Here is a 112527-nt window from a genome sequence, read left to right as displayed (position 1 = left end):
TCGGATACAGCTTCGCCTTCGGGCAGGTGCTGACCAACCAGTTCGGCCGGACCCCGCTGGAGGCGGCGTACGTCACCTTCATCGGCCCGCTGCTCGGCTCGCTGATCCGGCCCTTCGGCGGCTGGCTGGCCGACAAGTACGGCGGCGCGAAGATCACGCTGTACAACTACGTCGGCATGGGCGTGGCGACCGCGGTCCTCATCGCCGCCAGCATGGAGAAGTCGCTGGCCCTGTTCACCGTCGCCTTCGTGGTGCTGTTCGTCCTCACCGGCCTCGGCAACGGCTCGACGTACAAGATGATCCCCGGCATCTTCCAGACGAAGGCGCTGGCCAAGGGCCTCGAGGGTGAAGCGGCCGCCGCCTACGGGCGTCGTCTCTCCGGTGCCTCCATGGGCCTGATCGGCGCGGTCGGCGCGCTCGGCGGCGTCGGCATCAACCTCGCCTTCCGCCAGTCCTTCCTCTCCTACGGCTCCGGCACCGGCGCGTTCGTCGCCTTCCTGGCCTTCTACGCCGCCTGCTTCGTGGTCACCTGGGCCGTATACCTTCGCCGCTCGGCGGCGCGCACCCAGGCCACGACGACCACCTCGGAGGCGAAGCCCCAGCTCAGCTACGCGAAGGTGTGACGTAACACCAGCGACATGAAGCCGAACCGAGCCTGTCACGAGCCGTTGACAGGCTCGGTCGGCATGCGGGTGCCATCACCTGGTGGCAGATGCAACGACTCGAGTGCGGGAACGAGAGTTATGTACGAGGTACAGCAGCGACCTGACCATGGACCCCTCGCCGGGTTCACCGTGGGAGTGACGGCCGCGCGCCGGGCCGACGAGTTGGGCGCGCTCCTGCAGCGGCGCGGAGCCGCCGTTCTGCACGCCCCTGCCCTGCGGATCGTGCCGCTCGCGGACGACAGCGAACTGCTGGCGGCGACCAAGGAGATCATCGACCAGAGCCCGGACATCGTGATCGCCACGACCGCGATCGGCTTCCGGGGCTGGATCGAGGCCGCCGACGGCTGGGGCCTGGGCGAGACCCTGCTCGACGGGCTGCGCGAGGTGGAGATCCTCGCGCGCGGGCCGAAGGTCAAGGGCGCGATCCGTGCGGCCGGCCTCACCGAGGAGTGGTCGCCGTCGTCGGAGTCCATGGCCGAGGTGCTGGACCGGCTTCTGGAGGAGGGCGTCGAGGGCCGCCGTATCGCCATTCAGCTGCACGGCGAACCCCTGCCCGGCTTCGTGGAGTCGCTGCGGGCCGGGGGAGCCGAGGTCCTGGGCATCCCCGTCTACCGGTGGATGCCGCCGGAGGACATCGCGCCGGTGGACCGGCTGCTGGACGCGGCGGTCTCGCGCGGCCTGGACGCGCTCACCTTCACCAGCGCACCGGCCGCCGCCTCCCTGCTGTCCCGTGCCGAGGACCGCCGGCTGCTGCCCGAACTGCTCGCCGCCCTCAACCACGACGTCCTGCCCGCCTGCGTCGGCCCGGTCACCGCGCTGCCGCTGCAGGCCCAGGGCATCGACACGGTCCAGCCGGAGCGTTTCCGGCTCGGACCCCTCGTCCAGCTCCTGTGCCAGGAACTGCCCGGCCGGGCGCGCTCTCTGCCGATCGCCGGGCACCGGGTGGAGATCCGCGGCCACGCGGTCCTCGTCGACGGCGACCTCAAGCCCGTACCGCCGGCCGGCATGTCCCTGATGCGGGCCCTGGCCCGACGTCCGGGCTGGGTGGTGGCCCGCTCCGACCTGCTGCGGGCCCTGCCGGGTGCCGGACGGGACGAGCACGCGGTGGAGACCGCGATGGCCCGGCTGCGTACGGCTCTGGGGGCACCGAAGCTGATCCAGACCGTGGTGAAGCGGGGTTACCGGCTGGCACTGGACCCGGCTGCGGACACGAAGTACGCCGGCGTGTGACCCGGCGGCGCTGATCGCCCCGAGGCCGCGTGCCGGGACGGCACACTCCGCTTACCGGCGGTACGAGGGGTTCCGGCCGCACGAGCGGGCAGGCACTGTAAGAGGGAACGGTTCCTCACCGGTGTGACTGCTAGGCGGTGACAGGCACATGGCACTGGGTACGGCCACGGCCGCGTACGAGCTGCGGTTCGATGCCGGGCGGATCTGTCTGGATCTCCTCGCGACCACCCACCCCGACGAACGCCTCGACTCGGTAGAGGTGCTGCGCGCCTGGATCACCGGTTCGGGACTCGTCCCGGCGGGCACCGGGCTCACGCACGCCGACGCCTCCTGGCTCGACGGCTTCCGCGAACTGCGCTACCGCACAGGGCAGTTGGTGCCCGGAGGGCTCGCGCCCGAGGGGCGGCCCTACGATCTCGCGCTGGCCCACGTCAATGACATCGCTCGCGCGGCCCCTCCCGCTCCACGCGCCGTGACCTGTGAAGACGGCACCCTCGTCCGGGAGTTGGACGGGCCGCCCGAGTGCGCGGCACTGCTCGGCGCCGTCGCGCGGGACGTCGTGGAACTGCTCACGGATCCGGTCGCGCGGGCGGGGCTGCGGCAGTGCGAAGGGGACAACTGCCCGATCGTCTATCTCGACACATCACGGGGGCGCAGGAGGCGTTGGTGCTCCAGCGAGGTGTGCGGGAACCGCGAAAGGGTGGCCCGGCACCGTCGTCGGGCGGCGCTCCCCCGCGCCTGAGTGCCCGTTATGTTGCTTCTGTGAAACGGCTGTCGAAGTGATTTCGATTACATGCCGTTTACCTTCTGCGGCCCGAGGGCAGCTGGCGTGATCTTGTCGCTGTGGCGGAAATGTAAAGATCACGCGGGGGGAATGTGCACCCATGTCCCGCCTCGTCACGTCACTCACAAGAAAACTGTCGCCTCCCTTTGAACATCCAACTCACCGCGTCCGTACCCGTGGACGAGCGACCGACTGGGGGAACCCCCGGACATCGGAGGTGGGCGTGCGCAAGGATTCCGTCGTGGCCAATGAACGTGGATCGAGGGCCCGACATCGCATGTCCCAGCCCTCGGAACCTGATGAGGAGCTCATGCGTGCGCTCTACAGAGAACACGCCGGACCCCTGCTCGCGTATGTCCTCCGCCTTGTCGCGGGAGACCGGCAACGTGCCGAGGACGTCGTGCAGGAGACGCTCATCCGTGCCTGGAAGAACGCCGGCCAGCTCAATCGAGCGACCGGATCGGTACGCCCCTGGCTGGTGACGGTCGCCCGGCGCATCGTCATCGACGGCCACCGCAGCCGGCAGGCCCGGCCGCAGGAGGTCGATCCGTCGCCGCTGGAGGTCATCCCCGCGGAGGACGAGATCGACAAGGCGCTGTGGCTGATGACGTTGTCCGACGCTCTCGACGACCTGACCCCGGCTCACCGGGAGGTGCTCGTTGAGACGTACTTCAAGGGGCGTACGGTCAACGAGGCCGCCGAGACGCTCGGCATACCCAGCGGCACCGTGCGCTCAAGAGTCTTCTACGCACTGCGATCGATGAAGCTGGCACTGGAGGAGCGGGGGGTGACGGCGTGATGAGTGTGTACGGGGGGAACCAGGGATTCGGTACGGGTGGTGCGGGTATGTCTGGCCCCATGATGGGATCTCCGGGTCCGAACGAGCACGAGACCGTCGGCGCCTACGCTCTCGGCATCCTCGACGACGCCGAAGCAACCGCTTTCGAAGGCCATCTCGCCACCTGCGAATGGTGCGCCCAGCAGCTCGACGAGCTCGCCGGGATGGAGCCGATGCTGGCCGCGCTCGCGGACCTGCCGGGCTCCGGCACCCCCGCCATCGGCGAGTCGCTGTCCGCCAAGCCCAGCCCGCGCGTGGTGAACAGGCTCGTCGACGAGGTCGCCGAGCGACGCGCCCAGAAGCGCCGCCGCGGTTTCTACATGGTGGCGGCCGCGGCCGCCCTGATCATCGGCGGCCCGATCGTCGCGACGGCAACGGCCGGCGGCGACTCGAACGGTGGCGGTGCCAAGGAGGGCGTGACCCTCTCGGCCACCCCGGCCAAGGACCTGTTCGACGACATCGACGAGAAGGTCACCGCGACGGACCCGTCGACGGGCGTGAGCGCCACCGTGGCCCTCGCGAAGAAGGACTGGGGCACCGAGACGGTCCTGGAGCTCAAGGGCGTCAAGGGCCCGCTCAAGTGCTCCCTGATCTTCGTCGGCGAGAACGGCGAGCGCGTGACGGCGTCCAACTGGTCGGTCCCGGCCTGGGGCTACGGCCTCCCGGACGGCAAGACCGAGAAGTCCAAGAACCCGCTCTACATCGTCGGCGGCGCGTCCTTCACCCCGGACCAGATGAAGGGATTCGAGGTCATGACCCTCGACGGTGACGTCATCGCCAAGGGCAACGTGTGATCGACTGGGCGCGCACATAGCTTCTCGGGGCCCCCTTCGCGTACGGTTGACGGCTGCCCAGCACGTCAGAAGGGGGCCCGGTGGCCGCTCAGGCTCAGCAGGAAATCGCGGTCGACTCGGTTCAGCATTCCGCGCACGATTCCGTGCGTGACCGAGAGATCAGCGTCGAACAGGAACACCTCGACCGGGTGTACCAGCGCCTCGAGGAGAAGATCCACGAGGCCGAGTTCCTCATGAACGACGCGGCCAAGCGTGGCCAGGTCGGAACCCCCGGCGCGCTCGCCGAGCGCGACGCCCAGGTCTTCCGGGCAGGCATCCACCTGAACCGGCTGAACAACGAGTTCGAGGACTTCCTCTTCGGCCGTATCGACCTGCTCCTCGGCAAGGACGGCAAGAAGGGGCCGGACGGCGCCTACACCGCCGTGGAACCGGCGGAGGGCGCGGTCCGCCCGGACAACACCGCCGACATCGCCGAGACCCTGCACATCGGCCGCATCGGCGTCCTCGACCAGGACTACGCCCCGCTCGTCATCGACTGGCGGGCGCCCGCCGCCGCCCCGTTCTACCGCTCCACCCCGGTCGACCCGGGGCGGGTCGTCCGTCGCCGTGTCATCCGCTCCAAGGGGCGCAAGGTGCTCGGCGTCGAGGACGACCTGATGCGCCCCGAGCTGACGGCTCGCCTCGACGGCCGGGACCTGGCCGTGATCGGCGACGGCGCCCTGATGGCCGCACTCGGCCAGGCCCGCACCCACACCATGCGGGACATCGTGGCGTCCATCCAGGCCGAGCAGGACCTGGTGATCCGCGCTCCCGCCGCCTCCGTGACGTACGTCGAGGGCGGCCCGGGCACGGGCAAGACGGCCGTCGCCCTGCACCGGGCGGCCTATCTGCTCTACCAGGACCGGCGGCGGTACGCGGGCGGCATCCTCATCGTCTCCCCGACCCCGCTGCTCGTGGCGTACACCGAAGGCGTCCTGCCGTCCCTCGGCGAGGAGGGCCAGGTCGCCATCCGGGCGATCGGCTCGCTCGTCGACGGGGCCGAGGCCACGCAGTACGACGCGCCGGCGGTGGCGCGGGCGAAGGGCTCGTACCGCATGCTCAAGGTCCTGCGGAAGGCGGCACGGGGCGCCCTGGAGGCAGGGCCGGGCAGCACCGCGCGCCCCGGCGGCCCCGCCGGACAGCTCGCCCTCGACGACCCCGAGCCGCAGCCGCAGACCCCCGCAGGCCCGCCCACCCGGCTCCGCGTGGTCGCCTTCGGGCGCCGTCTGGAGCTGGAGGCCGCCGAGCTGGACCGCATCCGCAACAACGCGCTCAGCGGCACCGCCCCCGTGAACATGCTGCGCCCCCGCGCCCGCAAGCTGCTCCTGGACGCCCTGTGGTCGCGCTCCGGCGCGGCCGGCCGGCACACCGACCCGGAGCTGGCCGCCGAGCTGCGCTCCGGCTTCGACGAGGACGTCAGCTCCGAGGACAGCTTCATCGAGTTCGTCGACGCCTGGTGGCCGGAGCTGACCCCCAAGGCGGTCCTCGACGCCATGGCCGACGAGCGGCGCCTGGGCCGCTGGGCCCGGCGGATCCTCAACCCCGGCGAGGTGCGCAGGGTCGCGCGCTCCCTGAGACGCGACGGCCTCTCCGTCCACGACATCGCGATGCTCGACGAACTCCAGTCCATCCTCGGCACCCCGGCCCGCCCCCGCCGCCGGCGCGAGGCCGACCCGCTCGACCAGCTCACCGGCCTGGAGGAGCTGATGCCGGTCCGCGAGGAGACCCAGCGCGAGCGGGCCGAGCGGCTGGCCCAGGAGCGCGTCGAGTACGCCCACGTCATCGTCGACGAGGCCCAGGACCTCACGCCGATGCAGTGGCGCATGGTCGGCCGCCGGGGTCGGCACGCCACCTGGACGGTGGTCGGCGACCCCGCCCAGTCGTCCTGGTCCGACCCCGACGAGGCGGCCCAGGCCCGTGACGAGGCCCTTGGCAGCCGCCCGCGCCGCCGCTTCCAGCTGACCGTGAACTACCGCAACCCGGCCGAGATCGCCGAGCTGGCCGCGAAGGTGCTGGCCCTGGCGATGCCGGGCGCCGAGTCCCCGTCGGCGGTGCGCTCCACGGGCGTACAGCCGCGGTTCGCCGTCGTACGGGAATCCCTCGGCCAGGCCGTCCGGGCGGAGGCCGCCCGTCTCCTGGACCTCGTCGACGGCACCATCGGCGTCGTGGTCGCCATGAACCGCCGCGAAGAGGCCAGGCGCTGGCTCGCCGGGCTCGGCGACCGGGTCGTGGCGCTCGGCAGCCTGGAGGCGAAGGGCCTGGAGTACGACGCCACGGTCGTCGTCTCCCCGGCGGAGATCGCGGACGAGTCACCGGCCGGGCTGCGGGTGCTGTACGTGGCGCTGACCCGCGCGACGCAGCAGCTCACGGTGGTGTCGGCGGAGCGGGACGCGCCGGACGCCGACGGGGTGCCGGACCTGCTCAGAGATTGATCCGAGGAAGTCCCGGTACGGGAATGGCCTTACGGGATCCGTTTGTTAGCCTGGGTGTGGCACCGGCCCGATCCAAGCCCCCGGGCCCAACCTTCGTCGCTACGAGCGACCACTTGCCGCGAGGCGAGCATGGCGGGTCGGTGCCACTGAACGTCGAAGAGGTCCACGTCGATGGTGACGTGGGCCTCTTTCGTCGCCCCTCCGCTGCGAACACAACGTTCGCAATCCCACCCGGCTACCGCCTACTCGGCGGTAGGTGCGACGATCGGACGGCATCCAGCGCACAGGTGAAAGCAGAGGAAGTCGGCCATGGCAACGGCGCCCAGCGTCTCCTACTCGATGACGGTCCGGCTGGAGGTGCCCGCGAGCGGAACCGCGGTTTCCCAGCTCACCGGAGCCGTCGAGTCCCACGGAGGCTCGGTCACCGGCCTCGACGTCACTGCTTCCGGGCACGAGAAGCTCCGGATCGACGTCACCATCGCGGCCACCTCCACCGCGCACGCCGAAGAGATCGTCGAGCAGCTGCGCGGCATCGAGGGCGTCACGCTCGGCAAGGTCTCGGACCGTACGTTCCTCATGCACCTCGGCGGCAAGATCGAGATGCAGTCCAAGCATCCGATCCGCAACCGTGACGACCTCTCGATGATCTACACGCCGGGTGTCGCCCGCGTCTGCATGGCCATCGCCGAGAACCCCGAGGACGCCCGCCGCCTCACCATCAAGCGCAACACCGTTGCGGTCGTGACCGACGGCTCCGCGGTCCTTGGCCTCGGCAACATCGGCCCGATGGCCGCCATGCCGGTCATGGAGGGCAAGGCGGCCCTCTTCAAGCGCTTCGCGGACATCGACGCCTGGCCGCTGTGCCTGGACACCCAGGACACCGACGAGATCGTCGCGATCGTCAAGGCGATCGCCCCGGGCTTCGCCGGCATCAACCTCGAGGACATCTCCGCGCCGCGCTGCTTCGAGATCGAGGCCCGGCTGCGTGAGGCCCTCGACATCCCCGTCTTCCACGACGACCAGCACGGCACGGCGATCGTGGTGCTGGCGGCGCTGACGAACGCACTGCGCGTGACCAGCAAGGCCATCGAGAACATCCGGGTCGTCATGTCCGGTGCCGGCGCGGCCGGTACCGCCATCCTCAAGCTGCTGATCGCCGCCGGCCTCAAGAACGCCGTCGTCGCCGACATCCACGGCGTCGTGCACGCGGGCCGCGAGGACCTCGTCGACGCCGCCCCGGGCTCGGCGCTGCGCTGGATCGCCGACAACACCAACCCCGAGGGCCTGACGGGCACGCTGAAGGAAGCCGTGCGCGGCGCGGACGTCTTCATCGGCGTGTCGGCGCCCAACGTGCTCAACGGCGACGACGTGGCCGGCATGGCCGAGGGTGCGATCGTGTTCGCGCTGGCGAATCCCGACCCCGAGGTCGACCCGGCGGTCGCCCGCCAGACGGCCGCCGTCGTCGCCACCGGCCGCTCCGACTTCCCGAACCAGATCAACAACGTGCTGGTCTTCCCGGGTGTCTTCCGCGGTCTGCTCGACGCGCAGTCCCGCACGGTGAACACCGACATGATGATCGCGGCGGCGAAGGCCCTCGCGGACGTGGTGACCGAGGACGAGCTGAACCCGAACTACATCGTCCCGAGCGTCTTCAACGACAAGGTCGCGGGCGCGGTCGCCGGGGCGGTGCGGGAGGCCGCGAAGGCGGCGGGCGCGGCTTCCTAGCCGCCCGGGAGCCCGCGAGGGCGGGGGCCGACTGTGAGGATTGCCACGGCAGGCCTGACACCGGCGCGTCGTGGAACCCGGCCCTCCTGGCCGACGTTTATCGTGTCGGCCAGGCTCAACCCTCTTTCCGTGTGACTCCCAAGGGTGTTCTCACGACTCCTAGGGGTGCCGGATTGGCTTTCCCGCCGCAGGTAGGGGCAGGATGCGTCTCTGGGCGCGAGGGTCCGGCGACGGACCCGGGTCCTGGGACTGTCCGAGGGCCCTGGCAGCATCGACTTCGCTGTGCCCAATATGCGGCTCCGCCGCGTGGCACGCCTCAACAGCAAGAAGAACACGGGAGTAACAACATGAACCGCAGTGAGCTGGTGGCCGCGCTGGCCGACCGCGCCGAGGTCACCCGCAAGGACGCGGACGCCGTTCTGGCCGCGTTCGCCGAGACCGTCGGCGAGATCGTCGCCAAGGGCGACGAGAAGGTCACCATCCCCGGCTTCCTGACCTTCGAGCGCACCCACCGTGCCGCTCGCACCGCGCGCAACCCGCAGACCGGCGACCCGATCCAGATCCCGGCCGGCTACAGCGTGAAGGTCTCCGCTGGCAGCAAGCTCAAGGAAGCCGCCAAGGGCAAGTAAGCCTTCGCGTACGCGACGGAACCTGCGTACGAGGCTCAGCAACGCGAATGGGGCGGCCACCCGGCGAGGGTGGCCGCCCCATCGTCGTACAAACGCGGGTACGGGCGGTATGAGCGATGCTGTTTCTGCCAGGGGGCGACCCCCGGACCCCGGCCGGGGCGGCGGTTGCCCCGGGCCGGAGTGGCGGATGAGCGACGGTCAGCCGAGTGCCTTGCCCGGCAGCTCCACCTTCGCGCCGAGCGCCACGAGCTTCTCCATGAAGTTCTCGTAGCCCCGGTTGATGAGGTCGATGCCGTGGACGCGGGACGTTCCCTGGGCGGCCAGGGCGGCGATGAGGTAGGAGAAGCCGCCGCGGAGGTCGGGGATGACCAGGTCGGCGCCCTGGAGCCGGGTGGGGCCGGAGACGACCGCAGAGTGCAGGAAGTTGCGCTGGCCGAAGCGGCAGTTGGAGCCGCCCAGGCACTCGCGGTACAGCTGGATGTGGGCGCCCATCTGGTTCAGCGCGGAGGTGAAGCCGAGGCGGGACTCGTAGACCGTCTCGTGGATGATGGACAGGCCCGTGGCCTGCGTCAGGGCCACCACCAGCGGCTGCTGCCAGTCCGTCTGGAAGCCGGGGTGCACGTCCGTTTCGAGGGCGATGGACTTCAACTGGCCGCCCGGGTGCCAGAAGCGGATGCCCTCGTCGTCGATCTGGAAGGCGCCGCCCACCTTCCGGTAGGTGTTCAGGAACGTCATCATCGAGCGCTGCTGGGCGCCGTGGACGTAGATGTTGCCCTCGGTCGCGAGCGCCGCGGACGCCCAGGAGGCGGCCTCCAGGCGGTCCGGGAGGGCGCGGTGGTTGTAGCCGCCGAGCTGGTCCACACCGGTGACGCGGATGGTGCGGTCGGTGTCCATCGCGATGATGGCGCCCATTTTCTGCAGGACGCAGATGAGGTCCTCGATCTCCGGCTCCACGGCCGCGTTCGAGAGCTCGGTGACGCCCTCGGCGAGGACCGCGGTGAGCAGCACCTGCTCGGTCGCGCCGACGGACGGGTACGGCAGTGTGATCTTCGTGCCCCGAAGCCGCCGCGGCGCCTCCAGGAACTGCCCGTCCGCCCGCTTCTCGATCGTCGCGCCGAACTGCCGCAGCACCTCGAAGTGGAAGTCGATGGGCCGTCCGCCGATGTCGCAGCCGCCGAGGCCGGGGATGAAGGCGTGGCCCAGGCGGTGCAGCAGGGGACCGCACAGGAGGATCGGGATACGGCTCGAACCCGCGTGGGCGTCGATGTCGGCGACGTTCGCGCTCTCCACGTGGGTCGGGTCCATCACCAGCTCGCCCGGTTCCTCACCCGGACGGACCGTCACGCCGTGCAGTTGCAGCAGACCGCGTACGACGCGCACGTCACGGATGTCCGGAACATTGCGCAGTCGACTCGGCTCACTGCCCAGCAGGGCGGCGACCATGGCCTTCGGTACGAGGTTCTTCGCACCACGGACACGGATCTCGCCCTCCAGCGGGGTTCCGCCGTGGACAAGCAGTACGTCGTCATTGCCGTTGACGGTCATGTATCTCGCGTTCCGATGAGTGGGGCAGGGGCCAGATGGGAAAGGGTAATCGCCGCACACGGAATCGACTAAGCTGCTGGTGTGCGGTGCGAGAACCAAGCGCCGCGCACGTTTGAATGACGTTGATGTCAACCGGGCTGGTTCCAACCCGGCTGGTGCTGATCGTGTGAGCCTTGGCCGTTCGCTGAGCGGTCGAGCAGCGTGAGCCAGGAATCCCCGGCGTCAGCTGGGGAGGGTTCAAAACACGAACCGTTCCCTACGGGTGCACGGGGGCGTCGGTGCATCATGTGCTGGCGCCCGTTTTCGTATCGCCTACCCATGCGCAGGTGGGATGCGGGATCATGTCTGGCATGACCGAGGTGTCCTCGCTCACAGGGCGGTTGCTCGTGGCAACGCCCGCCCTGGCGGACCCGAACTTCGACCGTGCGGTGGTGCTTCTCCTCGACCACGACGAGGAGGGCTCCCTCGGTGTCGTCCTCAACCGTCCCACCCCGGTGGACGTGGGCGACATCCTGGAGGGCTGGGCGGACCTCGCCGGGGAACCCGGTGTCGTCTTCCAGGGCGGCCCGGTCTCCCTGGACTCGGCCCTCGGGGTCGCCGTCATCCCGGGCGGCGCGTCCGTGAACGGGGCCCCGCTGGGCTGGCGCCGGGTGCACGGCGCGATCGGCCTGGTCGACCTGGAGGCCCCGCCTGAGCTGCTCGCCTCGGCCCTGGGCAGCCTGCGGATCTTCGCCGGTTACGCCGGATGGGGGCCGGGCCAGCTGGAGGACGAGCTGGGGGAGGGCGCCTGGTACGTCGTCGAGTCGGAACCCGGCGACGTGTCCTCGCCGTGCCCGGAAAGGCTGTGGCGTGAGGTCCTGCGCCGCCAGCGCAGTGAGCTGGCGATGGTGGCCACCTATCCGGACGACCCTTCGCTCAACTGATGGGTGTGAGCTTCAGTACCCTTGGCTGTTATGAGCACTCTTGAGCCTGAGACCCAGCCGCAGCGCGGGACTGGTACGGGGACCCTCGTAGAGCCGACGCCGCAGGTGTCCCGCGGCGACGGTGACCACGAGCGCTTCGCCCACTACGTCCAGAAGGACAAGATCATGGCGAGCGCCCTCGACGGCACTCCCGTCGTGGCGCTGTGCGGCAAGGTCTGGGTGCCGGGCCGCGACCCGAAGAAGTACCCGGTGTGCCCCATGTGCAAGGAGATCTACGAGTCCATGGGCGCCGGTGGCGACGACAAGGGCAAGGGCGGCGGCGACAAGTAGTCCTTCCGGGCCGAGGTCCGGCCGAGGTCCGTCTGAGTCCGTCTGAGTCCGTCTGAGTCCGTCTGAGGTTCACGAGGCCCTCGGGGCGCGTTTTGCGCGCCCCGAGGGCCTTTGTCGTCCTTTGTCGTTGCAAGGGATGCGTCGGCTGGTCACAGAGTGGTTGAGACCTCTTGTCGGCGTGTTCATGTAGTACTTAGCCTCCGTTGTGTTGTGCAGAGCGAAACCGTCATTGCATATGTTGCAACGCTCGGAGGAGTACTCCATGAAGCTCGCCCCCCGACTCCCCGCCCTTCTTCTGGCCGCTCTCGTCATCACGGCCTGCGCCCCGCAGACGTCCGACAACGCCTCCTCCGACAAGGACGAGGAGACGGGCACCCTGCGCGTCTGGCTCTTCCAGGAGGTCGGCAACAAGCCGAAGGAAAAGGTCGTCGACTCCGTCGTCACGGCCTTCGAGAAGGCCCACAAGGGCACCGAGGTCGACGTCGAGTACATCCCCGTCGAGACCCGCGCCCAGCGCGTCAAGGCCGCCTTCAACGACCCGAAGTCCGCTCCTGACGTCATGGAGTACGGCAACACGGACACGGCCGGCTACGTGAAGGACGGCGGACTCCTCGACGTCACCAAGGAGTTCGGCGACTGGAGCGAGGCCAAGGACACCGACCCCACCGCGAAACAGTCGGTCACCGTGGACGGCAAGCTCTACGGCGCGCCCTTCTACGTCGGTGTCCGCGCCCTGTACTACCGCACCGACGTCTTCGAGGACCTGGGACTGAAGCTCCCGAAGACCATGGCCGAACTGGCCTCCACGGCCCGCGAGATCCGCGCGGCCCGCCCCGACCTGTACGGCCTCGTCGTCGGCGGCGCCTACATGTACGGCGCGATGCCCTTCGTCTGGGCCAACGGCGGCGAACTCGCCACCGGCAAGGGCGGGTCGTACGCCTCCGCCATCGACAGCGCCGCCGCGCAGAAGGGCATCAAGGCGTACACGTCCCTCTTCGGCGACGACAACTGTCCCGCCGCCAAGTGCGCGGGCATGGGCGGCAACGACACGATCACCGCGTTCGCCGCGGGCAAGGCGGCCATGGCGATCGGCGGCGACTTCAGCCACACCGCGGTCGAGGCGGGGAAGGTGAAGGGCAAGTACGCGGTGGTGCCGCTGCCCGGTGTCAGCCCGGGTTCGATCGCCCCGGCGTTCGCCGGCGGCAACAACATCGGCGTACTGAAGAGCACCTCGCACCGCACCCTCGCCGTCGACCTGATGGAACAGCTCGCCTCGAAGAAGACGCAGACCGAACTCTTCGACGCGATGGGCTTCCTGCCGACCTTCGGGGACGTCCGGCAGCAGGTCGCGGCGAAGGAGCCGTTCGTGAAGCCGTTCGTGCAGACCCTGTCCGCCGGCACCAAGTTCGTGCCCGCCTCGCCGGCCTGGTCGCAGATCGACTCCTCGCTGGTCCTGCCGACGATGTTCCAGGAGGTCATCAGCGGCAAGAAGGACGCGGCGGCGGCCTCGAAGGACGCGGCGACGAAGATGAACGACGCGTTCGGCTCCGCCGGGTGACGCCGGTGCCAGTCGGCTCGGGGGGCGCGGAGCGTTGGCGGGGGCGGGCCGTTCGTGGCTGGTCGCGCCCCTCGGGGCGCCGAGGCGGGCGGCGTCAAAAGGCTCCCTGGCTCTATCTCGCCCCCGCTCTCGTCGTCCTCGGCGGGCTGCTCGTCTACCCCATCTACCAGCTCGGGCTGATCTCGTTCTTCCAGTACACCCAGGCCCAGGTGAGCGGCGGCGAGCCGACCACTTTCGAGGGATTCGGCAACTACGCCGAACTGTTCGGGGACGAGCAGTTCTGGCAGGTGCTGCTGGCGACCGTCCTCTTCGCGGCGGCCTGCGTGGCGTCGACGCTGGCGGTCGGCTGCGCGCTCGCCGTACTCCTCACCCGCGTACGCGCCCTGCCCCGGCTCGTCCTGATGATGGCCGCGCTGGGAGCCTGGGCGACCCCGGCCGTCACCGGCTCCACGGTGTGGCTGCTCCTGTTCGACCCGGACTTCGGGCCCGTGAACCGGGTCCTGGGGCTCGGCGACCACTCGTGGACGTACGGCCGCTACAGCGCCTTCCTCCTCGTCCTGCTCGAAGTGGTGTGGTGCTCCTTCCCGTTCGTGATGGTCACCGTGTACGCCGGCATCCGCGCCGTCCCGGGCGAGGTGCTGGAGGCCGCCGCCCTGGACGGCGCCTCGCAGTGGCGGATCTGGAGGTCCGTCCTCGCGCCGATGCTCCGGCCGATCCTGACCGTCGTCACCATCCAGTCGGTCATCTGGGACTTCAAGGTCTTCACCCAGATCTACGTCATGACGAACGGCGGCGGCATCGCCGGCCAGAACCTCGTCCTGAACGTGTACGCCTACCAGCAGGCCTTCGCGTCCTCGCAGTACAGCCTCGGCTCCGCGATCGGCGTGGTGATGCTGCTGATCCTGCTCGCCGTCACGCTCGTGTACCTGCGGCTGCTGCGCCGGCAGGGAGAGGAACTGTGAACCTTCTTCGTCTTCGGGTGCGGCGCCCGTGGCGGCTGGCCGCCGAGGCGTCGGCGCTGCTGATCGCGGTCGTCGTCGCCTTCCCCCTCTACTGGATGGTGCTCAGCGCCTTCAAACCGGCCGGGGAGATCGAGTCGACCGAGCCCAGGCCCTGGACGCTCGCGCCCTCCCTCGACTCCTTCCGGCGCGTCTTCGAACAGCAGGAATTCGGCCGTTACTTCCTCAACAGCCTGATCGTGGCGTGCAGCGTCGTGATCATCTCGGCGCTGATCGCCTTTCTCGCGGCGACCGCCGTGACACGATTCCGCTTCCGCTTCCGGACCACCTTGCTGATCATGTTTCTGGTGGCCCAGATGGTGCCCGTGGAGGCCCTGACGATCCCCTTGTTCTTCCTCATGCGGGACTTCGGGCAGCTGAACACGCTGGGTTCGCTGATCCTGCCGCACATCGCCTTCTCGCTGCCCTTCGCGATCTGGATGCTGCGCGGTTTCGTGAAAGCCGTACCGGAGGCGCTGGAGGAGGCCGCGTACATCGACGGGGCGAGCCGGGCGCGTTTTTTGTGGCAGATCCTTTTCCCGCTGGTCTTCCCCGGCCTGGTGGCCACGAGCGTGTTTTCCTTCATCTCGGCCTGGAACGACTTCCTGTTCGCCAAGTCCTTCATCATCAGCGACACCTCGCAGTCGACCCTGCCGATGGCGTTGCTCGTCTTCTACAAGCCGGACGACCCCGACTGGGGTGGTGTGATGGCCGCCTCCACGGTGATGACCATTCCGGTACTGATCTTCTTCGTACTCGTACAGCGACGGCTGGTCTCCGGGCTGGGCGGAGCGGTGAAGGACTGACGACATGGGCTTCGAGGATCTGATTCCTGCTCCCGGCAAGGGCTGGTGGGTGCCGCCGACGCACGGGGCTTTTTCCGTGGACGAGGAGACCGTGCTGCACGCGGAGCCCGGCACGGAGGGGGTCGCGCGCTGGCTGCGCGGCGCGCTGGGTGCCGCCACCGGCCTGCCGTTCGCCGAGGGCCGGGGCGACAACGGCATCGTGCTGCGCGTGGACCCGCAGCTGGCGGGGGAGGCGTACCGCGTCGTCATCGACGGCCACGCGATCCGCGTCGACGGCGGAAGCGCGGCCGGCGTCTTCTGGGGTGCGCAGACCTTCCGCCAGCTGATGGGCCCCGACGCGTACCGGCGGGCACCGATCGACCCGGCCCGCCGGGAGTGGTTCGTGCCGGCGGTCGTGATCGAGGACGCCCCCCGTTTCCGTTGGCGTGGCCTCATGCTCGACGTGGCCCGGCACTTCATGCCCAAGGACGGTGTCCTGCGCTACCTCGATCTGATGGCGGCACACAAACTCAACGTCTTCCACTTCCACTTGACGGACGACCAGGGATGGCGCGTCGAGATCAAGCGGTACCCGAAGCTGACCGAGACCGGATCCTGGCGGGCGCGCACGAAATTCGGTCACCGGGCCTCACCGCTGTGGGAGGAGAAGCCGCACGGCGGCTACTACACCCAGGACGACATCCGGGAGATCGTCGCCTACGCCGCCGAACGGCATATCTCCGTCGTCCCCGAAATCGACGTACCCGGCCACTCGCAGGCCGCCATCGCCGCGTACCCGGAACTCGGCAACACCGACGTCATCGACACGACCTCCCTCACGGTCTGGGACAGCTGGGGCATCTCTTTGAACGTACTCGCACCCACTGACAACACCCTTCGCTTCTACGAGGGGGTGTTCGAGGAACTGCTGGACCTGTTCCCCTCCGAGTTCGTTCACATCGGCGGCGACGAATGCGCCAAGGAGCAGTGGCGGCAGTCGCCCCTCGTCCAGGCCCGTATCGGGGAACTCGGCCTCGCGGACGAGGACGGGTTGCAGTCCTGGTTCATCGGACACTTCGACACGTGGCTGTCCGCGCGCGGGCGCAGGCTCATCGGCTGGGACGAGATCCTTGAGGGCGGGCTGGCCGAAGGGGCGGCCGTCTCGTCCTGGCGGGGCTACGAGGGCGGCATCGCGGCGGCCCGCGCGGGTCACGACGTCGTCATGTGCCCCGAGCAGCAGGTGTACCTGGACCACCGGCAGGACGCGGGTGCGGACGAGCCGGTCCCCATCGGCTACGTCCGCACTCTGGAGGACGTCTATCGGTTCGATCCCGTTCCACCGGAGTTGACGCCCGAGGAGGCCGGACACGTACTCGGCACGCAGGCCAACGTGTGGACCGAGGTGATGGAGGACCACGCACGCGTGGACTACCAGACGTTCCCCCGCCTCGCGGCCTTCGCCGAGGTGGCCTGGAGTTCCCTGCCCGCCCCGGCGGAACGGGACTTCGCCGACTTCGAGCGCCGGATGGCCGTCCACTACCGGCGCCTCGACGCCCTGGGAGTCGCCTACCGGCCGCCGACCGGGCCCCTGCCGTGGCAGCGGCGGCCCGGGGTGCTCGGCCGTCCCATCGAGGGACCGCCCCCGAACAGGTAAGGGGGAAAACCCGCAAGAGTCACCGAAGAGTGTCAATCGGTACGCACCGGTGATGCCGTACGAAAACGGACCATTTCCCTGGTGAGGTGGGCGAATGCCTCCTAGCGGACCCCCGCGTTCGGGTCCTGCGAAGATGTGCCAGAGTTGCCACGTCCGCCCTGTCAGCACGTACCGTACGGCAACACAGGTGGGACCAGGTGGGGCAGCGGGAAGGGGCAGCCGGTTTTGACCACGCACGCACCGCAGGCGGCGCAGGCCGTGACGCTGCCCACGACGCTGGACGAGGCAGTGGCGGCCCTGGCCGCCATGCCCGCCGCCGTGCCCGTGGCCGGCGGCACCGACCTGATGGCCGCCGTCAACTCCGGGCAGCTCAGGCCCGCCGCTCTGGTGGGCCTCGGCCGGATCAGCGAGATCCGCGGCTGGCAGTACCAGGACGGCCACGCCCTGCTCGGCGCCGGCCTCACGCACGCACGCATGGGCCGCCCCGACTTCGCCGCCCTCATCCCGGCGCTCGCGGCCTCCGCGCGCGCCGCCGGCCCGCCGCAGATCCGCAACGCGGGCACCCTGGGCGGCAACATCGCCTCGGCGTCCCCCACCGGGGACGCGCTTCCGGTGCTGGCCGCCCTGGAGGCGACGCTGATCGTCGCGGGCCAGGGCGGAGCCCGCCGGGAGATCCCGGTGTCGCACCTGCTGGCGGGCATGGAGATGCTGCGCGCCGGTGAACTCATCGGCTACGTGCGCGTGCCGCTGCTGCACGCCCCGCAGGTCTTCCTGAAGGCGACCGGCCGCACCGGCCCGGGCCGGGCCCTCGCGTCCGTCGCCCTGGTCCTCGACCCCGCCCGCCGCGGAGTCAGGTGCGCGGTGGGCGCCATAGCGCCGATGCCGCTCAGGCCCCTGGACGCCGAGCAGTGGGTCGCCCGGCTGATCGACTGGGACAACAGCCGCGCGGTCGTCCCCGAGGCGCTCAGCGCCTTCGGCGAGTACGTCGCCGCGGCCTGCATCCCCGAGCCGGGCCCGGCCGAGGACGGCTCCGCACAGCAGCTTCCGCCCGCCGTACAGCACCTGCGGCGCACTGTCGCCGCGCTGGCCCGACGAGCACTGGGGAGGGCACTGTCGTGACCGACGACCAGCAGGATGAGGGCAGGCCCCGCGGCGCGGGCCGCTGGGACCCGCTGCCCCAGGGCGACTACGACGACGGCGCCACCGCCTTCGTGAAACTCCCCGAAGGCGGCGTCGACGCCCTCCTCGCCTCCGCCGACCCGCTCGCCGCACCCGGGCATGGCTATGTGCCGCCGCAGATAACGGTCACGCCGGCCACCACCGCGGGCACCGACCCGGCGTCGACGGGCTCGTGGGCGATGCCCGCAGAGGGCGTTCGGTGGCCGGACCCGAACGCGGTGCCCCAGGACGCCGGGAACGACCGGTTCACCTACGAGCCGGGCGCCACGGGACAGTGGAACTTCGACGAGACGGCGGCTCCGGCGCCCGGCCACGACGTGACCGGGCAGTGGTCGATCCCCGTCGCCGGCGGGGATATCCCGGACGAATCGGGCGAGTTCACCACGTCGTCCCTGGTCGAGCAGTGGGGCGGCGGTACGCCGCCGGCCACCCTGCCGGGCGGCGCGGCCGCCCCCTGGGCGACGGAGGCCGCGGGGCAGCCCTGGGACCAGCAGCCTGCCGAACCATCGGCGGAGGCGGAGGCGGGGCACGCGCACGAGCAGCCCGCCGCGTACCCGTTGCCGCCGGCCGCGTACGCGCCCCGCGAGGGCGACCGCGCGCCGGACGCGTACGCACCGGAGGAGTTCGCACCGGACGCGCCCGCCCCCGTCGAGCCCGGCCCGGCCGGACACGACCATGAGCAGCCCCGCTCGCACGCGCCCGAACCGCCCGCCGAACCCGCCGTAGCCGCCTCACAGCCCGCTCATGGTGGGGGTGAGGGCCACGAAGCCGACGGGGCGCCCGAGGAGGCCCACGGGGCCGCCGAGGCCGTCGACGGGGCCACGGAGGCGGACGCCGGCGAGGACACCGCCGTAGCCGCGGAGACTCCCGACGGCGAGGCCGCACCCCCGCCGTCCGGCGAGGAACACCCCCTCGCCTCCTACGTCCTGCGCGTCAACGGCGTCGACCGCCCCGTCACCGACGCGTGGATCGGCGAATCCCTGCTCTACGTGCTGCGCGAGCGGCTCGGTCTCGCGGGCGCCAAGGACGGCTGCTCGCAGGGCGAGTGCGGCGCCTGCAACGTGCAGGTCGACGGCCGGCTCGTCGCCTCCTGCCTGGTGCCCGCCGTGACCGCGGCCGGCAGCGAGGTCCGTACCGTCGAGGGCCTGGCCGTCGACGGACAGCCCTCGGACGTGCAGCGGGCGCTCGCCAGGTGCGGCGCCGTGCAGTGCGGGTTCTGCGTGCCGGGCATGGCGATGACCCTGCACGACCTCCTGGAGGGCAACCCGGCGCCGAACGAGATGGAGACCCGCCAGGCGCTGTGTGGCAACCTGTGCCGGTGCTCCGGCTACCGGGGGGTCGTGGAAGCCGTCAAGGAGGTCGTCGCGGAACGCGAGTCGCATTCCGCGACGGGCACTGAGACGGACGCGGACGAAGCACGTATTCCGCACCAGGCGGGTCCGGGAGCGGGCGGGGTCCACCCGTCGGCGTTCGAACCGGCCGAACGGCATGACCATTCGTACGGCAACGGACAGGGACAGGACGGAGGCCAGGCGTGAGCAACGAAGCCGCCACCGCGACCACCGCCGCGGAGGCAGCCCCCGCCCCCGAACCGATTCCGCACGGCCTCGGAGCCGCACTGCCGGCCGCCGACGCCCGTGCGAAGACCGAGGGCACCTTCCCCTACGCGGCCGACCTGTGGGCCGAGGGCCTGCTGTGGGCGGCCGTCCTGCGCTCACCGCACCCGCACGCCCGCATCGTGTCCATCGACACCACCCACGCGCGCGAGATGCCCGGCGTGCGAGCCGTCGTCACCCACGAGGACGTGCCCGGCAGCCCGGTCCACGGCCGCGGCAAGGCCGACCGCCCGGTGTTCGCCTCCGAGGTCGTACGCCACCACGGCGAGCCCATCGCCGCCGTCGCCGCCGACCACCCCGACACCGCGCGCATGGCGGCGGCTGCCGTCATCGTCGAGTACGAAGTCCTCGACCCGGTCACCGACCCCGAGCGGGCCTTCGAGGCCGAACCCCTGCACCCGGACGGCAACCTGATCCGGCACATCCCGCTGCGCCACGGCGACCCGGACGCGGCCGGCGACATCGTCGTGGAGGGCCTGTACCGCATCGGCCGCCAGGACCCCGCCCCGATCGGTGCCGAGGCCGGCCTCGCCGTGCCGCGCCCCGACGGCGGCGTCGAGCTCTACGTCGCCTCCACCGACCCGCACACCGACCGCGACACGGCCGCCGCCTGCTACGGCCTGGAGCCCGAGCGCGTGAAGGTCGTCGTCACCGGCGTGCCCGGCGCCACCGCCGACCGCGAGGACCAGGGCTTCCAACTGCCGCTCGGCCTCCTGGCGCTGAAGACCGGCTGCCCCGTGAAGCTGACCGCGACGCGCGAGGAGTCCTTCCTCGGGCACATCCACCGCCACCCCACCCTGCTGAGATACCGCCACCACGCCGACGCCGAGGGCAGACTGGTGAAGGTCGAGGCGCAGATCCTCCTGGACGCGGGCGCCTACGCGGACACCTCGTCGGAGGTGCTGGCCGCCGCCGTCTCGTTCGCCTGCGGCCCGTACGTCGTCCCGAACGCGTTCATCGAGGGCTGGGCCGTACGCACCAACAACCCGCCCTCCGGCCACGTGCGCGGCGAGGGCGCCATGCAGGTGTGCGCGGCCTACGAGGCGCAGATGGACAAGCTGGCCAAGAAGCTGGGCATGGACCCGGCGGAGCTGCGCCTGCAGAACGTGATGGCCACCGGAGACGTCCTTCCGACCGGCCAGACGGTGACCTGCCCGGCCCCGGTCGCCGAACTGGTGCAGGCCGTACGGGACTTCCCGCTGCCCACGCTTCCCAAGGACACCCCCGAGGACGAGTGGCTGCTGCCCGGGGGTTTTGAGGGCGCGGGCGAACCGGGCGCGGTACGCCGCGGCGTCGGCTACGGCCTGGGCATGGTGCACATGCTGGGCGCGGAGGGCGCGGACGAGGTCTCCACGGCCACGGTCCGGGTCCAGGACGGCGTGGCGACGGTGCTGTGCGCGGCGGTCGAGACGGGGCAGGGCTTCACGACCCTGGCCCGGCAGATCGTCCAGGAGACCCTGGGCATCGACGAGGTCCACGTGGCCCCGGTCGACACCGACCAGCCGCCGGCCGGTCCGGGCTGCCGCGGCCGCCACACCTGGGTGTCGGGCGGCGCGGTGGAGCGGGCGGCGAAGATGGTCCGCACCCAGCTTCTGCAGCCCCTGGCGCACAAGTTCGGCATGTCCACCGAGCTGCTCCAGATCACCGACGGCAAGATCACGTCGTACGACGGCGTCCTGTCGACCACCGTCACCGAGGCGATGGACGGCAAGGAGCTGTGGGCGACCGCCCAGTGCCGCCCGCATCCGACCGAGCCGCTGGACGAGGCAGGCCAGGGCGACGCCTTCGTGGGCCTGGCGTTCTGCGCGATCCGCGCGGTGGTGGACGTCGACATCGAACTCGGCTCGGTGCGGGTGGTGGAGCTGGCGCTCGCCCAGGACGTCGGCCGCATCCTGAACCCGACCCAGCTGGTGGCCCGGATCGAGGGGGGCGTCACCCAGGGGGTGGGCATCGCCCTCACGGAGAACCTGCGCAGCGCGCGCGGGCTGATCCGACACCCCGACCTCACCGGGTACGCCCTGCCGACGGCCCTGGACGCGCCGGAGATCAAAATCGTCAAGCTGGTCGAGGAACGTGACGTGGTCGCCCCCTTCGGGGCGAAGGCGGTCAGCGCGGTGCCGGTGGTGACGTCCCCCGCCGCGATCGCCTCCGCCGTCCGCGCCGCGACCGGCCGCCCGGTCAACCGACTCCCGATCCGGCCGCAGGCCGCGGTGGTGACGGCACAGTGAGCACGCCGCGGCCCGCGACCGGAGAACAGCCGCGCCACGAACCGGCGCCGGGCGTGGGCGGGTTGGCGACGGGGGTCCTGCTGTTCCCGCTCGCGGCGATCGTCGTGGTGCTGGGCGGCGTCTACCTCGTGTGATGCCCGGGGCCGCTGATCACCGGGTGATGGCGGCCGGGAAGTCGACGGCCGCCGCCCGGGTACCGGCGGGGAGACGGCCGCGAGCGGCGCATGTCCGTTGCGAACCGTTTCGGCGGATGATCGTGTCCGGGCGCGAGGACTACGAGCCCGGCGACGACGGCGAGGGCGAGGCCCGACCTGGCTGCGGTACCGGCTGTCGGCGGCGAGCGCGGACGCGTACGCGGAAGCCGGGTTCACGGCGGTGGTCCAGGACGTGGTGCTGGGCGCGGACCTCACGGCGTACGTCCGGCTGGTGCGCGCCCGCCCACTGCACGTGATCGTCCTGGCGCCGGACCCGGACCCGGACCCCGACCCGGAGCCGTCGCGGCGCGGGAGGCGGGACGGGACGGGTGAAGACGGGCTGCGGAGCCTGGACGGTCGAGGAGCTGGACCGGGTCCTGCGGACACGGACGCCGCGCACCGGGCTGTGGGTGGACTCCTCGGGCCGATGGTGGGGGAGTCCGTGGAGGAGATCCCGGCCGGATGGGAACGGGCGAGGGCGGTCTGACGTCTCCTGGGCGGGGGGCTTGGTCCGGAGGCGTTGTCAGTGGTGGCGCGTAGTGTTCTGAGCAGTGGGGGACGGCTGGGACGGCCACCGGAATCGGTCGGCTGTGCGTGCCCTGCACGGGGACCGTGAGAGAAGCACATGCGGGGGAACACATGAGCACGACCGACGCCGGCCCGGCGACGATCACGCTGACCGAGGCCGAACTGGATCCGTACGTCACACACGCGTCTACGCGCCGTTGGCTGACGGGGCCCGGACTGCCGGGTGACAGCGGCCTGTTCACCTTCGCGGAGCTGCGCCGGGAGGGGCTGCGGACGGTGGCGGACTCGACCGGAGACATGGACTGTCCGGCGCCGGATCTGTGCGACCAGCTGGTGATAGGCGGGCTGTTGGGGCCGGGCGGCCGAGCGACGGAGTCGGTCCTGCTGGACGGCGCGACCGGCGAGATCTCCACGACTCGCTTGCTCCACGACCGCCCCGGCCTGATGGGCCGTCGCCCGCTCGCGTCCTCGCTGGAGAGGCTGGTGAGGTTCGCGACGGCGACGGACGAACTGGCCGCGCTGCGAGGTCGGTTCGCGTCGTACGACGGTCGCTTCGGGCCCAAGGCGGTGGCCGAGGCGTCGCGTCAGCTGCTGGCCGTGTTCAAGGAGGGGACGGGCGGCGAGGTGCCGCCGTTCTGGAAGATGGCCGCCCTGATCCGGCCCCTTTCCCTGGTCGCGGGACCGGGCGCGCCGGCCGGACTCGCCCTGGACCTCCCGGCCCGCCTCCTCGACCAGGAGTTCGGCCGGGGCAAGGTCGCCCGCTTCGAGGACGTCGACTTCCCCGCGACCCTCACACACCAACCGACCCGCCGCTTCCTGCGCGAGACGGGCCTGCCCGAGGACGCCTTCCTCTTCCACCTCGACACGGACGTGCCGCTGGCGACACTGGCCGAGTACTACGCCGAGGATCCGTCCATGGAACTCCCGGACCGGGCCACCCACTTGATACGCCTGGGCGACCTCGTCGAGGACAACAGCCTCGTGATCGACGGGGAGACGGGCGCGGTCCTGAACTGGAGCGAGCCCGAGGCGGCCCTGTACCCCCTCAACACGGACGCCTCCACGCTGGGCTTCACCCTCTGGCTGCTCCACCGCGAGCGAGCCATCGACGAGGACCCGTCCAACGGCCTGACCGCGGAGACCCGCGACCAACTGGCCGCGATGATGATCCAGGTGCTGTCGACCGTCGACCCGACGAGTACGACGACGCCGCCGGGGCGGCACTACTGGACGGAGCGGTTCCGGGGCGAGGCGGGCGGGGCGCTGTGACCGACGAAGTCGATTCTTCGCCGTTTCACCGTTTCACCGAGGAAAGAGTTGACCGTGACGCGGTGATTGCTCCGGATGCTTCCCCGTCTCGCTTGAGTGACAATCGGTACACATGCACGGCTTCTCTAGTGTGAAATGAGGGAAGACGGTGGACCTCAACACTGACTTGACCGACGTGCAGAAGAAGGCGCTCGAGGAGAACGCGGACGATCTGGAAAAGCTGCAGCCCCAGCTGGACGAGGTGCACGAAAAGGTGCTGAGTCGCCTGGAGAGAGCGGGGCTGGGGGACGGCACGGACATACTGAACTGCCTGGCCTGCATTGTGTGCGACGGATGGACCCGTGGCAGTAACGGCAGGTGTGGCAGCTGCTCCCACGGCTGGTTCTCCCACAACGTGATATAGCCGGCTGAGGCGGAGACCGAGGCGGAAACCGAGACGGAAACCGAGACGGAAGACCAAAAGGGCGGTCCCCTCTCAGGGATGCCGCCCTTTTGCCTTTCCTGGTGAAGCCACAGAGGCCGTAGCGGGATTCGAACCCACGTAACTCGCTTTGCAGGCGAGCCCCTGAACCACTCGGGCATACGGCCGGGTCGGTGGAGCGTGGTGCTCCGTTCCGGACTTGTGAGACGACCGTACGGCGGGGCGGGGAGGGGGCTCAAGGGAATCGCGGGTGCCGCAACGGGACTGCCACACGCCGTTCATGAAAGGGCGGTACGTGGGGGTGGTCGTACGACCAAGGTCCCGGGTCGGGCCCTTCTCCCGACAGGGGTCAAACACCCTCGTGGCCCTTACGCTGGCGACCATGACCGTTCTGGAGCCGCGTGACAACGGCGTCGTGGAAAGCCCTGACCTGCCCCGCGTCGACGAGACGGTGCTGAGCCGGCCGTACCGGGCGCTCAGCGTCGGGATCGTCTCCGTCGTCCTGCTCATCGCCTTCGAGGCGACCGCGGTCGGTACGGCGATGCCGGTTGCCGCGCGGGAGTTGGACGGCGTCTCGTTGTACGCGTTCGCGTTCTCCGGGTACTTCACGACCTCTCTGTTCGGGATGGTGCTCTCCGGGCAGTGGTCCGACCGCGGGGGACCGGTCGGACCGCTGACCGCCGGCATCGGGGCCTTCGCCGCGGGGCTGGTGCTGTCCGGGACGGCGGGGGTGATGTGGCTGTTCATCCTCGGACGGGCCGTGCAGGGGCTCGGGGGCGGACTGGTGATCGTCGCGCTGTACGTCGTGGTGGGGCGGGCCTATCCCGAGCGGCTGCGACCCGCGATCATGGCGGCGTTCGCGGCGAGCTGGGTCGTGCCGTCGATCGTGGGCCCGCTCGCCTCGGGGGCGGTGACCGAACATCTGGGGTGGCGGTGGGTGTTCGTCGGGATACCGGTGCTGGTGGTGTTTCCGCTGGCGCTCGCGCTGCCGCAGATACGGCGGCGGGCCTCCGGGGCGGTGGAGAGGGGCGCGGGGAGCGGTTCGGTCGACCGGCGCCGCATCCGGCTCGCCCTCGGGATCTCGCTCGGCGCCGGACTCCTCCAGTACGCGGCCCAGGAGCTGCGCCCCCTCTCGCTCCTCCCCGCCGCCGTCGGCGTCGCACTGCTCGTGCCGGCCGTTCTCGGGCTGCTCCCGCGCGGGACCTATCGGGCGGCGCGCGGGCTGCCCTCCGTCGTGCTGCTGCGGGGCGTCGCGGCGGGGTCCTTCATCGCCGCCGAGTCGTTCGTGCCGCTGATGCTGGTCACCCAGCGGGGGTTGTCGCCGACGATGGCCGGGTTCTCCCTCGCGGCGGGCGGGGGGACGTGGGCGTTGGGGTCGTGGGTGCAGTCGCGCCGGCGGGTGGAGCCGTACCGGGAGCGTCTGATGACGGCGGGGATGGTGCTGGTCGCCGCCGCGATCGCCGCCGCGCCGAGTGTGCTGATCCCGGCCGTGCCCGCCTGGGCCCTCGCCGTGGCCTGGGCTTTCGGCTGTTTCGGGATGGGCCTGGTGATCTCCTCCACCAGCGTGCTCCTGCTCCACCTCTCCGCCCCCGAGGAGGCCGGCACCAACTCCGCCGCCCTCCAGATGTCCGACGGCCTGTCCAACGTGATCCTCCTGGCGATCGGCGGCGCGGCGTTCGCGGCCCTGGGAGGAGGGACGGTGAGCCACACGGCCACGGAGGCGTCCGGGTCCCATCCGGCGGCCTTCGCCGCGGTGTTCCTGCCGATGGCGGGGGTGGCGTTGCTGGGGGCTTGGGTGACCACGCGGGTGCGGGAGCGGTGACCGTGCGGGTGCGGTGACCATGCGGGTGCCGGAGCGCCGAGCCGTAATGCGCTCGCCGGTTCCCGGGCACACTCCTATCCTGACCGGCATGCACGAGTCCGGCCTCCCCCTGCCCCTCTCCCTCCCGCCCGACGCACGGCGGGACCTCGACGACCTCGCGGACGCCACCGGGCGCCTCCCCGAGGACCTCGCGCGGGAGGCCGTACGGCGCCATCTGGACGACGAGGCCCGGCGCGTGCGCTCCGCCGGACAGCGGCTCGCCTCGGCGCACGCCGGTCTGTTGAAGAGGCTCGGCGAATGACCCGGCACCTCACCGTCGCGGAGGTCACCGCACTCGCCGAGGTCGCCTTCGGCGGGCGGCCCCCCGAGGCCAGGGAGCCCGGGCTGCTCGCCTCCGCCGTGCACCGGCCACGCGCCCGCATGTTCGGTACGGCGGCGTACGACGACCTGTACGAGCAGGCCGCCGCCCTCCTCCACGCCATCGCCACCAACCACCCGCTCGTCGACGGCAACAAGCGCACCGCCTGGCTCGCCACCGCGACCTTCCTCGCGGTCAACGGAGTCGATCTCGAACACTGCGACCAGGACACCGCGTACGACCTGGTCATCGATGTCGCCTCCGGGAACGAGAGCGAGGTCTCGGCGATCGCCGGGCGGCTGCGACTGCTGTGACGTGGGTCCCACCCACGGGCCACCCGGGCTTGTCCGCACGTTGACACCACCGGGCCGCCGGTAGGGTGGCCCGGTTGTCATACGTAGCCCAGCCGTCCCAGTAGTTCCGCCGAGCCGCCCGACCACCCACCGACGGAGACCGTGACTACCACCGCCGCCTCCTCCCACCACCTTTCCCCCGCCTTCCCCGGCCGGGCCCCCTGGGGCACCGCCGGCAAGCTGCGAGCCTGGCAGCAGGGTGCGATGGAGAGATACGTCCAGGAGCAGCCGCGTGACTTCCTCGCCGTCGCGACGCCCGGCGCCGGGAAGACGACGTTCGCGCTGACGCTGGCGTCCTGGCTGCTGCACCACCACGTCGTGCAGCAGGTGACCGTCGTCGCGCCGACCGAGCACCTGAAGAAGCAGTGGGCCGAGGCAGCCGCCCGGATAGGGATCAAGCTGGACCCGGAGTACAGCGCGGGCCCGCTCGGCAAGGACTACCAGGGTGTCGCGGTCACGTACGCCGGTGTCGGCGTGCGGCCCATGCTGCACCGCAACCGGGTCGAGCAGCGCAAGACCCTCGTCATCCTCGACGAGATCCACCACGCCGGTGACTCCAAGTCGTGGGGTGAGGCGTGTCTGGAGGCCTTCGAGCCGGCGACGCGACGGCTCGCGCTGACCGGTACGCCCTTCCGGTCGGACACCAACCCGATTCCCTTCGTGGCGTACGAGGAGGGCAACGACGGGATCCGGCGGTCCGCCGCCGACTACACCTACGGTTACGGGTCGGCTCTGTCCGACGGGGTCGTCCGGCCGGTCATCTTCCTGTCCTACAGCGGCAACATGCGGTGGCGGACCAAGGCGGGCGACGAGATCGCCGCCCGGCTCGGCGAGCCCATGACCAAGGACGCGATCAGCCAGGCCTGGCGTACGGCGCTGGACCCGCGCGGCGAGTGGATGCCCAGCGTGCTGCGCGCCGCCGACCAGCGGCTGACCGAGGTGAGGAAGGGCATCCCGGACGCCGGGGCGCTCGTCATCGCCTCCGACCAGGACTCCGCCCGCGCCTACGCCAAGCTCATCCGGGAGATCACGGGCAACAAGGCGACACTCGTGCTGTCCGACGACGCCGGGGCGTCCAACAGGATCGACGAGTTCAGCAGCAGCAACGACCGGTGGATGGTCGCGGTGCGGATGGTGTCCGAGGGCGTCGACGTCCCGAGGCTCGCGGTCGGCGTGTACGCCACCACCATCTCGACTCCCCTCTTCTTCGCGCAGGCCGTCGGGCGTTTCGTACGGTCCCGGCGGCGCGGCGAGACCGCCTCCGTGTTCCTCCCCACCGTCCCCGACCTGCTCACCTTCGCCAACGAGATGGAGGTGGAGCGGGACCACGCCCTCGACAAGCCGAAGAAGGAGGGCGAGGAGGACCCGTACGCCGAGTCCGAGAAGGAGATGGAGGAGGCGAACAAGGAGCAGGACGAGGACACCGGAGAGCAGGAGCAGTTCTCCTTCGAGGCGCTGGAGTCCGAGGCCGTCTTCGACCGCGTCCTCTACGACGGTGCCGAGTTCGGCATGCAGGCCCACCCGGGAAGTGCGGAGGAGCAGGACTACCTCGGCATCCCCGGGCTGCTGGAGCCCGACCAGGTGCAGCTCCTCCTCCAGAAGCGGCAGGCCCGGCAGATCGCGCACAGCCGCAAGAAGCCGGACGAGGAGGCCGACCTGCTGGAACTGCCCGCCGAGCGGCGTCCGGTCGTCTCGCACAAGGAGATGATGGAGCTGCGCAAGCAGCTCAACACGATGGTCGGCGCGTACGTCCATCAGAGCGGCAAGCCCCATGGTGTGATCCACACCGAGCTGCGGCGGGTGTGCGGCGGGCCGCCCAGCGCCGAGGCCACGGCCGGGCAGCTGCGGCAGCGGATCGCCAAGGTGCAGGAGTGGGCCACGCGGATGCGGTGACGCCGGACGCGGTCGGCCCGGGGATGTCATGCCCGACGTGCTCGCATGCCCGACGTGCTCGCCTCGGTGCGGGCGTGAGCTGCGGCGTGTGCGCTCTGCCCGGGCGTGTGCGCTCTGTGCGGGTGTGGTGCACGCCGGGTGCTATGCGCCGGACGTATGCGGACAAAGTGACGTATTTTCTCCCGTTCAGTGCCCGGATTCTGGACGTAGCCTTCCGCTCAGCGAACCGCCTTCGCTACTGTCCGGCTACGCACACGCCCCGTGGCAGCGCCGCCGCGGAGCGCAGCCGTGAAGCGACGCGGTCCGGCAACTGGCCGGGCCGCCGGCCGATCGGCGGCCTCTGAAGCGCGTCGCCGACGGGACTCGGTGACGCATCTGACCAGCCAGGGGGCTGCCGACCTCACCACTTGGAGGAGTGGGCGTCGTGACCGCGGAGACCTCTCAGACGCTCGACCGGGGACTGCGGGTCCTCAAGCTGCTGGCCGATACGGACCACGGGCTGACCGTCACCGAGCTATCCAACAAGCTGGGCGTGAACCGGACCGTCGTGTACCGGTTGCTCGCCACCCTGGAGCAGCACGCGCTCGTACGGCGTGACCTGGGCGGTCGCGCCCGGGTCGGGCTCGGCGTGCTGCGGCTGGGCCGCCAGGTGCATCCGCTGGTACGGGAGGCGGCGTTGCCGGCCTTGCGATCGCTGGCGGAGGACATAGGAGCGACCGCGCATCTCACGCTGGTGGACGGGGCGGAGGCGCTGGCCGTCGCCGTGGTCGAGCCGACGTGGACGGACTACCACGTGGCGTACCGGGCCGGGTTCCGGCACCCGCTGGACCGGGGGGCCGCGGGGCGGGCGATTCTCGCGGCGCGACAGCAGGCCGGGGACGACGCCGGATACACCCTGACCCATGGGGAGCTGGAGGCGGGAGCCAGTGGGGCGGCCGCGCCGTTGCTCGGGGTCACGGGGGTGGAGGGCAGCGTCGGAGTGGTGATGCTGGCCGATGCGGTGCCGGAACGGGTGGGGCCGCGGGTGGTGGATGCGGCGCGCGAGGTTGCGGAGGCTCTGCGCTGACGTGCGCTGAGCAGTGGCTGGTGCGGGTGGGTGCGCAGCCCGGCGCCGCGGGGTGCCGCTGCGCCCACCCGTGCCGCCCCAGCGGCACGACTGCCCGCAGCTGACCGGGGCGGGCTGACCGGCTCCGGGACGGAAAGGGGCGTCGCGTTAGATTGATCCTGTGCTCTCTCGCCTCACACGCCCCCGGGCCGTCGCCGTCTGCGTCCTGCCCGTCGTGGGCCTGCTCGCCACGGCGGCCTTCGCGCCGCTGCCTTTCTCGCTGACGCAGCCCGGGATGACGGCGAACGTCCTCGGTGAGAACGGGGGCACCCCGGTGATCACGATCTCCGGCGCCCCGACCCGCGCCACGTCCGGTCAGCTGCGCATGACGACCATCGAGGCGACCAATCCGGACACCGACGTCTTTCTCGGTGACGTGCTCGACGCCTGGTTCGCCACGGACCGGGCCGTCATGCCGCGCGACGCGGTCTATCCGAGCGGTCAGAGCGTCAAGGAGATCGAGCAGCACAACACCGCGCAGATGAAGGAGTCCCAGGACGCCGCGACCGAGGCCGCCCTGAACCACCTGGACCTCGCCGACCGGGACATCAAGGTCACCCTGAAGCTCGCCGACGTCGGCGGCCCGAGCGCCGGTCTGCTGTTCAGCCTCGGTGTCATCGACAAGCTGGACGGCGACGGCAGCGGGGGCGACCTCACGGGCGGCCGCACCATCGCGGGTACGGGCACGATCGACGCGAACGGGGAGGTCGGCGCGGTCGGGGGAGTGGCCCTGAAGACGCAGGCCGCGCGACGGGACGGGGCGACGGTGTTCCTGGTGCCGAAGGACGAGTGCTCGGACGCCGAGTCCGAACTGCCCAAGGGCCTGCGGCTGATCCCGGTGACCACGCTGAAGGGCGCGGTGAACGCGCTGACGGCACTGGAGAGCGGGAAAGGCTCCGTACCGAGCTGCTGACCGGCAGACCGGCTGACCGGCAGACCGGCAGACCGGCTGACCGGCCGGCGGCCGGGCGTTCGTCACCGCTCGGTCCCGTACGTCCTCACCCTTCCTTGACGAACCCCTCCTCCGTCAGCCAGTCCAGCGCCACCTGGTGGGGGTCCTCCCCGTCGACGTCCACCTTCGCGTTCAGCTCCTGGGCCACGGCGTTGTCCAGCTTCTTCGTGATCGGGCCGAGGACGTCGGCGATGGCCGGCCACTTCTTCAGGGACTTCGTGTTGATCTCGGGTGCCGCGTTGTAGTTAGGGAAGAATTTCTCGTCGTCCCGCATCACCGCGAGGTTCATGGACCTGATGCGGCCGTCGGTGGTGAAGACCTCGCCGTAGGCGCAACTGCCCTTGGCGGCCTGGGTGTAGATGATCCCGGTGTCCATCTGCGTGATGTTCCCGGCGGGGACGTTCATGCCGTACGCCTGCTGCATGCCCGGCAGCCCGTCCGCGCGGTTGGCGAACTCGCTCTCCACGCACAGGGTCACCGCGCCGGGGTTCTTCCTGGCCAGGGCGGCGACGTCCGAGAGGGTCCTCGTGCCGTACTTCCTGTGGTTGGCCTGGTTCGTCGCGAGGGCGTAGGTGTTGTTGAGGGACGCCGGGGTCAGCCAGGTCAGGCCGTTCTCCAGGTCGGCGTCGCGGACCGCCTGCCACTGCTCCCGCGGGTCGGTGACGGGGTCGCTGTTGCCGAGGTACGTGATCCACGCGGTGCCCGTGTACTCGTACATGCCGTCGGCGTCACCGGACTTGACCGCCTCGCGGGCGCCGATGGAACCCTGGATACCGGTGCGGTCGAGCACGTCCGCGCCGGCCGCCTCGAAGGCGATGCCCATGATCGCGCCGAGGATCAGCTGCTCGGTGAACTCCTTCGAGGTCACGGTGAGGTCGGCGCCCTTGAGCGGCAGCCCCTTGCCGATCGAGCCGGGCCGCACGTCGTCGACCATCGGTGAGCCGCTGGTCAGCCCGCAGGCACTCGCCGACACCAGCATCCCGGCCAGCAGCAGAAACGTCCGCCCTCTCATGTCCCCACCTCCAGCCCCCGCGGCCGTAGCAGCAGCTCGGCGAGCGACGCCAGCCAGTCGACCAGCAGGGCGAGGGCGACGGTGAGGATCGAGCCGAGGACCAGCACCGGCATCCGCTGGTTGGTGATGCCGGTGGTGATCAGGACGCCCAGGCCGCCGCCTCCGCCGAAGGTCGCGAGGGTCGCCGTACCGACGTTGAGGACCAGGGCCGTGCGGACGCCCGCGAGGATCAGCGGGACGGCGAGCGGCAGCTCCACCTTCCTGAGCACCCCCGTGGGGGACATGCCGATCCCGCGGGCCGCCTCCAGCAGCGTCGGGTCGTTCGCCTTCAGTCCGGCGATCGTGTTCGACAGCACCGGGAGCACGGCGTAGGTGATGATGCCGATCAGGGCCGCCTTCATGCCCGTGCCGAGCCAGATGACCAGCAGGGCGAGCAGGCCGATCGCCGGGGTCGCCTGGCCCATGTTGGCGAACGTCATCGCCACCGGGGTCGCCTTACGGAAGGCCTTGCGGGTCAGGAGGATCCCCAGCGGGATCGCGATGATCAGAACGAAGAACGTCGAGATCACCGTGAGTTCGATGTGCTGCCACAGTGCCTTCGACACCTGGCCGTTTGACAGCGCGTTCTCGGTGAGCGGGTCGAGGTCGGCCTGCCGGAACCACAGCCAGGTCGCCAGCAGCACGGCGACGAGGACGGCGGGCAGGAGCGTCAGCTTCTGCCAGGTGATGCGCGGCTTCGGCGCAGCCGGCGGTGGTGGCGGGGCCTCGGCCTCGACCTCGTGCCGGTCCTCTTCGTCCAGCTCGGGGGTGGTCACGCCTTCTCTCCCCCTCCGGCGCCCTCCTGCTCGGCGTGCGTCTGGGCGGCCCGCAACTCCTCCAGACGGTGCCGCTGCTCCCTCGCCTCCAGCCGGTCCGCCTCCAGCAGGTCGTGCACGGAGTTCGTCAGCGCCTCCATGTCGACCACGCCCGTGTACTCGCCGCGCCGCCCGGTGACCGCGACCCGCCCCGAGCTGTCGGTGAGCACCGCCTCCAGCGCGTCCCGCAGGGTGGCGTCACGGGCCACCGTGTCGCTCACCAGCGTCCCGGCACGGGCCAGCGAGCCCTTGGCGCGCATCAGGTCGCCGCGCCTGAGCCACTTGTAGGGCCGGCCCCGCTTGTCGAGCAGCAGGATCTCGTTCGTGTGGCTGGAGCGGAGCTTGCCGAAGATCTCCTGGAGCGGGTCGTCGACGGTCACCGTCGGGTAGTCGGTGATCTCCACGTCCCGTACGCGGCTGAGGCTGAGCCGCTTCAGGGCCGCCCCCGCGCCCACGAACCCGGAGACGAAGTCGTCCGCCGGGTTGGTCAGGATCGCCTCCGGGGTGTCGAACTGGGCGATGTGCGAGCGTTCGCGCAGCACGGCGATCCGGTCACCGATCTTGACCGCCTCGTCGAAGTCGTGCGTGACGAAGACGATCGTCTTGTGCAGTTCGTGCTGGAGCCGGATCAGCTCGTCCTGGAGGTGGTCACGGGTGATCGGGTCGACCGCGCCGAACGGTTCGTCCATCAGCAGCACGGGGGGATCGGCGGCGAGCGCCCGCGCCACGCCCACGCGTTGCTGCTGGCCGCCGGAGAGCTGGCGGGGGTAGCGGCCGTGGAACTCGCCGGGGTCGAGTCCGACCAGGTCGAGCATCTCCTCGACCCGGTTCCTGATCCGCGCCTTCGGCCAGCCGGCCATCCTCGGTACGAGCGCGATGTTCTGGGCGACGGTCATGTGCGGGAAGAGGCCGGAGGCCTGGATCGCGTAGCCGACCTTGCGGCGCAGCCGCACCGGGTCCATGTCGGTGACGTCCTCGCCGTTGATGCGGATCCGGCCGCCGGTCGGCTCGATCAGCCTGTTGATCATCTTGAGTGTCGTGGACTTGCCGCAGCCCGACGGGCCGACGAAGACGACGATCTCGCCCGCCCTGATCTCCATGTTGACGTTGTCGACGGCGGGGCCGGGGTTGCCGGGATACCGCTTGGTGAGGTTCACCAGCTCGATGGTGGCGCCGGTCGTCGCCCCGCTCGTCGATGTCTCAGACACGGATCCCCCTGGGAATGGTCAGCCGTCCGAGCAGGACGTACGCGGCGTCGAACAGCAGGGCCAGGATGATGATCCCGAGCGTGCCCGCGAGCACCTGGTTGAGCGCGTTCTTGCTGCCGAGGGAACCGAGACCGCGGAAGATGACGTTGCCGAGGCCGGGTCCGGAGGCGTAGGCGGCGATCGCCGCGATGCCCATCAGCATCTGTGTCGAGACCCGGATCCCGGTCAGGATCGGCGGCCAGGCCAGCGGCAGCTCGACCCGCACCAGCCGCAGCAGCCGGGACATGCCGATGCCCCTCGCGGCGTCCACCAGCGCGGGGTCGACCCCGCGCAGGCCGACGATCGCGTTCCGCACGATGGGCAGCAGCCCGTACAGGGTCAGGGCGATCACCGTGGGCGGGACGCCCAGGCCGACGATCGGGATGAGCAGACCGATCATCGCGAGCGCCGGGACGGTCAGAATGGTCGAGGTGGTCGTCGTCGCCAAGGCGCCCGCCCACTCGCTGCGATAGGTGGCGACCCCGATCAGGACCCCGAGCAGCGTCGCCACGACCATGCACTGGAACACGGCGCTCGCGTGCTGGTAGGCGTCCGTCAGCAACTGCTGGTGCCGGTTGCCGAGGTACTCCCAGAAGTTCACCAGCGCTCACCTCAGGTCGCCGTCAGGATCGCTCCCGGTCCTCCGCCGCCTGCTCCACCAGCGGGATGATCCGCAGCGGAACGGGGTTCTCCATGACGATCGCGGTGGAGGCCCGGACGATCCCATCAAAACCGACAACCCGGTCGATGACCCGCTGGAGGTCGGCGTTGGAGCGGGCGACCAGCCGGCACAGCATGTCCCCGCTGCCGGTGGTCGTGTGCAACTCCAGCACCTCCGGCACGGTCGCCAAGTGTGCCCGCACGTCGGCACCTTGCCCCTGCCGGATCTGCAGGGTGGCGAAGGCGGTGACCGGGTAGCCGAGCGCCGCCGGGTCCACCTGCGGACCGAATCCGCGGATGACGCCATTCGACTGAAGCCGGTCCAGACGCGCCTGCACGGTCCCTCGCGCCACCCCGAGCCGCCGCGACATCTCCAGCACCCCGATCCGCGGTTCCCGCGCCAGCAGCACGATGATCCGTCCGTCGAGCCCGTCGATCCCGTCGGTCGTCACCACGGCAGCCTCCCGGCGCTGGTCATCCTGTACAGAAGGCCCGCGGGAACGGGCGGCACACTGAGCAGATTGCCCAGCACATTCGCAAACTATTGCGCACCTTGCCTCGGCGGGTGACGCTTCCGGCATGACGCAGACCACACACCACACTCCCGACACCGCCCGGCAGGCCGACCCCTTCCCGGTCAAGGGAATGGACGCGGTCGTCTTCGCCGTGGGCAACGCCAAGCAGGCGGCGCACTACTACTCCACCGCCTTCGGCATGCGGCTGGTCGCGTACTCCGGACCGGAGACCGGCAGCCGTGAGACCGCCTCGTACGTGCTCGAGAACGGCTCCGCCCGCTTCGTCCTCACCTCCGTCATCAAGCCCGCCACCCCCTGGGGCCACTTCCTGACCCAGCACGTGGCCGAGCACGGCGACGGCGTGGTCGACCTCGCCATCGAGGTCCCGGACGCGCGCGCCGCGTTCGCCTACGCGATCGAGCACGGCGCCCGCCCGGTCACCGAGCCCCACGAGCTGAAGGACGAGCACGGCACGGTCGTTCTCGCCGCGATCGCCACCTACGGCGAGACCCGCCACACGCTCGTCGAGCGGACCGGCTACGACGGCCCCTACCTGCCCGGATACGTCACGGCCGCCCCCATCGTCGAGCCGCCCGCCCAGCGCACCTTCCAGGCGATCGACCACTGCGTCGGCAACGTCGAGCTCGGCCGGATGAACGAGTGGGTCGGCTTCTACAACAAGGTCATGGGCTTCACCAACATGAAGGAGTTCGTGGGAGACGACATCGCGACCGAGTACAGCGCGCTGATGTCGAAGGTCGTCGCCGACGGCACCCTCAAGGTCAAGTTCCCGATCAACGAGCCCGCGATCGCCAAGAAGAAGTCCCAGATCGACGAGTACCTGGAGTTCTACGGCGGCGCCGGCGTCCAGCACATCGCGCTCAACACCAACGACATCGTCGCCACGGTACGGACGATGCGCGCGGCCGGGGTGCAGTTCCTCGACACCCCCGACTCGTACTACGACACCCTCGGCGAGTGGGCCGGCGACACCCGCGTCCCCGTCGGGACCCTGCGCGAGCTGAAGATCCTGGTGGACCGCGACGAGGACGGATATCTTCTGCAGATCTTCACCAAGCCGGTCCAGGACCGGCCGACCGTATTCTTCGAACTGATCGAACGACACGGCTCGATGGGCTTCGGCAAGGGCAACTTCAAGGCGCTCTTCGAGGCGATCGAACGTGAGCAGGCGAAGCGGGGCAACCTCTAGGGACGTACCTGGACCCCGCCGGTATCAGGGGGGACCGTGGACGAACGCATCGACCTGGCCGCGCCGGCCGTCCGCTGGCTGTGGAAGAAGGGATCGTTACGCGAGTCCACGGTCCTGCAGTCCTTCGCCTTCGACGAAGTGCACAAGCGGCTGTACGTCCTTCAGGTCAGACGGGGCGGCGGCGCTGCCGGCAACCTGTGCCTGAACAAGCTCGACTTCGACGGCAACCGCCTCGGCCACATGTACCTGCACGGCTTCGGACACGGCGTCAGCATGGGCGTGCAGCACGCGTCCGACGGCACCGTCTGGATCTGGACCGAGGCCGATTCCCGCGGCGGCTACGGCCGCGGCGTCACCCGCTTCCGCTTCGTCGACGGGGCGGTCCGCACCGGCGAGGACGTCGAGATACGCAAGCCGATACCGGGTTCCACCAGCAACCAGCCCTCGGTCTGCCCGGTCTCGAACCGCATCGCCGTCCGCCACCGTATGGGCGGCACGCCCCGCTACCGGGTCTGGGACCTCGACGCCTTCGCCGCCCACGACTACTCCGACCCGATCGCCGACATCTCCCAGCCGGGCGCGCACCCCGACCCCGCGGTCGCGTTCCAGGGATGGGCCCTGCACGGCGACCACGTCTACCAGCTCGCCGGCACGGCCTACGACGACAGCACCAACCCGCCCGCCGAACGCGGCAACGCCTACCTGTCCTGCCTCGACCTGCGCACCGGCGAGCTGGTCCAGCGACAGCGCACGGGAGCCGGCCACACCCTCGACTACCGGGAACCGGAGGGCCTCGCGATCCGCCCGACCCCCGAGCCGCGGCTGTGCCTGGGACTCGCCTCGGGCGCGGCCGGCGCGCGCAAGTTCTCGATCTACTACAAGCCGCTGACCTGACGGCTCACCCGCCCTTGGCGTCCATCACCGGCAACTCCTCCGAGGACGGCTCACCCAACTCCGCCAACGCCGCCCGGGCCGCCCGCGCCCGCACCGCCGAGAAGTACGGATTGATCCGCAGCGCCTCCTCCAGATGCCGCCGCGCGGGCCCCTGCCGCTTCAACTCCCGCTCGATCATGCCCCGGTGGTACGCGTACAGCGCACTGCGTACGCCACCCCCCTTGGCCTCGTCCGTCGCCGTCACGGCGAACCGCAGCGCCTCCTCGTGCTCCCCGGCCCGGTACAGCGCCCAGCCCAGCGCGTCGGCCACCGCGATCCCCGGCTGGCGGGCCCACTCGGCCCGCAACCGCCGTACCGCCGCCCGGGGATCGCCGTGGTCCGCCTCGAACTGCCCCAGCACCAGCTCCTCGTCGGCTCCACCGACGGCCGCGCCGAGCACCCGCGCCCGCAGCAGGTCGTACTGCACCCGCGCGGCCTGCCCCAGCCCCAGCGTCTCGTACAACTCGCCCAGCTCCAGGGCGTACTGCGGGCAGGGCTGCTTGGCGAGGGCCGCCCGGTACGCGTTCAGCGCCTCCGTCGGCCGGCCCAGTGCCGCCAGCGCCCGCCCCTGCCCGGCCTGCGCGGCCCGCTGGTCGGGGTCGATGCGCACCGCCTCCTGGAAGTGCCGCAGCGCGACCTCGCGGTCGCCGCGCTCCCAGGCCAGCTGCCCGGCCCGCTCCAGGTACGCCGCCTGCTCGGCCGGCGCCTCGGCCCCCGCCGCCGCGTCCGCGAGCTGGGCGGCGGCGTCCTCGCGCCAGCCCCGGTCGCGGTAGACGGCCGCGGCCCGCGCCATCACGGCCGGCCCGGACCGCAGCTCCAGCAGCCGCTCGAGGGAGGCGTGGGCGGCCTGGTAGTCGCCGAGGCCGGTGTGGGCATCGATCAGCAGCGGATACGTCGTCCACCGCTTGGGCTCCAGCTTCCGCGCGGCCTCCGCCCACGTCCGCGCCGCCCGGAAGTCCCGGCGCGCGTTCGCGAGGGCCGCGAGACCGCCGAGGGCCTCGGCGTTCCCCTTCGGGGCGACCCTGAGCGAGGTCCGCAGCGCCTTCTCGGCCCGCGGGTAGTACCCGGGCTCGGCGGTGCGCCGCCCCTGCTCCACATACGCCGACCCGAGCACCGCCCACGACTGCGCGTCCCGGGGATGCGCCCGCAGATGGCTCTCGCGGTCGTCGATCAGCTCCGCCAGGTCGGGCAGCGCGGCCGGCACCCCGGCCGTGACCGCCGTCAGCGCCTGCGCGCCCGGGGCCGGCGCGGGAGCCCGCGTCACCGTCCGCTCCCAGGGCAGCAGCATCAGTACCCCGCCGAGCACGGCACACCCGGCGACGGAGGCGATCAGCGCCCGCCGGCCGGGCCGCGAGCGCCGTACCGCCGATTCCTCCGGGGCCTGCTCCGGAGCCTCCTGCTGGTTCTCCATGGCGCTCACTGTGCGTCAACACGACGAGCACGATCCGCCGTACGGCGGCTGCCGTACACGGGGTTCACACCGATGGCCCCCGGTGCGAAGCTGTGATCATGAGCCGTAGCGAAGCGTCCCGCGCCGAAGACACAGCGGCGACCGGCAACCTCGTCGACCGTCTGCTGAGCACTCTGCCCGCCGAGACGGTCCTCACCGACCCGGACGTCACGGCCTCCTACGCCAACGACATGGCCAGCTTCTGCCCGTCCGGCGCCCCGGCGGTGGTCGTCCTGCCGCGCACGGTCGAACAGGTCCAGCACGTCATGCGCACCGCCACCGAGCTGCGCGTCCCGGTCGTCCCGCAGGGCGCCCGCACGGGCCTGTCGGGCGCGGCCAACGCCTCCGACGGCTGCATCGTGCTGTCCCTGACCAAGATGGACCGGATCCTGGAGATCAACCCGGTCGACCGCATCGCCGTCGTCGAACCGGGGGTCGTCAACGCCACGCTCTCCCGCGCGGTGGGCGAACACGGCCTCTGCTATCCGCCGGACCCCTCCAGCTGGGAGATGTGCACGATCGGCGGCAACATCGGCACCGCCTCCGGCGGGCTGTGCTGCGTGAAGTACGGGGTGACGGCGGAGTACGTCCTCGGGCTCGACGTCGTCCTCGCCGACGGCCGCCTGATGTCCACCGGCCGCCGCACCGCGAAGGGCGTCGCCGGGTACGACCTCACCCGCCTCTTCGTCGGCTCCGAGGGCTCGCTCGGCATCGTCGTACGGGCGACCCTGGCGCTGCGGCCGCAGCCGCCCGAGCAGCTCGTGCTGGCGGCCGAATTCGCGTCCGGGGCCGCCGCCTGCGACGCCGTGTGCCGGATCATGGCGGGCGGCCACGTGCCGTCCCTCCTCGAACTGATGGACCGCACGACGGTCAAGGCCGTCAACGACCTCGCGAACATGGGGCTGCCGGAGAGCACGGAAGCCCTGCTGCTGGCCGCCTTCGACACGGCCGACCCGGCCGCCGACCTCGCCGCCCTCGGCGCGCTGTGCGAGGCCGCGGGCGCCACCCAGGTCGTCCCGGCCGACGACGCCGCCGAGTCCGAACTGCTCCTGCACGCACGGCGGCTGTCCCTCTCCGCCCTGGAGGCGGTCAAGGGCACGACGATGATCGACGACGTGTGCGTGCCCCGGTCGCGGCTCGCCGAGATGCTGGAGGGCACCGAGCGGATCGCCGAGAAGTACCAGCTCACCATCGGCGTCGTCGCCCACGCCGGTGACGGCAACACCCACCCGACCGTCTGCTTCGACGCCCAGGACCCCGACGAGTCCCGGCGCGCCCGCGAGTCCTTCGACGAGATCATGGCCCTCGGCCTGGAACTGGGCGGCACGATCACCGGCGAGCACGGCGTGGGAGTCCTGAAGAAGGAGTGGCTGGCCCGCGAGATCGGCCCCGTCGGCATGGAGATGCAGCGGGCGATCAAGGCGGCGTTCGACCCGCTGGGAATCCTGAACCCGGGCAAGCTGTTCTGACCCTCCTTCTCTCGGCCTTCGGCACGGTCACCGGGCGAACAGCTCGTCGAGCGCCTCGTCGATACCGAGTTGCTCCCCCTCCGCCCCCGGGGGCACCGCCCTCAGCGTCCGCTCCAGCCAGGCGGACACCTGCGGAGTCGGCGCCTCCAGGAGCGCGTCACCATCAGGTGAACTCAGCGCCATCAGGACGACGCTGCGGCTCCCCACCTTGGCCGGCCACACCCGCACGTCCCCGTGCCCGCACGCCCGGAACACCCCCTCCACGAGGAGTTCGCGGGCGAACGTCCAGTCCACCGGGTGACCGGAGTCGATGTGGAAGGTGATGTGGACGGCGTACGGGTCGTCGGTGTGATAGCTCAGCAGGGCCGGGACCGGGATGCTGCGCTCCGGCGACAGGACGAGCCTGACTTCGAGTTCGCGCTCCACGACGGTGTGATCCATGGCGGGTGTCCTTCCTCGCGCCTCGTGCGGGGGCCCGCGGTGGGCCCGTACGAGGAGAGAGGGGGTGGCGCCGGAAGCATTACGCGGTTTCGCGGAATTTTTTCCCGGCAGCGTCACGAGGGTGCTCAAAAGGAGTGGGTCCGGTGGGACTGGCGGTGGGGGTTGCGCCGGTCTGATAGATGTGGAGGCCCCCATTTGGCCCCCGAGCAGATACGGGACGACGGACATGAGCGCCCCAACCCCGGCCCCCGGTGACGACAGGCCCCGCGACGGGTATTACCCGGACCCGTCCATTCCTGGATATGTCCGGTACTGGAACGGTGCCGCCTGGGTTCCGGGCACCAGCCGCCCGGCCCCCGCGGACGGCGAGCCGCTCGCCCCACCGGCGGGCGCCCAGCCCGCGTCCGGCCCCGGCCGGGCCCCGGTCGAGGAGACGGGCCCGCACTTCTTCGACGAGGACCCCTCCGGCGAGCCCGGCCCGTCCTCGGCGGCCGACGCCCAGCACGGCAGCCGGCCCGAGCCCGCGTCCGCCTGGGGTGCCGACCGTTCCCGCCAGTCGGGCTTCGGCGGCGACCAGGACCGCCGCGTCTCATGGGGCTCGCCGCAGGGCGCGCAGGGGGCCGGTGCCCCTCAGGGCGCCGACCCGAGGCTGCCGCACGCCGCGCTGCCCGGTGACGGCCCGGCCCGGTCGGACGGCCGCTCCGTCGGCACGGACGGCACGGCGACGATCCCGCCCGCCGAGCCGGACCAGGGCGACGTCGCCTCCGGCAACACGTTCGTCTTCCGCCGGGCCACGGCGGGGCCCGCGGGAGCGGCGGCCGGCAACCTTGCCGACGGCTCCGGCCAGGGCGCGACAGGCCGTACGGCCCCGGCGACTCCCGGCGTCCCGGGCCCCGGGGGCCCTCGCGACGACGACGGCACCATGACCTTCCGCGCGCTCTCCCCGCGCACGGCGCAGCAGCACGGGGCGGCGGGGGCGCAGCGGGGGAGCACGGGCACGACAGCGGCCGACGCCGAGGCGGCAGGCCTCCGCCCCCAGCCCTCCGCCGGACCCTCCGCACAGGGCCACGGCCCCCAGTCCACGCCGGGAAGCGGTGCCCCGTCCGCGGCCGGAGGCGCCGCGCAGGGCTACGGTCCGCCCGCCGGGCCCGCGGCGTCCGGTGACACCCCCGGGGCGCCCGGTTTCGGTGCCGGAAAGGCCGCAGCTGCGCGCACGGCCGGTCCGGGTGCCGCCCAGGCTGCCGCTCCCGCCGCTCCCTCCGGCCCTCAGCAGGCGCCCCCGGCGAGCGGTCCACAGCAGCAGGCCGCCCCGAGTGTGCCCCAGCAGTCCGGCGCGCCCCAGCCCGCCGCCGCTTCCTCCGGCGCCCCGATGACGAGTGGCTCGGGCGGCGGCCAGCCTTCCTGGGCGCAGCAGGTGCACCGGCTCGCGTCCGACGAGGAGCAGCCGGTCACGCCCTGGAAGCCGCCGGTGGAGGACATCTTCCAGGCGGCCGCCCGGCGCCAGGCGTCGGCCCGCCCCGCGAACCTCGGCAAGCGGCTGGCCGCCCGCCTGGTGGACACCCTGGTCCTCGGAGCGGTCACCGCCGTTGCCGCCGTACCGCTCGGCAGCAGGGCGATGGACCACGTCAACGAGAAGATCGACGCGGCCAAGCTGTCCGGCGAGACCGTCACGGTCTGGCTGCTGGACGGCACGACGTCGGTCTACCTCGGGATCATCCTCGCCGTCCTGCTGCTCTTCGGCGTCCTCTACGAGGCGCTGCCCACCGCCAAGTGGGGCCGCACCCTCGGCAAGAAGCTGTTCGGCCTGGAGGTGCGGGACATCGAGGGCGGCGAGCCGCCGACCTTCGGCGGGGCCCTGCGTCGCTGGCTCGTCTACAGCGTGCCCGGTCTGCTCGGCATCGGGGTCGTGGGAGTCGCGTGGGGCCTGTTCGACAGGCCGTGGCACCAGTGCTGGCACGACAAGGCGGCCCATACGTTCGTGGCGGGCTGACGGCGTACGGCGAACGCCGTACGGGATTCCGTAGCCCGGACGGCCGCCTGCCGGATGCGGGACGGGAGGGTTCGCGGTCGACTCGGGCCATGAGCAGCGAACCGCCTCCCGGCTCCGGTCAGCAGCCACCGGAGGACGACCCGTTCAGGAAGCAGCCCCCGCCGGCCGAGGGCCCGGGATCGCCGTACGGCGACCAGCCACCGCCCCACCAGGGCGGCGGTGACCCCTACGGCGGTGGCGGCGGCGGCCCGTACGGCGGTGGCGGCGGCGGCCCGTACGGCGGTGGCGGTGGCGGCGGCGCGTACGGCGGTGGCGGCGGGTACCCCGGCGATCCGCTGGCCGGTATGCCCCCGCTCGCCGACAGCGGCCGGCGCACGCTTGCCCGGATCATCGACATGATCCTCGTGGGCATCGTCGTCTGGCTGCTCACCTGGGGTTTCGGCGTCAACGAGTACGACGTGGCCGACGACGACGTCGAGTACGGCGAGTCGCTCGGGCAGTCGCTGGTCGCCGCCCTGCTCTACATCGGCTACGACACCTTCATGATCGCCAAGTCGGGGCAGACGCTCGGCAAGAAGTGGCTGGGCATGCGGGTGGCCAACCTCGACAACAGGGCCACGCCGTCGGTGCAGAGCACACTGCTGCGCTCGGCGGTGCTGTGGATTCCGTTCGCCTTCTGCTGCGCCTGTGTCTGGACCGCGATCTCGGGCGGCTGGAGCTTCTTCGACAAGCCCTACAAGCAGGGCCTGCACGACAAGGCGGCGAAGACGGTGGTGGTCAAGACCGACTGACCACCGACGTCGGCACCGATTCCGGGAACGGACGGACAGAGGTCAGGACGCGGCGCGCTCGTGCACGGGCTGTTCGGAGGCCATGGAGGCGACCGAGGCCGGCACGGGTGCCTGTGCCGTTTCCGCGGCGGGCCGGTGCATCGCGATGACGCGCGACTTCGGCTTCGGAACGGTCATGGCCACCAGCAGCCCGAGGGCGAGTGCCGAGACGGCGATGATCGCGATCCCCACGCCCGAACTCGTCTGTGACAGCAGCAGCATGGCGAGCGTCGAGAAGATCACGGTGCACGAGCCGTAGGCGAGCTGTGCGGCCGTCGGGCGAGGCGTGACAGTCGGACGAGGCATGTCAATCGTGTCCTCGGAAGTGGGGTCCACGGGGGGTGTCGGCCTGGCTTTCCGCCGTATTCCGGGCGTTCCGCCAATCGACTCTAATCGCCTGCATGCCCGAGTGGAACGAACGGTAAGCGTGACCTGACCAACAGTGCCGGAGCACGGGGGGCGCACGGAGTCATGACGTCCACCAGGCGGACGGATCCGCGCGCCTGTTCGGTCGGCCGTCATGTGTCCGCAAAGTGAACTCCACTTCCGCATAACGTACTTGGCGTGCCCAAGTCAAGATCTGTCTTTTCTCCTCAACGTCTAGTCAAATGACGTCACTTGACTACACGCGTTGATCAGGTGCACGCGGACCCCCCAGACAGTCCCCCCTTCCTTCCGTGTGCCCGGACGCGGGGGAGGATCTCAAGTGACCAGCAGACCCTGGCAGTTCCGAGTGGCGGCCACAGCCGTCGCACTCGCCGCGGCGACCGCCACCTTCTCCACCTACGCGGTCGCGCAGGCCGATCCGGCCGACGCACCCGCAGCCGTCGACGGGCACGACCCGCAACCGGCGAAGAGCAGGGAGCACGACCTCGACGGACCCCTGTCCAAGACACAGGAGGCGCAGCGCGAAGAGGCGCTCGACCAGGTCATCTCCGGCGCCGCCACGGTCAAGGACCGGGACGGCTCGAAGGTCGTCCAGCTCAAGGGCTCCAAGGGCAAGGGCAAGTACGTCGAGCTCGGCCGCGAGAAGACCGACAAGATCTTCACGATCCTCGTCGAGTTCGGCGACCAGATCGACAGCCGCTACGGCGGCACGGCCGGCCCGCTCCACAACGAGATAGCCCAGCCGGACCGCGCCGTGAACAACAGCACGGCCTGGCAGGCGGACTACAACCAGGCGCACTTCCAGGACCTGTACTTCGGCACCGGCAAGAACACCGAGTCGCTGAAGAAGTACTACGAGAAGCAGTCCTCGGGCCGCTACTCGGTCGAGGGCGAAGTGACCGACTGGGTCAAGGTCCCCTACAACGAGGCCCGTTACGGCTCCAACGACGCCGCCACCGGCGCCTGGTACGCGGTGCAGGACGGCGTCAACGCCTGGGTCGCCGAGCGCGAGGCGGCCGGTGACACCGCCGCCGAGATCAAGGCGGAACTCGCCGAGTTCGACCAGTGGGACCGCTACGACTTCGACGGCGACGGCGACTTCAACGAGGCCGACGGCTACATCGACCACTTCCAGATCGTGCACGCCGGCGAGGACGAGTCCGCCGGCGGCGGCGCGCAGGGCGAGGACGCGATCTGGGCCCACCGCTGGTACGCCTTCGGCACCGACGCCGGCTCCACCGGCCCCGACACCAACAAGCTCGGCGGCGCCCAGATCGGCGACACCGGCATCTGGGTCGGCGACTACACCATCCAGCCGGAGAACGGCGGACTCGGCGTCTTCGCCCACGAGTACGGCCACGACCTCGGCCTGCCCGACGAGTACGACACCTCGGGCGGCGGCGAGAACTCCACCGGCTTCTGGACGCTGATGTCGTCCGGCTCCTGGCTCGGCACCGGCAAGGACTCCATCGGCGACCTGCCCGGCGACATGAACGCCTGGGACAAGCTGCAACTGGGCTGGCTCGACTACGACGTGGCCAAGGCCGGCACCAAGTCCGTCCACACGCTGGGCGTCTCGGCGTACAACACGAAGAACCCGCAGGCCCTCATCGTCGAACTGCCCGACAAGGCGGTCACCACCGACGTGGTCACCCCGGCGCAGGGCGCCACCCAGTGGTGGAGCGGCAGCGCCGACAACCTCCGCAACACCCTGGCCCGCACGGTCGACCTGACCGGCACGTCGTCGGCGTCGCTGACCCTCGACGGCTGGTGGGACATCGAGGCCGACTACGACTACCTCTACACCGAGGTCTCCACCGACGGCGGCACCAACTGGACGCCGATCGACGGCAGTCTCGCCGACGGCACCGCGATCACGCGCGACGGCAGCGGCAAGCCCGCCCTCACCGGCACGGTGGACGCCTACCAGAAGCTGACCTACCCGCTCGACGCCTACGCGGGCCGGAAGGTCGACGTGCGCTTCCGCTACGCCACCGACGGCGGCGTGTCCCAGATGGGCTTCGCGGCCGACGAGATCACGGTGACCGCGGACGGCGCGGCCCTCTTCTCCGACGACGCCGAGTCGGCGGACGCGGCCTGGACGGCGAACGGCTTCTCCCGCATCGGCGCGTCCATCTCGGACGACTACGCGCAGTACTACATCGCCGAGAACCGCCAGTACGTGTCCTACGACAAGACCCTCAAGGTCGGCCCGTACAACTACGGCTTCTCGACGACCCGTCCGGACTGGGTGGAGCACTACGCGTACCAGAACGGCCTGCTGATCTGGAAGTGGGACACCTCCCAGGCCGACGACAACACCAGCCAGCACCCCGGTGAGGGCCTGATCCTGCCGGTCGACTCGCACCCGACGCCGCTGAAGTGGTCCGACGGTTCGCTGATGCGCAACCGCATACAGTCCTTCGACTCGACCTTCAGCCGGTACCCGACGGACGCGCTCACGCTCCACAACGCGGACGTCGCGACGAAGATCAAGTCGCGTCCCGGTGTTCCGGTCTTCGACGACGGCAGGTCGGCGTACTACGACGCGTCGACTCCGCTCGCTGGGGTCAAGGTCACTGACACCAACACCCGGATCAAGATCGTCAAGGAGCCGCTGAGCGGCTCGACGATCACGCTCCAGGTCGGACCCTCCGCGAAGTAGTCAACGTTTTCGCAGGTCAGAAGGCGATCGACGGTGACCCCCTGGCGGGTTGCCGCCGATCGTGTTTAGGTGCGTCCTGTGGCTGTCTTATTGACACGGATGTTGACGTCGACTCGCACGGGGGTGTGACCGTATGGCCGTAGGAGGTTTCTGCAAGCTGCCGACCGGCAGCGTGGTGGTGGCATTGAACCTGCCCAGCCCCACCACTCACGGCACGGGCTGCGTGCGTGTCCTCGTGCACGCCCAGAACCGGGCGCGCGCCCTGACCAGGCTGCGCAACCTGGGCATGCGCGCGGTCTACCTGCGCGGAAACTCCGCCCCACCGACACCGGACGAGATCACGGCGGTTCTGCACCATCCGGACGGCCTCATATGGCGCACGGCACCTGACAACGGTGTCGGTGCGGAACTGGTCCAGGAGCTCTGGCACCCGATCAGGGCCCTGCTGCGGCGACCCGCGGCACCGGCTGACTCCGCCGGGCTCCCGGGTCTCTAGACGGTCTCTAGACGATCGGCTTCCCGGTCAGCTCCACGCCCGCCGCACGCAGCTCCTCCAGCGCCCGGTCGGTGGTCTGCTCGGCCACCCCGGCCGTGAGGTCGAGCAGCACCTGGGTGCGGAAGCCCTCGCGGGCCGCGTCCAGGGCGGTGGCGCGGACGCAGTGGTCGGTGGCGATGCCCACGACGTCGACCTCGGCGACCTGCCGGGCACGCAGCCAGTCGGCGAGCGTCACGCCGTTCTCGTCGGCGCCCTCGAAGCCGCTGTAGGCCGCCGCGTACGCCCCCTTGTCGAAGACGGCGTCGATGGCGCCGGAGGCGACGGCCGGGGCGAAGTTCGGGTGGAAGCCGACGCCCTCGGTGCCGGCGACGCAGTGCGCGGGCCAGGAGTGGGTGTAGTCGGGGTTGTCGGCGAAGTGGCCGCCGGGGGCGATGTGGTGGTCGCGGGTGGCCACCACGTGCTGGTAGCCGGAGCCGGCCGCCTGTCCGATCAGCTCGGTGACGGCGGCGGCCACATCGGCGCCCCCGGCCACCGCGAGGCTGCCCCCCTCACAGAAGTCGTTCTGCACGTCAACGACGATCAAGGCGCGGCGCATGGTCGGTGTCCTTCGACTATGGGGTCGGGGAGGGGGAGGGGTGCGAGCCCGGCCGGTGAGCTACCGAGCCTACGGACTCGCGAGCCGGGGCGGGAGGGGGCGCACGGCGGGGCGGACGGGCGGGAACGGTACGGCGCAAGGACGGCGGTGGTACGGCGGGTGCGGGAAGCGGGGCACCTGCTCTAGCTACCCGAGCGCCCTTGGACGTACTCCGTCGGGATGACCGGTTCTCCGCGCGACAACTGCGTCGCCGACAACGGCAGCCCGGCCCGGGCGGCCGCGTGCCGGTCGCGTACGACGTCCAGCGGTTCCCGCGCGACGACCTCGCCGCCCTTGACCAGCTCGACGAGCAGCTGCCTCTCGACGAGTTCGCCCGGCACCGGTCCGGTGCCGACGACCTCGGCCTCCGCGACCCCGTGCTCGTCCAGGCGCCGGGCGGCCCACTTGCGGCCGCCGACGGACGTCTTGCCGCCGGTCGACTTCTTCGCCACCGGCACCAGCGGGGCCTTCGGGTCGGCGGACTCGGCGCGGGCGACCAGCTTGTAGACCATCGCGGCCGTCGGGTGCCCGGAGCCGGTCACCAGCTGGGTGCCGACGCCGTACGCGTCCACCGGCGCCACCGCCAGCGAGGCGATCGCGTACTCGTCGAGGTCCGAGGTCACGATGATCCGCGTGTTGGTGGCGCCCAGCTCGTCCAGCTGGTCCCGTACCCGGTGCGCGACGAGCAGCAGGTCGCCGGAGTCGATGCGCACCGCGCCCAGCTCGGGTCCGGCGACCTCGACGGCCGTCCGGACGGCCTCGGTGACGTCGTAGGTGTCCACGAGCAGCGTGGTGCCCCGGCCGAGGGAGTTCACCTGGGCTTGGAAGGCGTCCCGCTCCTGGTCGTGCAGGAGGGTGAAGGCGTGGGCGGACGTGCCGACCGTGGGGATGCCGTACCGGAAGCCGGCCGCCAGGTCGGAGGTGGTGGTGAAGCCGCCGACGTAGGCGGCGCGCGCGGCGGCGACCGCCGCGAGCTCGTGGGTGCGGCGGGCGCCCATCTCGATCAGGGGGCGCTCGCCCGCGGCGGAGGACATGCGGGAGGCGGCCGCGGCGATCGCCGAGTCGTGGTTGAGGATCGACAGGATCACGGTCTCCAGGAGCACGCACTCGGCGAAGGAGCCCTCGACCCGCATGATCGGCGAGCCCGGGAAGTACACCTCGCCCTCCGGATAGCCCCAGATGTCACCCGAGAAGCGGTAGGAGGCGAGCCAGTCCAGAGTCTCGTCGTCGACGATGCCGCCGTCGCGCAGGAAGCCGAGGACGTCCGCGTCGAAACGGAAGTTCTCGACCGCGTCCAGCACCCGGCCGGTGCCCGCGACGACGCCGTAGCGGCGCCCCTCCGGCAGCCGCCGGGTGAAGACCTCGAACACGCTGCGCCGTTCGGCGGTACCCGCCTTCAAGGCGGCCTGCAGCATCGTGAGCTCGTACTGGTCCGTGAAGAGCGCTGTCGAGGGAACGTCCACCGGCAGCCCAAGGTCCGCTGTGTTCATGGCAACAGATGCTACCCCCATTTGTGTCAGTGTGACGATTTGTGGCGTGCGTGGCAGCATGGCCATGTGACGTCACCCGCTCCCGTAGAGATCGAACGCACCGAGTCGGCGGAAGAGGTCTTCGCCGTCCCCGAGCCGGACGTCCCTTGGGTCACCATCGTCCACAACGACCCCGTCAACCTCATGAGCTATGTGACGTACGTCTTCCAGTCGTACTTCGGCTACTCCAAGGACAAGGCCACCAAGCTCATGCTCGACGTCCACCACAAGGGCCGGGCCGTCGTCTCCAGCGGCAGCCGCGAGGAGATGGAGCGCGACGTGCAGGCGATGCACGGCTACGGCCTGTGGGCCACCCTCCAACAGGACCGGAAGTAGCGATACCCCCTGATGCCAGGACACTTCGAACCGCTCCCCGGCGGCGGCGCGGCCGTCGCCCTCGACGACGTCGAGATCTCCATCATCCGGTCGCTGGCCGTCCAGCTCCTGGAGCTCATCGGCCCCGGCCCCGCCGGGGGCGCCCCCGACGACCCGCTCGCCGAGCTCTTCGCCGACGGCCCGAGCGAGCCGCCCGCCGACCCCGTCCTGATGCGCCTCTTCCCGGACGCCTACAGCGACCCCGAGGGCACCCCGGGGCCCAAGGAGACCGAGCAGCAGCGGGCGTACTCCTCCGAGTTCCGCCGCTACACCGAGAACGACCTGCGGGCCGGCAAGCGCGACAACGCCCTCGTGGTGATCCATACGCTGAACGAGCTCAGGGGCGCGGGCGAGGGCGGGGCCGTCCTCAAGCTGTCACCCGAGCAGTCCCAGCAGTGGCTCGGCGCCCTCAACGACCTGCGTCTGGCGATCGGCTCCCGGCTGGACATCGCGGCCGAGGAGGACACCGACCTCCTCTACCGGCTGCCCGACGAGGACCCGCGCAAGCCGATGGTCATGGCGTACCTGTGGCTCGGAGGGCTCCAGGAGACCCTCGTTTCGACACTCATGCCCTGACTTGTGACGGTTCTGTGTTCGCTCAGAGGACACTCAAATCCGGATAACGATCGCGTCACCGCGACGGCCACCTATGCCCCTCCAGGGTGGCTTTTGTCCAACTCTCCCTGTGTGCTGCGCCACACGTCGCTCAGGCGATCATCATTGCGGCCGTGATAAATCTTCACGACCGCCCGGCGAACACCACCCGAATGTTCGGCCGGGTGCGCCACCGAGCCGGCGGATCGCCGGCCAGGCACGAGCGGGCCGCGAGGCCCACTCAGCTCCATCAGTCCGGGGGGATCGGAACCCGATCCGAGGCCGACGAGAGGCCCGGTTCGGCATGGAGGAAGGCGCACCACACATGACCTCAGCGCAGGTCGACACGGAGAAGACCCCCGAGGGAGAGGGGTACGAACGCGGGCTCGGCAGCCGCCAGGTCCAGATGATCGCCATCGGCGGCGCCATCGGCGTCGGCCTCTTCCTGGGAGCCGGGGCGAACATCGCCAAGGCCGGACCCAGCCTCATCTTCATGTACGCCCTCGCAGGCGTGATCATCTTCTTCATCATGCGGGCGCTCGGCGAGCTCCTGCTCTACCGCCCGGTCTCGGGCTCCTTCGCGGAGTACTCCCGCGAGTTCCTCGGCCCGTTCTTCGGCTACTTCACCGGCTGGACGTACTGGCTGATGTGGGTGGTCACCGGCATGGCCGAACTGACGGCCGCCGCCATCTACGTCAACTACTGGTTCCCCGACATCCCGCGATGGGTGACCGCCCTGGTCTTCCTGGTGATCCTCTTCGGGGTCAACCTGATCTCCGTGAAGGTCTTCGGCGAGCTCGAGTTCTGGTTCTCGATGGTCAAGGTCACCGCCCTCATCGGCATGATCGTCATCGGCCTGGGCGTCCTCACCTTCGGCTTCAGCAGCGCCGGTGACACCGCGGCCGTCTCCAACCTCTGGGCCTTCGACGGATTCTTCCCCAAGGGCGTCGGCTCGTCCCTGATGACCCTGCAGGGCGTCATGTTCGCCTACCTCGCCGTCGAACTGGTCGGCGTCACGGCCGGCGAGTCCGAGGACCCGGAGAAGACCCTCCCCAAGGCGATCAACACCCTGCCCTGGCGCATCGCGCTCTTCTACGTCGGTGCCCTCACCGTCATCCTGTGCGTGGTCAAGTGGACCGAGTTCGCACCGGGCGTGAGCCCCTTCGTCGAGGCCTTCGCGAAGATCGGCATCCCGGCGGGCGCCGCCATCGTGAACTTCGTCGTGCTCACCGCCGCCCTGTCGTCCTGCAACTCCGGCATGTACTCCACGGGCCGCATGCTGCGGAACCTGGCCGAGAGCGGAGAGGCCCCCGCGGCCTTCAAGAAGCTGTCCTCGACGAAGACCCCCGCCGTCGGCATCGCGGTCTCCGTCGCCTTCATGGGCATCGGCGTGATCCTGAACTACATCGTCCCCGAGAAGGCCTTCGGCTACGTCGTCTCCGTCGCCACCGCGGCCGGCATCTGGACCTGGCTCATGATCCTCATCAGCCACGTCCTGTACCGCCGCGCGGTCGTGGCCGGCCGCCTGCCCGCCTCGCCCTTCCCGGCGCCGGGCGGCTCCAAGTGCAGCTACGTCGCGATCGCCTTCCTGCTCTTCGTCACCGGCCTGATCGCGTACGACGCCGACGCCCGCGTCTGCCTCTACGTGATGGCCGGCTGGTTCACCGCCCTCGCCATCGGCTGGCGGATCCTGAAGAGCCGCGACCCGCACATCGCCGAGCGCGGCGGCGAAGCGGAGTTCGAGAAGGTCGGCTGACCCCTCCGCTCACGATGTGGGCCGCCCCGTACCACCCTCCGGTACGGGGCGGCCCTTCTGTTTATGCTGACCAGCATGCTGACCATCACCCAGGCCCTGTTCGACCAGATCGTCGCCCACGCGCGCGAGGACCACCCCGACGAGGCGTGCGGCGTGGTCGCCGGCCCGGAGGGCACCGGCCGCCCCGAGCGCTTCATCCCGATGCTGAACGCCGCCCGCTCGCCCACGTTCTACGAGTTCGACTCGCAGGACCTGCTCAAGCTCTACCGCGAGATGGACGACCGCGACGAGGAGCCGGTGGTCATCTACCACTCCCACACCGCGACCGAGGCCTACCCCTCCCGCACCGACATCTCCTACGCCAACGAGCCGGGCGCCCACTACGTCCTCGTCTCCACGGCCGACACCGACGAGGCGGGCCCCTTCCAGTTCCGCTCGTTCCGGATCGTGGAGGGCGAGGTGACCGAGGAGGAGATCAAGGTCGTCGAGGCATACTGACCGCCGTACGCCCGCGAACAACTCGCCGTATCGGAGATGGTGTTGACGCAGCGGCCGAACCCACGGCGCCCCACCCTGCAGGACGTCGCCCGCCGCTCGGGCGTTTCCAAGTCCACGGTGTCACGAGTAATCAACGACGAGCCCAAGGTGCGCGCCGAGGTCGCCGACCGCGTCCGGGAAGTGATCACCGAGCTCGGCTACGTCCCGAACCAGGCCGCCCGCCAACTGGTCACCCACCGCACCCACGCGATCGCGGTCGTGGCGACCGAACCCGACAACCGGCTCTTCCTCGACCCCTTCTTCGACTGCCTCCTGCGCGGCATCCGCAGAGAACTCGCCCAGCACGGCGCCCAGGCGGTCCTGCTCTTCCTGGACGAGGCGGACGACTACCCGCGCGTGGCCGACTACCTCGGCGGCGGCCACGTCGACGGCGCCATCGTGTTCTCCCTGCGCCCCGGCGACCGGCTGCACGAGATGATCGACCGGATCGGCCTGCCCGCCGTCTTCGGCGGCCGGCCACTGCTGCGCGACGGCGACACCGCGCACCGCCACGCCCACGTCGACGGCGACAACCGCGGGGGAGCCCGGCAGGCCGTCCAGCACCTGGTCTCGCTCGGCAGGACACGCATCGCGACCGTCACCGGCCCCTACGACCAGGAGACCTCCGCCGCCGACCGGCTCGCCGGCTACCGGGACGTCCTGCCCGACGCCCCGCCCGACCTGACCGAACGGGCCGACTACACCCGCCAGGCCGGCGCCGACGCGATGGCCGCGCTCCTCGCCCGGCGCCCCGACCTGGACGCCGCCTTCGTCGCCTCCGACCTCATGGCCTCCGGCGCCCTGCAGACACTGCGGGCCCACGGACGCCGGGTGCCCGAGGACGTGGCCGTCGTCGGCTTCGACGACCTCACCGGCATCACGGAGTCGACCGACCCGCCCCTGACCACCATCCACCAGGACGTCGACGGCATGGGCCGTCTGATGGCCCGGCTGCTGTTCGACGCCGAGCGGATCAAGGCCCCCGCCACCGTCGTCGTACCGACCCGCTTGGTCCTGCGCGGGTCCGCCTGAACAGGGCGGTCTCACTCCCCGGCCGGAAACCGTCCGGAATGTGGGATCACATTCCGGGACCCCGACCGGGAATCGATACGATGACCCCATGGTTTCCCACGACGTGAGCGAAAAGACGCCGGGCATGCTGCTCGTGGCGCGGCTGCACGTCGACCTGTGCAGGCTCGCCAGCGCCATCTGTTGACGCTGCCCTGCCGCCGTACGGCCGTGAGCCGCGGCGCCTGACCCGCACCACCCCCGCTGTCCAGCGCTGCCGCGCGCCCACCGACCAGACACCTTCCGACAGGAGCCCTCAGCCATGGCCATCGAGGTCCGCATCCCGACCATCCTCCGCCAGTACACCGACGGCCAGAAGGCCGTGGAGGGCACCGGGGACACCCTCGCCGAGCTCTTCACCGACCTCGAGACCCGGCATGCGGGCATCCAGGCCCGCATCGTGGACGGCGGGGAACTGCGCCGCTTCGTCAACGTCTACCTGAACGACGAGGACGTCCGCTTCCTCGACGGCATCACCACCAAGCTCACCGACGGCGACAGCATCACGATCCTGCCGGCCGTGGCCGGCGGCATGGTCTAAGGCCCGCTGCCCCCCATGCGCTACGACTCCCCGCTGGCCGCGGTGGGCAACACCCCCCTGGTGCGCCTGCCGCGGCTCTCGCCGTCCGCCGACGTCCGTATCTGGGCGAAGCTGGAGGACCGCAACCCGACCGGCTCCGTCAAGGACCGCCCCGCCCTGCACATGATCGAGCAGGCCGAGAAGGACGGCCGCCTGACCCCCGGCTGCACGATCCTCGAGCCCACCTCCGGCAACACCGGCATCTCCCTCGCCATGGCCGCCAAGCTCAAGGGCTACCGCATGGTGTGCGTGATGCCCGAGAACACCTCACAGGAACGCCGCGAACTCCTCGGCATGTGGGGCGCCGAGATCATCCCGTCGCCCGCCGCCGGCGGCTCCAACACCGCCGTACGGGTCGCCAAGGAGCTCTCCGCCGAGCACCCCGACTGGGTGATGCTCTACCAGTACGGCAACCCCGACAACGCCGGCGCCCACTACGCGACGACCGGCCCGGAGATCCTGACCGACCTCCCCTCGGTCACCCACTTCGTCGCGGGCCTCGGCACCACCGGCACCCTCATGGGCGTCGGCCGCTACCTCCGCGAGCACAAGCCGGACGTCAAGATCGTCGCCGCCGAGCCGCGCTACGACGACCTGGTCTACGGCCTGCGCAACCTCGACGAGGGCTTCGTACCGGAGCTGTACGACGCCTCCGTCCTGACCACCCGCTTCTCCGTCGGCTCAGCCGACGCGGTCACCCGCACCCGCGAGCTCCTCCAGCAGGAGGGCATCTTCGCGGGCGTCTCCACCGGCGCCGCCCTGCACGCGGCGATCGGCGTCGGCAACAAGGCCGTCAAGGCGGGCGAGAGCGCGGACATCGTGTTCGTCGTCGCCGACGGCGGCTGGAAGTACCTGTCCACGGGTGTCTACACGGCGGCCACCACGGAAGAGGCCATCGAGACCCTCCAGGGCCAGCTCTGGGCCTGAGCCCTCGACGGGCGTAAGCCCTTGAGCAGCCCCTACGCAGCCAGGTGACGGACCTGGTCCCACAGGACCGGGTCCACCACCCCCACCCTCCGCCGGAACTCCCGCACCGGCACCTCGCGCAGCTCGTCCGTCTCCAGGAAGCTCGCCCGCCCGTGGGCGTCGCCCACCGACCCCGGCGGCAACGGAATCACCCCGGCCCGCTCGTCGCGGCCCTTGCTGGTGATCTTCGCGACGGTCGCCCGCTCACCGTGCACCACCAGCACCAGACACGGCCGGTCCTTACTCCCGGGCCCGTCCTCGTACGGCACGTTCGCCCACCAGATCTCCGCAGGCCGCGGCCGCGCCCCACCCCGCCCGCGCGGCCCGGCCGGCCGCCCCGGCGGACGCGTCCGCCGCCCCGCCGGACGCCGGCCGCGCCCCCAGCCGTCGACGAGCGTGGCGACCGCCGCGAGCAGTACCACCGCGGCGAGCGCGAGCCACCAGGACGTATCCATGGGCCTGACGTTACCGGCGTGCGATCACCTATGCGCGCCCTTCCCGTGCGCCGCACGCCCCCGGGTCCAGCCGAACCGGTGACACCACAGGTGAGTTCCCCCACAACAGCCCCTGGTGGAGGAGCGACCATGAGTTTTGCGCCTTACGCTCGACGCACCGCACGACCCCCGTCTCCTTCCCAGAAAAGTTCCCGCCAGCGGAGGTTTCTGCTTTATGAAGCTCACCGTCGTCGGCTGCTCGGGGTCGTTCCCGTCCGCGGAATCGGCCTGCTCGAGCTACCTCGTCGAGGCCGACGGCTTCCGGCTGCTTCTCGACATGGGCAACGGTGCCCTCGGCGAGCTGCAGCGCCACTGCGGTCTCTACGACCTCGACGCGATCTTCCTCAGCCACCTGCACGCCGACCACTGCATCGACATGTGCGCCTACTTCGTCGCGCGCTACTACCGCCACGACGGCGGCCGCTGCGACCCGATCCCGGTCTACGGCCCCGAGGGCACCGAGCACCGCCTCACCACGGCCTACGCCGACACCCCCACCGCCTCCTCCATGAGCGAGGTCTTCGACTTCCACACGGTCAAGCCGTCCACCTTCGAGATCGGCCCGTTCACGGTCCACACCGAACGCGTGGCCCACCCCGTGGAGGCGTACGGCATCCGCGTCGAGCACGCCGGGAAGTCACTGACGTACTCCGGCGACACCGGCATCAGCCCGGCCCTGGACGAACTCGCCCGCGACACCGACCTGTTCCTGTGCGAGGCCGCCTTCACGCACGGCAAGGAGAGCATCCCCGACCTGCACCTCAACGGCCGCGAGGCGGGCGAGACGGCGAGCAGGGCAGGAGCCCGCCGCCTGATCCTCACCCACATCCCCCCGTGGACCGACCCCCAGACCAACCTGGCCGACGCGCGCACGGTGTACGACGGCCCGGTGGAACTGGCGGCGCCGAGGAAGTCGTACGAGATCTGAGTCCCCGAACGACACAAGGCCCCCGAAGCTCGGTGCTCCGGGGGCCTTCCTGCGTGCGGAGGCGGCCTACGGCCTACTTGGCCTCCGCCTTCTGCAACTCCGCCAGTTCCTCGTCGGACTCGCGGCCCGGTGTCGGCAGGTTGAACTTGATGATCGCGAAGCGGAAGACGACGTAGTAGACCACCGCGAAGCACAAGCCCACCACGGCCAGGCCGAGCGGGTTGGTCGCGATGCCCAGGTTCAGGGCGTAGTCGATCGCGCCGGCCGAGAAGCCGAAGCCGTCCTTCATGCCGAGTGCCCAGGTCAGCGCCATCGAGACACCGGTGAGGAGCGCGTGGATCCCGTACAGGACCGGCGCGATGAACATGAACGTGAACTCGATCGGCTCGGTCACGCCGGTGAAGAAGGACGTCAGCGCGAGGGAGAACATCATGCCGCCGACGACCTTGCGGCGCTCCGGACGAGCACAGTGCACGATCGCCAGGCACGCGGCCGGCAGCGCGAACATCATGATCGGGAAGAAACCGGTCATGAACTGGCCCGCCGTCGGGTCACCGGCCAGGAAGCGGCCGATGTCGCCGCTCTTGCCCTCGTACTCGCCCGCCTGGAACCACGGGAACGAGTTCAGCAGATGGTGCATGCCGATCGGGATCAGCGCACGGTTGGCGACACCGAAGATGCCGGCGCCGACCGCGCCCGAACCGACCAGCCACTCGCCGAGGTTGTGCAGGCCCGTGCCGAGGACCGGCCAGATGTATCCGAAGACGATGCCGATGACCAGACCCGCGAAGGCCGACACGATCGGAACCAGACGACGGCCGCCGAAGAAGCCCGCCCAGTCCGGCAGCTTGGTCCGGTACAACTTCTGGTACAGCAGGGCCACCACGATGCCCATCACCACACCGCCGAGGACCTTGGCGTCCACCGGCGCGTCCACCATGACGACCTTGCCGTCGACGGCCGTCGCCACCTTCGGCAGGTTCTTGTCGGTGAACGTGGCGAGCACGTTCTTGAAGACCAGGTAGCCGACCACGGCGGCGAGGGCCGTCGAGCCGTCCGACTTCTTGGCGAAGCCGATCGCGATACCCACGGCGAACAGCAGCGCCATGTTGTCGAGGATCGCGTTGCCGCCGGCCGCCATGAAGCCGGCGATCTTCGTGATGAACGCGGGGAACTCCGGGTCTCCCAGCATGTCGGGGTTGCCGAAACGGACCAGGAGAGCGGCGGCGGGCAGGACGGCCACCGGCAGCATCAGGCTGCGGCCGATACGCTGCATGACAGCCATCACGCCCGCGCCCTTCTTCTTGTCGGCCGCGGGAGCGGCGCTGGCCGTGGTCACAACTTCCTCCAGAGGGCATGGCGCCGCCCGGGGACAGGGGAAGGGGGACGGCGGCGTCTCTTTGCCACGCGGGGGGACCGCATGGTCTACACCACTCAGTGGTGTAGACCTGTTGTAGCACGGTGAAGGGCGGATAAGGAACCCGCGATTTCGGTGACGAAACGGCTACGGCACACAAGGCTTGGCGACCGCCTGCCAGGTGGTGTAGACCAGCTACGGACGATTTCGAAGCTGTGCCGTCATCCTTCGGGACGTACAGCGCGATCGCTCGCAAAGACGGATCAACTGTGGGTTACTGCGACAAAGCGGCTCGGATCAGGGAGAAAGAACATGGCCACCAAGGCTGAGAAGATCGTTGCCGGGCTCGGCGGCATCGACAACATCGAAGAAGTCGAAGGCTGCATCACCCGCCTCCGCACCGAAGTCGTCGACGCCGGCAAGGTCGACGAAGCCGCCCTGAAGGCCGCCGGCGCCCACGGCGTCGTCAAGATGGGCACCGCCATCCAGGTCGTCATCGGCACCGACGCCGACCCCATCGCCGCGGAAATCGAAGATCTGATGTGAGCCCGCGCGCCCGCCAAGGCCGCGCGCTCACCCGGCAGGGGCCCATTCCCACCACGGGACGGGCCCCTTCCCCATGTACGGCTAGGCTCGACGCCATGTCCCGAATCGACGGCCGCACCCCCGAACAACTCCGCCCGGTCACCATCGAACGCGGCTGGAGCAAGCACGCCGAAGGATCCGTCCTCGTCTCCTTCGGCGACACCAAAGTCTTCTGCACCGCCTCCGTCACCGAAGGCGTCCCCCGCTGGCGCAAAGGCAGCGGCGAAGGCTGGGTCACCGCCGAGTACTCGATGCTCCCCCGCGCCACCAACACCCGCGGCGACCGCGAATCCGTCCGCGGCAAGATCGGCGGCCGCACCCACGAGATCAGCCGCCTCATCGGCCGCTCCCTCCGCGCCGTCATCGACTACAAGGCCCTCGGCGAGAACACCATCGTCCTCGACTGCGACGTCCTCCAGGCCGACGGCGGCACCCGCACCGCCGCGATCACCGGCGCCTACGTCGCCCTCGCTGACGCCATCACCTGGGCCCAGGGCAAGAAACTCATCAAAGCCGGCCGCCAGCCCCTCACCGGAACCGTCAGCGCCGTCTCGGTCGGCATCGTGGGCGGAGTCCCACTCCTCGACCTCTGCTACGAGGAGGACGTCCGCGCCGAGACCGACATGAACGTCGTCTGCACCGGCGACGGCCGCTTCGTCGAGGTCCAGGGCACCGCCGAAGCCGAACCCTTCGCCCGCGACGAACTCAACGCCCTCCTCGACCTCGCCGTCGCCGGCTGCACCGACCTGGCAGCCCTCCAGCGCAAGGCACTTGATACCGTCCTCGAAAAGTAAAGGACGCACCAAGAAGGACGGCCACCGGTCGCAACCCAACCGACCGTCCTCGCGTCACTACCGGTACGGGCGTACGGCTCACCGCCGTGCGCCCGGCCAGCACGAGGGCCGGCCAGGACACGACCTGGGGCCCTGCCAACGGAGGGAACAGATCCATGGCCGCGAGCCGACGCCGCCCAAGTCGCCGAATCGCCATCGTCGCCGCGGTGGCCGCCGTCGGACTGACGACCGGCCTCACCACCGGCTGCGACGCCGTCAGCAAGGCACTGGACTGCGTCCAGACCGCCGACGCCATCGCCGACAGCGTCACCGACCTCCAGCAGGCCGTGGAGAGCGCGTCGAACGACCCGACGCAGCTCGAGGAGTCCCTCAACTCCATCGACAAGAACCTCGACGAAATCGGCGACAAGACCGACAACGCCGACGTCAACAAGGCCGTCGACGACCTCGGCGCGGCCGTCACCAACGTCCGCACCTCCGTCGAGAACGGCGACAACACCCCCGACCTCAGCCCGATCACCGACGCGGCGGGCGAACTGACGAAGGTCTGCACGCCGTAGGTCAGCGGGAAAACCGGGAAGCAGCGAGGGCCATGGGGCCGGGATACTGAACCCCATGACCCGCCTGATCCTCGCCACCCGCAACGCCGGAAAGATCACCGAACTCCGCGCGATCCTCGCCGACGCCTCCCTGCCCCACGACCTCGTCGGCACGGAGGCGTACCCCGACATCCCCGACGTCAAGGAAACAGGCGTCACCTTCGCGGAGAACGCCCTGCTCAAGGCCCACGCCCTCGCCCAGGCAACCGGCCTGCCCGCCGTGGCCGACGACTCCGGCCTCTGCGTGGACGTCCTGAACGGCGCCCCCGGCATCTTCTCCGCCCGCTGGGCCGGCCGCCACGGCGACGACCGCGCGAACCTGGCGTTGCTGTTGGCCCAGCTCTCCGACATCGCCGACGAACACCGAGGCGCCCACTTCGCCTGCGCGGCGGCGCTGGCGTTGCCGGACGGCACGGAGAGGGTGGTCGAGGGCCGGCTGCGGGGCGTACTCCGCCACACCCCGACCGGCACGAACGGCTTCGGCTACGACCCGATCCTCCAGCCGGAGGGCGAAACCCGGACGTGCGCCGAGCTGACGGCGGAGGAGAAGAACGCGATCAGTCATCGGGGGCAGGCGTTCAGGGGGTTGGTGCCGGTGGTGCAGGAGCTGTTGGGCTGAGTTTACGGAAAGGCCCCGCACCTTGGAATCGAAGGTGCGGGGCCTTGTTTTCCTGTGGGCCCGGTGGGACTCGAACCCACGACACACCGGATCTAAACCGGCGTCCTCTTGCCAGCTGGGATACGGGCCCGCAGCGCTGCTTACTCTACTGGGCGTAGCTGAGTGCGTCGTCGGCCTCCTCGGCACCAGGTGCTGGTGATCGCGTGACAGTTGGGGCAGAGCAACCGCAGATTCTCGCGCCGGTCGTCTCTCCAGTCCCCGTTGATGTGATCGATCTCCAGGGTCATGGGCTTGCCGAGCCATTCCGGGCCAGTGCCGCACTTAACGCACTCTTCGGCTATACCAACCTCGTTGAGCGCTCGGCGTAGGCGCTTCGTCGTCGTCCGCTGTTTGCCCTTGTGCCGTACCAGAACATCTTCGGGCCGTTTGGCGTTCGGAGCCGGCCTTCCCCTCTGGTGTGCCTGCCCCAGGAAGTGTGCCGTCGTCAGGTGATCGTCGGCGATCCACTTGCGCAGCTTCTTCCGCTGTGCACCGTTGTCCGCGCAGCCCAGGTGGCGCAGCACCTCCGCCAAGGAGGAGGACTCCGTGACGGCCGCCCGTAGCTCTTCCCGTGTGGGCCGGGCGGACCGGCCGCAGGGGGCGAAGTGTGAGATGTCGATGCCGAAGTGGGCGAATCGCATGGTGAGGTACTTGCGTAGGTAGCCGTATGGCCGGGTGCCGAAGAAGGCAATGACCTCGTTCAGGTCGGTACACCGAGCTGCTGCCTCGACCAGGCGCTCGTGGGTGTACCGCACGCCCCTGGTCACGAGGCGCGCGCCTTGCCGCGTCCGCGGTAACTGTCGGTCGTCGAGTGACAGTTGGGGCACAGGAGCCTCAGGTTCTCGATGCGGTTGTTCCGCCAGTTGCCGTCGATGTGGTCGACCTCCAAGGGGAGCGGCTCTCCGAGCCACACTCCTTCGATCCCACACAGGGCGCAGTGCTCTTCCATGCCCAGCTCGGACATCGCCCGCTTCAGACGGTTGCTCGGGACCCGCATGGTGTGGGTGGACGTGTCCTCGGTGAGGATCTCCTCGGCAGTCCGACGGCGCTGGTTGTGCCGCTGCCGCTCCGTGCGGACCACTGGCGTGAAGTGGGAGGTGTTGATGCCATAAGCCTTGATGCGACGCGAGATGTGCGTGTGGTGACCGCCGACCACATCGAGCCCGAGCCGCCGTAGAACCTCGTTGACGCTCGACGATGCTGCGACCACCGGCTCAAGGATCTCCCTCGTCCACTTGGCCCCCTCGCGCTCGAAGTGCGCGACATCCACCCCCAGTTTCTTCATCCGTTGGGAGATGTACCGCCGCTTCCAACTCTTCGGGTCCACACCCAATCTCCCGCATGCTTCCGACAATGTCCGCGCCCCCCGAGCCGCCTCTTCCAGCCGCTCTTTCGGATACGCACTGGTCCCCATCGTTCCCCTCCGATCTCGGCCACACGTTCGTGGCTCGTACGGAGTAACGGAGCGGCTGTTCGACAGTCACGCTCGGAACGTAAAGACGGTTGATATGCTTATCGGCGAGGCCTTCCAGGCGCGGACTCTTGTCCGCTCGGGAGGCTTTTTTCATGGCCTCAGCAGAGTTGGATATTCGCACAGCAACCCCCGCCGACCGCCCCACCGGCGAACGCCTCTGGCTTCTCTTCCGGCATGATCTGTCCGAGTTCGGGGGGCAACTGCCCAACGCCGACGGGTCGTTCCGGAGGGAGCGGTTGGAGGCTGCCTTTTCCGGTGACGTCGACTGGGCGCCGTATCTCTTCCGCCTCGGCGAGCCTCCCGTCGGGTTCGCGTTCGTGCGGGGGCTCGGTAGTCCGACCCGGGTGCTCAGCAGTTTCTTCGTCGTGCGGGCGGTGCGGCGCAGTGGGGTGGGGCTTCGGGGTGTACGGGAGGTGGTTGCCCGGCATCCCGGGGAGTGGGAGATTCCCTTTCAGGACGTGAACACCGGTGCCGTCCGGTTCTGGCGGCGGGTCGCGGCCGAGCTCGTCGGGGATGCGTGGGTCGAGGGGGCCAGGCCGGTGCCCGGGCGGCCCGACCTGGCTCCTGACGTCTGGGTTTCGTTCAGATACCCAGGTCCTTGATGATCTTCGCCACGTGGCCGGTCGCACGGACGTTGTAGAGGGCGCGTTCTACCTTGCCCTCCTCGTCCACGATGATCGTGGAGCGGATGACGCCCATGTAGGTCTTGCCGTAGTTCTTCTTCTCGCCGTAGGCGGCGTAGGCCTCGGTGACGGTCTTGTCGGGGTCGGCGAGGAGGGCGATCTTCAGGGATTCCTTCTCGCGGAACTTCGCCAGCTTCTCCGGCTTGTCGGGGGAGATGCCGATGACGTCGTAGCCCGCGCCGGCCAGCAGCTCGAGGTTGTCTGTGAAGTCGCACGCCTGCTTGGTGCAGCCGGGGGTCAGGGCCGCCGGGTAGAAGTAGACGATGACCTTGCGGCCCTTGTGGTCGGACAGGGACACCGGGTTGCCGTCGGCGTCGGGGAGGGTGAAGGCGGGGGCCACGTCCCCGGGCTGGAGTCGCTCGCTCATCGGTCTAGCGTAACGGGGGGTCCTGACGGTGCGTTCCGGCCCAGAGCTGACAGACTGTCCGGAGCAAGCATCAGCTGACTTCGGAGGCCGTACGGTGGCGGACACGTCGGACACGAGAACCCCGGCGCAGATCGAGGCGGACATCAAGCGCCGCCGCGAATTGCTGGCCGAGACGCTCGACGAGATCGGGGTGCGGGTGCACCCGAAGACGATCGTGGGCGATGCCAAGGCCAAGGTCGTTTCCAATATCGATCACACGCTCGGGCGGGCCTATGTCGGGGCCAATCGGGCCGTGAGTGATGTGAGGGCGCGGTTCGTCGACGAGGAAGGCGCGCCTCGGCTGGAGCGGGTCGTGCCGGTCGCGCTGGTTGTCGTCGGGGTCGTGGGGCTGCTCGCCCTGGGGACGCGGCGGCGCAGGAGCTGAGTGGGGGCCGACCCAGCGGCCTTCATGGCCGGCGGAGGCAGGTAGGTTCAGAGGTGTGAGCGCCAAGAGAAACCAGCACAGCGACCAGCACGACAAGCTGCCCATCCGGATGCTGCACGACCGTGTACTCGTGCGGCAGGACACCAGTGAGGGCGAGCGGCGTTCGGGTGGCGGGATTCTGATTCCGGCCACCGCGGCCGTCGGTCGTCGGCTGGCGTGGGCGGAGGTCGTGGCGGTGGGCCAGAACGTGCGGGCCGTGGAGCCGGGTGACCGGGTGCTGTTCGATCCTGAGGACCGGGCCGAGGTGGAGGTGCGGGGCATCGCTTACGTGCTCATGCGTGAGCGTGATCTGCACGCGGTGGCCGCGGACCGGTTCGAGGGGTCCGAGGACTCGACTGGCCTGTATCTGTAGAACGGGCCTGTGTCTGGAGAGTCGGCGGTACCTGTAAATCAGCGGCTGAAGGGGCTGGTGACCATCGTCACTGGCCCCTTTCTGCTGCCCTTTTGCTACATTCGAAAGTGACCCGACGAGACGCGCCGTACCGGGATGCAGGCAAAGACGACGCCCGGAAGTCAGAAGCGTCGTCTCGAAAGGTGCCTGTCATGGCCTGGGTTCTGCTTGTCGTCGCCGGTCTGCTGGAGGTCGGCTGGGCGGTCGGGATGAAGTACACCGACGGTTTCACGCGGCTGGTCCCCAGCCTGTTCACCGGTGCGGGCATCGTCGCGAGCATGCTGTTGCTGTCGTATGCCGCGCGTTCCCTGCCCATCGGTACCGCCTATGGCGTGTGGGTGGGGATCGGTGCGGCCGGTGCGGCGGTGTTCGGCATGGTGGTGCTGGGGGAGCCGGCGACCGCCGCCCGGATCTTCTTCGTGTGTCTGCTGTTGGTGGCCGTGGTGGGGCTGAAGGCGACCTCCGGGCACTAGCCCGAAGGGTTACTGCCTTGGTTACCGCCTTGGTTACTGCCTTCTCGTCGTCGTGAGCTGGGGGCCTACGCCGGTCGTCGTGCCGCCGTCGGTGGTGCCTCCGGTGTCGCCGCCGGTGGTGTCTCCCGTGGTGCCGCCGGTGGCGGTGTCGCCGCCGGTGGTGTCTCCGGTGGTGCCGTCCGTGGTGCCGCCGTCGGTGGTCGGGTCGCCGCCGGTGGTCGTGTCTCCGGTGGTGCCGCCCGTCGTCGTGTCTCCGGTGGTGCCGTCGGTGGTGCCGCCGTCGGTGGCGGGGTCGCTGGTCTGGCCCTCGGTCTGGCCTCCGGCGTCCTGGCCGCCGGTGGTGTCTCCGGTCGTGCCGCCGGTGTTCTCGTCGCCCGTGGCGGGGTCGGACGGGACGTCGGTGACGGGGGGCTGGACCACGTCGGCGCCCGGCTGGAGTTCGAGGTCGAAGTCGGTGACGGGCTCGCCCTTGAGGGCGGTCTTGGTGAACTGTGCCCAGATCTCGGTGGGTGCTCCGCCGCCGTTGATCCGCTGGAGGCCCATCGCGCCGTACAGCGGTTTGTGGGCGGCGGTCACCGGGTCCTGGCCCATGACGGAGACGACGGTGGCGAGCTCGGGGGTGTAGCCGGCGAACCAGGCGGCGGTGTCTTCCTCGGCGGTGCCGGTCTTGCCCGCGGCGGGGCGGCCGGCGGCCTGGGCGGCGGTGGCGGTGCCGCCCTCGACGACGCTCTGCAGGACGGAGGTGGTGGTGTCGGCGGCTTCGCGGCTGACGGCCTGGCGGGTCTTCTTCGCGGGCAGCCGGATGTCGTCCTTGCCGTCTTTGGTGATCTTCTCGACCATCGTGTACGTGCCGTGCTTGCCGTGGTTGGCGAGGGTGGCGTAGGCCTCGGCCATGTCGAGGACGCTGGCGGTGGAGGGGCCGAGCGCGATGGAGGGGGACGCGGTGAGGTCGGGGGTGTCGGCGGGGAGGCCGAGGTCGATGGCGGTCTGCTTGACCTTGTCGGAGCCGACGTCGACGGCCATCTGTGCGTACACCGAGTTGACGGACTTGTCGGTGGCCTCGCGGACGGTGATGTTGCCGTACGAGCCCTGGTCCTCGTTCTCGGGGGCGTAGGTTCCGCCGTCCCAGCCCACGATGGGCCGCTTGTTGGTGCCGTCGTAGATGGTGTTCGGGGTGATCGTGCGGCCGTCCTGCGTCACGGAGTCGTTCTGGACGGCGGAGGTGAACACGAACGGCTTGAAGGTGGAGCCGACCTGGAAGTCGCCGCGGGTGGCGTTGTTCGTGTACTGCTTCACGTAGTCGATGCCGCCGTACATGGCGACGACCTTGCCGGTCTTGGGGTCGACGGCGGCGCCGCCCGCGCGGACGTAGGTGTCGACCTTGCGGTTCTTCTTGTCGAGCTTGTCCATCAGCTGGTCGTTGACCGCGTCGACGAAGGCGTTCTGCTTGCTCTTCTCGAGGGTGGTGGTGATGCGGTAGCCGCCGGCGGTGAGCTGGTCCTTGTCGAGGATCTTGTTCTCGGTGAGGTAGTCCTTGATCGCGTCGACGATGTAGCCGCGCTGTCCGGACATGCCGGTGGAGACGGTGGCTTCCTTCGGCATCGGGAACTTCATGCCGGCGCGGTCGGAGGCGCTGAGCCAGCCCTTGGTGACCATGCCGTCGAGGACGTAGTTCCAGCGGGCCTGGGCGGCGGCCTTGTTCTCGGGGTGGGCGACGACGTCGTACTCGCTGGGGGCGTTGACCAGGGCGGCGAGGTAGGCGCCCTTGGCGGGGTCCAGCTCGGTGGCGTCGATGCCGTAGTAGGCCTGGGCGGCGGCCTGGATGCCGTAGGCGTTGCGGCCGAAGTAGCTGGTGTTGAGGTAGCCCTCGAGGATCTGGCTCTTGCTCTCGGTGCGGTCCAGCTTGATCGAGATGAAGAACTCCTTCACCTTGCGGGTGACGGTCTGTTCCTGGGCCAGGTAGTAGTTCTTCACGTACTGCTGGGTGATCGTGGAGCCGGACTGCTTGCCCTTGCCGGTGGCGGTGTTCCAGCCGGCGCGGAGCATCGCCTTGGGGTCGATGGCGGACTCGGTGTAGAAGTCGCGGTCCTCGGCGGCCAGGACGGCGTGCTGGGCGTCCTTGGAGACCTTGGAGAGGGGGATGATCTCCCGGTTGACCTCGCCGTCGCGGGCGAGTTGGCTGCCGTCCGCGTAGAGGTAGACGTTGCTCTGCTTGATGGCGAAGGCGTTGGCCGACGGGATCTTGACCAGGGAGTAGCCGAGGAAGAACAGGCCGGCCAGGAGCAGCGCGCCGATGACGAAGGTGCCGAGCACCATGCGCCAGGTGGGGATGATCCGTCGCCAGCCGGTGCGCTTGGGCCGCTTGGGCTTGCCTGCGGTTTCGGCTGCCGCTTCGGGCTCTGTCGGTGCCCAGCCCTCGGTCGGCTGTTGCGGCTGCGGCTCGTCGCTCATGTCGTGCACGGACTCCTGTTTCGCGTCTTACGTTCCCGTACGCCTCGTACGCCTTCTGCGCCCCCGGATGAAGACTCTCGCATCGCGTGTTCCGTTCCCGACAATCGGCACGCGCTTGCCCGGAAATTGCGTGGCGTGGCCCACAGCCCGCGGACTAGGCTCCTGCGCTTCGGTGTCGGTGCGGGCTGGGCGGGCGAGGAGGGTGGTTTGCCGTGGATACGGCGCGGTTGTACCTGGCCGTCGCGGCGGGGGGTTTTCGACGGTACGCGACGTATCGGGTGGCGACGGCCGCGGGGGTGTTCACCAACACCGTCTTCGGGCTGATTCTGGTCTACACGTATCTGGCGCTGTGGGAGGAGCGGCCGCATCTGGGCGGGTACGACCAGGCGCAGGCCGTCACGTATGTGTGGGTGGGGCAGGCGCTGTTGTCGACGCTGGCGATCGGGGGCGGCGGGGTCGAGGACGAGTTGATGGAGCGCATCCGGACGGGTGACATCGCGATCGATCTGTACCGGCCGGCGGATCTTCAACTGTGGTGGCTGGCCGCGGATCTGGGGCGGGCGGTGTTCCAGCTGGTGGGGCGGGGTGTGGTGCCGTTCGCGTTCGGGGTGCTGGTCTTCCCGGCCGCGGTGCCGGGTGACGTGGGGACGTGGTGTGCCTTTTTCTTCGCGGTGCTGCTGGCGATGGTGGTGGGGTACGGCATCCGGTTCCTGGTGGCGCTGAGTGCGTTCTGGCTGCTGGACGGGACGGGTGTGGTGCAGATGGCGTGGCTCGTCGGGTTCTTCTGTTCGGGGATGCTCTTTCCGCTGAACGTCTTCCCGGGGGCGCTCGGTGAGGTGGTGCGGGCTCTGCCGTGGTCGTCGTTGTTGCAGGCGCCCGCGGACGTGCTGCTGGGGGAGGCGGATCCGTGGGGGACGTATCTGTTCCAGGCCGGGTGGGCGGTGGCGTTGCTGGCCCTGGGGCGGCTGGTGCAGGTCATGGCGACGCGGCGGGTGGTGGTTCAGGGTGGCTGAGGGCGGGTGGCGGGTGGAGGCGGCCCCGGTCGGCCGGGTCGCGGAGGGGGTGCGGACGTACCGTCTGATCGCGGGGATGTGGATTCGTTCGACGATGGCCTACCGGGCTTCCTTCGTGATGACCACGGTCGGCAACTTCGCGGCGACCGCGCTCGACTTCGTGGCGATCCTGCTGATGTTCTCGCAGGTGGACGCGCTGGGCGGGTATCCGCTGCCGGAGGTCGCCTTTCTGTACGGCCTGTCGTCGGTGTCCTTCGGGCTGGCCGATCTGGCGATCGGTTCGATGGACCGGCTGGGCCGCCGGGTGCGTGACGGCACGCTGGACACGTTGCTCGTGCGGCCGGCGCCGGTGCTGGCGCAGGCGGCCGCCGACCGGTTCGGGCTGCGGAGGCTGGGCCGGGTGACGCAGGGCGCGCTGGTGCTGGGGTATGCGCTGATGGAGCTCGATCTGCAGTGGACGCCGCTCAAGCTGGTGCTGATGCCGGTGATGGTGCTGGGCGGTGCCGGGATCTTCGGCGCGGTGTTCGTCGGGGGTGCCGCGTTCCAGTTCGTGGCGCAGGACGCCTCCGAGGTGCAGAACGCGTTCACGTACGGCGGCACGACGCTGTTGCAGTATCCGCCGACCATCTTCGCGAAGGACCTGGTGCGGGGGGTGACGTTCGTGCTGCCGCTCGCCTTCGTCAACTGGGTGCCGGCGGCCTATGTGCTGGGGCGGCCGCTGCCGCTCGGGCTGCCCGCGTGGACGGCGTTCGTCTCGCCGCTGGTGGCGGCCGTGTGCTGTGCGCTGGCCGGTGTGGCGTGGCGGACGGGGCTTCGGTCGTATCGGAGTACAGGGAGCTAGAAGTGGACCGTGCGTTCATCGAGCTGGATCGCGTCGAGAAGGTCTTCGACGTGCGGAAGAAGACCGGATTCATGAAGCGGGAGCGGCGTGAGGTGCGGGCGGTCGACTCGATCTCGTTCACCGTGCCGCGCGGGGAGATGGTCGGTTACATCGGTCCGAACGGGGCCGGGAAGTCGACGACGATCAAGATGCTCACCGGCATCCTGACGCCGAGCGGTGGCCGGCTGCGGGTCGCGGGCATCGATCCGTCGCGGGAGCGGTCGCGGCTGGCGCACCGTATCGGGGTGGTGTTCGGGCAGCGTACGACGCTGTGGTGGGACCTGCCGCTGATCGACTCGTACCGGCTGATGCACCGCATGTACCGCATCCCCGACGGGCGGTACCGGGAGAACCTGGACCGGCTCGTCGAACTCCTGGAACTGGGTGAGTTGTTGGATGTTCCGGTGCGGCAGCTGTCGCTCGGCCAGCGGATGCGCGGGGACATCGCGGCGGCGCTGTTGCACGATCCGGAGGTGCTGTACCTGGACGAGCCGACGATCGGTCTCGACGTCGTGTCGAAGGGCAAGGTGCGGGAGTTCCTGCGGGAGTTGAACACGGAGAACGGCACGACGGTGCTGTTGACCACGCACGATCTCCAGGACATCGAGCAGTTGTGTTCGCGGGTGATGGTCATCGACCACGGGCGTCTGATGTACGACGGTCCGCTCACCGGTCTGCACGAGGTGGGGGAGAGCGAGCGGGTCCTGGTGGTCGACCTGGAGCGCGAACTGCCGCCGATCGAGGCGCCGCCGCCCGCGCGGGTGGTGAAGGTGGAGGGGCCCCGGCAGTGGCTGGCGTTCCCGGCGGCGGCGTCGGCGGCGCCGCTGGTGGCGCGGATCGCGGCGGAGTATCCGCTGGTGGACCTGTCCGTGCGGGAGCCGGACATCGAAGCGGTGATCGCGAAGATGTACGCGGAGCGGACGGCGAGCGCGTAGTGGCTGCGACGGCTGTTGCCGTAGTGCCCGTCGCCCGGAACTCGTAGGCTGGCGGGTATGACCGAGGATGCCCCGGAGCTGCGCGCCTCCGACGCCGATCGTGAACGAGTCGCCGAGGTTTTGCGGGAGGCCCTCGCGGAGGGGCGCCTTGACATGGAGGAGTTCGGGGAACGGCTGGACGCGACGTATCAGGCGCGCACGTACGGCGAACTCGCGCCGATCACCCGGGACCTGCCGTCCGGTGCGGGCGTCGTCTCCGCTCCTCGGGTCTCGATGACCAAGGGGCCCGTGCAGAGCGGGGGTTGGGCGGGGCGGATCGTCGGCGAGGGGGAGTCGTCGACGTGGGCCGTGGCGATCATGTCGGGTTTCCAGCGCAAGGGTCGCTGGACGGTGCCGAAGCGGTTCAACTCCTTCGCCTTCTGGGGCGGCGGCGAGATCGACCTGCGGGAGGCGGACTTCGCGGCCGGCGTGGTCGAGATCAACTGCATCGCGATCATGGGCGGGATGCAGGTGATCGTGCCGCCCGGTGTCGAGGTCGTCGTGCGGGGCATCGGCATCATGGGCGGCTTCGACCAGCGTGAGGAGGGCGTGCCGGGTGATCCGGGCGCCCCGCGGGTGATCGTGACGGGCTTCGCCTTCTGGGGCGGGGTCGGTGTGGAGCGCAAGCTCACGCGGTCCGAGCGGCAGCGGCTGAAGGAGGAGCGCCGCCAGGAGAAGCTGGACCGCAAGGCGTCGCTTCGGGAGCTGGGTGAGTCCGTCCGGGACGACGTCCGCGACGCCCACCGCAGGATGCTCGAAGGCCGCCACGACCTTCTGCGGGACCGCAGTCGTGAGCGTCGCGAGGAGCGCCGTGAGGAGCGCCGGGAGGAGCGGGACCGGCGGCGCCGGGAGTACTGATCCCTCCTGGGCGGGTGGATGCCCCTCAGGGGTGCGGGGAACCGCGCGACCAGCCCCCACGCACCCGGACCTCGCGTCAGAGCTTCGCCGGTGCCGTCCCCTTCAGGTCGTCCAGGTCGAAGGCCGCCGCCATGCGCGCGTACCCCTTGTCGCTGGGGTGGAGGTGGTCGCCCGAGTCGTAGTCGGAGCGGAACCTGCGCGGGTCGTAGGGGTCGCGGACCGCCTTGTCGAAGTCGACGACGGCGTCGTAGACCTTGCCCGCGCGGATGTCGGCGTTGATCTGCTGCCGTACCGACTCGCGGGCGCCGGTGTAGCCGCGGTGGCCGCCGAAGGGCATCAGGGTGGCGCCGACGACCTTGATGCCGCGGGCGTGGGCCTGGCGGACCGTGGCGCGCAGGCCTTCGAGGATCGCGTCGGGGTCGGCGAGCCGGGGGTTGCGCAGGATGTCGTTGATGCCGAGGTCGACGACGACGACCTTGACGTTCGTGCGGCCGAGGACGTCGCGGGCGAAGCGGTCGACGCCGGCCTGGTTCTCGGCGGGCCGGCCGAGGCCGTCGGCGAGGATCTGGTTTCCGCCGATTCCCTGGTTGACGACGCTGTAGCGGGGCACGTCCCGGCCCGCGTCGAGTGCGGCGCGCAGCCGCTGGAACAGGAGGTCGGTCCAGCGGTGGTTGGCGTTCGCGGTGGAGCCGACGCCGTCGGTGAGCGAGTCGCCGAAGGCGACGACGGTGCCCTCGGCCTCGTCGCTGAGCACGTCCAGCGCGGTCAGGTAGCGCCAGTACTCGGTCTGCTCGGTGTACGCGGTCGCCGTCGGGTCCTCGGTGCGGTCGCCGGCGGCGGCGTACGAGGTCTGACGGGCGCGCGGGTGGTAGGTGACCGGGCCGGACGGGGTGGGGGAGTAGGTGGTGACCAGGACGTCGCTGTCGGCCGGGATGCGCAGGACGACGGCGTCGCTGAGCACCTGCTGTCCGGCGGGGACGACGACGGCGGTGTCGCCGCCGAAGGTCAGGCGCCGCATGGTCTGTGCGGCCGCCTCGGCGGTGCCGGTGCCGGCCGCGAGGGCGAGCGAGGCGTGGGTGATGGTCAGCGGCGACTGGCCGTAGAGATTGGACAGTGTGACGCGGGCACTCGTACCACCGGCGCTCGCGTGGACGACGTTGCGGACCGAGCGGCCGGCCAGGCCGTCGGTCTCGGTGCCGGGTTCGCCGCCGACCGGGGAGGCTGACCAGGAGCCGACCCAGACGCCGGTGGAGACCGGGGCTGCGGAGTTGTGGGGGGCGGGCCCGCCGGCCAGCGTGGTGCGTTCGTTCGTACCGTCGTCGGTTGCCACTCCGACGTAGATGGCGGCGGACAGGGCCACGATCACTGAGAGGATCGCGGCGAGCAGGGCGTAACCATGACGCCGGGTCATGCTGTGTTGTTCTCCTCGGGCGATGGGAGCCCAAGGCTCCGATCTGATGAGCCCATGATGAGCCATGGGCCGGGGAAAACTGACAGGACCCCGCCGCGTTCCCCCGACCGGACAGACGCTGGGAACTCTTGTTCCGTTCCAGGAGTCGGTCAGGAAGGGACAATGTGTGAGGGATCACCGAACGGGTGGAGCGGATGGAACGTACGGAAACGGGATCAACCGGGGCCGAAGGGCAGCATGCCCGGCCCGGCGCCTTCACGAACCGCGCCATGAACACGTTCAGCGAGGCGGACGAGGAGAAGCAGCGCGGCGTCCGCCGGATGAAGCTCACCGCCACCGGCATGCTGCTGTTCGTGGCGCTCGTCTACGTCCTCGCCAAGTGGGCCTCCCATCAGGGCGCCGGCGCCTGGGCGGGCTATGTCGCCGCGGCCGCCGAGGCCGGCATGGTCGGTGCGATGGCCGACTGGTTCGCGGTCACCGCCCTGTTCCGGCACCCGCTGGGCCTGCCCATCCCGCACACCGCGATCATCCCCACCAAGAAGGACCAGTTGGGGGTGTCGCTGGGCGAGTTCGTCGGGGAGAACTTCCTCTCCGAGGACGTCGTACGGCAGCGGCTGCGGGCCGTCGGCATCGGCAGCCGGCTCGGCACCTGGCTCGCGGACCCCGAGCACGCCGACCGGGTGACGGCCGAGCTGTCGGCCGCGCTCCGGGGCGCCCTGACCGTGCTGCGCGACTCCGACGTCCAGGCGGTGGTCGGCGAGGCCATCACGCGCAGGGCCGACGCGCAGGAGATCGCGCCCGGCATAGGCAAGATGCTGGAGAAGGTCGTCGCGGACGGCGGCCACCGCCGTGCCGTCGACCTGATCGTGTCCCGCGCGCACGACTGGCTGGTGCTGCACAGCGACTCCGTGATGGACGCCGTACAGGGCGGGGCGCCCGGCTGGACCCCGAGGTTCGTCGACAAGAGGGTCGGCGAACGCGTCTACAAGGAACTGCTGCGCTTCTGCGCCGAGATGCGGGACATGCCCTCCCACCCGGCCCGCGGCGCCCTCGACCGCTTCCTCTCCGACTTCGCCTCCGACCTCCAGTCCGACACCGACACGCGCACGCGTGTCGAGCGGCTCAAGGGCGACGTGCTGGGCCGCGGCGAGGTCCAGGACCTGATCGCCTCCGCCTGGACCGCCGTACGATCCATGATCGTCTCGGCGGCCGAGGACGAGCGCAGCGAGCTGCGGCTGCGGGTGCGCGCCTCCCTGCTGTCCCTGGGCGCCCGGATGGCCGCCGACCCGAAGGTGCAGACCAAGGTCGACCGCTGGCTGGAGGGCGCGGCGGTGTACGTCGTGACCACCTACCGCAAGGAGATCACCTCCCTGATCACCGACACGGTGGCGGGCTGGGACGCCGAGCACACGACGAAGAAGATCGAGGCGAACATCGGCCGTGACCTCCAGTTCATCCGGATCAACGGCACGGTGGTCGGTTCGCTGGTGGGCTTGTTGATCTACACGGTGTCGCGGGCACTGGGGGCGTAACCCCACTGGCCGAGGGCACTCGATCCGGGTTCTCGCTCAGCTGAGGAGGGGGCCCATGACCACCGCGCAGGCCGAGACAGGCCGAACCGTGACGACCGACATTCCCGCCCGCCTCGACCGCCTTCCGTGGTCGCGGTGGCACTGGACGATCGTCATCGGTCTCGGCACCGTGTGGATCCTCGACGGCCTCGAAGTCACCGTCGTCGGCAACATCGCGGGCCGCCTGTCCGAGCCCGGCAGCGGACTGCCGATCACCTCCGGCCAGGTCACCGGCATCGCCGCCGCGCTCTACGTGGCCGGCGCCTGCTTAGGCGCCCTGTTCTGGGGCCGTCTGACCGATGTCTGGGGCCGCAAAAAACTGTTCATGATCACCTTGGCGGTGTACCTCGCGGCGACCGCGCTCACCGCCATCGCCTTCGACACCTGGTGGTTCTTCGCCTTCCGCTTCCTGACCGGCTTCGGCATCGGCGGCGAGTACGCGGCCATCAACTCCGCGATCGACGAACTGATCCCCAAGGAGTACCGGGGCCGCGTCGACCTGATGATCAACGGCAGCTTCTGGCTGGGCGCGGTCGGCGGCTCGCTGCTGTCGATCGTCGCGCTGGACACCGACATCTTCCCGGCGAACGTCGGCTGGCGGCTGACCTTCGCCCTCGGCGCCGTCCTCGCCCTGGTGATCCTCCTCGTACGACGCCACGTCCCCGAGAGCCCACGCTGGCTGCTGATCCACGGCAGGGACGAGGAGGCGGAACGGATCGTCTCCTCCATCGAACAGCGCGTCGAGGCCGAGCGCGACGAACCGCTGCCGCCGGCAGAGGGCGAACTCACCATCCACCAGCGCCGCAGCGTCACCTTCCTGGAGATCGGCCGCACGGTCTTCTCCGACTACCGCAGGCGGGCGATCCTCGGCTTCTCCCTCTTCATCGGCCAGGCCTTCCTCTACAACGCGATCACCTTCGGCTTCGGCGCGATCCTGACGACGTTCTACGACGTCCCGACCGGCGACACCGGCTACTACTTCGCCGTCATCGCCGTCGGCAACTTCTTCGGCCCGCTGCTGCTCGGCAAGCTGTTCGACACGGTCGGCCGCAAGGTGATGATCTCTTCGACGTACCTGCTCTCGGGCCTGCTGCTCTTCGGCACGGCCTGGCTCTTCGACCGCGGCTCCCTGAGCGCGTCCACGCTGACCGCCTGCTGGTGCGCGGTGCTGTTCTTCGCCTCCGCGGGCGCGTCGAGCGCGTACCTGACGGTCTCCGAGGTCTTCCCCATGGAGACCCGGGCCATGTCCATCGCCTTCTTCTACGCCATCGGCACCGCCGCCGGCGGCATCAGCGGCCCCATCCTCTTCGCCGACCTCACCGGCACGGGCAAGGTCGGCGACACGGTCCTCGCCTTCCAGATCGGCGCGGCCCTGATGTGCGCGGCCGGCCTGGTCGCCGCGTTCCTCGCCGTACGCGCGGAACGCCGCTCCCTGGAGGACATCGCGACGCCACTGACGGCGGCGGCCGACGCTCGGTGATTCCGCCCCCGCCGCCCCTTCCCGTTCCCGTCCTTCTGGGGCTCCGCCCCAGACCCCGCTCCTCAAACGCCGGAGGGGCTGATTTCAGCCCGTCCGGCGTTTGAGGACGAGCGCGAAGCGCGACATGGGGGTCTGGGGGCGCAGCCCCCAGGGACGGGAGGGGAAGGGGCGGCGGGGGCGAAATGCCCTCGGGCGGTACGGGTGGACGCTACTGGGCGCCGTCGTGCCGGACCCGGTCCCGCCGCCGCAGGAAGAGCAGCCCGCCGGCGACGGCGGTGACGCCCGCGGCGGCGGTCCAGCCGACGACGTCGCCGGAACCGGTGGCGGCGAGACCCCCGGCGACCGAGGCGGACGGGGACGCGTCGGCCGTCGCCTCGGCCGGCGGGCGGCCGGCGGCGGACGCACCGCCCGCCGGGCTCGGGCTCGGACTCGGAATCGGGCCAGGGGAGGCCGACGTGTCCGCCGCCCGGTCCCGCGTGAACGCCAGCGTGCCGAAGCCGAGTTGGTCGTAACCGCCGCTGTTGGGGCCGTAGTCCCCGCCACCACCCTCGGGCGAGGCCTTCGCGGCGATCCGGGTGAGGTAGCTGGCGGACAGGCCACGCCGCTTGGTGTAGTGGCCGGCGATCATCGCCCAGATCGGGCGCTGCATCGCCGGGTCCACGGCGGCGGCGTCGGACGCGGTCTCCTGCCCGGACCAGCCGTTGATCGCACCCTTCGCGCGGGTGTTGGCGGTGTACGGCACGTTGCCGCCCATGCTCCACTTGGCCACGTACTGGGCGCCCTTGAGGAAACGGCTGTCGTCGTAGCCGTACAGGTCGATGCCCTGGTTCCAGGCCATCTCGCACACGGTGCCCATCAGACCGACGCCGAGCAGCGCGTGCCCCTGGTCGCGGCCGGCCTCGACCCACTCGGCGAGTCCGTCGTCGTGCACGACGGGGATGGCGTGCCGGACGGCGCCCAGGCCGTCGCCGTCCTTGAAGTAGTCGACCGCGCGGGCGACCTGGGCCTTGTCGTCGCAGAAGATGCCGGTGGCCAGGACACAGGCCATGGCGGCCAGGTCCCAGTTGGTCCAGTAGTTGGTGACGACGGCGCCGTTGTGATCGGCGAGGAAGCTGTCGCTCAGCGGCGCGAAGACGTCGCTGAGCATCTGCTGGAACCGGCCGAGCTCGAAGTCACCGTGGTCACGGACGAGTTCGGCGGCGTTCGCGAGCTGATAGCCGTAGAGCCCGGCGGCCAGGAACAGGTCGGCGCTGCCGTCGATGCTGGTCAGCTTGGCCGACCAGGCGTTGAGGATCGCCACGGCGGTGTCGAGGTGCGCGCTGTCGCCGCTGACGTGACCGCGCAGGGCGTTCTGGTAGGCGGCGTGGACGTCGTTGTAGAGGATCGTGTAGTTCTGCGGCGAGCCCGCACCCCGGTACACGGTGGCCTGGGGATTGGCCGTCCAGCCCTTCGCCGCATGGCGGTTGGCGGTCAGCCTGGCGAAACCGGCCGTATAGGGGGCGGCGCCCGCCTTCACCTTGGCGGCCATGCGGCCCAGGTCGGCCCGGGTGTGCAGGAGGCCGGGATGCGCGTGGGCGGCGGTGCCCGCCGCGGCCGGTGTGCCCGTGCCGAGGGCGGTACCGATACCGACGGCTCCGGCGGTGACGCCTGCGGCCTTGAGCATGCTCCGGCGGCTGATCTCTCGTGTCACGTGTTTCGTTCCTCGGGGTCGAATCGCGTGCCTGGGGGGACGGTGAGGAGACGAACGGGAAGGGCAGCCGATAACGAAAACCGCACGAGCGCGAGGAGAGACGCCGATGACAGTCCGCAGAGTCGTCCCCGACATCCACGTCCGGTCCGAGGAATCGATGCGAACGAACCGGGACTTCTACGGCCTGCTCGGCCTCGAGGCCTGGGTGAGCCGGCGGCCGTCAGCCTCCCCGCCGGGCTTCGGCAAGGCCGAGGCCCGGCAGGGAGGGACATGACGGAGGGACATGACGGAGGGACGTGACAATCCCGAAGTCCCACCGATACTTCCCGGCGTCCCGGCACGTCCCGGCACTTCCCGACACTCCCAGCGCGCCTGGCCGGACGCGATCGAGGGCTCCGACTACGGTGAGATCGGGTACGAAATAACCTGGTCCGCCCATGTCTGGGGGAGTTAATGCTCAAGGTCAGCATCGTGGTGCCGGTCTACAACGCGGGCGAGTACATCGACCGCTGCGCCCCCTCGCTGCTCCACCAGAGCATCGGCCGGGACGCGTACGAGATCGTCTACGTCGACGACGGCTCGACAGACGACTCCGCGCACCGCCTCGACCAGCTGGCCGCCCGGCATCCCCACGTACGCGTGGTCCACCAGGAGAACTCCGGCTGGCCGGGCAAACCCCGCAACGTGGGTGTCCGGACGGCCCGGGGCGAGTACGTCCAGTTCGTCGACCAGGACGACGACCTGACCCCCGAGGCCCTGGAACGCCTGTACGACCTGGGCAGCCGCAACGCCTCCGACATCGTCCTGGGCAAGGTCGTGGGCACCATGCAGGGCCCCAGCAGCGTCTTCCGGCGCACCGTCGAACACTGCACGGTCGAGGACGCGTCTCTCATGGACAGCCTGACGCCCCACAAGATGTTCCGCCGGGCCTTCCTCCTCGACGAGGGGATCACCTTCCCCGAGGGGCCGGTACGCCTGGAGGACCAGCTCTTCATGGCCCGCGCGTACGTGCGCGCGAAGCGGGTCTCCATCCTCGGCGACCACCCCTGCTACGTGTGGAACCGCCGCGAGGACGGAGGCAACACCAGCGGACGCGCCACCACCCCCGAGACCTACTACGGCCACCTGCGCACCGTCGTGGAGGCCATCAAGGAGGGCACCGAACCGGGCCCCCTCCAGGACCACCTGCTGCGCCGCTCCTACCGCGTCGAACTCCTCCGCCCGGTCGTCGAACCCCGCGTCCTCCAGCGCACGGGCAGCAGCCTCGAACGGTACTTCGACGTCGTACGCCGCATGGCCCTCGACTGCTACCCACCGGGCGTACGGGACGGACTCCCCGCGATCACCAGGCTCAGAGGCCGCCTCCTGGAGGACGGCAACCTGGACTCCCTGATCGAACTCGCGCACCGCACCCAGAAGATCAAGCCCGAGCTCACGGTCGACCACATCCGCAAGCGGAACGACAAACTCGTCATCAGGACGACGATCGGCATGCTCCGCCCCGACGGCGAACCCCTCACCCTCGTCGAACGCTACGGCCGTCTCCTCCTGGACCCCGAACTGCTGGCGGACATCAAGGGCGCCGAGGACTGGGAGGTCCCGCACCCCCTCCGTGAAGCCCGCGGCGAGTTCCTCGTCCACGACGCCACCCGGAACCTGTGGTGGTACCCGGAGACCGGCCTCGCCCCGCGCACCCAGCCGCTCGGCAACGGCCGCCACCGCGTGATCATCACCGGCGAGACCACCATCGACCCCCTGACCCTGGCCGGCGGCACCGAGATGCCTGCCGGCACGCACCTGGTGTGGGCGTACGCGCAACTCCTCGGCGTCGGCCGCCGGATCCGCCTCACCGGCACCCCCACCTGCCCCGGCGCGTTCACGACCGGCACCCCGTCCCGCCTGGTCCACCCCGCCTGGGGCGGCCCCGACGGCCAGCTCCGCCTCTCCGTGGGCCAGCCGGGCCACCTCTCCGTCCCCCACCGCGTACTCCTGCACGCCACGGCGACCCCGACCGTCCGCCGCGCCGCCCGCACCGTCCTGCGGCGCCTCCCGAAGGACGTACGCGGACAGGTCCGTACGCTCGCGCGCAAGGCGGATCCCTGGACCCCGGGGCGGAGCGACTGAGGGACCGGCGGACCAAGGACCAAGCAGTGAGTGACTGAGTGACTGAGTGACTGAGTGACTGAGTGACTGAGGGCTGGGCGTCGGACCTGCCGACGCCCAGCCCGTCGGTCACCGACTAGCAGTCGACGCAGGGATCCGTTCCCCAGCCCAGACCGCTGATCCTGGCGTCCCTCAGCGCGCCGGCGTATGCCTGCACCTCGTCGACGTCACCGTGCAGGTACTCGCCCCAGCCGTCGCCGGCCTGCGCCCGGCCGATCTGGAGTGCCCCGGAGCTGCGCCAGCCGTTCGGCAGGGTTCCGGTCGCCTGGGCGTTGGTCTCACCATCCAGGAAGAGCTTGACCGTGTCGGTGGCGTCGTCATAGACCACGGCAAGGCGGTGGCCCTGGCCCTCGCCGCCGTCCGCCATCTCGATCTGCGACACCACCGTCTCGGCGGCGCCGACCTCGTCCTTCTCCGGCATGACCAGCTGCCAGGCGTGCTCGGACGGTTCGTAGCGCACCTTGAAGGCGTCGGTGTGCTCGCCCGCCTGGGACAGCACGGTCATCGGGTGGGCCGGTTCGGAGTCCGCCAGCCGTACCACCACGCCCAGGGTGAAGCTGTCCCCGGTGTCCACCACCGGGCCCTCGGCGACGGCGTGCCCGCTCTCGCCGTCCAGCCGCAGATGCCCGTCGCCGACCAGGGCGGGCGGCACGTAGGTGCAGTCGGGGTCGAGATCCGGGATGCAGGAGTTGTCGGAGCCCCGGTAGATCGTCGCTCCGGTGCCGAGCCTGAGCGGCGCTCCGCCCTTCTGCTCCGGGCTCGCGCCGTCCGTCGCGGTCTCCAGCGACCAGTGTCCGAGCAGCTTCGGTGTGCGGCGGCTCAGTTCGGCCAGCTCGTCCGGCACCACGACCCTGTCGTACGCCCGTACGTCACCGATGTCGCCGTGCCACCGCGCGTGGTAGCCGGACCCGCTGCGGGCCCGGCCGATCTGGAACGCCTCGTTCGGCCCCGCGGGTGTGGCCTCGACGGCGGTGCCGACCGAGCGGCCGTTGACGTACAACTGCGCCTTGCCGGTCTCCTCGTCGTAGAGCCCCAGCAGGTGGGCCCACTCACCGGTCTCGGGAACACCGCCCGACACCCGTGCGCCCCCGATGCCGAACGTCCAGGCGGGTCCGGAGTCCGGGCTGCTCAGTCCGAGGCGGAAGGCGGCCGTGTCGCCCGCGTCCTGGCCGGCGACGGTCATCGTCCGGTCGGTCTGCGCGGGCCGCACCCAGGCGCTGACGGCGAAGGTCCTGCCGGTGTCGACGGCCGGGGCGTCCGGCGTGAGGAAGCCGTGACGGCTGCCGTCGAGGGCGACGGTGGCGGTGGCGCCGGTGCCCCGGGGTGCCGGACCGCCGAAGGTCACGCCGCGGCCGGCGCGGGCGGCGGTGCCCGGCTCGGCGGCGGCGCTGGTGGCTCCCGCCGCGTCGTCGAGCTTCCAGTGGGCGACGGGTGCGCGCCCGCTCGGGACCCGGAAGAAGTACGTGGTGGTTCCGCTGCTGCGCCCCGAGCGGTCGATGGCGCGCACGCTCAGGTAGTCCGGGCGGGCCTGGAGCGGCAGGAACCGGATGGTGGCGGGCCCGCCCATCTCGTCCGGCCGGACGGTCCCGTACGGGCCGCCGATGAAGTTGTAGCGGTACTCGACGACGTCTGATGACGGGGAGTCCACGGTGAAGCCGCCGTAGACGCCGACGCCGCCCCCGATCTGTTCCTCCGGGAAGTCGGGCGAGGTGACGACCGCCTTCTCCGGGCTGGCGTCGTCGTACACGAACTCGCAGACGGACCCGTCGCCCTGCGAACTCCAGGCGGAGGTCGCCTTGCCGTCGTCGGCGCGGACGTGCCAGGAGATCACCGTGTCCGCCGGGATGTCCTCCGGCATCCGCCACGGCAGCCGCGATCCCGACAACGTCTCGTAGGACGTGTACGTACGGCGCTGCTCGACTCCGGCCGCGTCGGTCCACCACGCCTCGAACTCGGCCCTGACCAGGTTGGCCTCGGCGGGCTGGTTGTCCTCCTCCGGGTCGTACAGGACCGCGCCGAGCGTCGGCGGCGCCCCGACGTACGCCCGCTCGTCACCGGTCGCGCACGCCTTGGTCTCCGTCTCCAAGTCCTGCACGAGCGGCTGCTTCGGCGGCAGGTTCTCCGCCGCGTACGCCGTGCCGGACATGCCGGTCCCCGCCACCACGACCGCCGCGGCGCAGCACATCGTCGCGAGCTGCGCTCCAGCGGTTCTTCGTCTTCCAGCCAAGTGTCGTCTTCCAGTCAACTGTCCCACCCCTGTTCACCGTTGAGGCTCGTGGGCCGCACGAGCCGCATGAAGCTAACAGAGGTCACTGACACAGTTGAAGCGCTTTCTGCTGCGTACCGAAGCCGCGGGGGCGGGCGAGGAGGCGAAGCCGAAGCCTCACCGCTGCTCTCGGCACCGGCCTCTGAACGTCAGGCCCGATACACCAGCAGGTTCTCCTCCGCTGCCGGACGGTCGAGCGCCTCTTGTTGCTGCGGTAGCGATGCCCAAGATCCGGATGAGTCGGGCTACGTTCTGGGCGGCGCTTGAGCCCCGGTGCCGGGGTGGACCGCAGGGCGGCGTCGGGTCGAACTCCTATGTTCGGGCCGTGAGTACTGGCGGCGCTGGGCCCAGGAGGGCGACAAGGTCTGCACGGGCGGCATGATGACCGGCGAGAAGTGCGGCTGGAAGGTGACCGACACCCAGGTGAGCTTCACCTACTCCGGCGGTACGAGGGCCAAGAACATGGTCGTCGCCAAGAAGACGTCCGGATCCTGCACGGTCAACGGCGACTCCGGCGGTCCGGTGTACACCGTCGACAGCAGCGGACGCGCCTTCGCGAAGGGCATCATCTCCGGCGGCGGTGGCGGCCGTGGCGGCGGAGACGACAACAGCGGCGGGCTGTTCGACCCGTGCTGGCTATTCTTCACCGACATCGGGTTGGCCAACAGCGCCTTCCCCGGCACGGTAGCGAGGTACTGACATGCGCCGCGTACTTCTCACACCGTTGTTGGCGGTAGCCCTGACCGGATGCTCGCTCCTCGGCCAGAGCACACTGTGCACCGAAGCCGACGCGGACTCGCAGGTCTCCGCCGTTTGGAAGCCCGCCGACTTCGGCGGCGGCCCGAACGAGGCGAAGGTCCGGCTGTGCGTGGACGACACCTGCGAGGAGCGGACATCGGGCAGCCCGGACGACCCGTTCGCCTCGCTGTCGGTCCGACTCCCCGACGACATCGGTGCGTCCACCGTGCCGGTACGGCTCACCGTGACGTCCGTGAAGAGCGGTGACACGGTCGTCGAGGACAGCACCCGGGCCAAACTGACGGAGCAGCACCCCAACGGCACGTCCTGCCCGCCCACCACCTGGACGGCGACGTTCCGCGCCCACCCCGACAAGGGCCTCACCTCACCCGAGGGCATGAAGCTCCAGGGCTGAGCCCTCTACGCCCTCTACGCCCTCTACGCCCTCTACGCAAGCGCCCGTTCCCCCGGCACCACCGGGCGGGACGGGCGCTTCGCGCTTTCTCCCGCCGCCCACCGCTACCGGCTCGCCACCCGGCCACGCCCGACGTGCCTCGCGGCGCCGGTTCTCGGTGAACCTTCGGATCAGCTTCGACGGCTACGGGGCCGGTCCCTGGTGTCGTACTCCCGCCGGGCCTCCTCGGCCGTGTCCAGGTTGACCGACCAGGCGGAGAGTGCGGCGAACATCGGTCCCAGGCTCCGTCCCAGTTCGCTGATCTCGCACTCCACCCGCGGCGGAACCTCGGGGTGGTACGTGCGCACGACGAGCCCGTAGTTCCAACTGCCGTAACCGCTCGGTGGACCGGGCACCGCGCACCGGGCACCGGTCGTCGTGCAGGCGCCGTCTAGGGTGCGGAGATGACGACCTCGCAGACCTACCTCTCCGAACTGTTCTCACTGGACGGCCGGGTCGCCGTGGTGACAGGCGGCAGCTCCGGCATCGGCCACGCCATCGCCGGCGCCCTCGCACGGTCCGGGGCGAGCGTGGTGATCGTGGCGCGCAGGGAGCCGGAACTGGCCGCCACGGTCGACGAGCTGACCGCGGCCGGCTGCCGGGCGGCCTGGGTGAGCGCCGACCTGAGCACTCGCGACGGGGTGCGCACGGCGGCGGACCAGGCAGCCGAGGTGTTCGGCGAGCCCGACATCCTCGTCAACAGCGCCGGGATCAACCTGCGGCCCCCGATGGACGAACTGGCCGACGAGGTCTGGGACACCACGATGGCCGTGAACCTGGAGGCACCCTTCCTGCTGGGCCGACGCTTCGGACCCGGCATGGCCGAACGGGGCTTCGGACGGATCATCCACATCACCTCCCAGCAGGCCCACCGTGCCTTCGTCCACAGCGGCGCCTACGGAGTCTCCAAGGGCGCACTGGAATCCCTGGCCCGCTCCCAGGCCGAGGCCTGGTCCCCCTACGGCGTCACCGCCAACACACTGGTCCCGGGCTTCGTCATGACCCCCCTCAACACCCGCCTCTCCTCCGACCCGGAGAAGGTGGCGGCGCTGGCCGCCCGCACGATGATCGGCCGCAACGGCCTGGCCGAGGACTTCGCAGGGGCGGCGGTGTTCCTGGCGGGGCGGGGGTCGGGGTATGTCACGGGGCAGTCGATCTTTGTGGATGGCGGGTTTTCCGTGCACTGAGCGGGACTTCGCCGGAGATGCCTGGAGTTGGACCCGGTCGGGCCGGGCTGTGATCACCAACAGTCCGGCCGCGTCGGTGGGCGGGTTCGCCTAGGCCGGCCTGAGCCGAGGTAGGAGGCAGCGCTGCTGAAGGCGTGGAACGCGCCGGTGCGCTGGGGCCGCGAAATTCTTCAGCTCCTGCCGGAGCGTCTCCAGTGCTTGCTCGGCTCCGAGAGCCTTCGCCCGATCGGCCACCCGAGCTGTTACGGCCGCGCCGCGATCACGCCGCTCACCGGCCCTGTTCCTCCTGCTTCGACCGAGCCGTGAGGTCAATGCCCTCCTGCACGGCAGTGTCAAAGTCGGGATCCTGGTAGAGGCGGATCCTGCCCCGGTAGTCGACGATCATCGTGGCAACAGCGTTGAGATCCGTGTCGGACGATGCCTCCAACGCACGCTGAAGATCTGCTTCAAAGGACTCCCGGTCACCCGGAAAGCCATGCCCGGACCGAAGAGCAGCTCGAATGTCACCGATGGTCTTCAACGGCAGCGTCGCAGGCCCGGGCGTCTCCACGTACTGTGCGCTCACGATCGTCAGCTCCTTGCTGTCTGCTGTCCCAAGAGGAGTGTCCTACGGCGGAAGGGGCCGCTGAGGAACCTCTCGTCAGTGCGCCAGACGCGAAGGCGCTCGGTGCGCCGTTACTAAGTGAGTACGGTTCCTGGCTCACGCTTGGAGCCCCGGCAGCACCATCCGACCGGTCATCAACACATCGTGGTTGGCGAAGAGCGAGTCGAGTACGAACCTCCGACAGATGTACGCCGTCCAGCTCGCGCCCAACAGATCGGTGTACGCATTGACCGTTCGCGCGCGGCTCGCCTGCGTGAGAATCCACTGGGCCTGGGCATGGCGTTGCTGATGGCCGCCGAGATCGCAGGCAAGGCGCCACAGCTCTTCGCCATCGCCACCCGGGTCGACGACGGTGACGAGTCCGATGTCACCGAGGCAACGCTCGTCACTGGACTGGGTGGTGTAGGCGACGCTGAGACCTTCGAGCGGGAAGACGGTCACGCGGCTGGTCGCGGTGAGCTCGGTGAGGGACAACGGGCGGGGTCCGTTCTGGCACTGAGGTGGGCGGACCGGCCGGGGAGGCCGACCCGCCCATTCCGGGGGACGGGGTCAGCAGCAGGGGCCGTCACCGCAGCAGGCCGGCGGGTTGCAGTCCGCGGCCGTGCCCCACAGCCGCTCGTCGACCTCGAATCCCGCGGACCTGATCTGGTCGACGACGTCGACCATCAGACCGCGCGTGCGCACCTTCGAATTCGGCTGGTGATGCAGGAAGTAGCCGAAGCTCCTCTCGCACCAGTCGGCGTACCAACCGGTGTGCAGGATGAGCGTGTGCCAGCCCGGATCGACTTGCTGGGACGGCGCCATGGCCGCGCCCTCGCCGGACGAGCCCATGACGAAGACCATGGCGAGCGCCTGGTCGACGACTCGGTCGGCGACACAGCGCTCCAGGCCGTACTCCTCGGCGCAGAACGCGGCGAGCATGTCGAACTCGGCGTCGGTCACGAGGGATCGGCCAGTGCGGACGCCGGTGGCAATGGCGGTCGTCATCGGATGCCTCCCTTCGTAGCGCTGCCCTTCCTGGGCGGAGTCGGACCCGGTGGCATGTCGGGTCTGGTCGGGGTTGTGTGCGGCATGGATTCACCTCACCGTGGGGTGGACCTTCGGGCAGCCCTCTCCTCGAGTGCCGAATGCCTGTCGAGTGCTCGGGGGAGGGGGGTTTGCAGACCGCAGCGCGACGTCGTGCAGACAAGCCGCGCGGCGGAAGACGGCTGAGCGGGCGGGTCAGACCAACGTCTGATGGATGAGCTGCCGGTGGCCGGCGTCGACCAGGTCTCGCACCGCCTGTGGCCTGCACAGGTTGCCCTCGTAGCGAGGCGGAACGGCCCAGTACGTTCCGGGCGGCTCCCGGCGATCGATGCGCGGGACGCCGAGATACGTGTCGTCCCGCAGGCACGGCGCGCTGCGGTTGTAGTCCCAGACCAGGCCGGCATGCCACTGGATGAGCGGGTAGTACGTCGGTCCCGCGGCGCGGTTGTCGTGGATGACGGGCCCGCGCAGTCGTTCAGACAGAGCCTCGGTCACCACGCCCGGGTCCTCGGTGTCCAGGGCAGCGCAGACCAGCACCCCCGAGAGCCTTACCGCGGCGAACCGTCGGCCAAGAGGTAAGAGGGCTACCCCCTGGTTCGACCACTCCGCCCGAGCTTGCTCGGGCACCGGGTGTGCCCCCGCGAGCCATTCAGAGATCAGTCTGTCCATGTCCGTTGGCGTCGGCACCGTTGCTCCCTCGATCGTGTGCGTTGTTCACATCCACGAGGAAACCGGAATCGACCTGTCGGCCATCAGGACAGAAGTGGGGCAGTTACCCACAGCCGACCGGACAGTTTTACCGAGGAAGGGATGCCGGTAGGACTACCGTCAGAGGACCACGTACGCGAGGGGGCGGAAGTGGGCGGTTCGCGAAATATCTGTCTCGAGGACCTGTTAGCTGAGTTCGGCTATACCCATGAACAGCTTGCAGGCGAGGTCAACCGGGTGGCCGAGCGGCTGTTCGGTGAGCCTGCCAACTGCACGGATCGGCATGTACGCCGGTGGATCGCGGGCGATGTCCAACGGCCGTGGTCTCGGTACCTTCTCCCGCTCCAGGAAATCTTCGGCCGCAGCCCAGAGGCAATGGGGTTCGTGCAGCGCAAGTCAACCAAGCCCCTCCCTTCGCCGGCACGACCAGCACCGGCGAAGGGGGCGAGCGTGGTGCAGCGTCGTACCTTCATCGCCGGAGCCCTCGTCACCGCCCTCGGCATCGACCAGACTCCGGGGTACGGCCGTCTTGGTGCCAGCGACATTGACAGAATCCGAAGTACGATCACCCGCCTTGACGCCCACTTCAACGGGCTCGGCGGCGGTGCTCTGGTCGATGTCGCGGCCGACTACCTTTTGCGTCTTGAACATGCTCTGGATCACTGCACCTACGGCGAGCGCGTCGAACGTGCGATGCACCGCGCCATGGCGGAGGTCGCAGCGTGTGCGGGCTGGTCGGCCCATGACTGCGGCCAGTACGAGAGGGCCTCCCAACTACGGAGCCGCGCACTGCAGGCCGCACTCCTGGCACGCGATCCGGTGTTGGTGACCAGGGCTTGGTCTGATCTTGCCGCTCAAGCCGAACACGCAGGACGCCCCGCCGAAGCGGCTCGCATCAACCGCGCCGCGCTGTCTGAACGGCACCTGCGGAGTCAGCCGTTGATCTCCTCACTCTTGAACGCCAGACTTGCGGATTGCCTTGCCCAGACAGGCGATCCGCACGGCATGAGCCGCCACCTCGCGGCCGCCGAGCGCACTTACGACCGCGCAGACCCGACCGGTGCCCCCAGCTGGCTCGCATTCCTCACACCTGCTGAGCTTTCCGGCCTTGGCGCCATCGCCCATCAGAGCGCGGGTCAATACGGCCGTGCAGAGGCACACGCAGTTCAGACACTCGATCTTCTCGATGAACGCTTCACCCGGAACCGCGCTTACTACAACGTGCTGCTCGCGGAACTCCAGCTGGCTCAAGGCGACTACGAAAGGGCAGCGACCACGGCCGCTGGCCTCCGTACAGTCGGTATCACCAGCAGTCGCATCACCGCCCGCCTCGAACGGGTCATCGCAGTCAGCCGGCCACTGGGAGGACCTACGTGATGACTACCCACACCGAGCTGGAGTTGCGACACTACGGACACGAGGATGCTGGAGCGATCCGCGAACTCCTATTGGACATCCACGACGAGGTGTACGAAGCAAGCAACGACCCTCTCGCTGGGCGTGATGCCTTCGCGAAGTTCGTCGACCACTGGTCCGCCCACGAGGCGTTCGCGTGCGTCCTCGCATATGACCAGGAGCAGCCGGTCGGCTACGCGTACGGCGCCCCATTGAGCCCGTCCACAACATGGTGGGCCAAGGTCACCCCACCCCTGCCTGAAGACTTCACCGCCGAGACAGGGGCCCGCACCTTCGCCCTGTCCGAGCTAATGGTCCGTACACCCTGGCGCGGCACGGGTGCAGCGCGGCGCATCCACGACGATCTTCTCGCCTCCCGTAGGGAGCAGCGGGCCACGCTGCTTGTACACAAGGACCACATCAAGGTGCGTTCGCTGTATGAGACTTGGGGGTACGAAGCAGTGGGGCATGCCGTGCCGTTCGACGGCGCACCATTGCTGTGCGCGATGGTGCTCTCTTTGTGATGTCCCCCGCGACCACAAGCAGCGCACCGCCGTTTAGGGCGACTTGGCAGCTGTCGAGGCGGCACCAGGAAACCCGAAACAAGCCTGCGAGTACGCGGGACGAGCACTCGATCAACTGGCCTTCACCTGGTACGTGACGGGCATGGATCGCGTACGCGAGGTCCGCCGCACGCTGACTCCACAGCGGCACCGCCTCTGCGTCCGCGAACTCGACGATCGGCTCTACGACCATCAGCGCACTGGGCCGTTGAATCTCCGGATCCATCCGGCAGTTCAAGCAGACTGTCGACACGACAGGTCGGCAGCTCCCTGGCTTCCCGACTGTTCCACTGGATAGTTGCCCACGTCCCAGCGACGCACGAGCGCGGTGCGCATGCCGGCCTCGCCGGCCAGACGGAAGTCGTTGTCGCATCGATCGCCGATGTAAAGGTTTCCGTTGATCGCGGAGGGCGCCGCATCGGCGACGAGTTGGATCTTGAAAACAATCAACTTTTGTTGATCGCACGCTCATTCAAATTTCCTTTGATACGATCGCGCTTCGACTTGACCCATCAAGGAGATGCGGTGGCAGAGGCGACCAGCAGTGCCCAGGAATTCGGTATCTGGCTCGATCGACAGCTGCGCAAACAGGGCATGACTCAGACTGCCTTGGCAGACATGATCAGCGTGACTCCAGCTGCTGTCTCTGCATGGGTGACGGGGCGAGCCGAACCCCGTGAGGACAGGAAGAGGGCGATAGCCGCCGCCTTGGGCACGGACGAAGCGACGGTGTACAGCCGCACCGCGGATGCTGTGACGCGACGTCCTGTCCAATGGATGCCGCGACCGGCGCACGCCGACGGAGGTAGAGAGTTCGGCAACGCGGCGGCCTTCGCGTTCGAGGCCGATGTCGCCGTGCTGGCGAGGGAGGCAACGCAGAACAGCCTGGATGAGCAGCATGATTCGCATCAGCCTGTGCGCGTCCGCTACACACTCAACGAACTGTCGGGTGAATATCTCAGGTCCTTTCAGGACGCGCTGCGTTGGCATGAGATCGAGCCGCACCTTCAAGCCGCGGCCACGCAGAAGCACAAGGTCGGTCGAGTCATTGCCGAAGGTCTGCGCGAGATGCGCGAGTCCGACACCTTGTTGCTGCTTCGAGTGGACGACTACAACTGCACAGGGCTGACCGGACCGGACTACGGCGACGACAGCAAATTCGCCGCTGTGCTCAGGGACCAACTCAATAGTCACAAGGGCAGCGGTGTGGCCGGCGGCTCGTACGGGTTGGGGAAGATCACGCTCTGGGCGACGAGCCGTCTCGGGCTTGTACTTGTCAATAGCACTCTGTCTCGCGCGCATGAGGGGCGCCACGAACGGCGTCTTTTTGGGCGCCTCGAACTGCCCTGGCACGAGAGCAACGGGCGCGCCTACGCCGGGCTCGCCAGCCTCGGCGAGGCGGACACGGAACCGGGGCGCGAAGGAGTTGCCCGTTCTTGGTGGGCGGATGAGGAGACAGCGAAGTCCCTCCACCTGGAGCGAGAGAACCAGGATCCCGGTACATCGTTCCTCGTCGTCGGTGCCCATGATGCTGCGGGTGACGCCGAAAGCCTGCAGGAGATGCACGAGAAGTTGGTCAGATCACTGGCCGACAATTTCTGGGCGGCCATGACGTCCGGCCGGGATGGCCATCCCGTACTGGAAGCCTCAGTGACGACCTTGCGCAACGGCCAGGTGGTCATCCCCGCGGAGAAGGTGGACCCTTCACGACACCAGCCTGCTCGGACGCGTGCGCTGAAGGCCTTTCTTGACGGCGAAACCGTCGATCAGCGTACGGATACCACTCAAGTGGCCATGGCTCATGTCTCGTTGTGGGTACCCCCACGCAAGGATGCGGGAGGTCGTCCTGGCTCCGGCACGGAACACAAAGCGGTTCTCCTGGTCACTGCGGCGGACGACGAGGATGTGGAGCCCAACCGCCTTGTGTGCATGAGAGGCAACCGCATGACGGTCATGACTCGCCGAGTCGCGGACCTGCCGCTGAGTACCGATGCCTTCCAAGCGGTTCTCCTCGCAGGGAAGGCGACCGGAGCGAAGGGTGACGACGTCGAACTGGCGGAAATGTTTCTGCGTGCCTCCGAACCTCCGGAACACAACGACTGGACCAAGACCGAAGACCTCGTAACCACGTATGCCCGCGGCGCCCGCGCAAGGATCGACGAGTTCCGCAAGAGCATGACGGCGGCGGTGCGAAATCTTGTGGGCCGTCGTGAGGCACGGAAGGAGGGCGGCCCCGCTGTACTCCGAGAACTGCTGCGCATCGACGCGCATTCGACTGAGGCCCGTCGACCTGAGCGGCACCCTGTGGTTCGCCATGTCGAAGGCGAGGTTGACACACGGGGGGCTTGGAACGTCAGAGTCGAGGTCAAGCTGCCGAGGCGCGAAGACCCGTGGCTACTCGTACCGGTGGCCAAGTTCGATGTCCGGTCCGGCGGCAAACCCTCGGTGGAATGGTCGAAGCTCATCGCCGGCGAAAACTGTCGAGTGGAGGATGGCGTTCTGCACTTCGAACCAGGCGTGGCCATCGCGTCCTTCAGCGGAGTCACTGATGTGGCCAGCCACCCAGTGACCGCGCACCATGCCCGACTGATCGTGGATCTGCAGAAAGGGAAGGGCGTAACGGCATGAACATCGTGTTCCCTTATCCCGCTCTGGCCGGCGAGGTCGCATTTGAGGTTACCGGGGCGAAGCTTGACGGTCGGGCCCTACCTCTCAGCATGATCTCGCGTGAACAGCGGGTCGTCGCCCTGCATGAGGCTGAGCGCTCCCAATGGGACGAGGCACGGCTGGACTTGAGAGCCGTATTGCCTTCGAAGGAGCTGGCATCCGGAGCATGGAGGGATGTGGTGTGCGTCGCAATCCTGACCGAGCCGGCTACCAACACCCGTGCAGTCGCCAAGCTCTCGTCCGTCGACGACAGCAACTGGGCTGGCAGCTTGAGATTCGCGCGGGATGATCACCACTCACGCGCGCTGCTCACGATCAATGTGGTGGCCACCGTCGACGGAGAGTCAGGGAGGCTCATCGGCACTGCCGAGGAGACCTGGTCTGTTGAGCTCAACGCACGTACGCCGACGCGCAAGCAAGAGTTGAACATTCAGGAGGTCAACTTCCGGGACGGTCCGCACGAATGGCTTCGACCGTTCAAAGAGGCGCCGTGGCTGGTGGAAACCACGGGGGACATGCCCACTGTGCACCTCAATACCGGCTTCGAGGGCCTTGCCGAATTCCTCAACGGACGTGGTGGAGCATTGGAGAAGGCCGTGCGCGGGGTGCTGGCCGCGCAGATTGCCACAGAGGCATGGACGGCGATGTTTCATGCGGCGGTGGGTGATGTCGAGTTGGACGACGACGACACACCGCAATGGCCAGCAGGCTGGAAGGACGGGGTGTTGCGCTCCATGCTTCCAGACGTTCTCCCCGAGCTCTCGCCGGCGGATGCCCTTTTGGAGATCCATCTGCGCCGAACCGAGGGAGGCTGGCAGGACCTCCAGCCGCGAATCCAGTACGCGGCAGCGCGACGCGCGAAGGTCAGTAGGAACCTTGGCAACGGGCTGCGAGCGTTGAACCAGAGTGGGGAGTAGGGAGCCAACGATGAGACCTTCACCTGCGGATCTGCCCGAGTACTTTTCCCTGGTGCCGGACATTGCCGCTGCCAAATACTTGACACACAGTGTGCTCTCCGGGAGCGAAGCGCCACCGAAGCTGGCTCTGCTCCGGTTGGCACAGGGCATTGCTCCGTCGGCTGCGCGTTGGAGAGTTGCCCCAACACGACAACTGCTCGACGAGGCGCGCCGTAGATACGAGGACGACCGCGCCGCAGCTGACGGGTGGTTGGCCCCACGCTTGCACGCGACCATGCGGATGACCAGGCGGGAGGCTGCGAACAGCGGCCTGTGGAACTTCCTGGCACTCGTGGTTGCTCCGGATTATGTGCTCTGGCGTCACAAAGGAGTCACCAAGGAGGGAGAACGTGCCACGGCGGACCGTTTCGTCGGCGTGCACTACAAGCAGACGTTCGCCCGCTTGTGGTGGGCTGCTGAGATGTTTCGGGACGGGGACGACTATGGTCCGGCCGTCTCTGCCTGTGGCATACAGGACGTACTGAACACGGTGCTGCGATTCGAAGTCATCGATCACCGTCCTACAGCCCGAGCGATTGTGCGCCTCCTTGAGCGAGGAGTGGTGCGAACCGGCCGCGACGTGAACGGCCTGGGTACGGCGATCAACGCTGCTGGAAGCACGCTAATGTACGACGTCCTTGCTCCGGACGACGGAGGCGACGCAGAGGCTCGACGCTATTGGATTGGCGAAGCCGAGAATGCCGGGCCCATGCCCTTGGACACCTTGCCGGACGGTCCAGACGACGGACGCATCCCGCAAGGCTCGGTGGATTCACTTGTAAAGCGTTTCGAGGAACTCTTCGCCGAGGCTCCGGTGCGTGGAAAGGAGCGGGGTCCGGAGGTGCCGCCACAGAAAAATGGTGTCAGCCTGGACAAGCCCTACTCACCCGTCTAGACGTCGATGGATCGCCTTCGCGAGGGCCTGACCCAGGCCGATCGGAACGGCATTACCGATCTGACGTGCGATCTGCACCTTGCTGCCGAACCACTTGAAGTCGGGAGGGAAGCCCTGGATCAGAGCCGCTTCGTAGTGGGTGATAGGACGGTTTTCCTCGGGATGGAGGTAGCGTCCCTTTTCGGGCTTGTAGAACTCCGTGCGGATCGTGACGGAAGGTCGATCCGCGTGCAGGCGTCCCATGACGTCACCAGAACCAGTTCTGTGATTGTCCCAACTGGTCGTGGAGAGATAAGCTTTGGCGCCGTCAATCTCGGTCCACCGGTCAGTCAGGTCGTGACGATTTCCGCCCGGAGGGATGGCGTCGTACCTGGCCAGCGACAATGGCGTTGGATTTCGGCCGATGTGGAGTTCTTCCGTCTCGTACGGACCAGGAAGAGTGACCCCCAGCGGCTTGTCCGTGCGAATGGGAAGATCCGTTTTGGGAGCATTCTTGGGCGTGCGTGAGAATACCGCCTCGCCAACGGTGAGCCACGGAAGGAGTTGTTCGGGCTCATCGACCCCGTCGAGACTCGTCTGGAGTGACCCGACCTCGCGAGAGTGCGTAGGGTGAGGGTGTTCCAGGGGCTCGCCGACGTCATTTCGCGTTGCGATCACGATGGCCCGGCGGCGCGCTTGAGGCACGCCGTAGTCGGCTGCGTTGAGAATCTTCCAACGTAGCGTGTAGTCGGCCAGCGGTCCGGCGTTCGTCGTGGCCTCTTTGAGGCTTTCGAACTCTTGGGACTTGAGGAAACGGTCCACGTTCTCCAGGACGAAGATCTTGGGATTGATCGCTGCTACCACACGAACGTACTCGGCCCAAAGGCGATTGCGCGGGTCATCGGCTTTGGGCTTGGCGGGGTTATTGCGATGCAATGCGGAGAAGCCTTGGCATGGTGGCCCACCCATGATGACGTCCACTTTGCCCTTGTATGGCTCCGGGTCCCACGTGGCGATGTCGACGTTGGCGACATGAGATTGTCCGAAGTTGGCGGCATACGTAGCGGCTGCTGCCTCGTCGTACTCGACGGCTGCGACGGACTGGAACGGTGAAGATCCTGGACCGTCCGGTTCGTATGCGCGGAACCCGGCGGAGAAGCCGCCGGCGCCTGAGAACAGGTCGACCACCTTGATCGAAGAGACGCCCGGTGCCATACCGGTGGCTGATTCGGAGGAGGCGGTCATGGTGGTGCAGTCTAATAGTGATCACCCAGATGTGCCGCCAGTGTCTCACGATCGCTCCGTGATCGTGCCAACATCGAGAGGCTACGAAGGCATGCGGGGTGACTGCCGCAGAGCTTTGGCGATTTGGCATCCGAGGGCCGCGGCGATCGGGGGCGGTGTCGTTTGACTGATTTGCCGGTAGGCGGACGTCTTCCGACCCAGGATCTTCCAGTCAGGGGTGAAGCCCTGGAGGAGTGCAACTTGGTCCACCGTTAGCTTGGGGAGTCCGAAGCGCGGCTCGATCTCCCGATTCAGCCGGAAGTCGGGTCCTGGGACACTGTCGCCGATGCTGCCGCCGTAGATGCCCCAGCGCTCCCAGATCGCCTTCGCGCGACTCGCACCGAGGTCTGCTCCACCGCGTCCTGTTGCCCCACCCATGATCAGTGGGGCTGGTTCTGACGCGCGGGTGGCCCACTCCGCAGCTTCCGGCCAGCCGCCAGAGGCCATGGATTCGAAGAGGGTCTGCCCGAGAGTCGGGCACGGGTCGGGGCTGGGCTCGGGCCACACGAAGTGGGACAGATCCTGGGGGTGCATCGCAACCATGAAGCCATGGGGGCGATGCTGGGGCACGCCGAAGTCCGTGGCAGCGAGTACCGCTGAGATCACCTCGTAGCCCAGGTCTTCCACCGCATCCCGAACCTTCTGACGCTCGGCGTCAAATTTCGTGGCCTTGAGGAATGTCGGAATGTTCTCCAGTAAAAGAACTCGCGGCCTGACGAAGGAAGCCATGTCCAGCACGGCTTGCAAGGTGTCCCGCTTGTCCCCTGTGGCTAGTTGCTTGCCTGCCACGGTGTAAGGGGTACGTGGCAGACCACAACTCAAAACATCGGCATGGTCCAACGGGGCATGGTCCAGCGGGTCAATGCGTTTGAGATCGTCGTGGATCGTGTACCAGTGAGGCCTGTTGTGGGACAGCGTTTCGCAACTGTCGTGATCGATGTCGACGGTTGCGGTCACGTCGAACCCAGCTTGTTCTAGGCCGAGTGACTGTCCCCCCACGCCTGCACACAGTTCGATTGCGGTGAATCGCTGCTCGGACAAGTGCGGCTCCCCCTCCCCGTCTGCGCGGGCCGACCCACGCAGGTTCCAGAGTAAGGGGAGCGACGACAGCAGTTGTTGCGCTGGGTGAACCAGAGCCAGCGCTGTCCAGTACGGCGAAGAATTCAGGACAGAGAGAGGTTCACTCCCCGTCCTTGGTGATGATCGCTGCGTCTGATGAGTCGATCGTGGTGAAGGTGACGACCCTGCCGTCGTTACTTCGCGCAGAGGCCGGTGCGACGAATGAGAAGGCCATGACGAGCTTGCCTGGATCGATCTGGGCCGAGGCTTCCACCTCTGCCTTGTGTTGCGGTTCCACGATTGGATACAACACGACAACGCCGCGGCTCTCGTGGACGTAGTGTTCGGTGGCCGGATCGCCGCTGGAGGGCAGCGCTCCTGCGATGCGTAGCGCAACGCCGACGTGTTTTGGATCCCTGATCGCACCGAAGATCGGGCCACGGCGACGGGCACGGCTGAACCATGAGAACGGCCGATTCTCAGTGCCCAGCATGATCTTCTTGTTGCCCGAAGCATGCTGCGGGGCAAGGATTACCCAGTCCTCGACCTTGGCCGATGCTGTGATCTCCTTCAAATAGGTGAGATGCGGTGCGAACTGTGTCTCCACTCCCCACTTCAGGGAGCACAGCAGAGGGAGAAGGTCGGCCGAAGAGACCAGCCCTGTCAGCGCGTTGAACCGATGCGTGACGGCGTCGAAGTTGTAGGCGAATTCGGTTGAAGTGGACGACAAGGAATCCAGTACCGGAGTCCACAGTCCAGTGTTGTGACGAAGCGCCGGCGCGGAGGTGGGATAGGCAGTCGGCTCTTCCCACTGCCCGGGTGAGCGCTTCTCCACCAACTGCGCGTTGAACATCTTGTTGGGGCTGGTCGGCTTCAACCACGACAAGTGCTGCGACACCAGTGGCGGGACCTGAGCAGGCGTCACTTGAGGACGTCCGTCGATCACCTCCGCGTACTGCTGAAGTTCATGGCGGAAGGTCTCCTCGTCGCGGCAGATCGCTTCGAATGCCTCATACAGGTCGACGTCCTTGGTGCCCATCGTCTCCTCACGGCCGAGATACAGCCGGACAAGATCCCGGTAGCCCTTGCGGAAGCCGAACCATCGGCCCATCTGCATCAGTGTGGAGGCGTTGTTCGTACGGCGGCGATAGTAAGTGACTGTGAGGCCCTCGACTGTGAACCCGCGAGCGAGCTTCTGCCCGCCGATGAGGATCTTCCAGATCGGACGTTTGTCGAAGTCGGCTTGACCTGTTTCGATGTCCTTGTCGCCGTTGACGACGATGATCGGCTGATCGTCGCCACCGATGCGAATCGCCGCAGCTCCGATGTGGCGCGCCAACTCGTCGTAGGAAGACGGAACTGCCTGGCCCTCGGCTCGGACGTGGGAGACGGGAGCGAGATCGGTTTCAAAGAGTTCGCGCAGACGTTCGTGCCCACTGGCGCTGGTGTAGCCGGAATTCCACCACAATTGCGTGACCCGGCCAAGGAGTTCGCGATGATGGGCGGTGCTGACCGACTCGTGAATCAGCATTGTATGGTGCTGGAAGTACCGATCTCCGAGGCCGTGCTCCTCGCGGTAAAGCTTCATCGCGGCGGTGAGCACGAACATGTCCAGGGCCTTTTGGAGGGCGGTGTCGTCCTCGTCGTCATCGAGGACGATGTCCCGAACATGAGCCTTTTCGTTGGAGTTTGCGAACGTGCGCTCCTCGTTCGGAATCACGGAGTCCAGGTCGTGGAAATCCTGCACACCCATATAGCCGTCCGGGCGAGGCAGTGAGACGATGAAGTCCTTGGGGAAGATGTCTTCGGTATCGCTGGGATCGATGAAGACATTGGCAAAGGGAGTAGCCGTATATCCTACGTACTGGGCGCGAGGGAGAATCTCAAGAAGTTCTGAGATTTTCTGATTGATTGCCGTACGCTCGGCATCCGGTTTACTGAGATTCGACGTGTTTACGGAGGCCTCGTCGGACTCGTCATCGATGATGAGGACTGGAATCTCGGATAGCGGGGTCTTGATCTTGTTGAGGTCTTTGACCAGCTTGGTGAGTACGGTTTTGTTCTTCTTGATAACCATCAAACGTGCAGAGGCCCGGTGTAGATTTCGCGGATCATAGAGGGGGACTGCTGGCTCCCGCTTCTCGAACTCAAGTGCCACGATGCCCTGCAGCAAACTCTTGTAGTCGTTGTCCCTTGTGGTCATGCGGACAATGTCGAAACCACCGAGGGCTGAGGGAAGTCCGTTGTGGGACAGGAACTGTCCCTTGGACCAGGCCGGATCGTCGGCATAGTCGGATTCGTATTCGGCTGCTCCGCGCAGGATGTTCTCCCGTCCGACGAGTTCCATGTCGAGACGCCGCTGTGTCTGCGCGCGGAGTAGGTTGAGAGTGCCGCCGAGAACAATAATCAATCGGTAGCCCGCATCCACGGCCTTGGCGATGACGCCGGTGAAGTTCGCGGTCTTGCCTGACTGGACATAGCCGACCACCAACCCCTTGGACTGGTAGGCCACCGCATCGGTCGGATTGGCGAGTCTTTCGACGACTCGGTCTGAGGCCGAGTCCAGGTCGGCCACCGCTGTCTCCGGCCACCCTTTCTCGACCAGCAGGTGTCTGTATGCCGGCCAGTACCAGCTCCGGCCTTGCTGGGACTGTGGCGTGTACCAGGGGGTGAACTCATCGCTGATGACGACGGCTCCGGCCGCCTTGGGCACAGGAATCAGCGCGTTCAGGAGCTTGCGCGTTTCGTCCTGCAGACCCAGCAGATGGAGCACTGCGGCACGTCGTTCATCGGTGCGTGGATCTGTGTCCGACCACGCGGGTTGTTCGGCATAGTCCCATTGGGTGAGCTGCTTGCGCCAGAGCTCCACCAACTGGTCCGTGGAATGGGAGGAGTAGAGCTTGTCCTGGAAGTCCGCTTCGCTGGCGTGCGCCTCTGCCTGTGGTCCCTCGTCCTCTGCCTGGTACTCGAGAGCTCGCTGCAGGTTCTTCGGTCGGTTTGCCTGCATTCCTGCGAGGGCCGACTTGTGGAGCGTGAGGCGTACGGTTTCTGCATCGGTCATGGAGAGATTCCTAAGGAATTACGGAAGGCGGAATTCGTCCAGGGCTGTGGACGGAGGTGCAGTGGTCGCCGGTAAGCCGGTCACATCGATCGTGTACTGAATGTTCGAGACCCGTTCGCTGACGGACTCGGGAAGAACCGTTGAGTCCAGCCGCGGCACCACCGAGGCGTCGAGTAGGAGAGGCTGGGTCCGAGGTGTCCAGCGCTCATCATCGGGGACGTCGTCCGACCAGCCAGCTGCGGCAAGCTTGTTGTCGAGGCGACGCAAGGATGCCGGAGCATGCTCGGCCACGGAGGCCTGCACGGCGCGTACGCAGTCGGCGAGCGTGCGACCGTGGGTGCCGCCTCGGGTGAGTTGCAGTGAGGCGAACCACAGGGGGCGATCCGATGTGGGGGTGAGCTGGCCAATGCCATGGATCGTGTGGCGGCGTTGCTCAGATGCGGTCGTCTTCACCTCGAAGTCGAATCCCGGCAAACCGAAGTCGTGCTCTTCCCCTTCCGGGCCAGTCCATGACTCGACGGCCATTGCCCAGTCGTACTCCTGGGCAAAGCAGTTGAGGACGGCCAGTTCGCCGATGAGGCCGATACGTTTCTCCGTGCTGAACCCATGAGGTCGGTTCAGGAGTGCGCTCCACGCCCTTATCGTTTCCGCGAAGGCCTGATCCAGGGTGCGCCCATGAGTCACGATCCTGTCGGCGATCGCGGACAGCAGATCGTGAAAGTCTCGCATCAAGGTTATTTCGGTGGTCCGGATTCGTGCCAGGCGCATGCCGCGCTCTGCGATCTGGTCTATTCGGATAGTGGGCATGGAGGATCGCGGCGGGCGGTGTCGGCGGTCCAGTTCGACATGCAGAGCTATTTCCTGTCCACCGTGGCCGACGACATACGAGACCTCGGGGCGGGAAGCCGGATGAGAGAGCGGGAACGTGGTCGCCTGGCCCTTCCCCAAGAAGTATTCGACCTCTGTCCACTGGACATGCTTGCTGTCAGTCACCGTCGACCACCCCGTTCATTTCTGTGCGGGCCGCCGAAACGAGGATCGCTTGCCACAGTTGCAGATTATCCTTCTCTCGGCTCCCGCTGTACTCCTTCTCGAAGACTTGATGAAGCAGGATGTACATGAGGGATTTGAGAAGGGGTGCATCGTTGAGGCCGCCGCGACGGCCGCTCAGGATCGCCGACCTGTAGTGCTGGTTGAGGACGATGGTGCTGTCCTCGCGATCGATCTGGAAGAAGAGGTCGTTGTCGAGCTTCTGCCAACGGATCGAAATCGGCTCCATATGAGGGATCACCGGAAGTTCTTCCATGAGCGTTTCGCGTACGGCCGGAGCGATTCCCTTTCCTGGCGGCGCGACCGCTCTGCGCGCGGTGTTGGACCTCTTGCGGGAGTCTCGATAAACGGTGTCCGCGTCGCTGAGATACTGAAGAAAAGTGTTTCCCGCGGTGTCTGCGGCTTTTTCCAGAGCTGTCGTGAACTCAGGGGAGGTCTCGACTCCGGATTTCTTGACGGTGAGGCGGAACACATCGCCGGATGTTTCAGGCAGATTCACTGAGACGCGGGCGAGGGAGAGGTGTTGCTCGGGTTGTCGGAAATTGTTCCAGCCTCCGGCCTGGACCAGTCGATCGTTTCGGTAGAAATAGAAGCCTTGTCGATCGATGACGGAACCGACAGCCTTGTACTCGTCGACATTGGACTTTGGGGTCCAGATATGGGCGTTGAGTACCACATCACCCACAGATGGGACAGTGGCGGTGAATAGGCGTGGGTATTTGTGATTTCCGCTCACCGGATAAGCGAAAGGGTTCAACGGTTCTACACCGAAGTCCAGATAAACCGTTCCCGTGCTAACATCCTCCACGGCGATCGTGATATTGAAGTCCTCCTTGGCGAGAAAACGATGAAGGTAGAGGCCAAGGTGGAGGCCCAGCTTGTTGATGGTGCGCTGAAGGTAGCGGTCGGTCTGGCCGCCTCCGCCGTGCTTGGGGAAATCCTTCACTCCATCCCAACGCACCACCGTGCCCTGCCACAAGATTGGCCGGTCGGCATACCGGTCGATGAGGTTCTGTGCGTATTGGGGTGCGACGATGTCGCACTGAAATCCGGAAACGGCCCGTTCCATCCGCCAGCGGCGTCCTGCGGCGCGGGTACGTTTGGTTGTGCTGATGAGAGTGACGGCGGAGGCGTGACTGAGGGACGCGGACTTCAGTCCGGTGCCGAACATGCCCAGAGCTCCGTCGCCGTAGTCGCGACGGCCGCCAACGGTCATGGCGATGTCCAGGTCCTCGTCGCTCATCCCTTTGCCATCATCCACGACGAGGAGGCTTACGAGTTGGTCGCCGTCTCGGAGGAAGTGGATCACCACATCCTTGGCGCCGGCGTCGATGGAGTTGTCCACCAGATCGGCGATGGCCACGTCGAAACCGTACCCCTGGCTGCTGAGCGCCTCCATGTACCGTGCGTCAGGGGGAAGATGCTTGCTCCCCGCGACAGGTACGTCGAACTGCCAGTCGGTGGTCATCGCCTCGCCTTATTGGTCACAGTCAACTAATACGATCAATGGTGACGGTAGCTTGGAGGTCGGACAACATACGGGAAGTCGCAAGACTCGGCATGCGCTGAGCATGTCTATGCGTGACGGTGACGAGAAGCTTCCGATGTCTCCCTTGTCTCCGCCACTGTCCGAGCAATGTCCTCTGGGCGCTCGTGCTCCCAGAAACGGAGCACTGTCCAACCTATTTGTTGGAGATGTGCGGTGGTCTCGCGGTCGCGGGCCATGTTCTTGTCGAGCTTGTTGCGCCACCACTCGGCATTCGCCTTGGGCTGGGTCGCGTGCTCAGGGCAGCCGTGCCAGAAGCAGCCGTCCATGAAGATCGCGATCTTGGTCTTGGTGAAGACGATGTCGATCGTCCGGCGAGGCATCCCGGGCACCGGCACGTTCACTCGGTAGCGCAGACCGGCAGAATGTAGGAGTTTTCGGATCGCCACCTCGGGGTTTGTGTTGCGAGAGCTCTGGCGGCTCATGCGGGCGGAAACGGTGGGGGAGGACGGGACTGCATCTGGCACGTGAGTATTGTGCCGGCGTGGGGCTGAGGGAGGGGCGTCCGTCTGCGCGGGAGGAATCATCAAGACCTGTGGCCGCCAATGGCGCCAGGTGCTAGTCCAGTCGTAGAGCGGTGCCAAGGGCACATACTCCCGTATGTAGGCGATCTTCTCGCCTTGAAGCCTGGCGATCGTTGCGCCTCGAAAGTGGCTGCCCTGCCAGGTGCAGGAGAAGATCCACTCGGGGATCAGGGCCTCACCGCCAGTCGTAGTCGTCGGTCATGCTCCGCTGCTGGTCGTGCCGATGCCTGCCGAACAGAGCTGTGCCCGACCCACGCGATCAACGTCCCGTTACCCGGCGGAGCTATGTTGTCCGTCATGAGTGCGATGATCGAAAGCGACGATCCCACAAGCGCCTGACCGGCAAGGTCATAGTTGTCACCGGCGCCGTCCGAAGCCGAGGCATTGACCCAGGCCGGCGCCCAGGTCGTGGCCACTGACGTGCGCCCGGAGTGCGGCCGACGGCGTCTCGACGCCACCAGCGACCGGCTGGGCGGAGCTCGCCGCCGACCTGGGCAAGACCCACGGCCATGTCCTCTCTCCGACGAGTCCGCCTTCATCACCGGAGTGGAGATCATCGTGGACGGAGGCATGACCGCCGGACGCGCACTAAGGGTCGACCACGAGAGCAGAGGGGCCGTCCCCTAGTCCACCCCGTGGCACTCCCCATAAGCCCGCCCCGACCCACACCAGCAACCCGCCCCCCGCTGCGGCGGCCACACCACCGCCCGGCCCCGCGCCGCCAGCGTCGTCGCGTACTGCGGTAGTAGCGCCGCGTCTTCCGGGGACGCGCCCTCCGAGGCCGCGAACGCCTCGTACGACGGGACGGTCCCCGTCACGATGCCCAGGTTGGGAGTCCCCGACGAGGCCAGTTCGCGTAGTGACGCCTCTATGGTCGCGAGGTGTTCCTCGTGGGAGGGGTACTCCGTTGCCAGCGACGGGTACGTCGAGACCAGTTCTGTCAGTTCGGCTGTCGGCCAGTGCAGGACCGCCACCGGGAAGGGGCGGGACAGGGCCTCGCGGTAGGTGCCGAGTTCTGCTCGGAGACGCGAGATCTCTGCCGCCAGCTCCGCCGGGTTGTCCGAGCCCAGGGACCAGACGCGCTTGGGGTCGTGGAGTTCGTCCAGGGAGACGGGGGAGGTGTGGAGGGTGTCCGCCAGGACGTCCCAGTCGTCGTGGCCGATGCCCAGCATGCGGCGGACCCGGTGGCGGCCGAACAGGAGGGGATGCGTCGAGTACGGGGGCTGCGCGTCCTCCGTGAGGAGCAGCTCCACCGCCTCCGTGAACGTCTCGTGCGCCGCCTCCAGCTCGTCGTGCGCCTCCAGCGCCTCCGCCACGATCACCCAGGGGGCCGCCTCGCGCGGGGACGCCGCCCGGACGCCCTCGATGATCGCCCTGGCCTCGGCCTCGTGGCCGTACTCCCAGAGGTTGGAGGCTTTCAGGGCTCGTACGAGAAAGGGGTCCTCCAAGCCCTCCGGTGACGACAGCAGGCGGTCGTAGAGGGTGCTGGCGGCGGGGCGGTCGCCGGCGAGTTCGAGGTGGGCCGCGGCCTGCAGGAGCAGGGCTTCGGCGTCCTCGGGATACAGGCCGGCGGTCCGCTCCAGGCGGGCCGCTTCAGCGGTGTGGTCGACGTTCTCGGCAGGCGTGTCGGGGCGCATGCATGACACCGTACTGCCGGGCCCTGACAAAAGGAGAGGTATCCCCAGGCCAGCAAGCGGATCGGCGGCTCGTGGACCGGCGGAGTGGGTTCCGGCACGTCCGACACGTCCGGCTCGTACCGGCTACGCCTTGCACTTTCCCTCCGGGGCTCCGGGGCTCCGGGGCTCCGGAGCTCTGGTCCGGAGTCCCGGAGGTGTGGACGTCCCCTTTAGATCGTCACCCCGTCGATCTGCAGCGTCTGCACCGCCTTCGCCGCGAACGGCACCGCCACCGACTTCCCGCTCAGCCGCGTGTCCGAGTACGCCCTGTACTTGTCGCCGCCCGTCGTGACCGTGTTCCAGCGCGGGACCAGGCCGCCCGAGCCACCCGTCACCGTGGTGAAGCGGGAGAGGTCGAAGGTGAGGGTCTGGGCGGACGTGGAGGTGTTCACCGCCACGATCACCAGGCGCTTCGCGGCCGCGTCGTAGGCGGCCGCCGCGTAGCCCACACCCGTGTCGATGATCCGCATCCCGGGACGGATGTGGCGGCTGAACTGCGCCATGACGTAGTACTTCGTCTGGACCGTCGTCGGCTGGAGCGTGTTCTGGTCGTACGCGATCATCGCCCAGCCGGCCGTCGGGTCCATCACCTGCCAGTAGACCCACGCCGTCGGGTGCAGCCAGCGGAAGTCGAGGCAGAGGTTCGACGCCATGGTGAGGCCCGTGCCGTCGCTGTCGCCCGTTTCCGAGTTCCACAGCTTCTTGCCGGACGTCGTCACCACGTCCGTGTACAGCAGGTCCCGGCGGCCGCCCGAGCCCTGGTAGCCGTGCACGTTGACCTGGCTGACCAGGGCCTTGGTGGAGGAGTTGAAGGCGGCCCAGGTGGAGCGGGCGGTGTCGTAGTTCGTCTCGTCGGACGCGGTGATGCGCAGGCCGGTGAGGCCGCGCTTGTCGAGTTCGCTGCGCATGTGGGGGAGTACGGCGGCCTGGACCGCGGGGTCCATGTGGCAGCCCTCCTGGGTGCCGGTGGCGGTCCACCAGGACGCGGCCGGTTCGTTGAAGGGGTCGACGGTCGCGAAGTTCACGCCCCAGTTCGACTTCGCGCGCAGGGCCACGGCAGCCAGGTGGGAGGCGTGCTGGCGGTAGTTCCAGGTCTGGAGGTTGTTGCCGCCGCCCGACGCGCCCGACGGGTTGTGGTTGGCGCACATCCACCACATCGGGGAGTTCGCGAAGAGCTCGGACACGGCGCCTCGCTGCGTCGCCTTCACCAGCATCGCCCGCTGGTTCGCGTCCGCCGACCAGTTCCACGCCGAGGACGCCGGGTCCTCGTTGTTCCAGTCCTGCCAGAAGCCCTCGATCTGCTTGAAGGCGGGGATGTTGGGCGACTCCACCATCGTCTCGCCGCCGACGCTGTTCCAGCTGCACGCGCCCAGGTTGTAGCGGGCGATGTTCATGCCGAGGCCGGGGAGCGTCGTCCCGTTGTACGACACCGACTTGGTGGTGAAGAAGGCGTCGGCGAAGTCGTCCCGCGCGCCGAACACGTTGGCCCACCAGGCGAGGGAGGTACCCCAGCCCTCCCACGTTCCGTACGAGGTGCCGGGGTTGACGGCGATGGTGGCGTCCGCGCGTGCGGTGCCGGTCGCCAGGGCGCTGCCGAGGAGCGTCCCGCCCGCGGCTGTGAGCAGTGTTCTACGTCGGATCATGGCATCTCCGATTCATCGACGACCGGTCCCTGAACCGGAGTCGTGGCCTGTCCCCGTTCGTGCCTCGACGAAGCATCGGGTGTGGTGTGTGAGGTTGTCGAGGGTTGTGACAGCCCTTTTCTCAACCTGTGGAGGAAGGTGTGCGAGGTACCGAACGGGCCCGATCAGGTATAACCAAGGGCAGGACAAGCAGACGTACAAGCAGACTTACGAGAGGAGGGCCCGCCCCGTGATCCGCAGCCTGGCGAATCTGCGTCCCGCCGCCCTCCTGCTGATCCTCTTCCTCGACGTCGTGCTGCTCGACGCCGGCAGCCTCTCCGCCACCGTCGCGCTCGCCGCGACCGCCGCGGCCGGTTCCGCGTTCGCCGCCTGCTCGCTCCTCGCCTCCCGCTCCGCGCTCGCCGTGCCGCCCACCCGGGTACGTACGGCCATCCGCGACCGCGCCCGCCGCACGGCGTTCCTGCCGCAACGCGACCCCGACGCCAGGGGGCGCACCCGGCCCCGAGCGCCGGGGCACGCCCTCCCGACGACCGTCGCGTAGGGCATCAGCCGCACTCCACCGCCGCCCCGCGCGGGTCGTCATGCCGTCGTTCATCACCCGGCACGACGAGACCCCCGGAGGGCTCACCCATGTCCGTTTTCGCCGATCTGGTCCGGCACCTCGCCGACCTGCTCCAGCCGCTGTTCGGCGCGACCGCGGCCGCTGCCGCGATCGTCCTGTTCACCGCGTTCGTACGACTCCTCGTGCATCCCCTGTCCCGGGCCGCCGCGCGGGGGCAGAAGGCCCGGGCCGCGCTCCAGCCGAAGGTGGCGGAGCTCAGGAAGAAGCACGGGAAGGATCCCGCGAAGCTCCAGAAGGCCGTGATGGAGCTGCACGCCGAGGAGAAGGTGTCGCCGCTGTCGGGCTGCATGCCGAGCCTGTTCCAACTGCCCGCGTTCTTCCTCCTCTACCACCTGTTCTCCAACACGCGGATCGGCGGACAGGCCAACGAACTCCTCTCGCACCAACTGCTCGCCGCGCCCCTCGGCGACCGCTGGACGGACGCGCTCGGCGACGGCGGGGCGTTCGGGGCCGCCGGGCTGGTGTACGTCGGGCTGTTCGCGTTCGTCGCCGTGGTGGCCGTGTTCAACTTCCGCCGTACGAAGCGGATGATGGCCGCGAATGTGGCGGTGCCGGCGCAAGGCGCGGGGCCGGTGCCCGGGATGGGTGCGATGACCAAGGTCATGCCGTTCATGTCCTTCTTCACGCTGTTCACCGTGGCGGTGGTGCCGCTGGCGGCCGCGCTGTACGTGGTGACGAGCACGACGTGGAGTGCGGTGGAGCGGGCGGCGCTGTACCGCTGAGCCCCCCACGGCCCCGGTCGGTCCAGTCCGTGAACCGGGTATTGCGGACTGGACGCCGACCTTGCACGATCGACCAGTCATCCGATGGCTGCACCCGTCGGTCGACGTGCCCGCGATCGAGGGAGACTGTGACCATGAAGCTGCTGCGAGTCGGTACGGCGGGATCGGAACGGCCCGCGCTGCTCGACGCCGACGGGATCCTGCGGGATCTGTCCGGCGTCGTGCCGGACATCGACGGGCCGCTGCTCGCCGACGAGGACGCGCTCGGCCGGATCCGCGCCGCCGCCGAGGGGGGTTCGCTGCCCGCGCTGGACGCCACCGGGCTGCGGGTCGGACCGCCGCTCGCACGGATCGGCAAGATCGTCTGCATCGGGCTCAACTACCACGACCACGCGCGGGAGACCGGGGCCGAGCCGCCCGCCGAGCCCGTGATCTTCTTCAAGGCCGCGGACACGGTGGTCGGGCCCTACGACACGGTGCTGGTTCCTCGCGGGTCCGTGAAGACCGACTGGGAAGTCGAGCTGGCGGTCGTCATCGGGCGTACGGCTCGGTATGCGGAGTCCGTGGAGGAGGCGCTGGGGTGTGTCGCCGGGTACGCCGTGGCGCACGACGTGTCCGAGCGGGAGTTCCAGATCGAGCGGGGCGGGACCTGGGACAAGGGGAAGAACTGCGAGACGTTCAACCCGCTGGGACCGTGGCTCGTGACGGCGGACGAGGTGGCCGATCCGCAGGATCTGTCGCTGAAGCTGTGGGTCAACGGGGAGCTGAAGCAGGACGGCACGACGGCCGAGCAGATCTTCCCCGTCGGGGAAGTGGTGCGGTACGTCAGCCAGTTCATGACCCTGTATCCCGGTGACGTGATCAATACCGGGACACCGGCGGGCGTGGCGCTCGGAGCACCCGAGCCGAAGCCGTTCCTTCGGGCCGGTGACGTGGTGGAACTGGAGATCGCAGGGCTCGGCCGGCAGCGGCAGGAGTTCAAGGACGCCTAGGGTCAGTTGTGAAGTGCTGGTCACAGCCACCCGTCGAGGGCTGCGACCAGCACGGTTGCCTCGTAGCGGACGGCGAGCTTGTCGTACCTCGTGGCCATGGCCCGGTGGCGCTTGAGCCGGTTGATCCCGCACTCGACCGCATGCCGCTGTGTGTAGTCGGTCTTGTCGAACGTCGGTGGCCGACCGCCTCGGGAGCGAGTTTCTGACGGTCGCGGACCCGGTTACTCACCGTCCTTGTTCCACGTATTTCCTGAAGTGCTCCAGATCGTTGCCGACCACGCGTTCGACCGTGTTCGCCTGGGCGAAGCCTCTCGGGCCGCCGAAGGTGTCCCTGACGGCATCCGGGTCGTACTCGAGCCGTGCTTGGACGCGGGTGTGGTTCTTGTCGATCGGGAGCAGGGAGAAGGAGCCCGTCAGCTCGGGGGTGCCTCTGGTGTGCCACTCCAGCACGCGGTTCTCCGCGTGGTCGTGGTAGTCGGCATCGAGTTCGCGGGTGTCGTCGCCGGCCTCGATGGAAAGATGCGCGCGGCCCTTCGCGTCTGCACGCGCGTCGCGTACTCCGTCCACGAAGCGTGAGTAGTTCTCCACGTGGTGCAGGCTGTCCCAGGCCTTGTCGATCGGGACTCCGACGTCGACATGTTTCTCGAGGGTGCTCATGGCCCACCTCCATGTTCGGTTCACGTCGTACGGCCTTGCTCTTTCCAGTGTGCGCCTGCAAGCCCAAGGGGGTGTTGTGAAAGTGCTGGTCACAGTTACTCGTTGATCGCTGCGACCAGCGCGGTCGCTTCTTGGCGGACGGCGAGCTTGTCGTACCTCGTGGCCATGGCCCGGTGGCGCTTGAGCCGGTTGATCCCGCACTCGACCGCGTGCCGCTGTTCGTAGTCATCCTTGTCGAACTTTGGCGGCCGGCCGCCAAGCGATCCACGCTGGAGGCGGTTGCGGACCCGGTCCGCCGGAACCGGGATGATGGCCTTGATCCCCCGTCTGCGCAGGTAGGAGCGATTGCTGCGCGAGCCGTACGCCTTGTCGGCCCGGACCCGGTCCGGGCGCTTGCGCGGCCTGCCGAGCCCCAGCCGGGGGACTGGATGGCTTCAAGGACCGGTTCGAACCGCGGGGAGTCGCCCCGCTGCCCGGCCGTGATCACGACGGACAAGGGCTTCTGCCCCTGCTCGATCGCGAGGTGGATCTTGCTGGTCAGTCCACCGCGGGAGCATCCGAGGCCGTGGTCGGCCGGCTCGACGAAGATCCCGTCGGGTGGCTCCTTCTGGAGGTCCCCCTTTTCGCCGCTCCGGCGGCGTGCTGATGGGCCCGGCAGACGGTGGAGTCGATGTTGGCATCCCAGGTGATCAGGCCCATCGTGCCCGCCTCGGCCTGGAGCTGGGTGAGGATCCTCGCCCAGGTGCCGTCCCGCTGCCGGCGCCGGAACGGGTCATAGACCCGGTCCCACGGCCCATAACGTTCGGGCGCGCCCCGCCAGGGAGCACCGGTCCGGGGCCGCCACCGTATGCCGTCTGTCAGCTGCCGCCGCGTCCACACCCGCGGCAGACCCGGCTTGATGCCCGTCGGCAGCAGAGGCTCGAGCCGGTTCGGCGACCACTGGCCGTTCGTCAGATCCCCACGTGCCACAGGACGTGATCATCAACGAACAAGATCCATCTTCGCGACAGACCCTAGAGGGCGGGGGACTGCTACTGCGCGGCGGCCACGGGTTGTTCGTGGCCGCCGCGCAGTTCCGCGCCCTCCTGGGGGCGTCCACCTCACGCCAGCAGAGCGGCCAGCCGGCGCCAGCCCTCCCGCGGCAGCGCGTCCCTCGGCTCGTCGTCCACCAGCTGCAACGCCACATGGTCCGCGCCCGCCTCGTAGAACGCGTCGATGCGGGCGCGGACCGTCTCCTCGTCGCCCCACGCGAACACCGCGTCGACCAGACGGTCGCTGCCGCCGTTCGCGAGGTCGTCCTCGGTGAAGCCGTGACGCAGGAAGTTGTTCGTGTAGTTCGGGAGACCGAGGTACAGGGCGAGGAACTCGCGGGCCAGCGTGCGGGCGCGCGTCGGATCCTCCTCCAGGACGACCGCCAGCTCGGGGGCCAGGACCGGGGCGTCGCCGAGGATCTTGCGGGCGTACGCGGTGTGCTCGGGGGTCACCAGGTACGGGATCGAGCCGGCGGACCGGTCGCGGGACAGTTCCAGCGTCTTCGGACCGAGGGCCGCCAGGAGCCTGCGGTCCGCCGGAACGCCCGCCGCGTCCAGCGCGTCGAGGTGGGCGACCAGGGCCGAGTAGGGGCGACGGTACTGCTCCGCGACCTTGGCGTGGCTGACGCCGAGGCCCAGGACGAAGCGGCCGGGGTGGGCGGCCTCCAACTCGGCGAACCGCGCGGCGCTGTCGGCGGCCTCGTGCTGCCAGATGCTCTGGATGCTGGTGCCGACCGTGAGCGTCGAGGTCGCCTCGATCAGCGGTGCGGCGTTGGCGGCGGAGCTGTTGCCGCCCAGCCAGACGGCGCCGTATCCCAGGTCTTCCAATTCGGCCGCGGCCTCGGCGAGTTCGCCGCGCCGGGCGGGGTCCTCCGAGCGCAGACCGACGCTCCAGACGCCGTACCGTCCGATGGATTCCTTCAGGGCGTCACTCATGGGCCGTTCCCTCCGGTCGGTGTGCTGTACAGCGGTGCCAACCGGAGGGTGCCCCGAGATCTTCCCCTCAGTGACGGGTCACTGCTTGGACGGTCTGACCGGTCTGACCGGTCGCAGGTAGGCCGTCACAGGCCCAGGAACTGCTCCAGTGCCTCCACGACGAACCGGTGGTCCTGCAACTGCGGCAGCCCCGAGACCGTGACCGCGCCGATCACGCCGACGCCCTCCACGGTGATCGGGAAGGAGCCGCCGTGGGCCGCGTACTCGTCCGGGTCCAGGCGGGAGGACTCCTCGAAGGTCGTGCCCTTGGCGCGGCAGCGGGCGCCCACCAGGTAGGAGGCGGAGCGGTAGCGCTCGACGACCCGGCGCTTGCGGGTGATCCAGGCGTCGTTGTCGGGGGCGGAGCCGGGCAGTGCCGCGTGGAAGAGCTGCTGACCGGCGAGGTGGATGTCGACGGCGACGGGGGCCTGGCGTTCGCGGGCCAGGTCGACGATGAGGGAGCCCAGCGCCCACGCGTCGTCGTACGTGAACTGGCGGAAGACCAGACGGCGTTCCTGCGCCTCCAACTCCTCCAGGGGCGGGGTGAGTTCCGGGTGGAACTTCGGGGTGATCTCCTGGTTGTGCGTCTGGTTGTGCGTCTGGTTGCGCGACTGGTTCTGCGTCACAGCGACACCGCCACTCCGTCACGGGCCGAACGGCGCGCCGCCTCCAGTACGTCGAGGGCGGCGGCCGCCTCCAGAGCGGTCACCGGATTGGGACCGCCGTCGGCGAGGGCCCTGGCCACGGCCGCATAGTAGGCCGGGTAGTCGCCGGGAAGGGTCGGTTCGGCGCGGCCGCCGCCGGTCAGCGGGGACTCTCCGGCCCCGACCAGGCCCCACAGCGACTCGGGCTCCCAGCCCCAGTCGGCGGTCCGGCCGGGGCGCCTGCCCTCGCGCAGGTCCGCCTCCTGCGGGTCGAGGCCGTACTTCACATAGCCCGCCTTCGCGCCCAGCACCCGGAAGCGGGGGCCGAGCTGGGCGGTGGTCGCGGAGGCGTACAGGTGGGTGCGGACCCCGCTGGTGTGCGTGATCGCGATGAACGTGTCGTCGTCCGTCTCCGCGCCCGGGCGGCGGACGTCCGACTCGGCGTACACGGAGGCGGCCGGGCCGAAGAGGACCAGCGCCTGGTCGACGAGGTGGCTGCCGAGGTCGTAGAGCAGACCTCCGACCTCTGCCGGATCGCCGGACTCCCGCCAGCCGCCCTTCAGCTGTGGCCGCCAGCGCTCGAAGCGGGACTCGAAGCGGTACACGTCGCCCAGCTCGCCGTCCGCCAGGAGCCCCCGCAGGGTCAGGAAGTCGTTGTCCCAGCGGCGGTTCTGGAAGACGGACAGGAGCAGGCCGCGCTCCTCCGCGAGGGCCGCCAGCTCGCGTGCCTCGGCGGCCGTGCCGGCGACGGGCTTGTCCACGACCACGGGCAGGCCGGCCTTCAGGGCGGTGGTGGCGAGCGGGACGTGCGTCTTGTTCGGGGACGCGACGACGACCAGGTCCAGCTCGTCGGCCCGGTCGAACAGCTCGTCCGGTGTGGCGACCGGGCGCACGTCCGGGAACTCGGCGCGGGCCTGCTCCTGCCGCTCGGGGTTCGAGGTCACCACCGTGTCCAGGGCGAGCCCTTCGGTCGCGGCGATCAGCGGGGCGTGGAAGACGGAACCGGCGAGGCCGTAACCGACGAGGCCCACGCGGAGAGGGGTACCAGCAGTCTTGCGTCCAGTCATGACCTCCACTTTCGCAACGCTGTTGCCAAAGTGCAAGCGCCGGGGACAATGGGGGGCGTGAACAGGGCGAAGGGCGGCAAGGGCGGCAAGGACGCAGGGGCGGGCGGCGGTGCGGCGGGGGTGAACCTGCTCGCCCTGCGCAGCCACAACACCGCGCTGGTGCTCGACCTGCTGCGCACGGCCGGCCCGGAGGGCATCAGCCGGCTCGAACTCGCCGAGCGGACGGGCCTGACCCCGCAGGCGGTCAGCAAGATCACGGCCCGGCTGCGCGCCGAGGGCCTGGCCGCGGAGGCCGGGCGCCGGGCGTCGACGGGCGGGAAACCGCGCACGGTACTGCGGCTCGTGCCGGGCGCGGGGCACGCGGTCGGAGCGCATCTGGACCGGGACGAGCTGCGTACGGTCCTGGTCGACCTGAACGGCACCGTCGTGGCCGAACGCCGGGCGCCGCTGGACCTGGGGGCGGGCGCGGATGCCGTGGTGGGGGCGGTGGCGCGGGAGGTCGAGGGGCTGGTGGGGGGCGGTGCGGGTGGTGCCCCTGCTGCCCCTGCTGCCCGCCCCTGCCCCGGCTTCGCCGATGGCGGCGCCCGTCTCGGCCTTCTCGGTGTCGGGGTGGCCCTCCCCGGCCCGCTCGACCACGCCCGTGGCGTGCTGCACCGGGTCACCGGGTTTCCCGAGTGGGACGGCTTTCCGCTGCGGGACGCGCTGGTACGGCGGCTCGGGGTGCCGGTCGTCGTCGACAAGGACACCAACGCGGCGGCGCTCGGGCTGGCGGTGGCGGGAGAAGGCCAAGGGGCCGGCGAGGCAGGTGGGACCGGCGGGGATGGGGCTGGCGGGGCGGGCGGGTCCTTCGCCTACCTCTACCTCGGTACGGGGCTCGGCGCCGGGCTCGTGATCGGCGGGGTCGTGCACCGGGGGGCGCGGACCGGGGCGGGGGAGTTCGGACACCAGGTCATCCAGCTGGACGGGCCGCGCTGCGAGTGCGGGAACCGGGGGTGCGTCGAGACCCTGTGTCTGGACGCGGTGGCGCGCGGCGAGGTCGAGGAGGCGGCGCGGGTCCTGGGGGAGGGCGCCGCGAACCTCGTCGGCCTGCTGGACATCGACCTCGTCCTGCTCGGCGGCCGTACGGTCAGCGCGGCGCCGGAGGCTTTTGTACGTGGGGTCGCGGGCGTTCTCGAGGTCCGTGGGGGGCGTGGGGGTGCGGTGCCGGTGCGGGTTGCCTCCGGCGGGGTTGCGGAAGGGGCGGCTCAGCTGCTGCTGGCGCCGTTGTTCGGGCGGGGGGACGGGTGACGGAGGTCCGTTCGTCTCGGTCCGTGCGGGTCGGCTGTCGCTGGGCGGGGGTGGGTCGCGCTGCCGGGCGCTGACGGGGTGCCGTCCGCGCCCACCCGTGCCGCCCTGGCGGCACGATTGCCCGCGGGTTGACGGGGCCCGGCGGGGGTGGGTCGCGCTGCCGGGCGTTGGCGGGGTGCCGCCTGCGCCCACCCGTGCCGCCCTGGCGGCACGATTGCCCGCGGGTTGACGGGGCCCGGCGGGGGTGGGTCGCGCTGCCGGGCGTTGGCGGGGTGCCGTCCGCGCCCACCCGTGCCGCCCTGGCGGCACGATTGCCCGCGGGGTGGCGGGGCCCGGCGGGGGTGGGTCGCGCTGCCGGGCGTTGGCGGGGTGCCGCCTGCGCCCACCCGTGCCGCCCTGGCGGCACGATTGCCCGCGGGTTGAACG

The 112527-nt window shown here is 69.3% G+C and carries 108 protein-coding genes, 2 tRNA genes, 3 pseudogenes and 1 riboswitch (1 of these 114 running past the window's edge); of the genes and pseudogenes, 71 read left to right on the top strand and 42 right to left on the bottom strand.

Going from position 1 to position 112527, the window contains the following annotated elements; genetic code table 11:
• The 8 genes from ACZ5XS_RS07080 to ACZ5XS_RS07045 form a co-directional block, all read left to right on the top strand.
• A protein-coding gene (locus tag ACZ5XS_RS07080; RefSeq protein WP_468648541.1) for a nitrate/nitrite transporter crosses the window boundary here: on the top strand, positions 1–623 show its final stretch. 763 nt of this gene lie to the left of the window's left edge; 623 of the gene's 1386 nt are visible here — the last part of the coding sequence; its start codon lies off the left edge, out of view; it ends in the stop codon at positions 621–623.
• Positions 624–743: 120 nt separating this feature from the next.
• Positions 744–1895 carry a uroporphyrinogen-III synthase gene (locus tag ACZ5XS_RS07075; RefSeq protein WP_468648539.1) on the top strand — a complete coding sequence of 384 codons (1152 nt, stop codon included), beginning with the start codon at positions 744–746 and terminating at the stop codon, positions 1893–1895.
• 148 nt (positions 1896–2043) lie between these two features.
• Complete coding sequence (locus tag ACZ5XS_RS07070) at positions 2044–2637, top strand: CGNR zinc finger domain-containing protein (protein WP_468648537.1); 594 nt, start codon at positions 2044–2046, stop codon at positions 2635–2637.
• A 319-nt stretch (positions 2638–2956) separates the two neighbouring features.
• Complete coding sequence (locus tag ACZ5XS_RS07065; RefSeq protein ID WP_010039908.1) at positions 2957–3478, top strand: sigma-70 family RNA polymerase sigma factor; 522 nt, start codon at positions 2957–2959, stop codon at positions 3476–3478.
• A complete protein-coding gene (locus ACZ5XS_RS07060) occupies positions 3478–4311 on the top strand; it encodes a zf-HC2 domain-containing protein (protein ID WP_468648535.1) in 834 nt (277 codons plus the stop codon). The genes ACZ5XS_RS07065 and ACZ5XS_RS07060 overlap by 1 nt, the downstream gene beginning before the upstream one ends.
• An 80-nt stretch (positions 4312–4391) precedes the next feature.
• Complete coding sequence (locus ACZ5XS_RS07055; protein ID WP_468648533.1) at positions 4392–6782, top strand: HelD family protein; 2391 nt, start codon at positions 4392–4394, stop codon at positions 6780–6782.
• Between the two features lie 309 nt (positions 6783–7091).
• A complete protein-coding gene (locus tag ACZ5XS_RS07050) occupies positions 7092–8507 on the top strand; it encodes an NAD-dependent malic enzyme (RefSeq protein WP_468648531.1) in 1416 nt (471 codons plus the stop codon).
• Between the two features lie 347 nt (positions 8508–8854).
• Complete coding sequence (locus ACZ5XS_RS07045; RefSeq protein WP_007382399.1) at positions 8855–9136, top strand: HU family DNA-binding protein; 282 nt, start codon at positions 8855–8857, stop codon at positions 9134–9136.
• 198 nt (positions 9137–9334) lie between these two features.
• Here the strand turns inward: ACZ5XS_RS07045 and murA are convergent, their stop codons facing one another.
• Positions 9335–10681: a UDP-N-acetylglucosamine 1-carboxyvinyltransferase gene (gene murA / locus ACZ5XS_RS07040; protein WP_053749314.1), complete on the bottom strand. Its 1347-nt coding sequence runs from the start codon at positions 10679–10681 to the stop codon at positions 9335–9337.
• Positions 10682–11031: 350 nt separating this feature from the next.
• Between murA and ACZ5XS_RS07035 the strand changes: the two genes are divergently transcribed.
• The 13 genes from ACZ5XS_RS07035 (at position 11032) to ACZ5XS_RS06975 (ending at position 24346) form a co-directional block, all read left to right on the top strand.
• Positions 11032–11604 (top strand): YqgE/AlgH family protein, encoded by a 573-nt coding sequence (locus tag ACZ5XS_RS07035; protein WP_468648529.1) that lies wholly within the window; start codon positions 11032–11034, stop codon positions 11602–11604.
• 30 nt (positions 11605–11634) lie between these two features.
• On the top strand, positions 11635–11934 hold the full coding sequence (locus tag ACZ5XS_RS07030) for a DUF3039 domain-containing protein (RefSeq protein ID WP_217238655.1): 300 nt from the start codon (positions 11635–11637) through the stop codon (positions 11932–11934).
• 262 nt (positions 11935–12196) lie between these two features.
• The gene (locus tag ACZ5XS_RS07025) at positions 12197–13492 is read left to right on the top strand and encodes an extracellular solute-binding protein (RefSeq protein ID WP_468648527.1); all 1296 of its coding nucleotides are present in this window, start codon (positions 12197–12199) and stop codon (positions 13490–13492) included.
• On the top strand, positions 13489–14454 hold the full coding sequence (locus ACZ5XS_RS07020; protein WP_468648525.1) for a carbohydrate ABC transporter permease: 966 nt from the start codon (positions 13489–13491) through the stop codon (positions 14452–14454). Before ACZ5XS_RS07025 ends, ACZ5XS_RS07020 begins: the two co-directional genes overlap by 4 nt.
• A complete protein-coding gene (locus tag ACZ5XS_RS07015) occupies positions 14451–15296 on the top strand; it encodes a carbohydrate ABC transporter permease (protein WP_468648523.1) in 846 nt (281 codons plus the stop codon). The genes ACZ5XS_RS07020 and ACZ5XS_RS07015 overlap by 4 nt, the downstream gene beginning before the upstream one ends.
• A 4-nt stretch (positions 15297–15300) precedes the next feature.
• Positions 15301–16929, top strand: a complete 1629-nt coding sequence (locus tag ACZ5XS_RS07010) for a beta-N-acetylhexosaminidase (RefSeq protein WP_468648521.1) — start codon at positions 15301–15303, stop codon at positions 16927–16929.
• Positions 16930–17154: 225 nt separating this feature from the next.
• On the top strand, positions 17155–18048 hold the full coding sequence (locus ACZ5XS_RS07005) for an FAD binding domain-containing protein (RefSeq protein WP_468648519.1): 894 nt from the start codon (positions 17155–17157) through the stop codon (positions 18046–18048).
• On the top strand, positions 18045–19646 hold the full coding sequence (locus ACZ5XS_RS07000) for a (2Fe-2S)-binding protein (protein ID WP_468648517.1): 1602 nt from the start codon (positions 18045–18047) through the stop codon (positions 19644–19646). Before ACZ5XS_RS07005 ends, ACZ5XS_RS07000 begins: the two co-directional genes overlap by 4 nt.
• Positions 19643–21952: a xanthine dehydrogenase family protein molybdopterin-binding subunit gene (locus ACZ5XS_RS06995; RefSeq protein WP_468648515.1), complete on the top strand. Its 2310-nt coding sequence runs from the start codon at positions 19643–19645 to the stop codon at positions 21950–21952. Before ACZ5XS_RS07000 ends, ACZ5XS_RS06995 begins: the two co-directional genes overlap by 4 nt.
• Positions 21949–22086: a hypothetical protein gene (locus tag ACZ5XS_RS06990; protein ID WP_468648513.1), complete on the top strand. Its 138-nt coding sequence runs from the start codon at positions 21949–21951 to the stop codon at positions 22084–22086. Before ACZ5XS_RS06995 ends, ACZ5XS_RS06990 begins: the two co-directional genes overlap by 4 nt.
• Before the next feature lie 241 nt (positions 22087–22327).
• The gene (locus ACZ5XS_RS06985; RefSeq protein WP_468648511.1) at positions 22328–22633 is read left to right on the top strand and encodes a hypothetical protein; all 306 of its coding nucleotides are present in this window, start codon (positions 22328–22330) and stop codon (positions 22631–22633) included.
• A gap of 152 nt (positions 22634–22785) precedes the next feature.
• Positions 22786–23943, top strand: a complete 1158-nt coding sequence (locus ACZ5XS_RS06980; RefSeq protein WP_468648510.1) for an SUKH-4 family immunity protein — start codon at positions 22786–22788, stop codon at positions 23941–23943.
• 148 nt (positions 23944–24091) lie between these two features.
• Positions 24092–24346 carry a hypothetical protein gene (locus tag ACZ5XS_RS06975; RefSeq protein WP_468648508.1) on the top strand — a complete coding sequence of 85 codons (255 nt, stop codon included), beginning with the start codon at positions 24092–24094 and terminating at the stop codon, positions 24344–24346.
• A gap of 113 nt (positions 24347–24459) precedes the next feature.
• Here ACZ5XS_RS06975 and ACZ5XS_RS06970 read toward each other — a convergent pair.
• Positions 24460–24531, bottom strand: a tRNA-Cys gene (locus ACZ5XS_RS06970).
• Positions 24532–24746: 215 nt separating this feature from the next.
• On the opposite strand from ACZ5XS_RS06970, the gene ACZ5XS_RS06965 reads away from it, so the two are divergent.
• The 6 genes from ACZ5XS_RS06965 (at position 24747) to ACZ5XS_RS06940 (ending at position 30808) form a co-directional block, all read left to right on the top strand.
• On the top strand, positions 24747–26186 hold the full coding sequence (locus tag ACZ5XS_RS06965) for an MFS transporter (RefSeq protein WP_468648506.1): 1440 nt from the start codon (positions 24747–24749) through the stop codon (positions 26184–26186).
• A gap of 88 nt (positions 26187–26274) precedes the next feature.
• A complete protein-coding gene (locus ACZ5XS_RS06960; RefSeq protein ID WP_468648504.1) occupies positions 26275–26487 on the top strand; it encodes a hypothetical protein in 213 nt (70 codons plus the stop codon).
• A complete protein-coding gene (locus ACZ5XS_RS06955; protein WP_468648502.1) occupies positions 26484–26858 on the top strand; it encodes a type II toxin-antitoxin system death-on-curing family toxin in 375 nt (124 codons plus the stop codon). Before ACZ5XS_RS06960 ends, ACZ5XS_RS06955 begins: the two co-directional genes overlap by 4 nt.
• A 141-nt stretch (positions 26859–26999) precedes the next feature.
• The gene (locus ACZ5XS_RS06950; protein WP_468648500.1) at positions 27000–28790 is read left to right on the top strand and encodes a DEAD/DEAH box helicase; all 1791 of its coding nucleotides are present in this window, start codon (positions 27000–27002) and stop codon (positions 28788–28790) included.
• Between the two features lie 424 nt (positions 28791–29214).
• Positions 29215–29856 carry an IclR family transcriptional regulator gene (locus ACZ5XS_RS06945; RefSeq protein WP_468648498.1) on the top strand — a complete coding sequence of 214 codons (642 nt, stop codon included), beginning with the start codon at positions 29215–29217 and terminating at the stop codon, positions 29854–29856.
• Between the two features lie 160 nt (positions 29857–30016).
• On the top strand, positions 30017–30808 hold the full coding sequence (locus tag ACZ5XS_RS06940) for a YlbL family protein (protein ID WP_468648496.1): 792 nt from the start codon (positions 30017–30019) through the stop codon (positions 30806–30808).
• Positions 30809–30893: 85 nt separating this feature from the next.
• On the opposite strand, the gene ACZ5XS_RS06935 is transcribed toward ACZ5XS_RS06940, so the two are convergent.
• Genes ACZ5XS_RS06935 through ACZ5XS_RS06915 form a run of 5 tightly spaced genes read right to left on the bottom strand, consistent with a single transcriptional unit; the run spans position 30894 to position 35075 of the window.
• The gene (locus ACZ5XS_RS06935; protein WP_468648494.1) at positions 30894–31859 is read right to left on the bottom strand and encodes a glycine betaine ABC transporter substrate-binding protein; all 966 of its coding nucleotides are present in this window, start codon (positions 31857–31859) and stop codon (positions 30894–30896) included.
• Positions 31856–32674 (bottom strand): ABC transporter permease, encoded by an 819-nt coding sequence (locus tag ACZ5XS_RS06930; RefSeq protein WP_468648492.1) that lies wholly within the window; start codon positions 32672–32674, stop codon positions 31856–31858. The genes ACZ5XS_RS06935 and ACZ5XS_RS06930 overlap by 4 nt, the downstream gene beginning before the upstream one ends.
• Positions 32671–33921 (bottom strand): ABC transporter ATP-binding protein, encoded by a 1251-nt coding sequence (locus ACZ5XS_RS06925; protein WP_468648490.1) that lies wholly within the window; start codon positions 33919–33921, stop codon positions 32671–32673. The genes ACZ5XS_RS06930 and ACZ5XS_RS06925 overlap by 4 nt, the downstream gene beginning before the upstream one ends.
• Complete coding sequence (locus ACZ5XS_RS06920; RefSeq protein ID WP_468648488.1) at positions 33914–34561, bottom strand: ABC transporter permease; 648 nt, start codon at positions 34559–34561, stop codon at positions 33914–33916. Before ACZ5XS_RS06920 ends, ACZ5XS_RS06925 begins: the two co-directional genes overlap by 8 nt.
• Positions 34562–34583: 22 nt before the next feature.
• Positions 34584–35075 carry an Lrp/AsnC family transcriptional regulator gene (locus tag ACZ5XS_RS06915; protein WP_308406698.1) on the bottom strand — a complete coding sequence of 164 codons (492 nt, stop codon included), beginning with the start codon at positions 35073–35075 and terminating at the stop codon, positions 34584–34586.
• Between the two features lie 124 nt (positions 35076–35199).
• On the opposite strand from ACZ5XS_RS06915, the gene hppD reads away from it, so the two are divergent.
• Both hppD and ACZ5XS_RS06905 read left to right on the top strand, forming a co-directional pair.
• Positions 35200–36345, top strand: a complete 1146-nt coding sequence (gene hppD / locus ACZ5XS_RS06910) for a 4-hydroxyphenylpyruvate dioxygenase (protein ID WP_468648486.1) — start codon at positions 35200–35202, stop codon at positions 36343–36345.
• 36 nt (positions 36346–36381) lie between these two features.
• On the top strand, positions 36382–37239 hold the full coding sequence (locus ACZ5XS_RS06905) for a phage baseplate protein (protein WP_468648484.1): 858 nt from the start codon (positions 36382–36384) through the stop codon (positions 37237–37239).
• 4 nt (positions 37240–37243) lie between these two features.
• Here the strand turns inward: ACZ5XS_RS06905 and ACZ5XS_RS06900 are convergent, their stop codons facing one another.
• Positions 37244–38689 carry a tetratricopeptide repeat protein gene (locus tag ACZ5XS_RS06900; protein WP_468648482.1) on the bottom strand — a complete coding sequence of 482 codons (1446 nt, stop codon included), beginning with the start codon at positions 38687–38689 and terminating at the stop codon, positions 37244–37246.
• A gap of 92 nt (positions 38690–38781) precedes the next feature.
• On the opposite strand from ACZ5XS_RS06900, the gene ACZ5XS_RS06895 reads away from it, so the two are divergent.
• A complete protein-coding gene (locus ACZ5XS_RS06895) occupies positions 38782–40197 on the top strand; it encodes an FAD-binding oxidoreductase (RefSeq protein WP_468648480.1) in 1416 nt (471 codons plus the stop codon).
• 27 nt (positions 40198–40224) lie between these two features.
• Here the strand turns inward: ACZ5XS_RS06895 and ACZ5XS_RS06890 are convergent, their stop codons facing one another.
• Positions 40225–40638: an SsgA family sporulation/cell division regulator gene (locus ACZ5XS_RS06890; RefSeq protein WP_468648478.1), complete on the bottom strand. Its 414-nt coding sequence runs from the start codon at positions 40636–40638 to the stop codon at positions 40225–40227.
• Positions 40639–40864: 226 nt separating this feature from the next.
• On the opposite strand from ACZ5XS_RS06890, the gene ACZ5XS_RS06885 reads away from it, so the two are divergent.
• Both ACZ5XS_RS06885 and ACZ5XS_RS06880 read left to right on the top strand, forming a co-directional pair.
• The gene (locus tag ACZ5XS_RS06885) at positions 40865–42628 is read left to right on the top strand and encodes an RDD family protein (RefSeq protein ID WP_468648476.1); all 1764 of its coding nucleotides are present in this window, start codon (positions 40865–40867) and stop codon (positions 42626–42628) included.
• An 89-nt stretch (positions 42629–42717) separates the two neighbouring features.
• Positions 42718–43419 carry an RDD family protein gene (locus ACZ5XS_RS06880; protein WP_468648474.1) on the top strand — a complete coding sequence of 234 codons (702 nt, stop codon included), beginning with the start codon at positions 42718–42720 and terminating at the stop codon, positions 43417–43419.
• A gap of 42 nt (positions 43420–43461) precedes the next feature.
• Here ACZ5XS_RS06880 and ACZ5XS_RS06875 read toward each other — a convergent pair whose 3' ends face one another.
• Entirely contained in the window at positions 43462–43764 is a 303-nt protein-coding gene (locus ACZ5XS_RS06875) for a hypothetical protein (protein ID WP_468648472.1), read from the bottom strand.
• Positions 43765–44164: 400 nt separating this feature from the next.
• Between ACZ5XS_RS06875 and ACZ5XS_RS06870 the strand changes: the two genes are divergently transcribed.
• Together ACZ5XS_RS06870 and ACZ5XS_RS06865 are read left to right on the top strand one after the other, a co-directional pair.
• A complete protein-coding gene (locus ACZ5XS_RS06870) occupies positions 44165–46510 on the top strand; it encodes an immune inhibitor A domain-containing protein (RefSeq protein WP_468648470.1) in 2346 nt (781 codons plus the stop codon).
• A 133-nt stretch (positions 46511–46643) separates the two neighbouring features.
• Positions 46644–47006 (top strand): hypothetical protein, encoded by a 363-nt coding sequence (locus tag ACZ5XS_RS06865; RefSeq protein WP_468648468.1) that lies wholly within the window; start codon positions 46644–46646, stop codon positions 47004–47006.
• Between the two features lie 7 nt (positions 47007–47013).
• Here the strand turns inward: ACZ5XS_RS06865 and ACZ5XS_RS06860 are convergent, their stop codons facing one another.
• Both ACZ5XS_RS06860 and ACZ5XS_RS06855 read right to left on the bottom strand, forming a co-directional pair.
• Positions 47014–47601 carry an isochorismatase family protein gene (locus ACZ5XS_RS06860; RefSeq protein WP_468648466.1) on the bottom strand — a complete coding sequence of 196 codons (588 nt, stop codon included), beginning with the start codon at positions 47599–47601 and terminating at the stop codon, positions 47014–47016.
• Between the two features lie 182 nt (positions 47602–47783).
• On the bottom strand, positions 47784–49130 hold the full coding sequence (locus tag ACZ5XS_RS06855) for a nicotinate phosphoribosyltransferase (RefSeq protein WP_468648464.1): 1347 nt from the start codon (positions 49128–49130) through the stop codon (positions 47784–47786).
• 66 nt (positions 49131–49196) lie between these two features.
• On the opposite strand from ACZ5XS_RS06855, the gene clpS reads away from it, so the two are divergent.
• The 8 genes from clpS (at position 49197) to ACZ5XS_RS06815 (ending at position 55006) form a co-directional block, all read left to right on the top strand.
• On the top strand, positions 49197–49505 hold the full coding sequence (clpS, locus tag ACZ5XS_RS06850; RefSeq protein WP_053749283.1) for an ATP-dependent Clp protease adapter ClpS: 309 nt from the start codon (positions 49197–49199) through the stop codon (positions 49503–49505).
• A gap of 12 nt (positions 49506–49517) precedes the next feature.
• Positions 49518–50120, top strand: coding sequence for a DUF2017 domain-containing protein (locus ACZ5XS_RS06845; protein WP_468648462.1), 603 nt, complete (start codon positions 49518–49520; stop codon positions 50118–50120).
• Positions 50121–50463: 343 nt separating this feature from the next.
• Positions 50464–51894 (top strand): amino acid permease, encoded by a 1431-nt coding sequence (locus ACZ5XS_RS06840; protein WP_468648460.1) that lies wholly within the window; start codon positions 50464–50466, stop codon positions 51892–51894.
• Positions 51895–51969: 75 nt separating this feature from the next.
• Complete coding sequence (locus ACZ5XS_RS06835) at positions 51970–52392, top strand: M67 family metallopeptidase (RefSeq protein WP_217238708.1); 423 nt, start codon at positions 51970–51972, stop codon at positions 52390–52392.
• A 36-nt stretch (positions 52393–52428) separates the two neighbouring features.
• The gene (locus tag ACZ5XS_RS06830; protein ID WP_468648458.1) at positions 52429–53463 is read left to right on the top strand and encodes a LacI family DNA-binding transcriptional regulator; all 1035 of its coding nucleotides are present in this window, start codon (positions 52429–52431) and stop codon (positions 53461–53463) included.
• Between the two features lie 88 nt (positions 53464–53551).
• Positions 53552–53647, top strand: coding sequence for a putative leader peptide (locus ACZ5XS_RS06825; protein WP_019759525.1), 96 nt, complete (start codon positions 53552–53554; stop codon positions 53645–53647).
• Between the two features lie 114 nt (positions 53648–53761).
• Positions 53762–54040: a MoaD/ThiS family protein gene (locus ACZ5XS_RS06820; RefSeq protein ID WP_217238710.1), complete on the top strand. Its 279-nt coding sequence runs from the start codon at positions 53762–53764 to the stop codon at positions 54038–54040.
• A 15-nt stretch (positions 54041–54055) separates the two neighbouring features.
• Complete coding sequence (locus tag ACZ5XS_RS06815; protein WP_468648456.1) at positions 54056–55006, top strand: PLP-dependent cysteine synthase family protein; 951 nt, start codon at positions 54056–54058, stop codon at positions 55004–55006.
• Positions 55007–55038: 32 nt separating this feature from the next.
• Here ACZ5XS_RS06815 and ACZ5XS_RS06810 read toward each other — a convergent pair whose 3' ends face one another.
• Entirely contained in the window at positions 55039–55500 is a 462-nt protein-coding gene (locus tag ACZ5XS_RS06810) for a type II toxin-antitoxin system PemK/MazF family toxin (RefSeq protein WP_468648454.1), read from the bottom strand.
• 214 nt (positions 55501–55714) lie between these two features.
• Between ACZ5XS_RS06810 and ACZ5XS_RS06805 the strand changes: the two genes are divergently transcribed.
• On the top strand, positions 55715–56467 hold the full coding sequence (locus ACZ5XS_RS06805) for an MBL fold metallo-hydrolase (RefSeq protein WP_468648452.1): 753 nt from the start codon (positions 55715–55717) through the stop codon (positions 56465–56467).
• Between the two features lie 73 nt (positions 56468–56540).
• On the opposite strand, the gene ACZ5XS_RS06800 is transcribed toward ACZ5XS_RS06805, so the two are convergent.
• Positions 56541–57806 (bottom strand): PTS transporter subunit EIIC, encoded by a 1266-nt coding sequence (locus tag ACZ5XS_RS06800; RefSeq protein ID WP_468648450.1) that lies wholly within the window; start codon positions 57804–57806, stop codon positions 56541–56543.
• Positions 57807–58136: 330 nt separating this feature from the next.
• Between ACZ5XS_RS06800 and ACZ5XS_RS06795 the strand changes: the two genes are divergently transcribed.
• The 4 genes from ACZ5XS_RS06795 (at position 58137) to rdgB (ending at position 60421) form a co-directional block, all read left to right on the top strand.
• A complete protein-coding gene (locus tag ACZ5XS_RS06795) occupies positions 58137–58370 on the top strand; it encodes a PTS sugar transporter subunit IIB (RefSeq protein ID WP_286062649.1) in 234 nt (77 codons plus the stop codon).
• Between the two features lie 95 nt (positions 58371–58465).
• Positions 58466–59203: a ribonuclease PH gene (gene rph / locus ACZ5XS_RS06790; RefSeq protein WP_468648448.1), complete on the top strand. Its 738-nt coding sequence runs from the start codon at positions 58466–58468 to the stop codon at positions 59201–59203.
• A gap of 155 nt (positions 59204–59358) precedes the next feature.
• On the top strand, positions 59359–59763 hold the full coding sequence (locus ACZ5XS_RS06785) for a hypothetical protein (protein WP_217238716.1): 405 nt from the start codon (positions 59359–59361) through the stop codon (positions 59761–59763).
• A gap of 55 nt (positions 59764–59818) precedes the next feature.
• Positions 59819–60421, top strand: coding sequence for an RdgB/HAM1 family non-canonical purine NTP pyrophosphatase (gene rdgB / locus ACZ5XS_RS06780; RefSeq protein WP_468648446.1), 603 nt, complete (start codon positions 59819–59821; stop codon positions 60419–60421).
• A gap of 55 nt (positions 60422–60476) precedes the next feature.
• On the opposite strand, the gene ACZ5XS_RS06775 is transcribed toward rdgB, so the two are convergent.
• The 3 genes from ACZ5XS_RS06775 to ACZ5XS_RS06765 all read right to left on the bottom strand — a co-directional run bounded on the left by ACZ5XS_RS06775 (position 60477) and on the right by ACZ5XS_RS06765 (position 61874).
• Positions 60477–60551, bottom strand: a tRNA-Leu gene (locus ACZ5XS_RS06775).
• A gap of 10 nt (positions 60552–60561) precedes the next feature.
• Complete coding sequence (locus ACZ5XS_RS06770) at positions 60562–61227, bottom strand: HNH endonuclease (protein WP_468648444.1); 666 nt, start codon at positions 61225–61227, stop codon at positions 60562–60564.
• The gene (locus ACZ5XS_RS06765) at positions 61224–61874 is read right to left on the bottom strand and encodes an HNH endonuclease signature motif containing protein (RefSeq protein ID WP_468648442.1); all 651 of its coding nucleotides are present in this window, start codon (positions 61872–61874) and stop codon (positions 61224–61226) included. Before ACZ5XS_RS06765 ends, ACZ5XS_RS06770 begins: the two co-directional genes overlap by 4 nt.
• A gap of 152 nt (positions 61875–62026) precedes the next feature.
• Between ACZ5XS_RS06765 and ACZ5XS_RS06760 the strand changes: the two genes are divergently transcribed.
• Positions 62027–62536: a GNAT family N-acetyltransferase gene (locus tag ACZ5XS_RS06760; RefSeq protein WP_468648440.1), complete on the top strand. Its 510-nt coding sequence runs from the start codon at positions 62027–62029 to the stop codon at positions 62534–62536.
• On the opposite strand, the gene bcp is transcribed toward ACZ5XS_RS06760, so the two are convergent.
• Positions 62517–62984, bottom strand: coding sequence for a thioredoxin-dependent thiol peroxidase (bcp, locus tag ACZ5XS_RS06755; protein WP_217238721.1), 468 nt, complete (start codon positions 62982–62984; stop codon positions 62517–62519). The genes ACZ5XS_RS06760 and bcp overlap by 20 nt on opposite strands.
• A 94-nt stretch (positions 62985–63078) precedes the next feature.
• On the opposite strand from bcp, the gene ACZ5XS_RS06750 reads away from it, so the two are divergent.
• From ACZ5XS_RS06750 to sugE, 3 genes are all read left to right on the top strand, one after another.
• Entirely contained in the window at positions 63079–63408 is a 330-nt protein-coding gene (locus ACZ5XS_RS06750; protein ID WP_468648438.1) for a DUF3618 domain-containing protein, read from the top strand.
• Between the two features lie 55 nt (positions 63409–63463).
• Positions 63464–63820, top strand: coding sequence for a GroES family chaperonin (locus tag ACZ5XS_RS06745; protein ID WP_468648436.1), 357 nt, complete (start codon positions 63464–63466; stop codon positions 63818–63820).
• A gap of 89 nt (positions 63821–63909) precedes the next feature.
• A riboswitch (guanidine-III (ykkC-III) riboswitch) is annotated at positions 63910–63977 on the top strand.
• Positions 63978–64011: 34 nt separating this feature from the next.
• Positions 64012–64332 (top strand): quaternary ammonium compound efflux SMR transporter SugE, encoded by a 321-nt coding sequence (gene sugE / locus ACZ5XS_RS06740; protein ID WP_468648434.1) that lies wholly within the window; start codon positions 64012–64014, stop codon positions 64330–64332.
• A 33-nt stretch (positions 64333–64365) separates the two neighbouring features.
• Here sugE and ACZ5XS_RS06735 read toward each other — a convergent pair whose 3' ends face one another.
• Positions 64366–66783 (bottom strand): transglycosylase domain-containing protein, encoded by a 2418-nt coding sequence (locus ACZ5XS_RS06735; protein WP_468648432.1) that lies wholly within the window; start codon positions 66781–66783, stop codon positions 64366–64368.
• A 212-nt stretch (positions 66784–66995) separates the two neighbouring features.
• On the opposite strand from ACZ5XS_RS06735, the gene ACZ5XS_RS06730 reads away from it, so the two are divergent.
• Genes ACZ5XS_RS06730 through ACZ5XS_RS06715 form a run of 4 tightly spaced genes read left to right on the top strand, consistent with a single transcriptional unit; the run spans position 66996 to position 70508 of the window.
• Positions 66996–67796 carry an ABC transporter permease gene (locus tag ACZ5XS_RS06730; protein WP_468648430.1) on the top strand — a complete coding sequence of 267 codons (801 nt, stop codon included), beginning with the start codon at positions 66996–66998 and terminating at the stop codon, positions 67794–67796.
• The gene (locus tag ACZ5XS_RS06725) at positions 67789–68637 is read left to right on the top strand and encodes an ABC transporter permease (RefSeq protein WP_468648428.1); all 849 of its coding nucleotides are present in this window, start codon (positions 67789–67791) and stop codon (positions 68635–68637) included. Before ACZ5XS_RS06730 ends, ACZ5XS_RS06725 begins: the two co-directional genes overlap by 8 nt.
• 2 nt (positions 68638–68639) lie before the next feature.
• Positions 68640–69611, top strand: coding sequence for an ABC transporter ATP-binding protein (locus ACZ5XS_RS06720; protein WP_468648426.1), 972 nt, complete (start codon positions 68640–68642; stop codon positions 69609–69611).
• Positions 69612–69668: 57 nt separating this feature from the next.
• Positions 69669–70508: a DUF1707 SHOCT-like domain-containing protein gene (locus ACZ5XS_RS06715; protein ID WP_468648424.1), complete on the top strand. Its 840-nt coding sequence runs from the start codon at positions 69669–69671 to the stop codon at positions 70506–70508.
• A gap of 76 nt (positions 70509–70584) precedes the next feature.
• Here ACZ5XS_RS06715 and ACZ5XS_RS06710 read toward each other — a convergent pair whose 3' ends face one another.
• Complete coding sequence (locus ACZ5XS_RS06710; protein ID WP_468648422.1) at positions 70585–71919, bottom strand: SGNH/GDSL hydrolase family protein; 1335 nt, start codon at positions 71917–71919, stop codon at positions 70585–70587.
• Positions 71920–72113: 194 nt separating this feature from the next.
• On the opposite strand from ACZ5XS_RS06710, the gene ACZ5XS_RS06705 reads away from it, so the two are divergent.
• Complete coding sequence (locus ACZ5XS_RS06705; protein ID WP_468648420.1) at positions 72114–73451, top strand: DUF445 domain-containing protein; 1338 nt, start codon at positions 72114–72116, stop codon at positions 73449–73451.
• A gap of 55 nt (positions 73452–73506) precedes the next feature.
• A complete protein-coding gene (locus ACZ5XS_RS06700) occupies positions 73507–74970 on the top strand; it encodes an MFS transporter (protein ID WP_468648418.1) in 1464 nt (487 codons plus the stop codon).
• A 208-nt stretch (positions 74971–75178) separates the two neighbouring features.
• On the opposite strand, the gene ACZ5XS_RS06695 is transcribed toward ACZ5XS_RS06700, so the two are convergent.
• Positions 75179–76633 carry an alginate lyase family protein gene (locus tag ACZ5XS_RS06695; protein WP_468648609.1) on the bottom strand — a complete coding sequence of 485 codons (1455 nt, stop codon included), beginning with the start codon at positions 76631–76633 and terminating at the stop codon, positions 75179–75181.
• 133 nt (positions 76634–76766) lie between these two features.
• Here ACZ5XS_RS06695 and ACZ5XS_RS06690 point away from each other — a divergent pair, with 133 nt between their 5' ends.
• The gene (locus tag ACZ5XS_RS06690; protein ID WP_468648416.1) at positions 76767–76934 is read left to right on the top strand and encodes a hypothetical protein; all 168 of its coding nucleotides are present in this window, start codon (positions 76767–76769) and stop codon (positions 76932–76934) included.
• A gap of 179 nt (positions 76935–77113) precedes the next feature.
• On the top strand, positions 77114–78784 hold the full coding sequence (locus ACZ5XS_RS06685) for a glycosyltransferase family 2 protein (RefSeq protein ID WP_468648414.1): 1671 nt from the start codon (positions 77114–77116) through the stop codon (positions 78782–78784).
• A 115-nt stretch (positions 78785–78899) separates the two neighbouring features.
• Here the strand turns inward: ACZ5XS_RS06685 and ACZ5XS_RS06680 are convergent, their stop codons facing one another.
• Positions 78900–81008, bottom strand: a complete 2109-nt coding sequence (locus tag ACZ5XS_RS06680) for a LamG domain-containing protein (RefSeq protein ID WP_468648607.1) — start codon at positions 81006–81008, stop codon at positions 78900–78902.
• Between the two features lie 459 nt (positions 81009–81467).
• On the opposite strand from ACZ5XS_RS06680, the gene ACZ5XS_RS06675 reads away from it, so the two are divergent.
• Positions 81468–81788 (top strand): hypothetical protein, encoded by a 321-nt coding sequence (locus tag ACZ5XS_RS06675; RefSeq protein ID WP_468648412.1) that lies wholly within the window; start codon positions 81468–81470, stop codon positions 81786–81788.
• 1 nt (position 81789) lies between these two features.
• Positions 81790–82242 carry a hypothetical protein gene (locus ACZ5XS_RS06670; RefSeq protein ID WP_468648410.1) on the top strand — a complete coding sequence of 151 codons (453 nt, stop codon included), beginning with the start codon at positions 81790–81792 and terminating at the stop codon, positions 82240–82242.
• A 170-nt stretch (positions 82243–82412) separates the two neighbouring features.
• Here the strand turns inward: ACZ5XS_RS06670 and ACZ5XS_RS06665 are convergent.
• A pseudogene (locus ACZ5XS_RS06665) lies at positions 82413–82626 on the bottom strand (winged helix-turn-helix transcriptional regulator); the annotation flags it as partial.
• Between the two features lie 59 nt (positions 82627–82685).
• Between ACZ5XS_RS06665 and ACZ5XS_RS06660 the strand changes: the two are divergent.
• Positions 82686–83468 carry an SDR family NAD(P)-dependent oxidoreductase gene (locus ACZ5XS_RS06660; RefSeq protein WP_468648408.1) on the top strand — a complete coding sequence of 261 codons (783 nt, stop codon included), beginning with the start codon at positions 82686–82688 and terminating at the stop codon, positions 83466–83468.
• Positions 83469–83736: 268 nt separating this feature from the next.
• Here the strand turns inward: ACZ5XS_RS06660 and ACZ5XS_RS06655 are convergent, their stop codons facing one another.
• The 4 genes from ACZ5XS_RS06655 to ACZ5XS_RS06640 form a co-directional block, all read right to left on the bottom strand.
• A complete protein-coding gene (locus ACZ5XS_RS06655) occupies positions 83737–84033 on the bottom strand; it encodes a DUF6247 family protein (protein ID WP_468648406.1) in 297 nt (98 codons plus the stop codon).
• A gap of 135 nt (positions 84034–84168) precedes the next feature.
• Positions 84169–84546 (bottom strand): hypothetical protein, encoded by a 378-nt coding sequence (locus ACZ5XS_RS06650; RefSeq protein WP_468648404.1) that lies wholly within the window; start codon positions 84544–84546, stop codon positions 84169–84171.
• 75 nt (positions 84547–84621) lie between these two features.
• The gene (locus ACZ5XS_RS06645; protein WP_468648402.1) at positions 84622–85059 is read right to left on the bottom strand and encodes a glycine-rich domain-containing protein; all 438 of its coding nucleotides are present in this window, start codon (positions 85057–85059) and stop codon (positions 84622–84624) included.
• Between the two features lie 234 nt (positions 85060–85293).
• Positions 85294–85635, bottom strand: coding sequence for a hypothetical protein (locus ACZ5XS_RS06640; protein ID WP_468648400.1), 342 nt, complete (start codon positions 85633–85635; stop codon positions 85294–85296).
• Between the two features lie 321 nt (positions 85636–85956).
• On the opposite strand from ACZ5XS_RS06640, the gene ACZ5XS_RS06635 reads away from it, so the two are divergent.
• Complete coding sequence (locus tag ACZ5XS_RS06635; RefSeq protein WP_468648398.1) at positions 85957–87183, top strand: tetratricopeptide repeat protein; 1227 nt, start codon at positions 85957–85959, stop codon at positions 87181–87183.
• Complete coding sequence (locus tag ACZ5XS_RS06630; protein WP_468648396.1) at positions 87183–87725, top strand: GNAT family N-acetyltransferase; 543 nt, start codon at positions 87183–87185, stop codon at positions 87723–87725. Before ACZ5XS_RS06635 ends, ACZ5XS_RS06630 begins: the two co-directional genes overlap by 1 nt.
• Before the next feature lie 273 nt (positions 87726–87998).
• Here the strand turns inward: ACZ5XS_RS06630 and ACZ5XS_RS06625 are convergent, their stop codons facing one another.
• The gene (locus tag ACZ5XS_RS06625; protein WP_468648394.1) at positions 87999–88214 is read right to left on the bottom strand and encodes an HAD hydrolase-like protein; all 216 of its coding nucleotides are present in this window, start codon (positions 88212–88214) and stop codon (positions 87999–88001) included.
• A 75-nt stretch (positions 88215–88289) separates the two neighbouring features.
• Here ACZ5XS_RS06625 and ACZ5XS_RS06620 point away from each other — a divergent pair, with 75 nt between their 5' ends.
• Genes ACZ5XS_RS06620 through ACZ5XS_RS06610 form a run of 3 tightly spaced genes read left to right on the top strand, consistent with a single transcriptional unit; the run spans position 88290 to position 92282 of the window.
• The gene (locus tag ACZ5XS_RS06620) at positions 88290–90392 is read left to right on the top strand and encodes a helix-turn-helix domain-containing protein (protein ID WP_468648392.1); all 2103 of its coding nucleotides are present in this window, start codon (positions 88290–88292) and stop codon (positions 90390–90392) included.
• Positions 90389–91348, top strand: coding sequence for a hypothetical protein (locus ACZ5XS_RS06615; protein WP_468648390.1), 960 nt, complete (start codon positions 90389–90391; stop codon positions 91346–91348). The genes ACZ5XS_RS06620 and ACZ5XS_RS06615 overlap by 4 nt, the downstream gene beginning before the upstream one ends.
• 10 nt (positions 91349–91358) lie before the next feature.
• Complete coding sequence (locus tag ACZ5XS_RS06610) at positions 91359–92282, top strand: DUF6339 family protein (RefSeq protein ID WP_468648388.1); 924 nt, start codon at positions 91359–91361, stop codon at positions 92280–92282.
• On the opposite strand, the gene ACZ5XS_RS06605 is transcribed toward ACZ5XS_RS06610, so the two are convergent.
• From ACZ5XS_RS06605 to ACZ5XS_RS06570, 8 genes are all read right to left on the bottom strand, one after another.
• Positions 92271–93506 (bottom strand): DNA cytosine methyltransferase, encoded by a 1236-nt coding sequence (locus ACZ5XS_RS06605; protein ID WP_468648386.1) that lies wholly within the window; start codon positions 93504–93506, stop codon positions 92271–92273. The genes ACZ5XS_RS06610 and ACZ5XS_RS06605 overlap by 12 nt on opposite strands.
• An 81-nt stretch (positions 93507–93587) precedes the next feature.
• On the bottom strand, positions 93588–94586 hold the full coding sequence (locus ACZ5XS_RS06600) for a DNA cytosine methyltransferase (protein ID WP_468648384.1): 999 nt from the start codon (positions 94584–94586) through the stop codon (positions 93588–93590).
• Positions 94587–94725: 139 nt separating this feature from the next.
• Positions 94726–97665, bottom strand: coding sequence for a Z1 domain-containing protein (locus ACZ5XS_RS06595; RefSeq protein WP_468648382.1), 2940 nt, complete (start codon positions 97663–97665; stop codon positions 94726–94728).
• Between the two features lie 18 nt (positions 97666–97683).
• Complete coding sequence (locus ACZ5XS_RS06590) at positions 97684–98658, bottom strand: PD-(D/E)XK motif protein (RefSeq protein ID WP_468648380.1); 975 nt, start codon at positions 98656–98658, stop codon at positions 97684–97686.
• On the bottom strand, positions 98651–100183 hold the full coding sequence (locus tag ACZ5XS_RS06585) for an ATP-binding protein (protein WP_468648378.1): 1533 nt from the start codon (positions 100181–100183) through the stop codon (positions 98651–98653). Before ACZ5XS_RS06585 ends, ACZ5XS_RS06590 begins: the two co-directional genes overlap by 8 nt.
• A gap of 107 nt (positions 100184–100290) precedes the next feature.
• The gene (locus tag ACZ5XS_RS06580) at positions 100291–100686 is read right to left on the bottom strand and encodes a very short patch repair endonuclease (protein ID WP_468648376.1); all 396 of its coding nucleotides are present in this window, start codon (positions 100684–100686) and stop codon (positions 100291–100293) included.
• 722 nt (positions 100687–101408) lie between these two features.
• Positions 101409–102422 carry an SEC-C metal-binding domain-containing protein gene (locus ACZ5XS_RS06575; protein ID WP_468648375.1) on the bottom strand — a complete coding sequence of 338 codons (1014 nt, stop codon included), beginning with the start codon at positions 102420–102422 and terminating at the stop codon, positions 101409–101411.
• Positions 102423–102631: 209 nt separating this feature from the next.
• Positions 102632–104104, bottom strand: a complete 1473-nt coding sequence (locus ACZ5XS_RS06570) for a glycoside hydrolase (protein WP_468648373.1) — start codon at positions 104102–104104, stop codon at positions 102632–102634.
• Positions 104105–104333: 229 nt separating this feature from the next.
• Here ACZ5XS_RS06570 and ACZ5XS_RS06565 point away from each other — a divergent pair, with 229 nt between their 5' ends.
• The 3 genes from ACZ5XS_RS06565 to ACZ5XS_RS06555 all read left to right on the top strand — a co-directional run bounded on the left by ACZ5XS_RS06565 (position 104334) and on the right by ACZ5XS_RS06555 (position 106440).
• Positions 104334–104645 (top strand): DUF6412 domain-containing protein, encoded by a 312-nt coding sequence (locus ACZ5XS_RS06565; protein ID WP_468648371.1) that lies wholly within the window; start codon positions 104334–104336, stop codon positions 104643–104645.
• A gap of 89 nt (positions 104646–104734) precedes the next feature.
• Positions 104735–105448: a YidC/Oxa1 family membrane protein insertase gene (locus tag ACZ5XS_RS06560; RefSeq protein ID WP_468648369.1), complete on the top strand. Its 714-nt coding sequence runs from the start codon at positions 104735–104737 to the stop codon at positions 105446–105448.
• A 134-nt stretch (positions 105449–105582) separates the two neighbouring features.
• Positions 105583–106440 (top strand): fumarylacetoacetate hydrolase family protein, encoded by an 858-nt coding sequence (locus ACZ5XS_RS06555; protein WP_468648367.1) that lies wholly within the window; start codon positions 105583–105585, stop codon positions 106438–106440.
• A gap of 20 nt (positions 106441–106460) precedes the next feature.
• Here ACZ5XS_RS06555 and ACZ5XS_RS06550 read toward each other — a convergent pair.
• The 6 genes and pseudogenes from ACZ5XS_RS06550 to ACZ5XS_RS06525 form a co-directional block, all read right to left on the bottom strand.
• Positions 106461–106654: pseudogene (locus ACZ5XS_RS06550) on the bottom strand (IS5 family transposase); the annotation flags it as partial.
• An 11-nt stretch (positions 106655–106665) separates the two neighbouring features.
• Complete coding sequence (locus ACZ5XS_RS06545) at positions 106666–107097, bottom strand: SRPBCC family protein (protein WP_468648365.1); 432 nt, start codon at positions 107095–107097, stop codon at positions 106666–106668.
• A gap of 95 nt (positions 107098–107192) precedes the next feature.
• Positions 107193–108066, bottom strand: a pseudogene (locus ACZ5XS_RS06540) (IS5 family transposase).
• Between the two features lie 131 nt (positions 108067–108197).
• A complete protein-coding gene (locus ACZ5XS_RS06535; protein WP_468648363.1) occupies positions 108198–109064 on the bottom strand; it encodes an LLM class F420-dependent oxidoreductase in 867 nt (288 codons plus the stop codon).
• A gap of 125 nt (positions 109065–109189) precedes the next feature.
• Positions 109190–109729, bottom strand: a complete 540-nt coding sequence (locus ACZ5XS_RS06530) for a heme-degrading domain-containing protein (RefSeq protein WP_468648361.1) — start codon at positions 109727–109729, stop codon at positions 109190–109192.
• A complete protein-coding gene (locus ACZ5XS_RS06525; protein WP_468648359.1) occupies positions 109726–110814 on the bottom strand; it encodes a Gfo/Idh/MocA family oxidoreductase in 1089 nt (362 codons plus the stop codon). Before ACZ5XS_RS06525 ends, ACZ5XS_RS06530 begins: the two co-directional genes overlap by 4 nt.
• A gap of 48 nt (positions 110815–110862) precedes the next feature.
• Between ACZ5XS_RS06525 and ACZ5XS_RS06520 the strand changes: the two genes are divergently transcribed.
• On the top strand, positions 110863–112101 hold the full coding sequence (locus ACZ5XS_RS06520; protein WP_468648357.1) for an ROK family transcriptional regulator: 1239 nt from the start codon (positions 110863–110865) through the stop codon (positions 112099–112101).
• The last annotated feature ends 426 nt before the right edge of the window (positions 112102–112527 follow it).

Source organism: Streptomyces sp. NPDC033131 (genome assembly GCF_055578365.1).
The sequence above is the reverse complement of the archived record's forward strand: the minus strand, read 5'-3'. Positions and strand labels throughout refer to the sequence as shown.

Coding starts and splice junctions, on each gene's coding strand:
- ACZ5XS_RS06765 (WP_468648442.1), bottom strand. CDS start 61,874: ATGGGGACCAGTGCGTATCCGAAAGAGCGGCTGGAAGAGGCGGCTCGG.
- ACZ5XS_RS07025 (WP_468648527.1), top strand. CDS start 12,197: ATGAAGCTCGCCCCCCGACTCCCCGCCCTTCTTCTGGCCGCTCTCGTC.
- ACZ5XS_RS06845 (WP_468648462.1), top strand. CDS start 49,518: ATGCCAGGACACTTCGAACCGCTCCCCGGCGGCGGCGCGGCCGTCGCC.
- ACZ5XS_RS06900 (WP_468648482.1), bottom strand. CDS start 38,689: ATGGAGAACCAGCAGGAGGCTCCGGAGCAGGCCCCGGAGGAATCGGCG.
- ACZ5XS_RS06860 (WP_468648466.1), bottom strand. CDS start 47,601: ATGCGCCGCGCCTTGATCGTCGTTGACGTGCAGAACGACTTCTGTGAG.
- murA (WP_053749314.1), bottom strand. CDS start 10,681: ATGACCGTCAACGGCAATGACGACGTACTGCTTGTCCACGGCGGAACC.
- ACZ5XS_RS06935 (WP_468648494.1), bottom strand. CDS start 31,859: ATGAGAGGGCGGACGTTTCTGCTGCTGGCCGGGATGCTGGTGTCGGCG.
- ACZ5XS_RS06680 (WP_468648607.1), bottom strand. CDS start 81,008: ATGTGCTGCGCCGCGGCGGTCGTGGTGGCGGGGACCGGCATGTCCGGC.
- hppD (WP_468648486.1), top strand. CDS start 35,200: ATGACGCAGACCACACACCACACTCCCGACACCGCCCGGCAGGCCGAC.
- ACZ5XS_RS06815 (WP_468648456.1), top strand. CDS start 54,056: ATGCGCTACGACTCCCCGCTGGCCGCGGTGGGCAACACCCCCCTGGTG.
- ACZ5XS_RS06855 (WP_468648464.1), bottom strand. CDS start 49,130: ATGAACACAGCGGACCTTGGGCTGCCGGTGGACGTTCCCTCGACAGCG.
- ACZ5XS_RS06865 (WP_468648468.1), top strand. CDS start 46,644: ATGGCCGTAGGAGGTTTCTGCAAGCTGCCGACCGGCAGCGTGGTGGTG.
- rph (WP_468648448.1), top strand. CDS start 58,466: ATGTCCCGAATCGACGGCCGCACCCCCGAACAACTCCGCCCGGTCACC.
- ACZ5XS_RS06695 (WP_468648609.1), bottom strand. CDS start 76,633: ATGCTCAAGGCCGCAGGCGTCACCGCCGGAGCCGTCGGTATCGGTACC.
- ACZ5XS_RS07060 (WP_468648535.1), top strand. CDS start 3,478: ATGAGTGTGTACGGGGGGAACCAGGGATTCGGTACGGGTGGTGCGGGT.
- ACZ5XS_RS06825 (WP_019759525.1), top strand. CDS start 53,552: ATGGTTTCCCACGACGTGAGCGAAAAGACGCCGGGCATGCTGCTCGTG.
- ACZ5XS_RS06555 (WP_468648367.1), top strand. CDS start 105,583: ATGAAGCTGCTGCGAGTCGGTACGGCGGGATCGGAACGGCCCGCGCTG.
- ACZ5XS_RS06685 (WP_468648414.1), top strand. CDS start 77,114: ATGCTCAAGGTCAGCATCGTGGTGCCGGTCTACAACGCGGGCGAGTAC.
- rdgB (WP_468648446.1), top strand. CDS start 59,819: ATGACCCGCCTGATCCTCGCCACCCGCAACGCCGGAAAGATCACCGAA.
- ACZ5XS_RS06890 (WP_468648478.1), bottom strand. CDS start 40,638: ATGGATCACACCGTCGTGGAGCGCGAACTCGAAGTCAGGCTCGTCCTG.
- ACZ5XS_RS06585 (WP_468648378.1), bottom strand. CDS start 100,183: ATGACCACCGACTGGCAGTTCGACGTACCTGTCGCGGGGAGCAAGCAT.
- ACZ5XS_RS06715 (WP_468648424.1), top strand. CDS start 69,669: ATGACCGAGGATGCCCCGGAGCTGCGCGCCTCCGACGCCGATCGTGAA.
- ACZ5XS_RS06570 (WP_468648373.1), bottom strand. CDS start 104,104: ATGATCCGACGTAGAACACTGCTCACAGCCGCGGGCGGGACGCTCCTC.
- ACZ5XS_RS06785 (WP_217238716.1), top strand. CDS start 59,359: ATGGCCGCGAGCCGACGCCGCCCAAGTCGCCGAATCGCCATCGTCGCC.
- ACZ5XS_RS06520 (WP_468648357.1), top strand. CDS start 110,863: ATGGGGGGCGTGAACAGGGCGAAGGGCGGCAAGGGCGGCAAGGACGCA.
- ACZ5XS_RS06605 (WP_468648386.1), bottom strand. CDS start 93,506: ATGACCGCCTCCTCCGAATCAGCCACCGGTATGGCACCGGGCGTCTCT.
- ACZ5XS_RS06830 (WP_468648458.1), top strand. CDS start 52,429: ATGGTGTTGACGCAGCGGCCGAACCCACGGCGCCCCACCCTGCAGGAC.
- ACZ5XS_RS06965 (WP_468648506.1), top strand. CDS start 24,747: ATGACCGTTCTGGAGCCGCGTGACAACGGCGTCGTGGAAAGCCCTGAC.
- ACZ5XS_RS06795 (WP_286062649.1), top strand. CDS start 58,137: ATGGCCACCAAGGCTGAGAAGATCGTTGCCGGGCTCGGCGGCATCGAC.
- ACZ5XS_RS07070 (WP_468648537.1), top strand. CDS start 2,044: ATGGCACTGGGTACGGCCACGGCCGCGTACGAGCTGCGGTTCGATGCC.
- ACZ5XS_RS06700 (WP_468648418.1), top strand. CDS start 73,507: ATGACCACCGCGCAGGCCGAGACAGGCCGAACCGTGACGACCGACATT.
- ACZ5XS_RS06610 (WP_468648388.1), top strand. CDS start 91,359: ATGAGACCTTCACCTGCGGATCTGCCCGAGTACTTTTCCCTGGTGCCG.
- ACZ5XS_RS07030 (WP_217238655.1), top strand. CDS start 11,635: ATGAGCACTCTTGAGCCTGAGACCCAGCCGCAGCGCGGGACTGGTACG.
- ACZ5XS_RS06705 (WP_468648420.1), top strand. CDS start 72,114: ATGGAACGTACGGAAACGGGATCAACCGGGGCCGAAGGGCAGCATGCC.
- ACZ5XS_RS06535 (WP_468648363.1), bottom strand. CDS start 109,064: ATGAGTGACGCCCTGAAGGAATCCATCGGACGGTACGGCGTCTGGAGC.
- sugE (WP_468648434.1), top strand. CDS start 64,012: ATGGCCTGGGTTCTGCTTGTCGTCGCCGGTCTGCTGGAGGTCGGCTGG.
- ACZ5XS_RS06525 (WP_468648359.1), bottom strand. CDS start 110,814: ATGACTGGACGCAAGACTGCTGGTACCCCTCTCCGCGTGGGCCTCGTC.
- ACZ5XS_RS06835 (WP_217238708.1), top strand. CDS start 51,970: ATGCTGACCATCACCCAGGCCCTGTTCGACCAGATCGTCGCCCACGCG.
- ACZ5XS_RS06560 (WP_468648369.1), top strand. CDS start 104,735: ATGTCCGTTTTCGCCGATCTGGTCCGGCACCTCGCCGACCTGCTCCAG.
- ACZ5XS_RS06645 (WP_468648402.1), bottom strand. CDS start 85,059: ATGACGACCGCCATTGCCACCGGCGTCCGCACTGGCCGATCCCTCGTG.
- ACZ5XS_RS06710 (WP_468648422.1), bottom strand. CDS start 71,919: ATGACCCGGCGTCATGGTTACGCCCTGCTCGCCGCGATCCTCTCAGTG.
- ACZ5XS_RS07065 (WP_010039908.1), top strand. CDS start 2,957: ATGTCCCAGCCCTCGGAACCTGATGAGGAGCTCATGCGTGCGCTCTAC.
- ACZ5XS_RS06580 (WP_468648376.1), bottom strand. CDS start 100,686: ATGAGCCGCCAGAGCTCTCGCAACACAAACCCCGAGGTGGCGATCCGA.
- ACZ5XS_RS06670 (WP_468648410.1), top strand. CDS start 81,790: ATGCGCCGCGTACTTCTCACACCGTTGTTGGCGGTAGCCCTGACCGGA.
- ACZ5XS_RS07050 (WP_468648531.1), top strand. CDS start 7,092: ATGGCAACGGCGCCCAGCGTCTCCTACTCGATGACGGTCCGGCTGGAG.
- ACZ5XS_RS06955 (WP_468648502.1), top strand. CDS start 26,484: ATGACCCGGCACCTCACCGTCGCGGAGGTCACCGCACTCGCCGAGGTC.
- ACZ5XS_RS06690 (WP_468648416.1), top strand. CDS start 76,767: ATGACAGTCCGCAGAGTCGTCCCCGACATCCACGTCCGGTCCGAGGAA.
- ACZ5XS_RS06805 (WP_468648452.1), top strand. CDS start 55,715: ATGAAGCTCACCGTCGTCGGCTGCTCGGGGTCGTTCCCGTCCGCGGAA.
- ACZ5XS_RS06760 (WP_468648440.1), top strand. CDS start 62,027: ATGGCCTCAGCAGAGTTGGATATTCGCACAGCAACCCCCGCCGACCGC.
- ACZ5XS_RS06820 (WP_217238710.1), top strand. CDS start 53,762: ATGGCCATCGAGGTCCGCATCCCGACCATCCTCCGCCAGTACACCGAC.
- ACZ5XS_RS06960 (WP_468648504.1), top strand. CDS start 26,275: ATGCACGAGTCCGGCCTCCCCCTGCCCCTCTCCCTCCCGCCCGACGCA.
- ACZ5XS_RS06875 (WP_468648472.1), bottom strand. CDS start 43,764: ATGCCTCGTCCGACTGTCACGCCTCGCCCGACGGCCGCACAGCTCGCC.
- ACZ5XS_RS06630 (WP_468648396.1), top strand. CDS start 87,183: ATGACTACCCACACCGAGCTGGAGTTGCGACACTACGGACACGAGGAT.
- ACZ5XS_RS06885 (WP_468648476.1), top strand. CDS start 40,865: ATGAGCGCCCCAACCCCGGCCCCCGGTGACGACAGGCCCCGCGACGGG.
- ACZ5XS_RS07035 (WP_468648529.1), top strand. CDS start 11,032: ATGACCGAGGTGTCCTCGCTCACAGGGCGGTTGCTCGTGGCAACGCCC.
- ACZ5XS_RS06735 (WP_468648432.1), bottom strand. CDS start 66,783: ATGAGCGACGAGCCGCAGCCGCAACAGCCGACCGAGGGCTGGGCACCG.
- ACZ5XS_RS06575 (WP_468648375.1), bottom strand. CDS start 102,422: ATGCGCCCCGACACGCCTGCCGAGAACGTCGACCACACCGCTGAAGCG.
- bcp (WP_217238721.1), bottom strand. CDS start 62,984: ATGAGCGAGCGACTCCAGCCCGGGGACGTGGCCCCCGCCTTCACCCTC.
- ACZ5XS_RS06810 (WP_468648454.1), bottom strand. CDS start 55,500: ATGGATACGTCCTGGTGGCTCGCGCTCGCCGCGGTGGTACTGCTCGCG.
- ACZ5XS_RS06660 (WP_468648408.1), top strand. CDS start 82,686: ATGACGACCTCGCAGACCTACCTCTCCGAACTGTTCTCACTGGACGGC.
- ACZ5XS_RS06880 (WP_468648474.1), top strand. CDS start 42,718: ATGAGCAGCGAACCGCCTCCCGGCTCCGGTCAGCAGCCACCGGAGGAC.
- ACZ5XS_RS06545 (WP_468648365.1), bottom strand. CDS start 107,097: ATGAGCACCCTCGAGAAACATGTCGACGTCGGAGTCCCGATCGACAAG.
- ACZ5XS_RS06615 (WP_468648390.1), top strand. CDS start 90,389: ATGAACATCGTGTTCCCTTATCCCGCTCTGGCCGGCGAGGTCGCATTT.
- ACZ5XS_RS06980 (WP_468648510.1), top strand. CDS start 22,786: ATGAGCACGACCGACGCCGGCCCGGCGACGATCACGCTGACCGAGGCC.
- ACZ5XS_RS07010 (WP_468648521.1), top strand. CDS start 15,301: ATGGGCTTCGAGGATCTGATTCCTGCTCCCGGCAAGGGCTGGTGGGTG.
- ACZ5XS_RS06840 (WP_468648460.1), top strand. CDS start 50,464: ATGACCTCAGCGCAGGTCGACACGGAGAAGACCCCCGAGGGAGAGGGG.
- ACZ5XS_RS07075 (WP_468648539.1), top strand. CDS start 744: ATGTACGAGGTACAGCAGCGACCTGACCATGGACCCCTCGCCGGGTTC.
- ACZ5XS_RS06675 (WP_468648412.1), top strand. CDS start 81,468: ATGATGACCGGCGAGAAGTGCGGCTGGAAGGTGACCGACACCCAGGTG.
- ACZ5XS_RS06595 (WP_468648382.1), bottom strand. CDS start 97,665: ATGACCGATGCAGAAACCGTACGCCTCACGCTCCACAAGTCGGCCCTC.
- ACZ5XS_RS07045 (WP_007382399.1), top strand. CDS start 8,855: ATGAACCGCAGTGAGCTGGTGGCCGCGCTGGCCGACCGCGCCGAGGTC.